General features: G+C 64.5%; 106 protein-coding genes, 3 tRNA genes, 4 pseudogenes and 2 riboswitches (1 of these 115 cut by a window edge). Of the genes and pseudogenes, 54 read left to right on the forward strand and 59 right to left on the reverse strand.

What is annotated here, in order from left to right:
- The first annotated feature begins 479 nt into the window (after positions 1-479).
- The 4 genes and pseudogenes from ACVWY5_RS21500 to ACVWY5_RS21515 all read left to right on the forward strand — a co-directional run.
- Positions 480-1,778, forward strand: coding sequence for a peptidase M15 (locus tag ACVWY5_RS21500; RefSeq protein WP_321176992.1), 1,299 nt, complete (start codon positions 480-482; stop codon positions 1,776-1,778).
- A gap of 39 nt (positions 1,779-1,817) precedes the next feature.
- Positions 1,818-3,011: an aspartate kinase gene (locus ACVWY5_RS21505; protein WP_028336133.1), complete on the forward strand. Its 1,194-nt coding sequence runs from the start codon at positions 1,818-1,820 to the stop codon at positions 3,009-3,011.
- Between the two features lie 261 nt (positions 3,012-3,272).
- Complete coding sequence (locus ACVWY5_RS21510) at positions 3,273-4,448, forward strand: succinylglutamate desuccinylase/aspartoacylase family protein (RefSeq protein WP_028336132.1); 1,176 nt, start codon at positions 3,273-3,275, stop codon at positions 4,446-4,448.
- Positions 4,449-4,463: 15 nt separating this feature from the next.
- Positions 4,464-4,550, forward strand: a pseudogene (locus tag ACVWY5_RS21515) (IS5/IS1182 family transposase); the annotation flags it as partial.
- Between the two features lie 118 nt (positions 4,551-4,668).
- Here ACVWY5_RS21515 and ACVWY5_RS21520 read toward each other — a convergent pair.
- A pseudogene (locus ACVWY5_RS21520) lies at positions 4,669-5,034 on the reverse strand (amidohydrolase/deacetylase family metallohydrolase); the annotation flags it as partial.
- 290 nt (positions 5,035-5,324) lie between these two features.
- Between ACVWY5_RS21520 and ACVWY5_RS21525 the strand changes: the two are divergent.
- Positions 5,325-6,545, forward strand: a complete 1,221-nt coding sequence (locus ACVWY5_RS21525) for an ABC transporter substrate-binding protein (RefSeq protein WP_038377741.1) — start codon at positions 5,325-5,327, stop codon at positions 6,543-6,545.
- Between the two features lie 254 nt (positions 6,546-6,799).
- On the opposite strand, the gene plsY is transcribed toward ACVWY5_RS21525, so the two are convergent.
- From plsY to ACVWY5_RS21545, 4 genes are all read right to left on the reverse strand, one after another.
- On the reverse strand, positions 6,800-7,453 hold the full coding sequence (gene plsY, locus ACVWY5_RS21530) for a glycerol-3-phosphate 1-O-acyltransferase PlsY (protein WP_028336130.1): 654 nt from the start codon (positions 7,451-7,453) through the stop codon (positions 6,800-6,802).
- A gap of 36 nt (positions 7,454-7,489) precedes the next feature.
- Positions 7,490-8,629, reverse strand: a complete 1,140-nt coding sequence (locus tag ACVWY5_RS21535; protein WP_028336129.1) for an amidohydrolase/deacetylase family metallohydrolase — start codon at positions 8,627-8,629, stop codon at positions 7,490-7,492.
- 76 nt (positions 8,630-8,705) lie between these two features.
- Positions 8,706-10,631, reverse strand: a complete 1,926-nt coding sequence (locus tag ACVWY5_RS21540; protein ID WP_038377740.1) for a cyclic nucleotide-binding and patatin-like phospholipase domain-containing protein — start codon at positions 10,629-10,631, stop codon at positions 8,706-8,708.
- 222 nt (positions 10,632-10,853) lie between these two features.
- Positions 10,854-12,005: a zinc-binding dehydrogenase gene (locus ACVWY5_RS21545; protein WP_028336128.1), complete on the reverse strand. Its 1,152-nt coding sequence runs from the start codon at positions 12,003-12,005 to the stop codon at positions 10,854-10,856.
- Positions 12,006-12,093: 88 nt separating this feature from the next.
- Between ACVWY5_RS21545 and ACVWY5_RS21550 the strand changes: the two genes are divergently transcribed.
- The 5 genes from ACVWY5_RS21550 (at position 12,094) to ACVWY5_RS21570 (ending at position 16,716) form a co-directional block, all read left to right on the forward strand.
- Positions 12,094-12,771, forward strand: a complete 678-nt coding sequence (locus ACVWY5_RS21550; RefSeq protein ID WP_028352295.1) for a hypothetical protein — start codon at positions 12,094-12,096, stop codon at positions 12,769-12,771.
- A gap of 49 nt (positions 12,772-12,820) precedes the next feature.
- A complete protein-coding gene (locus tag ACVWY5_RS21555) occupies positions 12,821-13,183 on the forward strand; it encodes a hypothetical protein (protein WP_028336126.1) in 363 nt (120 codons plus the stop codon).
- A 273-nt stretch (positions 13,184-13,456) separates the two neighbouring features.
- Positions 13,457-15,082 carry an FAD-dependent monooxygenase gene (locus ACVWY5_RS21560; RefSeq protein ID WP_080667169.1) on the forward strand — a complete coding sequence of 542 codons (1,626 nt, stop codon included), beginning with the start codon at positions 13,457-13,459 and terminating at the stop codon, positions 15,080-15,082.
- A 68-nt stretch (positions 15,083-15,150) separates the two neighbouring features.
- Complete coding sequence (locus ACVWY5_RS21565) at positions 15,151-15,768, forward strand: PilZ domain-containing protein (protein WP_028336124.1); 618 nt, start codon at positions 15,151-15,153, stop codon at positions 15,766-15,768.
- A gap of 333 nt (positions 15,769-16,101) precedes the next feature.
- Entirely contained in the window at positions 16,102-16,716 is a 615-nt protein-coding gene (locus tag ACVWY5_RS21570) for a transglutaminase-like cysteine peptidase (RefSeq protein WP_026192955.1), read from the forward strand.
- Positions 16,717-16,845: 129 nt separating this feature from the next.
- Here ACVWY5_RS21570 and ACVWY5_RS21575 read toward each other — a convergent pair whose 3' ends face one another.
- Positions 16,846-17,256, reverse strand: a complete 411-nt coding sequence (locus ACVWY5_RS21575) for a hypothetical protein (RefSeq protein ID WP_028336123.1) — start codon at positions 17,254-17,256, stop codon at positions 16,846-16,848.
- Between the two features lie 96 nt (positions 17,257-17,352).
- On the opposite strand from ACVWY5_RS21575, the gene ACVWY5_RS21580 reads away from it, so the two are divergent.
- The 3 genes from ACVWY5_RS21580 to ACVWY5_RS21590 all read left to right on the forward strand — a co-directional run bounded on the left by ACVWY5_RS21580 (position 17,353) and on the right by ACVWY5_RS21590 (position 19,229).
- Complete coding sequence (locus ACVWY5_RS21580; protein WP_080667168.1) at positions 17,353-17,985, forward strand: TetR/AcrR family transcriptional regulator; 633 nt, start codon at positions 17,353-17,355, stop codon at positions 17,983-17,985.
- 33 nt (positions 17,986-18,018) lie between these two features.
- Positions 18,019-18,549 (forward strand): bifunctional 3-hydroxydecanoyl-ACP dehydratase/trans-2-decenoyl-ACP isomerase, encoded by a 531-nt coding sequence (fabA, locus tag ACVWY5_RS21585; RefSeq protein ID WP_028336122.1) that lies wholly within the window; start codon positions 18,019-18,021, stop codon positions 18,547-18,549.
- A 188-nt stretch (positions 18,550-18,737) separates the two neighbouring features.
- On the forward strand, positions 18,738-19,229 hold the full coding sequence (locus ACVWY5_RS21590; RefSeq protein WP_028336121.1) for a hypothetical protein: 492 nt from the start codon (positions 18,738-18,740) through the stop codon (positions 19,227-19,229).
- A gap of 461 nt (positions 19,230-19,690) precedes the next feature.
- Here the strand turns inward: ACVWY5_RS21590 and ACVWY5_RS21595 are convergent, their stop codons facing one another.
- The 3 genes from ACVWY5_RS21595 to ACVWY5_RS21605 form a co-directional block, all read right to left on the reverse strand.
- On the reverse strand, positions 19,691-19,840 hold the full coding sequence (locus tag ACVWY5_RS21595) for a hypothetical protein (protein WP_321176993.1): 150 nt from the start codon (positions 19,838-19,840) through the stop codon (positions 19,691-19,693).
- Between the two features lie 208 nt (positions 19,841-20,048).
- Positions 20,049-20,561: a hypothetical protein gene (locus tag ACVWY5_RS21600; RefSeq protein ID WP_028336120.1), complete on the reverse strand. Its 513-nt coding sequence runs from the start codon at positions 20,559-20,561 to the stop codon at positions 20,049-20,051.
- A gap of 155 nt (positions 20,562-20,716) precedes the next feature.
- A complete protein-coding gene (locus ACVWY5_RS21605) occupies positions 20,717-21,031 on the reverse strand; it encodes a hypothetical protein (RefSeq protein WP_028336119.1) in 315 nt (104 codons plus the stop codon).
- A gap of 87 nt (positions 21,032-21,118) precedes the next feature.
- Between ACVWY5_RS21605 and ACVWY5_RS21610 the strand changes: the two genes are divergently transcribed.
- Positions 21,119-21,373 (forward strand): hypothetical protein, encoded by a 255-nt coding sequence (locus tag ACVWY5_RS21610; protein ID WP_018272329.1) that lies wholly within the window; start codon positions 21,119-21,121, stop codon positions 21,371-21,373.
- Positions 21,374-21,377: 4 nt separating this feature from the next.
- Here ACVWY5_RS21610 and ACVWY5_RS21615 read toward each other — a convergent pair whose 3' ends face one another.
- Entirely contained in the window at positions 21,378-21,908 is a 531-nt protein-coding gene (locus ACVWY5_RS21615; RefSeq protein WP_028336118.1) for a gamma carbonic anhydrase family protein, read from the reverse strand.
- A gap of 192 nt (positions 21,909-22,100) precedes the next feature.
- The gene (locus ACVWY5_RS21620; protein WP_028336117.1) at positions 22,101-22,430 is read right to left on the reverse strand and encodes a DUF6949 family protein; all 330 of its coding nucleotides are present in this window, start codon (positions 22,428-22,430) and stop codon (positions 22,101-22,103) included.
- A 219-nt stretch (positions 22,431-22,649) separates the two neighbouring features.
- On the opposite strand from ACVWY5_RS21620, the gene ACVWY5_RS21625 reads away from it, so the two are divergent.
- From ACVWY5_RS21625 to ACVWY5_RS21635, 3 genes are all read left to right on the forward strand, one after another.
- Positions 22,650-23,360, forward strand: coding sequence for a hypothetical protein (locus ACVWY5_RS21625; protein ID WP_028336116.1), 711 nt, complete (start codon positions 22,650-22,652; stop codon positions 23,358-23,360).
- Between the two features lie 413 nt (positions 23,361-23,773).
- Positions 23,774-24,439, forward strand: coding sequence for a family 16 glycoside hydrolase (locus ACVWY5_RS21630; protein ID WP_244482344.1), 666 nt, complete (start codon positions 23,774-23,776; stop codon positions 24,437-24,439).
- 111 nt (positions 24,440-24,550) lie between these two features.
- Positions 24,551-25,297, forward strand: coding sequence for a TSUP family transporter (locus ACVWY5_RS21635; RefSeq protein ID WP_028336114.1), 747 nt, complete (start codon positions 24,551-24,553; stop codon positions 25,295-25,297).
- A 161-nt stretch (positions 25,298-25,458) separates the two neighbouring features.
- Here the strand turns inward: ACVWY5_RS21635 and ACVWY5_RS21640 are convergent, their stop codons facing one another.
- Positions 25,459-25,671 (reverse strand): DUF3126 family protein, encoded by a 213-nt coding sequence (locus ACVWY5_RS21640; protein ID WP_021077729.1) that lies wholly within the window; start codon positions 25,669-25,671, stop codon positions 25,459-25,461.
- Positions 25,672-25,821: 150 nt separating this feature from the next.
- A complete protein-coding gene (gene cysE, locus ACVWY5_RS21645) occupies positions 25,822-26,649 on the reverse strand; it encodes a serine O-acetyltransferase (protein WP_018272333.1) in 828 nt (275 codons plus the stop codon).
- Positions 26,650-26,832: 183 nt separating this feature from the next.
- Between cysE and ACVWY5_RS21650 the strand changes: the two are divergent.
- Positions 26,833-28,227, forward strand: a pseudogene (locus ACVWY5_RS21650) (hypothetical protein); the annotation flags it as partial.
- Here the strand turns inward: ACVWY5_RS21650 and ACVWY5_RS21655 are convergent.
- Complete coding sequence (locus tag ACVWY5_RS21655) at positions 28,228-28,980, reverse strand: alpha/beta fold hydrolase (protein ID WP_028336113.1); 753 nt, start codon at positions 28,978-28,980, stop codon at positions 28,228-28,230.
- A 57-nt stretch (positions 28,981-29,037) separates the two neighbouring features.
- A complete protein-coding gene (locus ACVWY5_RS21660) occupies positions 29,038-30,171 on the reverse strand; it encodes a hypothetical protein (RefSeq protein WP_028336112.1) in 1,134 nt (377 codons plus the stop codon).
- Positions 30,172-30,405: 234 nt separating this feature from the next.
- Between ACVWY5_RS21660 and ACVWY5_RS21665 the strand changes: the two genes are divergently transcribed.
- Positions 30,406-30,651, forward strand: a complete 246-nt coding sequence (locus ACVWY5_RS21665) for a zinc-finger domain-containing protein (protein WP_018272338.1) — start codon at positions 30,406-30,408, stop codon at positions 30,649-30,651.
- Positions 30,652-30,658: 7 nt separating this feature from the next.
- Positions 30,659-31,861: an FAD-dependent monooxygenase gene (locus ACVWY5_RS21670; RefSeq protein ID WP_028336111.1), complete on the forward strand. Its 1,203-nt coding sequence runs from the start codon at positions 30,659-30,661 to the stop codon at positions 31,859-31,861.
- A gap of 26 nt (positions 31,862-31,887) precedes the next feature.
- Here the strand turns inward: ACVWY5_RS21670 and ACVWY5_RS21675 are convergent, their stop codons facing one another.
- Entirely contained in the window at positions 31,888-32,322 is a 435-nt protein-coding gene (locus ACVWY5_RS21675) for a hypothetical protein (protein WP_028336110.1), read from the reverse strand.
- A gap of 224 nt (positions 32,323-32,546) precedes the next feature.
- Between ACVWY5_RS21675 and ACVWY5_RS21680 the strand changes: the two genes are divergently transcribed.
- From ACVWY5_RS21680 to ACVWY5_RS21690, 3 genes are all read left to right on the forward strand, one after another.
- Positions 32,547-32,633: transfer RNA gene (locus tag ACVWY5_RS21680), tRNA-Leu, on the forward strand.
- A gap of 193 nt (positions 32,634-32,826) precedes the next feature.
- Positions 32,827-33,027, forward strand: a complete 201-nt coding sequence (locus ACVWY5_RS21685; protein WP_028336109.1) for a hypothetical protein — start codon at positions 32,827-32,829, stop codon at positions 33,025-33,027.
- 63 nt (positions 33,028-33,090) lie between these two features.
- Positions 33,091-33,234, forward strand: coding sequence for a hypothetical protein (locus ACVWY5_RS21690; protein ID WP_157346371.1), 144 nt, complete (start codon positions 33,091-33,093; stop codon positions 33,232-33,234).
- Between the two features lie 69 nt (positions 33,235-33,303).
- Here the strand turns inward: ACVWY5_RS21690 and ACVWY5_RS21695 are convergent, their stop codons facing one another.
- Entirely contained in the window at positions 33,304-34,923 is a 1,620-nt protein-coding gene (locus ACVWY5_RS21695; RefSeq protein ID WP_028336108.1) for an ABC transporter substrate-binding protein, read from the reverse strand.
- 265 nt (positions 34,924-35,188) lie between these two features.
- Here ACVWY5_RS21695 and ACVWY5_RS21700 point away from each other — a divergent pair, with 265 nt between their 5' ends.
- From ACVWY5_RS21700 to ACVWY5_RS21745, 10 genes are all read left to right on the forward strand, one after another.
- Positions 35,189-36,319: a M20/M25/M40 family metallo-hydrolase gene (locus tag ACVWY5_RS21700; RefSeq protein WP_028336107.1), complete on the forward strand. Its 1,131-nt coding sequence runs from the start codon at positions 35,189-35,191 to the stop codon at positions 36,317-36,319.
- Positions 36,320-36,410: 91 nt separating this feature from the next.
- Positions 36,411-36,517: riboswitch (glycine riboswitch) on the forward strand.
- Between the two features lie 3 nt (positions 36,518-36,520).
- Positions 36,521-36,635: riboswitch (glycine riboswitch) on the forward strand.
- Between the two features lie 65 nt (positions 36,636-36,700).
- Entirely contained in the window at positions 36,701-38,059 is a 1,359-nt protein-coding gene (locus tag ACVWY5_RS21705) for a D-amino acid dehydrogenase (protein WP_028336106.1), read from the forward strand.
- Between the two features lie 160 nt (positions 38,060-38,219).
- The gene (locus ACVWY5_RS21710) at positions 38,220-39,161 is read left to right on the forward strand and encodes an ABC transporter permease (protein WP_028336105.1); all 942 of its coding nucleotides are present in this window, start codon (positions 38,220-38,222) and stop codon (positions 39,159-39,161) included.
- Between the two features lie 3 nt (positions 39,162-39,164).
- Positions 39,165-40,052, forward strand: coding sequence for an ABC transporter permease (locus tag ACVWY5_RS21715; RefSeq protein ID WP_028336104.1), 888 nt, complete (start codon positions 39,165-39,167; stop codon positions 40,050-40,052).
- Between the two features lie 157 nt (positions 40,053-40,209).
- Entirely contained in the window at positions 40,210-41,859 is a 1,650-nt protein-coding gene (locus tag ACVWY5_RS21720) for an ABC transporter ATP-binding protein (RefSeq protein ID WP_028336103.1), read from the forward strand.
- 222 nt (positions 41,860-42,081) lie between these two features.
- Positions 42,082-43,602, forward strand: a complete 1,521-nt coding sequence (locus ACVWY5_RS21725) for a M81 family metallopeptidase (protein ID WP_028336102.1) — start codon at positions 42,082-42,084, stop codon at positions 43,600-43,602.
- A 6-nt stretch (positions 43,603-43,608) separates the two neighbouring features.
- Entirely contained in the window at positions 43,609-44,781 is a 1,173-nt protein-coding gene (locus tag ACVWY5_RS21730) for a M20 aminoacylase family protein (protein ID WP_028336101.1), read from the forward strand.
- Positions 44,774-46,192, forward strand: a complete 1,419-nt coding sequence (locus tag ACVWY5_RS21735) for an amidase (protein WP_028336100.1) — start codon at positions 44,774-44,776, stop codon at positions 46,190-46,192. The genes ACVWY5_RS21730 and ACVWY5_RS21735 overlap by 8 nt, the downstream gene beginning before the upstream one ends.
- Before the next feature lie 142 nt (positions 46,193-46,334).
- Complete coding sequence (locus tag ACVWY5_RS21740) at positions 46,335-47,225, forward strand: crotonase/enoyl-CoA hydratase family protein (protein ID WP_018272348.1); 891 nt, start codon at positions 46,335-46,337, stop codon at positions 47,223-47,225.
- On the forward strand, positions 47,222-47,908 hold the full coding sequence (locus ACVWY5_RS21745) for an alpha/beta fold hydrolase (protein WP_028336099.1): 687 nt from the start codon (positions 47,222-47,224) through the stop codon (positions 47,906-47,908). Before ACVWY5_RS21740 ends, ACVWY5_RS21745 begins: the two co-directional genes overlap by 4 nt.
- 47 nt (positions 47,909-47,955) lie before the next feature.
- Here the strand turns inward: ACVWY5_RS21745 and ACVWY5_RS21750 are convergent.
- A pseudogene (locus ACVWY5_RS21750) lies at positions 47,956-48,313 on the reverse strand (transposase); the annotation flags it as partial.
- A 511-nt stretch (positions 48,314-48,824) separates the two neighbouring features.
- Between ACVWY5_RS21750 and ACVWY5_RS21755 the strand changes: the two are divergent.
- Together ACVWY5_RS21755 and ACVWY5_RS21760 are read left to right on the forward strand one after the other, a co-directional pair.
- The gene (locus ACVWY5_RS21755) at positions 48,825-50,483 is read left to right on the forward strand and encodes an arylsulfatase (protein ID WP_198400231.1); all 1,659 of its coding nucleotides are present in this window, start codon (positions 48,825-48,827) and stop codon (positions 50,481-50,483) included.
- A 167-nt stretch (positions 50,484-50,650) separates the two neighbouring features.
- Positions 50,651-52,327, forward strand: a complete 1,677-nt coding sequence (locus tag ACVWY5_RS21760) for an arylsulfatase (protein ID WP_050385892.1) — start codon at positions 50,651-50,653, stop codon at positions 52,325-52,327.
- Positions 52,328-52,583: 256 nt separating this feature from the next.
- Here ACVWY5_RS21760 and ACVWY5_RS21765 read toward each other — a convergent pair whose 3' ends face one another.
- The 4 genes from ACVWY5_RS21765 to ACVWY5_RS21780 all read right to left on the reverse strand — a co-directional run bounded on the left by ACVWY5_RS21765 (position 52,584) and on the right by ACVWY5_RS21780 (position 56,029).
- Positions 52,584-53,510, reverse strand: a complete 927-nt coding sequence (locus ACVWY5_RS21765) for a ketopantoate reductase family protein (protein WP_028336096.1) — start codon at positions 53,508-53,510, stop codon at positions 52,584-52,586.
- A gap of 126 nt (positions 53,511-53,636) precedes the next feature.
- Entirely contained in the window at positions 53,637-54,614 is a 978-nt protein-coding gene (locus tag ACVWY5_RS21770) for an NADPH:quinone oxidoreductase family protein (protein ID WP_028336095.1), read from the reverse strand.
- Positions 54,614-55,225 (reverse strand): 2-hydroxychromene-2-carboxylate isomerase, encoded by a 612-nt coding sequence (locus ACVWY5_RS21775; RefSeq protein WP_028336094.1) that lies wholly within the window; start codon positions 55,223-55,225, stop codon positions 54,614-54,616. Before ACVWY5_RS21775 ends, ACVWY5_RS21770 begins: the two co-directional genes overlap by 1 nt.
- A 99-nt stretch (positions 55,226-55,324) precedes the next feature.
- On the reverse strand, positions 55,325-56,029 hold the full coding sequence (locus ACVWY5_RS21780) for a glutathione binding-like protein (RefSeq protein ID WP_028336093.1): 705 nt from the start codon (positions 56,027-56,029) through the stop codon (positions 55,325-55,327).
- A gap of 99 nt (positions 56,030-56,128) precedes the next feature.
- On the opposite strand from ACVWY5_RS21780, the gene ACVWY5_RS21785 reads away from it, so the two are divergent.
- Positions 56,129-57,151 carry a methionine synthase gene (locus tag ACVWY5_RS21785; protein ID WP_038377739.1) on the forward strand — a complete coding sequence of 341 codons (1,023 nt, stop codon included), beginning with the start codon at positions 56,129-56,131 and terminating at the stop codon, positions 57,149-57,151.
- A gap of 16 nt (positions 57,152-57,167) precedes the next feature.
- On the opposite strand, the gene ACVWY5_RS21790 is transcribed toward ACVWY5_RS21785, so the two are convergent.
- From ACVWY5_RS21790 to ACVWY5_RS21800, 3 genes are all read right to left on the reverse strand, one after another.
- Positions 57,168-57,791 (reverse strand): hypothetical protein, encoded by a 624-nt coding sequence (locus tag ACVWY5_RS21790; RefSeq protein WP_028336091.1) that lies wholly within the window; start codon positions 57,789-57,791, stop codon positions 57,168-57,170.
- Positions 57,792-57,960: 169 nt separating this feature from the next.
- Positions 57,961-58,488, reverse strand: coding sequence for a xanthine phosphoribosyltransferase (gpt, locus tag ACVWY5_RS21795; protein WP_028336090.1), 528 nt, complete (start codon positions 58,486-58,488; stop codon positions 57,961-57,963).
- Positions 58,489-58,494: 6 nt separating this feature from the next.
- A complete protein-coding gene (locus ACVWY5_RS21800; protein WP_028336089.1) occupies positions 58,495-59,247 on the reverse strand; it encodes a competence/damage-inducible protein A in 753 nt (250 codons plus the stop codon).
- A gap of 225 nt (positions 59,248-59,472) precedes the next feature.
- On the opposite strand from ACVWY5_RS21800, the gene ACVWY5_RS21805 reads away from it, so the two are divergent.
- The 4 genes from ACVWY5_RS21805 (at position 59,473) to ACVWY5_RS21820 (ending at position 63,655) form a co-directional block, all read left to right on the forward strand.
- Positions 59,473-60,891 (forward strand): circularly permuted type 2 ATP-grasp protein, encoded by a 1,419-nt coding sequence (locus ACVWY5_RS21805; RefSeq protein ID WP_028336088.1) that lies wholly within the window; start codon positions 59,473-59,475, stop codon positions 60,889-60,891.
- Positions 60,892-61,061: 170 nt separating this feature from the next.
- Positions 61,062-62,006 carry an alpha-E domain-containing protein gene (locus tag ACVWY5_RS21810; RefSeq protein ID WP_018272359.1) on the forward strand — a complete coding sequence of 315 codons (945 nt, stop codon included), beginning with the start codon at positions 61,062-61,064 and terminating at the stop codon, positions 62,004-62,006.
- A 193-nt stretch (positions 62,007-62,199) separates the two neighbouring features.
- Entirely contained in the window at positions 62,200-63,042 is an 843-nt protein-coding gene (locus ACVWY5_RS21815) for a transglutaminase family protein (RefSeq protein ID WP_028336087.1), read from the forward strand.
- Between the two features lie 187 nt (positions 63,043-63,229).
- Positions 63,230-63,655: a carboxymuconolactone decarboxylase family protein gene (locus tag ACVWY5_RS21820; protein ID WP_028336086.1), complete on the forward strand. Its 426-nt coding sequence runs from the start codon at positions 63,230-63,232 to the stop codon at positions 63,653-63,655.
- Positions 63,656-63,685: 30 nt separating this feature from the next.
- On the opposite strand, the gene ACVWY5_RS21825 is transcribed toward ACVWY5_RS21820, so the two are convergent.
- The 3 genes from ACVWY5_RS21825 to pdhA are packed head-to-tail and all read right to left on the reverse strand — an operon-like array spanning position 63,686 to position 66,874.
- Positions 63,686-64,783, reverse strand: coding sequence for a dihydrolipoamide acetyltransferase family protein (locus ACVWY5_RS21825; RefSeq protein WP_028336085.1), 1,098 nt, complete (start codon positions 64,781-64,783; stop codon positions 63,686-63,688).
- Between the two features lie 20 nt (positions 64,784-64,803).
- On the reverse strand, positions 64,804-65,784 hold the full coding sequence (locus ACVWY5_RS21830) for an alpha-ketoacid dehydrogenase subunit beta (RefSeq protein WP_028336084.1): 981 nt from the start codon (positions 65,782-65,784) through the stop codon (positions 64,804-64,806).
- Positions 65,777-66,874 carry a pyruvate dehydrogenase (acetyl-transferring) E1 component subunit alpha gene (gene pdhA / locus ACVWY5_RS21835; protein WP_321176994.1) on the reverse strand — a complete coding sequence of 366 codons (1,098 nt, stop codon included), beginning with the start codon at positions 66,872-66,874 and terminating at the stop codon, positions 65,777-65,779. The genes ACVWY5_RS21830 and pdhA overlap by 8 nt, the downstream gene beginning before the upstream one ends.
- 170 nt (positions 66,875-67,044) lie before the next feature.
- Between pdhA and ACVWY5_RS21840 the strand changes: the two genes are divergently transcribed.
- Together ACVWY5_RS21840 and ACVWY5_RS21845 are read left to right on the forward strand one after the other, a co-directional pair.
- On the forward strand, positions 67,045-67,263 hold the full coding sequence (locus tag ACVWY5_RS21840) for a hypothetical protein (RefSeq protein WP_028336082.1): 219 nt from the start codon (positions 67,045-67,047) through the stop codon (positions 67,261-67,263).
- A 341-nt stretch (positions 67,264-67,604) separates the two neighbouring features.
- Positions 67,605-67,898: a GYD domain-containing protein gene (locus ACVWY5_RS21845; RefSeq protein WP_028336081.1), complete on the forward strand. Its 294-nt coding sequence runs from the start codon at positions 67,605-67,607 to the stop codon at positions 67,896-67,898.
- 187 nt (positions 67,899-68,085) lie between these two features.
- On the opposite strand, the gene ACVWY5_RS21850 is transcribed toward ACVWY5_RS21845, so the two are convergent.
- Positions 68,086-69,681, reverse strand: a complete 1,596-nt coding sequence (locus ACVWY5_RS21850; protein ID WP_028336080.1) for an ABC transporter substrate-binding protein — start codon at positions 69,679-69,681, stop codon at positions 68,086-68,088.
- Between the two features lie 293 nt (positions 69,682-69,974).
- On the opposite strand from ACVWY5_RS21850, the gene ACVWY5_RS21855 reads away from it, so the two are divergent.
- Together ACVWY5_RS21855 and ACVWY5_RS21860 are read left to right on the forward strand one after the other, a co-directional pair.
- The gene (locus tag ACVWY5_RS21855; protein ID WP_028336079.1) at positions 69,975-70,736 is read left to right on the forward strand and encodes a proteasome-type protease; all 762 of its coding nucleotides are present in this window, start codon (positions 69,975-69,977) and stop codon (positions 70,734-70,736) included.
- Between the two features lie 12 nt (positions 70,737-70,748).
- Entirely contained in the window at positions 70,749-71,510 is a 762-nt protein-coding gene (locus ACVWY5_RS21860) for an SDR family oxidoreductase (RefSeq protein ID WP_028336078.1), read from the forward strand.
- 366 nt (positions 71,511-71,876) lie between these two features.
- On the opposite strand, the gene ACVWY5_RS21865 is transcribed toward ACVWY5_RS21860, so the two are convergent.
- Positions 71,877-73,100, reverse strand: a complete 1,224-nt coding sequence (locus tag ACVWY5_RS21865; protein WP_028336077.1) for an MFS transporter — start codon at positions 73,098-73,100, stop codon at positions 71,877-71,879.
- A 116-nt stretch (positions 73,101-73,216) separates the two neighbouring features.
- Between ACVWY5_RS21865 and ACVWY5_RS21870 the strand changes: the two genes are divergently transcribed.
- Complete coding sequence (locus ACVWY5_RS21870) at positions 73,217-74,473, forward strand: NupC/NupG family nucleoside CNT transporter (protein ID WP_028336076.1); 1,257 nt, start codon at positions 73,217-73,219, stop codon at positions 74,471-74,473.
- A gap of 243 nt (positions 74,474-74,716) precedes the next feature.
- Here ACVWY5_RS21870 and ACVWY5_RS21875 read toward each other — a convergent pair whose 3' ends face one another.
- Together ACVWY5_RS21875 and ACVWY5_RS21880 are read right to left on the reverse strand one after the other, a co-directional pair.
- Positions 74,717-75,283 carry a cupin domain-containing protein gene (locus ACVWY5_RS21875; protein WP_028336075.1) on the reverse strand — a complete coding sequence of 189 codons (567 nt, stop codon included), beginning with the start codon at positions 75,281-75,283 and terminating at the stop codon, positions 74,717-74,719.
- 100 nt (positions 75,284-75,383) lie between these two features.
- Positions 75,384-75,674: an usg protein gene (locus tag ACVWY5_RS21880; protein ID WP_026192965.1), complete on the reverse strand. Its 291-nt coding sequence runs from the start codon at positions 75,672-75,674 to the stop codon at positions 75,384-75,386.
- Positions 75,675-76,069: 395 nt separating this feature from the next.
- Between ACVWY5_RS21880 and groES the strand changes: the two genes are divergently transcribed.
- The 4 genes from groES (at position 76,070) to ACVWY5_RS21900 (ending at position 79,183) form a co-directional block, all read left to right on the forward strand.
- Positions 76,070-76,384 carry a co-chaperone GroES gene (gene groES / locus ACVWY5_RS21885; RefSeq protein ID WP_021077770.1) on the forward strand — a complete coding sequence of 105 codons (315 nt, stop codon included), beginning with the start codon at positions 76,070-76,072 and terminating at the stop codon, positions 76,382-76,384.
- Between the two features lie 42 nt (positions 76,385-76,426).
- Positions 76,427-78,067 (forward strand): chaperonin GroEL, encoded by a 1,641-nt coding sequence (groL, locus tag ACVWY5_RS21890; protein ID WP_157343304.1) that lies wholly within the window; start codon positions 76,427-76,429, stop codon positions 78,065-78,067.
- A gap of 662 nt (positions 78,068-78,729) precedes the next feature.
- A complete protein-coding gene (locus ACVWY5_RS21895; RefSeq protein WP_028352345.1) occupies positions 78,730-78,945 on the forward strand; it encodes a hypothetical protein in 216 nt (71 codons plus the stop codon).
- Positions 78,946-78,985: 40 nt separating this feature from the next.
- Entirely contained in the window at positions 78,986-79,183 is a 198-nt protein-coding gene (locus tag ACVWY5_RS21900) for a hypothetical protein (RefSeq protein ID WP_028336829.1), read from the forward strand.
- A gap of 6 nt (positions 79,184-79,189) precedes the next feature.
- Here the strand turns inward: ACVWY5_RS21900 and ACVWY5_RS21905 are convergent, their stop codons facing one another.
- From ACVWY5_RS21905 to ACVWY5_RS21930, 6 genes are all read right to left on the reverse strand, one after another.
- The gene (locus tag ACVWY5_RS21905) at positions 79,190-79,984 is read right to left on the reverse strand and encodes a Crp/Fnr family transcriptional regulator (protein ID WP_244481753.1); all 795 of its coding nucleotides are present in this window, start codon (positions 79,982-79,984) and stop codon (positions 79,190-79,192) included.
- Positions 79,985-80,265: 281 nt separating this feature from the next.
- Positions 80,266-83,625, reverse strand: a complete 3,360-nt coding sequence (locus ACVWY5_RS21910; RefSeq protein ID WP_028352347.1) for an adenylate/guanylate cyclase domain-containing protein — start codon at positions 83,623-83,625, stop codon at positions 80,266-80,268.
- A 227-nt stretch (positions 83,626-83,852) separates the two neighbouring features.
- Positions 83,853-84,944, reverse strand: a complete 1,092-nt coding sequence (locus ACVWY5_RS21915) for a slipin family protein (protein WP_051376297.1) — start codon at positions 84,942-84,944, stop codon at positions 83,853-83,855.
- A gap of 409 nt (positions 84,945-85,353) precedes the next feature.
- Positions 85,354-85,420, reverse strand: a tRNA-Ile gene (locus ACVWY5_RS21920).
- Positions 85,421-85,422: 2 nt separating this feature from the next.
- Positions 85,423-85,494, reverse strand: a tRNA-Phe gene (locus ACVWY5_RS21925).
- A 204-nt stretch (positions 85,495-85,698) separates the two neighbouring features.
- Positions 85,699-86,538, reverse strand: a complete 840-nt coding sequence (locus ACVWY5_RS21930) for a LysR family transcriptional regulator (RefSeq protein ID WP_028336827.1) — start codon at positions 86,536-86,538, stop codon at positions 85,699-85,701.
- A 123-nt stretch (positions 86,539-86,661) separates the two neighbouring features.
- Between ACVWY5_RS21930 and ACVWY5_RS21935 the strand changes: the two genes are divergently transcribed.
- Positions 86,662-87,255 (forward strand): cysteine hydrolase family protein, encoded by a 594-nt coding sequence (locus tag ACVWY5_RS21935; RefSeq protein ID WP_028336826.1) that lies wholly within the window; start codon positions 86,662-86,664, stop codon positions 87,253-87,255.
- Positions 87,256-87,278: 23 nt separating this feature from the next.
- Here ACVWY5_RS21935 and ACVWY5_RS21940 read toward each other — a convergent pair whose 3' ends face one another.
- From ACVWY5_RS21940 to ACVWY5_RS21985, 10 genes are all read right to left on the reverse strand, one after another.
- Positions 87,279-88,775 (reverse strand): AMP nucleosidase, encoded by a 1,497-nt coding sequence (locus ACVWY5_RS21940; protein ID WP_038377823.1) that lies wholly within the window; start codon positions 88,773-88,775, stop codon positions 87,279-87,281.
- Between the two features lie 107 nt (positions 88,776-88,882).
- Positions 88,883-89,233 carry a DUF779 domain-containing protein gene (locus ACVWY5_RS21945; RefSeq protein ID WP_028336824.1) on the reverse strand — a complete coding sequence of 117 codons (351 nt, stop codon included), beginning with the start codon at positions 89,231-89,233 and terminating at the stop codon, positions 88,883-88,885.
- Between the two features lie 86 nt (positions 89,234-89,319).
- Positions 89,320-90,837: an aldehyde dehydrogenase gene (gene adh, locus ACVWY5_RS21950; protein WP_028336823.1), complete on the reverse strand. Its 1,518-nt coding sequence runs from the start codon at positions 90,835-90,837 to the stop codon at positions 89,320-89,322.
- A 187-nt stretch (positions 90,838-91,024) separates the two neighbouring features.
- Complete coding sequence (locus ACVWY5_RS21955; protein WP_028336822.1) at positions 91,025-91,981, reverse strand: helix-turn-helix domain-containing protein; 957 nt, start codon at positions 91,979-91,981, stop codon at positions 91,025-91,027.
- 218 nt (positions 91,982-92,199) lie between these two features.
- Entirely contained in the window at positions 92,200-93,438 is a 1,239-nt protein-coding gene (locus ACVWY5_RS21960) for a DUF2778 domain-containing protein (RefSeq protein WP_321177055.1), read from the reverse strand.
- Between the two features lie 329 nt (positions 93,439-93,767).
- Positions 93,768-94,463, reverse strand: a complete 696-nt coding sequence (locus ACVWY5_RS21965) for a DUF899 family protein (protein ID WP_028336820.1) — start codon at positions 94,461-94,463, stop codon at positions 93,768-93,770.
- Between the two features lie 78 nt (positions 94,464-94,541).
- Positions 94,542-96,044 carry a glycosyltransferase family 39 protein gene (locus ACVWY5_RS21970; protein WP_028336819.1) on the reverse strand — a complete coding sequence of 501 codons (1,503 nt, stop codon included), beginning with the start codon at positions 96,042-96,044 and terminating at the stop codon, positions 94,542-94,544.
- Positions 96,045-96,051: 7 nt separating this feature from the next.
- Complete coding sequence (locus ACVWY5_RS21975; protein WP_028336818.1) at positions 96,052-97,185, reverse strand: glycosyltransferase; 1,134 nt, start codon at positions 97,183-97,185, stop codon at positions 96,052-96,054.
- A 249-nt stretch (positions 97,186-97,434) separates the two neighbouring features.
- Positions 97,435-97,641 carry a hypothetical protein gene (locus tag ACVWY5_RS21980; protein ID WP_028336817.1) on the reverse strand — a complete coding sequence of 69 codons (207 nt, stop codon included), beginning with the start codon at positions 97,639-97,641 and terminating at the stop codon, positions 97,435-97,437.
- A 66-nt stretch (positions 97,642-97,707) separates the two neighbouring features.
- Positions 97,708-98,079 carry a hypothetical protein gene (locus ACVWY5_RS21985; RefSeq protein ID WP_028336816.1) on the reverse strand — a complete coding sequence of 124 codons (372 nt, stop codon included), beginning with the start codon at positions 98,077-98,079 and terminating at the stop codon, positions 97,708-97,710.
- A 139-nt stretch (positions 98,080-98,218) separates the two neighbouring features.
- Here ACVWY5_RS21985 and ACVWY5_RS21990 point away from each other — a divergent pair, with 139 nt between their 5' ends.
- Together ACVWY5_RS21990 and ACVWY5_RS21995 are read left to right on the forward strand one after the other, a co-directional pair.
- Complete coding sequence (locus ACVWY5_RS21990) at positions 98,219-99,046, forward strand: DUF72 domain-containing protein (protein ID WP_028336815.1); 828 nt, start codon at positions 98,219-98,221, stop codon at positions 99,044-99,046.
- A gap of 10 nt (positions 99,047-99,056) precedes the next feature.
- Positions 99,057-99,530, forward strand: a complete 474-nt coding sequence (locus ACVWY5_RS21995) for a DUF488 domain-containing protein (RefSeq protein WP_028336814.1) — start codon at positions 99,057-99,059, stop codon at positions 99,528-99,530.
- Here the strand turns inward: ACVWY5_RS21995 and ACVWY5_RS22000 are convergent.
- From ACVWY5_RS22000 to ACVWY5_RS22025, 6 genes are all read right to left on the reverse strand, one after another.
- On the reverse strand, positions 99,527-100,444 hold the full coding sequence (locus ACVWY5_RS22000) for a PhzF family phenazine biosynthesis protein (RefSeq protein ID WP_028336813.1): 918 nt from the start codon (positions 100,442-100,444) through the stop codon (positions 99,527-99,529). The two genes, ACVWY5_RS21995 and ACVWY5_RS22000, sit on opposite strands and share 4 nt — an antisense overlap.
- 165 nt (positions 100,445-100,609) lie before the next feature.
- A complete protein-coding gene (locus ACVWY5_RS22005; RefSeq protein ID WP_028336812.1) occupies positions 100,610-101,926 on the reverse strand; it encodes an adenylate/guanylate cyclase domain-containing protein in 1,317 nt (438 codons plus the stop codon).
- Between the two features lie 138 nt (positions 101,927-102,064).
- Positions 102,065-103,228, reverse strand: a complete 1,164-nt coding sequence (locus tag ACVWY5_RS22010; RefSeq protein WP_028336811.1) for an ABC transporter permease — start codon at positions 103,226-103,228, stop codon at positions 102,065-102,067.
- Positions 103,229-103,259: 31 nt separating this feature from the next.
- Positions 103,260-104,219, reverse strand: a complete 960-nt coding sequence (locus tag ACVWY5_RS22015) for an ABC transporter ATP-binding protein (protein WP_028336810.1) — start codon at positions 104,217-104,219, stop codon at positions 103,260-103,262.
- Entirely contained in the window at positions 104,216-105,013 is a 798-nt protein-coding gene (locus ACVWY5_RS22020; protein WP_028336809.1) for an HlyD family secretion protein, read from the reverse strand. The genes ACVWY5_RS22015 and ACVWY5_RS22020 overlap by 4 nt, the downstream gene beginning before the upstream one ends.
- On the reverse strand, positions 105,010-105,744 hold the full coding sequence (locus ACVWY5_RS22025) for a TetR/AcrR family transcriptional regulator (protein WP_028336808.1): 735 nt from the start codon (positions 105,742-105,744) through the stop codon (positions 105,010-105,012). Before ACVWY5_RS22025 ends, ACVWY5_RS22020 begins: the two co-directional genes overlap by 4 nt.
- A 209-nt stretch (positions 105,745-105,953) precedes the next feature.
- On the opposite strand from ACVWY5_RS22025, the gene ACVWY5_RS22030 reads away from it, so the two are divergent.
- Positions 105,954-106,823, forward strand: a complete 870-nt coding sequence (locus ACVWY5_RS22030; protein ID WP_321177056.1) for a bestrophin-like domain — start codon at positions 105,954-105,956, stop codon at positions 106,821-106,823.
- Between the two features lie 29 nt (positions 106,824-106,852).
- On the opposite strand, the gene ACVWY5_RS22035 is transcribed toward ACVWY5_RS22030, so the two are convergent.
- Entirely contained in the window at positions 106,853-107,263 is a 411-nt protein-coding gene (locus ACVWY5_RS22035; RefSeq protein ID WP_028336807.1) for a DUF2000 family protein, read from the reverse strand.
- Positions 107,264-107,556: 293 nt separating this feature from the next.
- Here ACVWY5_RS22035 and ACVWY5_RS22040 point away from each other — a divergent pair, with 293 nt between their 5' ends.
- Positions 107,557-108,774 (forward strand): NAD(P)/FAD-dependent oxidoreductase, encoded by a 1,218-nt coding sequence (locus tag ACVWY5_RS22040; RefSeq protein WP_028336806.1) that lies wholly within the window; start codon positions 107,557-107,559, stop codon positions 108,772-108,774.
- Between the two features lie 44 nt (positions 108,775-108,818).
- Here the strand turns inward: ACVWY5_RS22040 and ACVWY5_RS22045 are convergent, their stop codons facing one another.
- The 4 genes from ACVWY5_RS22045 to ACVWY5_RS22060 form a co-directional block, all read right to left on the reverse strand.
- Complete coding sequence (locus ACVWY5_RS22045; RefSeq protein ID WP_420888210.1) at positions 108,819-109,169, reverse strand: DUF4189 domain-containing protein; 351 nt, start codon at positions 109,167-109,169, stop codon at positions 108,819-108,821.
- A 277-nt stretch (positions 109,170-109,446) separates the two neighbouring features.
- Positions 109,447-111,051, reverse strand: coding sequence for an NTP transferase domain-containing protein (locus tag ACVWY5_RS22050; protein WP_028336804.1), 1,605 nt, complete (start codon positions 111,049-111,051; stop codon positions 109,447-109,449).
- A complete protein-coding gene (locus ACVWY5_RS22055) occupies positions 111,048-111,749 on the reverse strand; it encodes an XdhC family protein (protein ID WP_028336803.1) in 702 nt (233 codons plus the stop codon). Before ACVWY5_RS22055 ends, ACVWY5_RS22050 begins: the two co-directional genes overlap by 4 nt.
- A gap of 2 nt (positions 111,750-111,751) precedes the next feature.
- Positions 111,752-111,839: the end of an XdhC family protein gene (locus ACVWY5_RS22060; protein WP_018272401.1), read on the reverse strand. 236 nt of this gene lie beyond the right edge of the window; only the last 88 of its 324 coding nucleotides appear in the window; its start codon lies beyond the right edge, outside the window; its stop codon occupies positions 111,752-111,754.

The raw sequence follows: 111,839 nt of genomic DNA on the forward strand, positions 1-111,839 counted from the left end.
ATCTGTGGGCCAGCCGAGGCACGTCGGAAGGTTCATCGTTCAGCCGCCGAGGCGCTTCACCGCTCCCGCTTACGGGCGCTGCAAAATATCGAAAACAACCCCATGCAAAGGAGCCGACGGCCACCGGCGTCTTGACACGTCGGGCAAATCAGGAATACATTTCCAATATTCCGAAATCGGCGCGAACCATTGGCTGCGATTGCGCATCATTCGCAGCACCTCAGCCTTGCCGATAACGAGGGCGTGGACTCACAGAGGTCCGCTTCTGACGGCGGCGCAGTAATTGCCGTGCTCGATCGTCGTTGACTGCTTTTGACCTAGAACGGAAATCAGAGCTCGATCGCTGGTGAAAATCACCGAACGCAGCAGCACGCGCCGTGCCGGGTTGCTCGCGGCCGCGCGTTGCGGTCGGGCAACACTTTCTGGAAAAGCGTGGCGCCAACTGCTTCCCCCCATTGCGCGTTTTCATTTTGATCCGAATGATCGATGCCGTCGCGTGCTGGGCGGTGCAACAGGGCTCGGATCGAGCCTTTGGAGGCTACGGGGTGATGAACCCGCGGCGAATTGCGACTCCGGAGTTGTGCGGGACGGTCATTCTCGCAGGTTGGCTCCTTGCCTGGCTTGCCGGCTCTGCCGGCATCGGGAACAGCGGCGCAGTGTCCATCAAGGACCTCGCACCGTCTCTCGCCGCCAACGCCGAACTGGCTGATACGCGACAGGCCCCGGCAGTCGACAACGTCACCAAAGTGAATGCTGAAGCAGCGATGGCTGCAGAACCCGTAACGGGGCCGGCGTCCGACACGATGGCCCCGCCGCAGGCAGGCGTCATGGGTAACGCCGTCGCTAACGCCGATGCGGCGATAGCGGTTGAATCGGTGCCGGCGACGCCCCCTGATGCGACAGCGGCCTCGAACGAGCCGAAGTCAATCGTCGTGGCTGCGTTGCCCGATTCGTCGCAGACACTGCCGGCCGAAACATCGCCGGTGAAAGCGGCGACGGCGAGCCCGCCTCCAGTGTCGAGCGACACCGAGGAGGCCGCGAGACCCCTGGATATTTTCGAGGAGTGCCTCGTCGTCGATGTCTGCATCGACCGGTACCTGTGGGCGCTCTACCAGCGGACGCCGAAGGAAGACACGATCAGCGTACAAGAGCAGCGGAAAGTGACCGTCAAGAAGAAGCGCAAGACGGTGACTGTCACCAGGACGTTCACCAGGCGCGTCAATAATGATTTCACGTGGAAGGATCCGAAGGCGGCGGAACGAATGGGCATGCCGATGATCGACTACGTGATTGGAGGGGTGGATCGGAGCTTCAAACTCAAGCTGTTTCACGCGCTTTACGCGGCGGAGCAGGCCGGGTTGGCGCCCGGCATCACCAGCGCGTTCCGCGATGACTACCGTCAATCGATCGCGAGCGGCCTGAAGGCGGCGTCCGACAAGTCATACCATGGAGGGAGCTTCCGCGGCGGCTATGGCCACGGGCTTGCCGTCGATGTCGTGAGCGTCAAGGGCGCGACGCGGGCGGAGCGTTGGGTCTCCACCGATGCGCTTTGGAAATGGATCGATGCGCGTGGACCGGATTTTGGAATCGGGCGACCGTATCTCGATCGAGATCCACCGCATGTCGCGCCGATAGACGGCAAGGAATACGCCGCTCACCGCGGCGGGACGAAAGCTCAGCACGCGGAAGCGGATCGCAAGAAGCGCGACCGGGGCGCTGTGCGGGTCGTGGCAAAACGATCAAAGACCGCAAAAGCGTCGAAGGGGAGAACGATCTGATCGGGTTCGGCTGCGGCTTCCAACACGACGCGGGCAAGAATGCCTAGCAGTCCCATCATCGTGCAAAAATACGGCGGCGTCTGTCTCGAAACACCGGCAAAAATCCGCGCGGCCGCGAGCCGTGTCGCCGATTTGCATGGCCGTGGTCATCGTGTCGTGGCGATCGTTTCAGCGATGGGCAAGACCACCGATGAACTCGTCAGGATGGCCTATCAGGTCAGCCCGCATCCCAATCGCCGCGAACTCGATATGCTCTTGACCACCGGCGAGCGCATCAGCATGTCCTTGATGAGCATGGCGCTGTCTGATCTCGGCGTGCCGGCGATCAGCTTTACCGGCAGCCAGGCCGGTGTCATGACCGACGGGTCCCATTCCTCCGCACGCATTCTGGACGTGCGGCCCATTCGCGTGCGCGAAGAACTCGATCGTGGACGCATCGTGGTTTTGGCGGGCTTTCAGGGCGTGAACCCGCTGACCAAGGAAATCACGACGCTTGGCCGGGGTGGCAGCGATACCACCGCGGTCGCCATGGCTGCGGCGCTCAAGGCGGAGCGCTGCGAGATTATCAAGGAGGTCGACGGAGTTTGCTCGGCTGACCCGCGCATCGTCGCGGACGCAAAACCCTTGCGTCAGCTGGATTTCGCATCCCTATCCGAAATGTGCTTCTGGGGCGCCAAAGTCCTGCACTTTCGCAGCGTGGAGCTGGCCCACAGCCAAAACGTGCCTTTGGTCCTGAGAAAGTGGGGCGGCGCTCGACACAGCACGCAAGTGATGAAGGAGGTCGCAGACATGGAGAACGGAAAAGTCCTGGCCGTCAACTCGATGGCTCGCATTGAGCATGTGGAGATCGATTCCGCGGACCTCAATCAAGGCTTTGAGAAGTTCGCGCAGCATCTCCAGCAAAATGGCTTGCCTTGGCCGCAACTCCTCGCCTCGGCTTTTACCGCCGAAAAAACCCGCATCATGATGACTTGCGATTCTGAGACACTCGACGCGTTGCTGCGCACACTGGAACGGAGCAAAGACCTGCGCAAACAGCGCGAGACGCTGAGTTCGGTGAGCCTTACTTGCTTCGGCGGCATTTCCTCGGACCTGCCATACAAGGCGGTTCAGATTCTGCAACGTCACGGAATCATCGCCGACAAGTATGTTTTGTCATCGCATTCGGTAAGCTTCTTTGTTCCGGTGGAGAGCCGTGAGGCCGCGGTCATGGCTTTGCACTCGCTGATCTAGGCCGTGAACCAATAAACGCGCCGCGCTGACGCGTTGTCAGTGTCCGCTGTGCCCCGATAGCCCACGCATTGTTGCACAGCAGCTTGGCGAACAACGCTGCAAAGTCCCTAGTCCGAGCCAATTCCAACATAGCTCGCGCAACAATCTTGCACCCTCATGAGATCAGTAACACACTTCGGTGCCCTGCAGTCGCGGGATGTCGCGACCATTATGCGTTTCATTCTCTGATCGTACCATCATAAAAATGGGAGAATTGACACCATGCCAGACAATTCCGAAAAAGGTCTCGATCGCCGCAACTTCTTGATTGCATCTATCGCCACCGCTGGAGCCTCGGCCGCCTTCGCTGTCAACGCTAACGCTGCTGGCGAAGCGTCGGCTGCGTCGGCGGGGACCGTCTATACCGGCGATGTGATCCAGGGGAAGAAGGTCATCAGCGCGCTGGACGTCAACGACCTTGAGCCCGGGCAGAAGCATCTCTTCTATTTTCGGGGCGTGCAGATGCCTACGGGCAAACACTGGAATGTGTCGGTAGTGGTCGCGAAGGGAGTAAGGCCGGGCAAGCGCGTCCTTCTGATCAGTGGTGTGCACGGCGACGAGATGAGCTCGATCCATACGGTCATGACCGTGATGAACCAGCTCGACCCCAAAAGTATGTCGGGCACGGTGATGGCGGTCACCGATGTGTCTCGCCCCGCCTTGGAAAGCATGCAGCGGCGATGGCCCAACGTGGGGTTGGGTGCCGACCTCATAGACATGAACCGAGTATGGCCGGGAGACGAAAACGGCCCCACCCCGACCAGCCGACATGCGGGGTTGCTGTTCAATCGTCTGCTGCGACCGAACGCCGACTTCGCCATCGATTTCCACACCGGAGCAACCGGCTTTAGTGCCAGTGCCTTCAATATCGGCGATATGAATATTCCGGAGGTCAAGGCGATGCTGGAACTCTTTCCCGTTACCCAGATCTTCAATAATCCGGTGTATCCGGTTGTTCTCCATAACGCTCTGATTGACGTGGGCATTCCTGCGTTCTGCTCTGAGATTGGCCCCGCTCGGGTACTCACTCCTGATATGATCGATCTGTTCGTTGAGGGTACGATGAACGTACTCAAACACCACGGTATCGTATCCGGCCCGATGGGCAAAACCGGCAAGGACGTGACTGTTTTCATTGGCAACAGTGGCTTCCCGATTGTTGCGACCGAAGCCGGCTTCGTCGAACCTCTGGTTAAGCTTCACGACAGGGTCAACCCTGGGCAGAAGGTCGCTGTACAGCGCAACAGCTTTGGCGAGATTGTTGCCGAATATATGAGCAGCGTCACGGGGGAGGTCTTTGCACTGCGTACTGACGTGACATCTGAGCCGGGCAATCCTCTGCTGTTTATTCTTTTCGAGAAGCCGACGCGGGAGGGCATGGAGTCTTATCCCGAGTAGTTCGCCCGAGCACGTTCCGTCGTGCGCGTGCACCAGCACGGAGCCTGCATCGCGGACAACGATCGCCAAGATATGGGTCGCTCGCGAGGGGGCCTGACGAGTCCGCGCCCTAGTTGAAGTTTGGCAAGGGACGACGTCGCCCGTCGGCCCTTGGCATCCAGACCGGCTTCGCTATCGCCTGCTTGAGAACGAAGCGGACGCGGTTTTGTGAGTACGTGCCCTATTTCGGATGCCACCAGCGTCCGCCGATCACGACGCCTTCGGATGCGATCTTGCGATCGCCCGTCAGATGTTCGCCGACCACATCGACATAGTCGAACGTCCCCCTGCCGGACCGAGATCAGCGTGGCGTCGCCGACGCCGCCCGGCTTGAGGCTGCCGAGCTCCGGCCGCCGCAATGCCATCGCGGCATTGACGGTGGACGCCGCGATCACGTCCGGCAAAGGCATCCCCATGCAGAGGAGTTTCGACATCGTCGTCACCTGGTCGAATGCCGATCCGTCGATGCAGAGATGCAGAGCTGATGGATGCCGGAGAAGATGGTGTCGGGGTAGAAGCAGTTGGCGAGCATCGCGCGCGCCGTCTTCACGCGGCGATGGAGCGCAAGGAGCGCAATGTTCCCGGACGAAGAACTCACGCCGCACAGGAACGTGGCTCGCCGATCAGTCGGGAGTATTTCCACGCCGCTTCGGGCAAAACGCCCGATGACATTGCGAGACCGCCTGCACGCGCGAATGCTAGGAGTCTGTTACGAGGGAATGCTTGCGCGGCAGCAGGCAGCCAAGCGCCGGCGCCTCCTCGACGGCCGTACCACGCCTGCCACAACCCGGTGCGTGGATGACTCGCCATCATGACTGCCGACCGTGGAGCCACGCGATGCGCAAGGGCTGGTTCAGGCCGACAATCGGAGTTGCGATCATCAGCCTCGGTCTGCTTGCTGCGGCCGACCTGTTTGCCGAAGGCCGCAAATACGATCCCGGTGCCAGCGATACCGAGATCAGGATAGGACAGACAATGCCCTATAGCGGCCCGGTGTCGGTATTCTCCGTCATCGGCAAGGTGCAGGCCGCCTACTTCCGGATGATCAACGAGCGGGGCGGCATCAACGGCCGCCGGATCAACCTGATCTCCTACGACGATGCCGCAACGCCGGCGAAGACGGTCGAGCAGGTCCGCAAGCTCGTCGAAAGTGACGAAGTCCTGTTCATGTTCCAGTCGGTGGGCAACGCCCCCAACATCGCGATCCAGAAATATCTCAACGACCGCCACGTTCCCCAGCTCTTCGCGGGCGGGCGGTCCATGCGGTTCGAGGATCCCGTCAACTTTCCCTGGACCATGGGATTCGCGCCGAACCTGCAAACCGAGATCCGCGTCTATGCGCGTTTCATTCTCGACAATTACCCGAACGCCAGGATCGGCCTGCTCTATCAGAATGACGAGAGCGGAAAGGAATATCTCGCGGGGCTGAAGGACGCGCTCGGCGCGCGGGCGCCGGCCATGCTGGCGTCCGAAGCCCCCTATGACATGACGGACCCGACCATCGACTCGCAGGTGGTCCGGCTCAAGGCTGCTGATGTCGACGTGCTGATCGACATGGCCGCGCCGAAATTCGCCGCGCAGGCCATCCGCAAGACCGCCGAGCTCGGTTGGAAGCCGCTGCATTTGCTGGGTGTCGGCTCGTCCTCGATCGACGCGGTGCTTGTGCCCGCGGGGATCGAGCACGCTCGCGGGCTGATTTCGGCGAGTTCGTTCAAGGAAGCCAGCGACCCGACCTGGGCCGACGATGCCGGCATGAAACGATGGAGCGCCTTCATGGCCTCCTATTACCCGGAAGGCGACCGGAACAGCCTCTTCACGACCTACGGCTACAGCGCCGCCGAGCTGCTGGTGCGCGTGCTGCAACAATGCGGCGACGATCTCTCGCGCGACAACATCATGCGCCAGGCCGCCAGCCTGAAGGATGTCAGACTCGATCTGCTGTTGCCGGGCCTTGCCATCAATACCAGCCGCGCCGACTATCGCGTGGTGAAGGAGTTCCGGATGATGCGCTTCACCGGTGAGCGATGGCAGCCTTTCGGGCCGATCGTCGCCGACTAAAGCATGATCCGGAAAAGTGCGAAGCGGTTTTCCGAAAAGATCATGCTCAAACAAAGAGCTAAGGCGCGATGACGATTCGATCTAATCTCATCGCGCTTTAGCACGCCGTTCCGATGGAATCGGAACGGGATTCCATATCCATGGTTCAAACACGTTTTCTTCACGCACACCGGTACCGACTTCGCTCAGGAGCGCTCAAGGTCGGATCATCGGATTGATCGATCAGCCTTCCCTGAGGAAATCCGAACCTTTTATCAATGCCCGAGCCGCGCCTCCGTGCCGGCCAGCAGCCGCTGAATGTTGGCACGATGGCGCACGATCACGTAGATGCCGCCTGCGATCACCAGCAAGCGATAGGGCAACGGTTGCTCCAGGCCGCAGACGAGGACGATCGCCGTCAATGCCGCCACCATCGAGCCGAGGGAGACAATCCGAAAGACAGCCACCACAGCGCCGAAGGCCGCCGCAGCGCCGAGGCCTACCGGCCAGGACATCGCCAGCAACACGCCGAGCCCGGTCGCAGCGGATTTGCCGCCGGTGAAATTCAGCCAGATCGAACGGCCGTGCCCCAGCAACACGGCAAGCCCGGCCAGGCAGACAGCCCAGGACACGCACGTTTGCGGATCAAGCGCTGCCGGCGGCGTGACGGATGGCAAGGTGTACAACCAGGGATAAAACCAGCGGGCGAACAGGATTGCCGCTACGCCTTTCAGCACGTCGACAAGGAGCACCGCCAATGCGGGCCACTTCCCCAGGGTTCGCAATACGTTCGTTGCCCCGGTGGATTTGGAGCCATGCTGGCGGATATCGATGCCCCTCAGCAGCTTCCCCGCCAGATACCCCGTCGGCGTCGAACCGAGCAGATAGGCGATCGCCAATCCAGCCACACCCGCGATCCAGAAGATCATGTCAGTCACCTGCCCTCGGCGGCGCGTCCATCAATCCTAACGCGGATGCCACCAGCGTCCGCCGATCACGACGCCTTCGGATGCGATCTTGCGATCGCCGGTCAGATGCTCGCCGACCACGTCGACATAGTCGAACGTCCCCTGCCGGACCGAGAGCAGCGTGGCGTCGCCGACGCTGCCCGGCTTGAGGCTGCCGAGCTCCGGCCGCCGCAACGCCATCGCGGCATTGACGGTGGACGCAGCGATCACGTCCGGCAACGGCATCCCCATACAGAGGAATTTCGACATCGTCGTCACCTGGTCGAATGCCGGTCCGTCGATGCAGAGCTGATGGATGTCGGAGGAGATGGTGTCGGGATAGAAGCCGTTGGCGAGCATCGCGCGCGCCGTCTTGAAGGCGAACGAGCCCTTGCCATGGCCGATGTCGAACAGCACACCGCGCTCGCGCGCCTCCAGCACGACCTTCTTCACCGTGCCCTGCGCGGTCGCGGGCGTGTTGGGGAACGGACGGAACGCATGGGTCAGCACGTCGCCCGGACGCAGGCGCGCGAGCACCTCCTCATAGCTCGGCGGCGGATGGTCGATATGCGCCATCAGGGGCATGCCGACCTCCTCGGCAACCTCGAGCGCGATCTCGAGCGGCACCAGCCCCGAGGTGCCCGAGGCGAACAGGCCGACCCGCACCTTGATGCCGACGATCAGGTCGCGGTTCTCGTCGGCGACGCGCGCCGCGTCGATCGGATTCATCAGCCGCAGCTCCTCGCTTTCGCCGACCATCACGCGATCCGAGAAGCCGAAGATGCCGGCGTGCGAGACGTGCAGATAGGCGAGGATACGGACCTGGCTCGGCTCGATCACATGCTTGCGGAAGCCGGCAAAGTTGCCCGGGCCGGCGCTGCCGGTGTCGACCGAGGTGGTGACGCCGGAGTTGCGGCAAAACTCCTCCGCGTCGATGCCGAGCGAGGTGCCGCCCCAATAGACATGGGTGTGCAGGTCGATGATGCCCGGTGAGACGATCAGCCCCGAGACGTCGCGGACCTCGGTGGCTGGATCGGCTTGCAACTCGCGGCCGAGCGCAGCGACCTTGCCCGCGGCAAAGCCGATATCGGTCACGGCATCGAGTTTCTGCGACGGGTCGATCACCCGTCCGCCGCGCAGGATCAAATCGAAAGGCATCGTGTTCTCCGGATTCGGTCCGGCACGATGGTCGACTTCGCCGGCGCCTGCAAGCCGCTCAACCGACGCGGGCCTGCTAAGAAACCGGCGCGGTCGCTGTCGCGCGATCCGCGCCCTTGTCAGCGACCATGTCCGATCCCTTGTCCGCTCCGTTGGCCGACGCGACGATGGCCGCAATGGCGGGATTATGCGCCGCCTCCGAGGCAGCAATGGTCTCGCGAGCCCAGCGGTACGAGGATTCGAAGATTTCCTGATGGCGGTCGAAATCGGTGACGTCGATGCCGTCGGGCGTCGGCGGACGCATCACCATGTCGAGCGGCGTGGTCGGCAGCGTATCATAGCGCTGATGCGCGACGAGGCTTCGCCACAGCACGTTGACGGCGCTCGGCGCGGCCGGAAGCAATTTCTTGCGGAACGGCGTCAGCAGCGATGCAAGCAGCTCAAGCCGCCCCGGCAGCGCGGCATAGTCGACGTCGAACATCTCGGTTGCCGGGTCGCCGAAATGGACCACGAGATTCGGTCCGCTCTTCATCTGGTGCATCTGCGCCAGCGGAACGTTGTCGACGAGGCATCCGTCGACCAGCATCGAGCCGTCCCTCGTATAGAACGGCGGCAGCAGACCGGGGATGGCGCTCGACGCCCGCACCGCCTGCCACAGCAGACCGGTGCGGATCAATTCGAGACTGTGCGTCGATAGATTGGTCGCGACCGCCGCGAACGGCCGCCAGCAGTCCTCGATCCGGCAATTGTGGCCGTACTGATCGGCGAGCGCGGCATCGAACGCCTTGTGGTCCAGCAAGGCGTAGCGCGGCCAGGTCGGGCGGCGGAAGCTACGGCTGGAGACGAAGATCTCATGCGTGCCGCGCTCGAGATGCTCGGCGTCGTAGTTCTTGGCAAAGCCCGCCGCCATCGCCGAGCCGACGCTGGTGCCGACAAAGATGTCGAACATCGCGCCGCGCTCACGAAACGCCTTGTAGACGCCGACATGCGCGGTGCCGAGGCTGCCGCCGCCGCCGGCGACAAATCCGACCGCGCGACCGCACAGGAAGCGAACCAGGCTGTCGATGTCGAGCTGGTCCTCGAGCGCGACGTGATGATGCATGAAGCAGGGCAGCCGCGCCAGCCACGACGCGGTGCCGCTGACCTCGTGGCGCCTGACGTCATGAACCCGGACGAGGCGCCGCGTCGACGCCGGATGCACGGCGCAGGCGAAGCGTTCGATCTCCGTCAGATCGGGCGTGGGCGCATGGCCACGGCAGGCGAACACGACAAGATCGGCCTGGCGGATGGTTTTCCGCGCCCACTCCGATGCGTCAGGACCACCGAAATAGGCCACCAGCGGCGCGTCGTACTCGATCCTGTTGAGCCAGTCGGCGACCTCGGATGCGTCGAGCGCGCGGCCGGGAAACATCGCCTGAACCCGCGCGAGGTCGACGATCTCGGCACCCGCAGCGGCAAGGCCTTCGCGCAACCTGTGCTCAAAGGCGGCAGGCACCGGTTCCCGTCCGCCTGGGATCAGCGCGACGGTGCGCGCCTTCGGCGACGCCCGGAGCGGCAACAGGCGCGCGGTCTCGGTGGCAAACCGCCGTGCAAGCGCAGCCAGCAGCGCCTCGACGATCTCGGGCGTTTCCCGCGCCAGCGTCGTATAGGCGGCGCGCGTCAACACCAGCACGCTGGTATCGCGGATCGCAATCACATTGGCCGTGCGCGGGATATTGGCAAAGAACCCGATCTCGCCGACCAGTTCGCCGGCGCGAAGTTCCGCGATCGGTTCGGGATGACTGGTCCGGTACACCGCGAGCGCGCCATGCAGCACCAGGAACAGCGCGTCGGAGGCGCCGCCCTGCTCGACCAGCAGTTCGCCGCGCACGAGGTCGCGCCGGGTCATTGCGCCAAAGGCGATCAGCCGCTGCTCCGCGCTGAGGGTTCTGAACAGCGCGAAGTCCTCGGACACGTTTCCCCACGCAAACGTCGCGCTCGGCGGCACACGGTTCGAATGCATGATCCGATGTTAGCGCCGGGCCGTCGTCCCGGCGAGCGATATCAGGGCCCAATCGGCCGCACCCTGAAGCCTTTTTCCGTTCCGATGGAATCGGAACGGGGCTCTGGATTCTTGTTTTGACGCGTTTTCTTCACGCGAACCGGCATCCACTTCGGCTCGAAAACGCTCTAGCCACAATCCTTGGGAGCACTGCAACAGGATTTGCAGCATCCGCGATCTGCTTCACCCGACCAATTCCGGCCACGGCACGATGGTCGACTTCACCGTCTTCATCGCCATTGCGTCGGCAACCGCGCGGGCGACGCCGTCTTCGGTGAACGGATAGATCGTCTGCATGTCGAGCCAGGGATATTTGTTGCGCGTGCGGTAGAGCATGTCGACGCCGAGCGGCAGGTCGTTGCCGGTAAAGCCCCAGGAGCCGAGCACGTTGAGATCCTTGGTGCAGATGCGGTGCCACGAGGTGTTGATCGAGCCGGCGTCGGTGAACTGCCCCATCTCGACATAGGTGCCGCCGTCGCGCAGCATCTCGATGCCCTCGGGGCCGGCGGTCGGATGGCCCGAGCAGTCCATGACGAGGTCGGCGCCGAAACCGCCGACGATGTCACGCACCGCCTTGATGCGCTGCTCCGGCGTCTTGAGCTGCTCGATATCGACCGTCGCCTCGGCGCCGAACTTGCGCGCCAGCGCAAGGCGCGGTGTCTCCGGCGCGCCGACGCAGATCACGCGCCCCGCGCCCATTTCCTGCGCGGCGGCGACCGCGAGGATACCGATCGGCCCCGAGCCCTGGATCACCACCGTGTCGCCCCAGCTGAAACCGCCGGCGCGGGTGGCGCGGTTGAAGGCGCGGATGCAGGAGGTCAGAGGCTCGGAGAGCGCGCCGAGCCGCAGCGACATGTCGTCAGGCAATTTGTAGATCTTGGTGCCGGGCAGCATGTCGAGATCGACATAGACATATTCGGCCCAGCCTCCCCACATGTGCGGCGCCTTGTCGAAACCGAGATAGCGGCCGTAATAGACCGGCGTCAGACACTTGTTGCCGCTCTCGGGATAATGGATGCAGTAGTAGCAGCGGCCGCACGGCATCAAGGGCGGGATCATCACCTTCGATCCTACCTGCAGCGGCTTGCTCATGAAATCATCGGTGAACTCCGCGCCGCATTCGACGATCACGCCACCGAGCTCGTGGCCGAGCGTGAACGGCCACGGCAACGGCTTCGGCCAATGCCCCTTCAGGATGTGCAGATCGGTTCCGCAAACGCCACAGGCACCCACCTTGATCAAGGCCGCCTTTTTGCCGATTTCCGGCCATGGCACTGTCCGGATTACCGGCTTGGCTCCAGGTCCATCATGCGTGCAGACGCGGATCTGCTCCATCGGTTCGCTCTCCCTTTCCTTGTCGTTGGGCCGGGTTCGGCCGAGCCGACTTTAGGTCAGGACGATTGGGATGTCATGAAGGCCTGTCATGAAGGTCTTCATGACAGACCTTGGCGGAACGAGGCGCTTCGAGTCCTGGCGGAGTATTTTCCGCAAGGAGGCATCGATTGTGAGGGCAGCCGAAGGCGAATTGGCTGGTAGCATTGCGGGGAACGACACCATGAATCCTGGTATCGAAGGCATCGTCGGCATGTACGTCAAGTTGGGCGAACTGGACACGCTGCAACGAATGAAGGAGCATCGACAGGGCTTGCTCGACCAATGCGTCGATACGGCGAATTTCAGCTTCGATGTGACGAGATCGATCTACAGGAGCGACCTCGAGGTGATCGAGGCGGGCATCGAGAGCCTGTATGGCGAGATCACCGGTCATGTCGACGTCGTCAACGAGAAAAGGATTGCCGGCTGGGCCCTGTACAACCAACACCCCGACAAAAGGGTCGCGATCGATATCTACTTCAACGGCAACCTCGTTGGCGAAGTCGTCGCCGATGAGTTCCGCAACGATCTTCTCAAGCTCAACAAGGGCGATGGACACCATGCCTTCGTCTTCGTGCCGCCGAGCGGGTCCTATCAGCCGCCGCTCCAGATTGAGGTCCGCGCCGCGAAGCGAAAGGTGCTGAAAACCGTGGCTGTTAAACCACCAGCGGCGGCTGTCGAACCGGAAACGGCTGTCGAACCGGAAATGGACGCCGAGGCCAAATAACCTCACCGCATCGCTTCCGCGCGCCCCGGATCCGCCGGGCGCCGCCACCGTGGAGCTGGCCGGTCTGGGGCATCTGATCGGTCATTACTCGCATCGCAAGGGCGGACAGACCTGGATCATCGAAGGCGTCGCGGCCCAGGGCTACAATGTCGGCATCGCGGGCCTGATCAGCATGGGCGAAAGCTTGCACAACAATCACCACGCCTATCCTGGCTCCGCGAAGCTCGGGCTGCTGCCGGGTCAGATCGACCTCGGCTGGTGGTTGATCAAAGCATTCGAAGCTGCAGGGCTCGCGAGCAACATCAAGACGCCGGATAATCTTGCGCCACGCCCGGGCTCGCGCCGCGTCGACGAACCGGGCAACGCCGGCGCGGTCGCGCCGCGACATCGCGGCCGCGCATTGTTCCAGTAATCCGCAGCCGCGCATCTTCCGTTGCGGATCGAACACCACGCAGCTATATACGCCGCGTCGGAAAAGGCAGACTTGGTTTGGTAAGCCCAAGTCCTTTCGAAAACGAAGGTCCTTTCGGATCGAAGTCCTTTCGAACGAAAGCTCTGGTCTCGCGCCTCGTGCATGAGATCCCCACGACGAACACCGGACGCTACCCAGGCGCCCATTGTGTTCGTCCGTGTGGTTCTCGACCCGACGAACCGCTCCGGTCGAACACCGACAAAGGAGCGGTTCATGCACAACCACCACCCCATCCCCCATGATGTCTTGATTGCCGGCGCCGGCCCCGTCGGCTTGATGCTCGCCTGCGAGCTGCGGCTCGCAGGGTGCTCGGTGCTGGTGCTGGAGCAGGCCGCCGATCCGCATTCGCCGCTGAAGCGGCTGCCCTTCGGGATGCGCGGCCTTTCGGCGCCAAGCATCGAGGCGTTCTATCGTCGCGGGATGCTGGATGACATCGCGGCACGACAGCACACGAGAGATGGCTCGGGCAGCAGCGCATCGAATGGCACGCATTGGATGCAACAGCCGCGCCGCCCGGACGGGCATTTTGCCGGCATCCAGTTTTATCACGATGATATCGACACGTCGAAATGGCCGTTTCGCCTGCCGAGCCCGGCAGGCACCAGCATGGCGGTCGAGATGGCGGCGCTCGAATCCGCTCTCGCCGCGCGCGCAACCGCGCTGGGGGTTGAGATCAGGCGCGGCCTGAGTGTCGATGCGTTCGATCAGTCGGACGACGGCGTCACCGTTCGCACCGGGGACGTGACTTTCCACGGACGCTGGCTGGTCGGCTGTGACGGCGGCCGCAGCATGGTGCGCAAGGCCGGCGGCTTTGAATTCGTCGGCACCGATCCCGAGTTCACCGGCTATTCGGTCGAGGTCGAGATCGCCGATCCGGACAAGCTCCGCGCGGGCCGTCACTACACGCCGACGGGCATGTATACCTACGCACGGCCCGGCACGATCGCGATGGTGGAGTTCGACGGCGGCGCCTTCCACCGAACCCGGCCGATCACGCGCGAGCATGTGCAGGCGGTGCTGCGCCGCGTCTCCGGCACGGACATCACGTTGACGGCGCTCCGGCTTGCCACCACCTGGACGGATCGCGCCTGTCAGGCGACGGATTACCGCAAGGGGCGCGTGCTGCTCGCGGGCGATGCCGCGCATATTCATTCTCCGCTCGGCGGCCAGGGGCTCAATCTCGGGCTGGGCGATGCGATGAACCTCGGCTGGAAGCTCGCGGCTACGATCCGCGGCGACGCCCCAGCGGATCTGCTCGACAGCTATTCGCGTGAGCGGCATCCGGTGGGCGCGCAGGTGCTGGACTGGTCGCGCGCCCAGGTCGCGCTGATGCGGCCAAGCCGAAGTTCGCGCGCGCTCGAGACCATCATCCGCGACCTGATCGCGACATCAGACGGCACGACCTACTTTGCCGAGCGCGTGTGGGGCGCTTCGCTGCGCTACGATCTTGGCGGCAACCATCCGCTGGCGGGACGCAGCGCCCCCGACTTCGAGCTCGCCTGCGGCACGAAGCTCGGCGAACTGCTCAGGAACGGGCGCGGCCTGCTGCTGGACCTCGATCCGCACTCTCCTCTGCAAGCACTTGCCGATCGCTGGCGTGGCCGGATCGGCTATGTCGCAAGCGACGCGCGGGATCGGCTGGGCCTCAATGCCGTGCTTGTACGCCCCGACGGCTTCGTGGCATGGGCCGCCGACACCGCCCCCCATCTCGATGAAGCCGCTCAGGTCATGTCGCGGTGGTTCGGCGAACCTGATGCGCGGCCCTGCCCCCTTCGGGGCCATGCGGGATCCACTCACGCTTCTCTTGCACCGTGTGCGGGTTCCCCGCCTCAACCGTAACGCCCCGTTAACCCTATCAGCCTTAGGGTCGTCGGGGCTCCGAATGGACGGTGGCCGGGTTTGTCGTGATGTCGTTTGCACAGAAGAAAACTACCGTCGTCCCCGTAGCCGAGGAGCGGCGGCGCTTCCAGCGCGTCAAGGTGCACCTGCTCGGCCGCTACATGCTGCCCGACCGGCGCGAGTTTCCCTGCCAGATTATCAACATGTCGCCGGGCGGCCTCGCTTTGCTGGCGCCGGGCATCGGCAATGTCGGCGACCGCGTGATCGCCTATCTCGACCATATCGGCCGGGTCGAGGGGCGCATCACCCGCATCATCGACAACGGCTTTGCGATGACGATCGGCGCCACCGCGCGCAAGCGCGACAAGCTCGCCGCGCAGCTGACCTGGCTCGCCAACCGCGACATCCTCAATCTGCCCGAGGATCGCCGCCACGACCGTATCGTGCCGCGCAACCCGATCGCCCTGCTGACCCAGGAAGACGGCACGCGGATGACCTGCCGCATCATCGACCTTTCCTTGTCCGGTGCTGCGATTGCCGCCGAGAACCGCCCGCCGCTGAAATCGCTCGTGATGCTCGGGCGGGTACAGGCCCGCGTGGTGCGAAATCTCGAGGAAGGCTTCGCGCTCGAGTTCGTTCACGAGCAATCGGCGGAAACGCTCGAAGAGAGCGTTACCGCGAGGTAAAGCGAAAAAGCGCTCAAGACCCCCGTTTTGGCCCGCGAAGGCGGTCACCGGTGCACCGGTGGCCGCCTTCGGCGCGTTTGGCCCGGTGAAAATCGGCGGTTAACGGCCACAGCGTTTGACGCAACAAACCGCGCTGGCGCAGCGCTCGCCGCGTTAATGCATAAAATTTGAATCAATTGCAGTTGTTTCAAATTTTACGCGAATTCGATTCAAGTACAGTTCGAATTCGCCGCAGGTTTTACCAGTATTCGCGTCAAATCTACTTTGCGTACTTAGCGGCGGCGCAAAAGCTTTGTGCGAAACGTGGTCCCAACAAGAAGAACGGGGGCCACGATGTTTGGGTTCAGGGGACAGGGGAAAGGTTTGGCGGTTGCCGCCATTCTGTTTGCGACGTGCGTGTCGGCCAAGGCCGGCGACGTGGTCTACGCCAGCCTGGGTGACGTTGCGCGTTCGCCGATCGGCTGGGTCGAATTCTGTGCCGACAATCCGGGCGAATGCCGCGGCGGCGCGACGCAACCACGCGACATCGTGTTGTCGCAGACCGCTTGGCGGGACCTCGTACGTGTCAACAAGTGGGTCAACGAATCCATCAAGCCGATGACCGACATGGATCATTGGGGCGTGATCGAGAAATGGTCGTTGCCATCAGACGGTTACGGCGACTGCGAGGACTACGTGCTCCTGAAGCGCAAGATGCTGATGGACGCCGGCTGGCCCCGCGAGGCGCTGTTGATCACGGTGGTCCGCGACAAGAAGGGCGAAGGCCACGCGGTGCTGACGGTGAAGACCGACAAGGGCGAGTTCGTGCTCGATAACCAGAACGAGAGCATCGTCGCCTGGACCGACACTGGCTACCGCTTCGTCAAGCGGCAGTCGCAGGGCGATCCCAATGTGTGGGTCTCGCTCGGTGACAACCGCCCGGCCGTTGCAACGGCAAGCTCGCGCTGAGCAGAACAGGAAATTTCGAGTTCGCGACCCGGTCACATCCCCACCCCTCCCCGTCCCAGACCGGTTCGCGCGCGGCCAGCCTTCCCCCAAAGGCTGGCCGCACCCTTTTTGAGCGGCGTCGATCGACGCCTAGAAGAACCGCTCGAGAAACGCCGCGGTCTCGTCTGAGATGCCGACGATCTTGTTGGTGGCCTGGCGATAGAATTTGAAATTCAGCTCAGTCTCGGGCCGGCCATCGCCCCAATCCTTGAAGCGCTTGAGTTGGTCGCGCCCGAACAGCCGCGCCGCGGATGCGGTGCGTCTGACCGTGATGCTGACGCGCGGCGTCTGCCTGATGACGCCGATCTTGCGCGGTGTCGCGTCGGCCGACGCGACGATCGCGCGGGCGATCAGGCCGCTGCCGCCCTCGTTCTCGCTCGCGAACACGAACACGACATCGTCGGCCGCGATGTGCTTGCCGCCATACATGGTCTTCTGTGCAGTGAAGGTGAACACCTTCGCCCGCGGATTTCGGATCTCGGTCTTGATTGCAAACGCCATCGCATCCCTTCACCGGCTCGCTCTGCCATCCGCGTCGGCGGCTTGACATCCTAGCATCGACCATATTGAATTGAATTCAATTCAGCAAATGGGCCCATGATGGACGCGGCGAGCTTGGGGACACGGGAACGATTGCTCTCGGCAGCGCAGGCCGAGCTCATCGAGGGCCACGGGCACCTCGAGATGCAGGCCGTCGCAAGGCGGGCGCAGGTCTCGGTCGGGCTCGCCTACCATCACTTCGGATCGAAAGCCGGCTTGATCGCCGCCGTGGTCGAAGGCTTCTATGAACAACTCGATGCGGCGGCATTCGGCGGTGCCAAGCTGTCCGCCACGGACTGGGCCGACCGGGAGAAGGCGCGGATCGGCGCCTATGTCGCCTTTCACTACGATCACCCGTTTGCGCCCCTCGTGATCGGACCGCTCAGCCGCGCGCCCGAGGTGCTCGATGTCGAGACCGCCTTCACCGGCCGGCAGCTTGCAGCCGGCGCCCGCATGCTCGAGGCGGCCCAGCGCGACGGGATCGTGCCCGGCGGCATCGACCCTCACCTCACCATCGCGCTGATGATCGGCGGCATCCGCCAGGCGCTGATCGGCGCGCTCATGAGCGAAAGACGGCCTGATCCGGCGAGGCTGACCGGCGACATCTGGGCCTTCATGGCCGCCGCGCTGCGCCTGCCTGCCAAACCCCCATCAGGGCGGCCAAGGGCCACGCGGCGCAGCCGCAGCTAAGCTTCAGCCAGAACCCAAACATCGATGGCCATCCTGTTCAATCCGCACGATTTTCACGCTCCGCAATCGTCCTACAGCAAGCAGGATCTGCTGCGCTCGAGCGAAGGCGGCTATTTCGGCCCGGGCAATGCGCAGTTGCCGGCACCGCCGATGCTGATGATGGACCGCATCACCGAGATCAGCCTGGACGGCGGCGCGTTCGGCAAGGGCCACGTCGTCGGCGAACTCGAGATTGCACCGGACCACTGGTTCTTCGCCTGTCACTTTGCCGCCGACCCCGTGATGCCCGGATGCCTCGGCCTCGACGCCATGTGGCAGATCATCGGTTTCTGGCTTGGCTGGTCGGGCTCGCCGGGCAAGGGCCGCGCGCTCGGGGTCGGCGAGGTCAAGTTCAGGGGGCACATCACGCCGGATGTCAGGCTGGTGCGCTATGAGGTCGACATACGCCAGGCCAGGCGCGGCCGGCTGGTGCTGGGCATCGCCGACGGCCGGGTGCTCGCCGATGGCGCTTGCGTCTATCTGGCAAAGGACATGCGGGTCGGCCTGATCGCGCCCAGAGGCTGAATTCGGGGAGCTTGAGTTCGGGTCGGCCAGAGCCGATCGTGCCTCGCGCGGGCCGGGCAGCACGGCCGAAGACTAACATATGATACAAATTTCGCTGCTGCCGCAGTGGTCTACACACCCCCCGGTTTTGCCCGCGCCGGGGTTTGTGCTATTTCGAACCTTTCAATTGACGTCCGGTTGTTGGTCGCATGGTCGAACTTGCCCCCCGGAATTCACAAGCCAGCAGCCTGATTGGCGTGCAGCCGATCGCGATCGGCGCCGTGGCGCTGGTGCTCGTGCTGTTCGGGATCGGCTCGATCGCGCTGTGGCGCGCCTACACCGGCAACGTGCCGGAGACCGACCGCACGGTGGCTGCGCGGCAGTTGCAGGCGCGGACCGCGCAGGTCTCCGAGGCCCTGGTGGAAAAGACCAAGGGCATGGAGGTGACCCAGCAGGAATCCATCGACCAGCTCCAGGAGGTGCAGGACCAGCTGCTGACCATGCGCAAGCAGTTCGCCTTGCAGGCGGCCGATGCGAAGAAGCTCTCCGACCAGGTCGCCGCGCTGACCGAACAGGTCGAGGGTTTGCGCCAGTCGCTGGCGAGCGCGCAGGCCAACGAGCCGGCGGCCGAGCCGTCGCCGCGCAAGCGCTCGAAGGCCACCCGTAGCGCCAACCGGAAGCGCCACAGGTCGCGCGGTTGACGCCTCCCGGAAAAGCCCCTGCCCGGCGAGGTGACCAGTCATAAAAATGCGCCAAATCCCCAGCAAGATCATCATCTAATGGGGAACTTTCGGGCTCGAGGGCGGCCGGCGGCGGCCGATCATGAGTGCCCGTTACCGTGAATTAATCCTGACTTTGTGAACTGGTTCACACATCGGCCTTCGAATCCGAGTCATCTTCGAATGACCGGATGGCGTGAGCCGATTTCAATATCCGGGGCTGGCAAGGTCGTTGACGGTATACTACGTCGACGGCCTTGTTTTTTGGGGTCCTTGAATCCCGCTCGGGACCGCCCAGCAGGAAAGCTCCGGCTCGAGATCCCGAAGGCGGCCCTCGCCGCGCGAAAGATGCAGACCAGCTGAAGAAATACGGCGTGCTCTGCTGACGACTCTGGATGCGCAGCACCACCGCGGCCAAAGCTGCGGCGAACGGAATTGCCGCGCTATTCGGTGCGATCGCGTAAGGCGCGACCACTTCGCAGTCGCAGCCGCGCAAGCTTCGGCTCGAGCTCGCGCAGCATGTAGATCAGCGCAACGGCAAGGCTCGCAACAACCACCATGAGCAGCAATGTCAGGTCAGGAATGGTCAGCATCGTTGATGTCCTCTGGGCCCGGCTTCAATCGCAGCCGGGCCATTTGTTTTCGCGGCGCGCTCACGCACAGACTGCTGCAAGGCGGTGCAAGCTGCATACCAGTGCGGGACCCAGCGCGGCGGCCGGGCATCGAAACGCCGGCAGCGCCGATCATTGCAAGACCATCAGCATGGCGACCGAATGGACCGGCCATGCGTGAGCGAATGGCTCAATTGCAAACCTGCACCGGCCGAACGCGCCAGCCATACGGTGTCATCACGCCGCGGCGCACGACGTAACAGCCTCCGTAACCGTAGCCGTAGCCATCGTCGTAGCCGTAGCCCGCGTAGTACGGATTGCCGTAGTAGCCGTCATAGTAATCGTAGGCGCCATAGCCCAGCCCGAAGCCGACCGCTGCCGCCGCGAGCGGATAGCCCCAGCCGCCCCAGCCGCGCCGATAGTAGCCACCGTTCCAGCCGCCACCACGCCAGCCTCCGCCGTGCCAGCCGCGGCCGGCCCAACCGCCGCCGCCGATCGCAGCCGACCGGAAGCCACCGCCTCCGCCCATCGCCCGGAATGCAGCGCCGCCGCCGTGGAAGCCGCCAAATCCGCCACCGCCGCGGAAGCCGCCACCACCATGAAAGCCGCCGCCACCGAAGCCACCGCGTGCCGACGCAGCATCGACGGTGAACAGACCGACCGAGGCCGTCGCCAGCAAGGCAATCATCGTTTTACGCAACATCACCCGTTACTCCTTTTTTCAAAGGCTTTGTTTTCAAGCCTCCTCCGCCGCGTCCCGCGCATGCTAACCCAATCTAGGACCGCGGCTTCCACCGCGCGCCTATGTCGCGCTCACATCTGCGCGACCCGCGTTCATCGAAGCGCGGCCGTCAGAAGTTAACAGCCGCGGCAGATACCTTTCGTACGGCGCTCGACCGCCTTGTTCTCGTCGGCGATGGCCTTGTCGACGCTCTCGGTCGTCGTTGCCGATCCGGTGGTAACGCCTCTGCCGGCGTTGGGGCCGCCGGAGGATTGCGCGGTCCCGGCGCTGTTGGTCCCGGCCGGCGGTGAAGTGGCTTGCGGCGATGTCGGGCTGGCTGACGAAGGGCTGCCGGTCCCGGCGCCGCTCCCGGTACCTTGGGCGACGGTAACCGCCGGCGCCAGCACAATCGCGATTGTCGCGAGCGCGGTGGTGACAGATAGTTTGCGCATGGCAATTCTCCTTTGCGGACGTCAACGAGTCCGCAAAACGCCGGTTCCGACAGGCGTTGGAGCAATACAGTTTGGGAGCAATGCAATTTGCGCAAGCTGATCGAGTTTGACGACGACACTTTCGACAAGCTGAAGCAGCTCGGGCGCGACCGGATGGCGACCTTGCAGGAGCTCGCGGACGAGGCTTTCGCCGACCTGCTCAAGAAGCACGGCATTCCGATCGACCTGAAGGATGCGCTGCGCAAGAGCGCAAGACTTCAGGAAGCAACGAGACCGCAGGACGCAGCGAAGCCTCGCACTACGGCAGCGAACGCCGCGCGCAAGCGCGGCCGCAAGCGCTGAGGCCTCAGCCGATTTTCTTCAGTCCCGCTTTGTATTGCGGACCCCTGATCGCGTAGGACTTCGCCGGCCGCGACAACGCCTCGGCCTGCGCAGCGTCAAGCGTACGTACCACGCGGGCCGGTGCACCGATGATCAGGGAATTTTCCGGAAACTCCTTGCCCTCGGTGATGACGGAGCCGGCACCGACCACGCTGCCGCGCCGGATCCGCGCACCGTTCATCACGATCGATCCCATCCCGATCAGCACGCCGTCTTCCAGCGTGCAGCCGTGCACGATCGCATTGTGGCCAATGGTGACGTTGTTGCCGATGCTGAGGGGAAAGCCGGGATCGACGTGCAGGGTGGAATTGTCCTGGACGTTGGAGCCCTCGCCGATCTCGATCCACTCATTGTCGCCGCGCAGCACGGCGCCGAACCAGACGCTCGCGGCGGACTTGAGGCGGACCTTGCCGATCACAACGGCATTGTCGGCGATGAAGTAGCTGCCGTCGGCGGGAAGATCGGGCGCCTGCCCGTCGAGTTCGTAGATCGCCATTGAGGTCTCCCTGGAGCGTTTTCGAGCGAAGTGGACACCGGTTCGCGTGAAGAAAACGCGTCGAAACGAAAATCCAGAGCTTCGGTTTCTGATTCAATCAGAACCGAAGCTCTGATCGCAGGAGACCTTGGCACGACCACCGACATGGTTTCAAGCAAGCGCGACCGTGATCGGCCGCGGATCACGATCGGATCAGGCCAGCACGCCCGCAGCGCGCAGCGTCATCACGAAGAAGGTGCCCGACATCAGGCTCCAGAAGCCGGAGATGACGGTTGCCATCATCACGAATTCGAAGCGGCGGCGCTCGATGCGTGCCCCGCGCAGCGTGTTGCGCATGATGATGAACGGTGCGGCGAAGACGAGGAACGGGACCGCGGCGAAGGTCTTCGGCGCCGCGCCCTCCTGCAGCAGGCCGAAACCGGCCGGGCGCTCCGCCATCGCCTGGTAACCGTTGGCCAGCGCGCCCGCGAGCGCGAAACCGATCAAGAGCGAGAACAGGGAATTCAAGGTATCGGGCGACATCGGAACTTCCGCTACGCAACAGGCCACCCGCCCTGCTTCGCAGAATTGGCAGCCTGCCGCCACATCATCCTTAAGGAAAGGTTAACCGGACACGTCAGACGCGGTGTTTGCGCATGGCCATTCGGTCCCGGATTCCATTGGAATCGTACGGAAATTCCCCGCCACGTGGCATATTCGGCAGATGATTCGGCCACTCCCGACCTGATCTCAGCCTCGCTCATGACGCTTCTCTCGACCGCCCAGCATCTCGCCCGCGACACCCGCCGCAATCCGCGCGCGCATCTCGTTCCGATCATCGCCTCGGCGGTGATCGCGGCCGGCGCGGTCGCGCTTGTCGCCTATCTGCTGTGGCCGACCTACACGACCATCCCGCCGAGCGATCCGTCGCGGCTGCCGGTGAGCGTCGGCGGCACGCTGTTCAACGTGCCGACGATGGCCGTGCGCATGAAGATCCAGCGCCACTCCGGTCCGCAGGAGCGCGTCGATTTGAGCTTCCTCTATCCGTCGCTGGAAGCGCCTGCCGCGCCGAAGCACTACAGCGCCGATACGGTCGAGGACAAGGTACAGCCGATCGACAGGATCTTCGTGTCGATCGCGGCGCATCACGATTCACTCGCGCCGGACATGCGGCTGCGCACGATCTATCCGCGCTATCTCGACGAGCGCGCAAACATTGATGACGGCCTGACGGCGCGCGCGTTCCGCGACGGCACGCCCTATGGCGGCGAGGACCTGTTCACCGCGAGCGCGCCGCAGCTGACCGCGCGCTGCACGCGCGATACCTCGACGCCCGGCATGTGCCTGAGTGAGCGGCGCATCGACGGCGCCGACCTGATCTTTCGCTTTCCGCGCAGCTGGCTTGCGCAGTGGCGCGACATCGCCACCGCGATGAACCGTCTCTCCGCGCAGATGCACAGCGCGAAGGGGTAACGCCGTCAACGCGTGCCATTTGGTCGACGCGCAGCGCCGCCGGATGACAGGCTCCGTGACGCATTCCATGGCGGTACCGGTCGGCGCGTATTGCCTTTGTCGCTTCGCTGGACTAAAACATTCGCAGGGGAATTACGGTCTCCCCTTGAGGCTTCGGTCCAAGAACTGTGCAACGCTCGACTTGTCGAGGTCATGCGCACATGGACAAGAGCAAGCCTCCAACTCTCCCTGATCAATTTGCCAAGGATTCCACATTGCATTACGCGCAATGGGAATCGCGGGACTCGACCAACTTCCCGCCCCGGCGGAGCCTCCCGTTTAAGGGTCCAGGCTCGAATGATTCAGCGCTCGGTCAGTACGCATTTCACAACACGTCCGCATGCCGGAATTCTCGACCTGACGGGAGCCGGGAAATGCCCCATCCCCAACGGCTCATGGCCATCGTCGCAGCTACGCTGCTCGTCTTGGGAGTGAACGACATGTCAAGTTACGCAGTCGGTTTTGAGAGTACCCAGATCGGCGTCGCGCCCGACGGCTGGACTGCCACCGTCACGGGATCGGGCGAATCGAGATGGACGGTCGAAAACGATGCGACGGCGCCGTCGAAATCGAAGGTGCTCAAGCAATCTGGCCGAGCGACCTACCCGCTGCTGTTGAAGGACGACACCAGCATCAAGGACGGCTTCGTCGAGGTCAGGTTCAAGGCTCTCGCAGGATCCCAGGACCGCGCCGCCGGTATTGTCTGGCGAGCGAAGGACGCGAACAACTACTACGTGACCCGCGCCAACGCACTTGAGGACAATGTCGTCCTCTACAAGACTGTGAACGGCGTGCGGAGCCCGCTCGACATTGTCGGCCGCAAGGGAGGCTATGGAATCGATATCAAGGTGCCGTCCAATACCTGGCACACGCTGCGGATCGACTTCAAAGCCTCGCGCTTCATTGTATCTTTCAACGGCAAGCAACTGTTCGAGGTCGAGGATTCCACGTTCGGCGATGCGGGCAAAGTGGGGCTGTGGACCAAGGCCGACAGTGTGACACTGTTTGATCAAATCACCTACGGAGAAGCAGATAGGTAAGCCGGCGATCAGCCGGCAACAGCCGGTTAGCAAACTCGGGGATCCGCATCCTCCCCGTCAGATGGAATTGACATCCAAGTGTGCGTCACCTCGCTTTTGGGGGAGTGACCGATGGATGGAGTGGGTCTCGTTCTTTTTGTTCTCGCCTCTCTTGCCGGCGGGTTCGTCAGCGGCCTTTCGGGGTTTGCGATGGGCCTCGTGGTGTCAGGTGTGTGGCTGCACATCATCACACCGATCCAGACAGCGGCGCTGATCGCGGGCTACGGCCTGCTCACGCAGGGGTACGGCATCCTGAAATTGCGTCGGGCGCTGAATTGGCACGCCATCTGGCCGTTGTCGCTTGGCACGACGATTGGCATCCCGACTGGAGTGGTCCTGCTCACCTATCTCAGCCCGGTCCACTTACGATTTGGCGTCGGGACATTGCTGGTGCTTTATGCGATCTACAGCCTGGCACGACCGGCGTTCAGGCCGATGAAGATCGGCATCGCGCCGGACATCGCCATCGGCCTCGTCAACGGGCTGGTCGGCGGACTCACCGGACTTGGCGGCATCATCTCGACCATCTCCTGCCAATGGCGCGGCTGGACGAGGGACGCGCAGCGCGCGGTGTTCCAGCCGGTCCTGTTCGCCGCCTTCGTCGTGATCTCGATTTCGATGGGGATCACCGGCGCCTTCACGACGGAAACCTTCAAATTGTACGGGCTGGGTCTGCCATTTCTGCTCGCCGGCCTCTGGAGCGGTTTCAAGCTATACGGAAAGATCGACGACGAGATATTCCGCAAGGTCGTGCTTACGTTGCTACTGCTCGCGGGCCTGTCGTTGATTGTGCCGGCATTGCTTTCACGCGGCGCCTGAGTCGCGTTCCCTGGTCGCGTTCCCTGGACCCGGCGACCGGTGCGCTTCGCCATCGCGAAGCCCCGGGCTTGTCGGACCGCTGATCCGCGCGGCGGTGCGCGAATGGCCACCGGCGCCAGCGGTCATACGACGGCTTGGGCCGGCAGCGAGGCTGTTCGGCCCTATTCAGCCAGATCTTCTTCCAGGATGGCCATCTGGAACTGGAACGAGCGATCATCGTCCTCGTCGTCGACGAACAGCACGCCGATGAACTCCTCGCCAATATAGACCTCGGCCGAGTCGTCCTTCTTGGGCCGCGGCACCACGCGGATCTTGGGATTGCTGAACACGCGCTTCAGATACGCGTCGAGCTTCCTGACTTCCTGAACGTCCACGGCCGTCTCCAATCGGGTCGATGATTTTCGGGGGAGTTTTAGGACGAGACGGCCAAGATCGCCAGAGCCTTTTCAGGCTTTGGCGACGTGATGTTGCGCACACGACTCTTGTTTGGGCGCGTTTTCGCCGCGATCAGAAAGCGAATGAAATCAAAGCCCGATCGCGCTGAGCATCTGGTCCATGGTGCGCGACGGCTCGGCACAGCCGGCCTCGCCGACGATTTTCGCCGGCACGCCCGCGACCGTGACGTTGTGCGGCACCGGCTTGACCACGACCGAGCCGGCCGCGATGCGCGCGCAATGACCGATCTCGATATTGCCGAGGATCTTGGCGCCGGCGCCGATCAGCACGCCGTGGCGGATCTTCGGATGGCGATCCTCGTTCTCCTTGCCGGTACCGCCGAGCGTGACGCCATGCAGGATCGAGACATCGTCCTCGATGACCGCCGTCTCGCCGCAGACGAAACCGGTGGCATGATCGAGGAAGATACCGCGGCCGATCCTGGCGGCCGGGTTGATGTCGGTCTGGAACACGGCCGAGGAGCGGCTCTGCAGGTAGAATGCAAAATCCTTGCGGCCCTTCTGATACAGCCAGTGCGCGAGACGATGCGTCTGCAGCGCGTGAAAGCCCTTGAAGTAGAGCAAGGGATCGATGAAGCGCGAGGTCGCCGGATCGCGGTCATAGACGGCAACGAGGTCGGCGCGGAACGCGTTGCCGATATCGGGCGCATCGCGCAACGCCTCGCCATAGGTCTGGCGGATCAAATCGCCCGACAGCGCGGCGTGATCGAGCCGCTCGGCGATGCGATGGACCACCGAATCTTCCAGCCGCTCATGATGCAGCACGGTCGCATAGATGAAGGATGCGAGTTCCGGCTCGCGCCGCAGGATGTCCTCCGCCTCGCCGCGGATTCGATCCCAGATCGGATCGAGCGCCGCAAGCTTGCCTCCCTGCGGATTGACCTGATGAACTGCCATAGCTGCTCTCGCAATTCGGTTGTTCTGATGTGCGTTATAGCACGATGGACCCAGCGCGTCCCGGGATGGCTCAGTACGGTAAACCCCAGCCGAACACCCCCGGGGCCGGCGTCTAGGGGAATTGGTCGGGATTTTGCCGAAATCAAGCCGTGCTTCTGCAACTATTGGCGGATTTCGTCCCCAGTGTGGTTTTGGGCATGGTCGGCCCCAATAAAAGGGGGAAACATCATCAATACCCAGAGTTTAGGTGCCCGCCTGACCGACGCACGGTCGGTCTGGATCGCGACCATTGCCATCCCCCTCCTGCTGCTCGCCCCCGCCTTTTGGAACGGCTATCCGCTGCTCCAATGGGATACCGGCGGCTATCTGGCGCGCTGGTATGAGGGCTACCTGGTGCCGAGCCGGTCCACGGTATTCGGCATCTACCTCCATGTCGGCGAGACATCGGATTTCTGGCTCAACCTCGGCATCCAGACCCTGGCGACGCTGTGGATCCTGCAACTGACGCTGCGCGTGCTCGACCTCGCCCGGCCGGTCCGGCTGATTGCGATCAGCCTCGCGCTGATCGCAACCACCGCCCTGCCCTGGCTGGCCAGCATGCTGCTGACCGACATCTTCGCCGGCCTTTCGGTGCTCGCGCTCTTCATCCTCATCCTGCACGGCGAACGGATCTCGACGCTGGAGAAGGCGGTGCTGTTCGCGTTCATCGCGTTTTCGGCCGCCACGCACAGCGCGACGCTGGCGGTGCTGCTCGGCCTGTGCTGCGTCGGCTGGATGCTGCGTCCGTGGCTCGGCCGGCGCATCCCGGTCGCGGGCTTGGTGCAAGGCAGCCTGACCACCGTCGTCGGCGCGGCGATGCTGCTGGCCGCGAACTTTGCGCTGTCCGGACAGCTGGCCTGGACGCCCGGCGGCTATGGCGTCGCCTTCGGACGCATGCTGCAGGATGGCATCGTCGCGCAATACCTGCACGATCATTGCGCGACGGAGCAGCTGAAGCTCTGCCCCTATCGCAACGAATTGCCGCCAACCGCCGACGACTTCCTGTGGGGCAACAGCATGTTCAACACGCTCGGCCGCTTCAAGGGACTGAATGACGAGATGGGCACCATCGTGCTGCGCTCGCTGGCCGAATATCCGGAATGGCAGGCCAAGGCGGCACTGGCCGCAACCGCCGACCAGCTCGTGCATGTCGCGACCGGTGAAGGCACCAATGGCTGGATCCCGCATACCTACGGCATCATCGAGCGCTACATTCCCAAACAGGTCCGGCCGATGCGCGCGGCGCGGCAGCAACGCTGGCACCTCGACTTCACCGCGATCAACCGCATCCACGTGCCGGTCGCGCTGGGCTCGATGCTCCTGGTCGTCATCCTGTTCGGCCGCGGCCTGTGGCAACGGCGGCTCGACGATCTGACGCTGCTGGCGGGCACGGTCACGCTCGCCTTGCTCGGCAATGCCTTTGTCTGCGGCGTGATCTCGGGACCGCACGACCGCTACGGCGCGCGCATGGTGTGGGTCGCGACCTTCGTGGTGCTGATCGCGGCCGCGCGCGCCTTCGCCAGGGATGAAGCCGACGATCTATTTTCGGCGCGACAGGAAGTCGATGACCCCGGTCTTGTAGACCTTGTCGCCGACCGCCCGCATGTGATCGCGGTTCGGAATGTCGAGCACCTCCGAACCCGGAATGATCCGGCCGAGCGCTGACGCCGAGCCCGCGATCTCGTCCTTGCTGCCGACCGCGATCAGAACCGGCACGCGGATGCCGGCCGCCTCATCGCGCGTCATCAGGCGGCGCGAGCCGCGCAGGCAGGCGGCGAGCGCGCGGCGGTCGGATCGGGTCTGATCGGCAAAGGCGCGGAAGGTACGGCCGACCGGGTCGGTGACATCGTCGAGCGACGGCGCCTCCAGCGCCAGCGCGACCGCCTCGCCGGGGCCGCCGCCCTCGATCAGTCCGATGCCGATCCCACCGAGGATCGCCGAGCGCACCCGATCGGAATTCTCTCGCGCCAGGATCGCCGTCATCCGCGAGCCGAGCGAATAGCCCATGATGTCGGCGCGCGCGATTCCGAGATGGTCCATCAGCGCGATCACGTCGCCGGCCATGGTCGCGATCTCGTACTGCGCGGCATCGTAGAGCTTGGCGGATTCGCCGTGGCCGCGATTGTCGAGCGCGATCACCCGACGGCCGGCCTTGACGAGATCGGACACCCAGGTCGGGTAGATCCAGTTGACGTTCTTGCTCGAGGCAAAGCCGTGCACCAGCACGATCGGTTCGCCCGCGCCTTCGTCGATATAGGCAATTTCAACATCGCCGTGATGGAAACTCGGCATCATCCATTCCGTTTGTTCTTGGGATTTGCGATTGGCGATCGACCGGCGACCGCAAGCCTAACCCTGGGCGGGCATACTCGCCAAGGTAGCCTGAGCGGCCATCTGCCGCTTCAGGCGCAGCACCTTGCTTCGTCTGAGCCACCAGGCGGTGGCCCGTTCGGTGGTGGCCTTGATCGACGACAGGAAGCCGAACAGCGCCAGCAGGGCGCCGAACAGCCACATGGTGAGATTGAATGCCCCGGCCGCCAGCAGCAGCGCGCCGCGGCCGAGCAGCTTCAGGATCGCGCGGGTCTGTCCGCCTTTGACCTCGGCGATCCGCGCCGCCCGCGCGATCTCCTTCGGGTTCTCGGCGACCTTGAGCGTATCCCGCGCAGCGCGAACCCCGGCCGCCTCGCCGATGCGCCCGACGTCCTTGGCGACGCGCACCAGGGCGCCGGCCTTCTCGGCGCGGAAGGCCGCGCGGATCGCGGTTGCGGTTTCCACCGGCCGCAGCACCGAGCCGGATGCGACCGCCTCGCGCAGCGCCGGCTGGTCGACGACCTCGCGGGTCGAACGCCCGGCCCATTCGATCATCCCCTCGCTCAGCCGTCCCGCCTTGCGCGTATCCTTGACCAGCGTCAGCCCGGCGCGCAGCGGCCCGGCACCGCCGACCGACACATAGGTGGCCGCGGTCACCGCAAGCCCGGCGGCGGCGAGGCCGAGCACCAGCTGGTCGGTGTCCTCGCCCATCACGAGGTGCTTGCCCTCGCGCACGACGTCCCTGACATCACCGAACACGAACAGGTCGCCGGCGACGGTGCCGGACAGGCTTGCGACATCGTGGGCGTTGCCGGTCACCAGGCCGGTGGCAAAGCCCTTGGCGAAATGCACGCCGGATGATTGCTCGGCGCGCGCATCATCGACGCGCTTGGTGAGATCATCACTGAGCGCGATGTTCTTCTCGCCGGCGAGTTCGACAAAGCTGGCCGCAAGGTCGGCATCGCCGGAGGCCAGCGCCGCCTCGATATTGTCGGAGATCAACGCCGGGTTGTTGCGCAGCACGGAATTGAGCCTGATGTCGGCGAGCGCAGCGGGATCGTCCCGCGCCGCCAGCACGGTGCCGGCATCACGGGCGTGCGGCCAAATAGCCGCGCCCACGGCAGCACTTGCTGCCACGCCGACCACCGCCAAGCTGACGCGCACCCGATTCATTCCGCTAAAACCTCTAGTTTTATTCGCCTTGGAGATAGTGTGCCGTTTTTGCGACACAACGGCTCCGACCAAAGGAGGGCTTCTCTGGGACGACAAGATTGTGTCGAATTTGCATGAGCAAATGAGCCATCGGGGCTCTAGGAATCAACTGTTCCCGCCAGTATGGTGCGCGGCATTTCGCGATGCCGCATGCTGTTGATTGCGTCTGCCCATCGTTGCCATCAAGGTGAGAATATGTCCGACCACGTCGTCCCGCACTTCCATAACGATGCCGGTGTCTCGGTGATCGAAATCGGATCGCAGGAGTTCATGTGCGTCGGCGCCAACCCGCCGTTCGACCACCCGCACGTGTTCCTCGACCTCGGTAACGACAACGAGATTATCTGCCCGTACTGCTCGACGCTCTATCGCTTCGCGTCCGACCTCGCGGCCGGCGAAGCGCGGCCGCCGGAATGCGTGCTGAAAGACAAGGTCGCCTGACCGCTCCGTGGCGCTGACGCGAACCGTCATCGTTGCAGGCGCCGGGATCGGAGGACTGACGGCGTCGCTGACACTGGCGGCACAGGGCTTTCGCGTCGTCGTGCTGGAGAAGGCCGAACGGCTCGAGGAAGCCGGCGCCGGCATCCAGCTCTCTCCCAATGCGAGCCGCATCCTGGTCGAGCTCGGGCTGAAGGAACCGCTTGCGCGGCGCGCGGTCACGCCTGAATCCGTCAACATCCTGAGCGCACGAGCCGGTGGCGAGATCGCACGGATGCCGCTTGGCCAGGCCGCCGAGTTCCGCGCCGGCGCACCCTATTGGGTGATCCACCGCGCCGATTTGCAGGCCGCGCTGCAGGCCGCCGCGAGCGACCATCCCGATATCGATCTGCGGCTCGGCTGCCAGTTCGAGGATGTGACCAAGCATGCGCGAGGCCTCACGGTCGTCCAACGCCGCGGCAATTCACGGCAGGAGGAATTGGCCGTTGCGCTGATCGGCGCCGACGGCATCTGGTCGTCGGTGCGCGGGCATTTGTTTCCGGATGTACAGCCACAATTCTCCGGCCTGATCGCCTGGCGCGGCACGCTGGACGCCACCGCCCTGCCGCATGAATACACCGCACCGCGCGTACAGCTCTGGATGGGACCGGACGCGCATCTCGTCGCCTACCCCATCTCGGCCGGACGCCAGATCAACGTGGTCGCGATCGTATCGGGCACCTGGAACCGGCCGGGCTGGAGCGAGCCCGGCGACATCAACGAGATCAAGGGTGCATTCGCCACCGCGCGCTGGCCCGCGACAGCGCGGATGCTGATCGGCGCGGTCGACGGCTGGCGCAAATGGGCACTGTTCACCCTGCCCGACATCGGCCGCTGGAGCGAAGGCGCGGTGACGCTGCTCGGCGATGCCGCGCATGCGATGCTGCCGTTCGCCGCGCAAGGCGCCGGCATGGCGATCGAGGATGCGGCCGTGCTCGCCAAGGCGTTGAGGGACAGCACCGGGGAAAACACCGCAGGTATTCCCGCCGCGTTGAAGCGCTACGCACGGGTGCGGCGCGGGCGCGTGCTGAAAGTGCAGCGCCTGGCGCGGCAGCAGGGCCGCATCTATCATTTGCGCGGGCCGGCGGCGATCGCGCGCGATCTGGCGATCCGCGCCATTGGTCCGGAGCGCATGCTGGCGCGGCAGGACTGGATTTACGACTGGCGCGCCTGAGCTCGGCCAATCGCAACAACGCAGGCTTAGTGGACGAGGCCCCGTGGCGCGCGCGGGCCCTTCGCCGCCGGCGTGGGAGCAGCGGGGGCAGCGGCCGCAGGCGTGTCCGGCGGGCTTTCATGGCACTTGCCTTTGCGCCAGGCCTCATCCGCCAGCTTCTGCTGAGAGTGGATCGAGATCAGCTCGTTGCGATAGACCATCTCGGAGACGACAGTACCGCCGACGCCGGTCTCCGCCTTGGCCATCAATTTTTCCTGATCCGCCGCGCGGGTCTTGAGATTGCTGCGCTCGTTCTCGAGCTGCTTGCAATCATAAAGCTCGTACTTGGCGGGGTCGGCGAATGCCGACGGCACGGTGTCGCCGATCTGCGCGCAGCCGGAAACGCCCGCGGCCGAGGCGAGCAGCGCGATGACGGCCGCCGCGCGCGACAGCATCAGGCGGCGTGGGAAACGAACAGACATTCAGCTTTCTTAACCGGACAGTGTTGAGATTGCCTAAAGCAGCCACCGGTGTCCGGATTGAGGCTCAATCGCGGCGGCGCGCCGCTTATCCCAATGCTCGGCCTCCGAGGCAAATGGAATTGCGGGCCGCCGCTTAAGCCTTTGAAAGCTCACTTGTTAGCACCGGATAATGACAATTCCACTCGGCGCCCAAACGCGCTAAAAATCGGCGCGCCTGGCGCAACGCGGACGTGGCGGAACTGGTAGACGCAAGGGACTTAAAATCCCTCGATGGCAACGTCGTGTGGGTTCGACTCCCACCGCCCGCACCAGCCTTCGCATGCCGTGCGCGGACCCACTACTCGGGAGGGCCAGTGTCGCGGTGCTCGCCGCGTCGTGTCTTCCGGCGGTGGCGTGGTTCACACGCCGCAATCGCTGACTGTCTTACTCTTCCCGCATTGGAAATTCCGGCCGCGCAGTTCGCGGCCGTCGCATTTCGAAATCAATTTTGGTCGGAGATCGGCGATGGAGATTGCAAACTGCAATCGGATCGACGCTACGCCCGACGACCGCGCGCGGCGATGGATCCGCGCCGCGATCATGCTGTACGGACTGCTCGCGTTTGCCGCTGGAGCGGTGGTCTGGATGAACGGAACCGGTATCGGACCGACGCAGCTCACGAGCCTGTCGAGCCCGAGCAGCATGAGACCAGAGCACGGCGATTAGCGGTCGCCGGTTCGGAACCCGTGCACTGCATATTCGTTGTCATGCCGCAATTGGAGCATGACGATGACGAACGACGATCCATCCGCGCAGCGCGCAACCGACCAATGCGATCAGCGCAAGGAGCGTCCCTCCCCGCCGCAGAACGCACCACAAGGCGGGCCACCGCTCAGCGACGGACTGGAGCAGCTCCGCGACAGCCACACCTGACACGCGACAGCGCGAAAAGAAAATGGCCGGGACACGTCCCGGCCATTTGTTTTGCGCCAAGCCGCAGGCTTACTCGGACTTGTCGATGTTCCAGAAGATCGGCGTCGCCGGGCCGTCGAGCACGCCGGTCAGCGACTTCCGCCACGCGCTCGGAATGGTGTACTGGCCGAGCGGAACGTAGATCACCTGATCGTAGGCCTCGGTCTGGATTTCCGTGGCGATCTTCTTCTTTTCCTCAGCCGAGCCGGCGCGCGCGAACTTGTCACGCAGCTCCTCGATCTTCGGGTCTTCGGCCCAGCCGAACCAGCCGCCATTCTTGCCGCGACCGGTGATCGACGCGTTGACGATCGGATCGGAGACGTCGGCCGCGACCCAGTTTGTGAAGAACATGTTCCAGCCGCCCTCCTTGGGCGGCTTCTGGCTGGCGCGGCGGGTCACCACGGTCTGCCAGTCGGTGGCCTGCAGGTCGACCTTGAAGCCGGCCTCGCGCAACTGCTGCGCAGCCACGACCGGCTGGGCCTTCAAAGTCGTGACGTCGCCCGGCGCCATGATCACCACGGGGGTGCCGTCATAGCCGGATGCGGCGAGCGCCTTCTTGGCTTCCGCCAGGCCGTTGCCCTTCACCAGCGTTTCGGCCCCGACGTCGGTCTCGAGCGGCGTGCCGCAGACGAAGAAGGCGCCGCAGATCTTCTGGTACTTGGCGTTGCCGACCAGCGCGTCGAGCACGTCCTTCTGGTTCATCGCGAGGAACGCAGCCCGGCGCACCTTCGGGTTGTCGAACGGCGGATAGAGGAAGTTCATGCGTCCGAGGGTCTGGAAGCCGAACTTGTTCAGGACGTCGATCTTGAGATCCGGATTGGCTTCGAGCACCGGCAGCATGTCGAACGGAAGGTTCTCCATGAAATCGATGTCGCCGGATTGCAACGCGTTCACCGCGGTCTGCGCATCGGCCATCGTGACCCACTCGACGCGGTCGACCTTGACGACCTTGCCGCCCGCGGTCCAGCTCGCCGGCTCCTTGCGCGGCACGTAGTCCTTGTTCTTCTCATAGACCGCCTTCACGCCCGGCTGGAATTCCGCCTGCACGAATTTGAACGGTCCGGAGCCGATCTGTTCCGGGATCGGCTTGTCCGGCGGCGTCTCGGCAAGACGCTTCGGCATCATGAACGGCACGCGCGACGACGGCTTGCCGATCGATTCCAGCACGAGGCCGTAGGGTTCCTTCAGCTTCAGCGTGATGGTCTTGGCGTCGGTCGCCTCCAGGCTCGCGACGAAGTCCATCAGCTTCTGGCCCATGCCGTCGACTTTGCCCCAACGCTGCAGCGAGGCGACGCAGTCTTCCGCGGTGACCGGCGCGCCGTCGTGCCACTTCAGGCCGTCGCGCAGCGTGAACGTGTAGGTCAGCTTGTCGTCGGAAACCTTCCAGTCCGCCATCTGCGGCTGGATCTTGAAATTGGAATCCGTCGCCAGCAGCGTGTCATAGATCATGTAGCCATGATCGCGCGTGATGTAGGCCGTGGTCATGATCGGATCGATGACGCGCAGATCCGAGTGCATCACCGCGGTGATGGTCTTGCCCGCGGCCATCGCCTGCGGTGCGAATGACAATTCCTGCGGCGCGAACGACAGCGCGAGCGCCGTCAACGCGGCCGCTAGCGTGCGGTGTTTCCAACGCGAGATAGGGAACATGCAATCTCTCCTGACGTGTAACTGGTCAAAGCCGGCTTATTCGTTATGCACGCGGTTCGTTATTTAGGCGAACTAACATGCTGTATGGCTTGTGAAATCGAGACTTGCACCAAGCGCCAAGCGCGTCAATCGGTTTCAGGTCGCATCGGACGTACACAAACGAATGAGGCCGCGCGCCAGATTTTGGCTTTACAAAATCGTCGGCTGAGATTTTCGTAACGCGCGCGCGATGCCGGCGCCGTCAGAACAACAAGAGAGAACAACGATGAACCCCGCCAATCTCCCGTTTGATTCCGAAGCGATGCTGCAGGGCCTGCGCAGCTGGGTGGAATGCGAAAGCCCGACCTGGGACGCCGCCGCGGTCGAACGCATGCTCGATCTCGCCGCCCGCGAGATGGCGATCATGGGTGCGACGATCGAGCGCATCGCCGGACGCCAGGGCTTCGCGGGCTGCGTCCGCGCCCGTTTTCCCCATCCGAAACAAGGCCAGCCCGGCATCCTGATCGCCGGCCATCTGGACACCGTTCACCCCGTTGGCACCATCGAGAAGCTGAAGTGGCGGCGCGAAGGCAACAAGTGCTTCGGGCCGGGCATCTTCGACATGAAGGGCGGCAACTACCTGTCGATCGAGGCGATCAGGCAGTTGGCGCGCGCCTCCTTCACGACTCCGCTGCCGATCACCGTGCTGTTCACCCCCGACGAAGAAGTCGGCACGCCGTCGACGCGCGACATCATCGAGGCGGAAGCCGCGCGCAACAAATACGTGCTGGTGCCGGAGCCCGGCCGTCCGAACAACGGCGTCGTCACCGGCCGCTATGCGATCGCGCGCTTCAATCTGGAAGCCACCGGCAAGCCCAGCCATGCCGGCGCGACGCTGTCTTCCGGCCGCTCCGCGATCCGGGAGATGGCGCGGCAGATCATCGCCATCGACGGCATGACCACCGAGGACTGCACGTTCTCGGTCGGCATCGTGCATGGCGGCCAGTGGGTCAATTGCGTCGCGACGACCTGCACCGGCGAAGCGCTCAGCATGGCCAAGCGCCAGGCCGATCTCGACCGCGGCGTCGAGCGCATGCTGGCATTGTCGGGCACCGCCAACGACGTGAGCTTCAAGGTGACGCGCGGCGTCACTCGCCCGGTATGGGAGCCCGATGCGGGCACCATGGCGCTGTATGAAAAGGCAAAAGGCCTTGCGGCAGCGATGGGTCTCGATCTGCCGCACGGCAGCGCCGGCGGCGGCTCGGACGGCAACTTCACCGGCGCGATGGGCATCCCCACGCTCGACGGCCTCGGTGTACGCGGCGCCGATGCACATACGCTCAACGAGCATATCGAGGTCGACAGCCTTGCCGAACGCGGCCGCCTGATGGCGGCGCTGCTGGCGACGCTGGACTGACATCGATTGCACTGCACAACACGTTGGCACTGCCGGATCGAAATTTAGCCTTGTCCATTTTTAAGGCTTCGCCTACGGTCCGGCCGTCCAACGCGACGATGCGGGAGAGATCGAAGCGACAACATTCGTGTTGTTGCCTTCGGCGCCGACGGAGCAACCGCCCCGGAAACTCTCAGGCAAAAGGACTGTATCGTCAGGACGATCTGGAGAGAGACGAACATGGCCGCACATCAAGGGCCATGACGTCCACCGAAGGGGATAGTTCGCTTCCGGCCCCGGCCCGATGCGGATCAAGCTCTCAGGTACCGTGACAGATGGGGCGCCGATGCCGGTTTCACCGGCGGTTCGGCGACTCTAACCCACGGGAGCCTGAAAACCATCATGCCACACATCGCGATCATCGGCGCCGGCATCACCGGCGTAACGACGGCCTATGCCCTGCTTGAACGCGGCTACAAGGTGACTGTCCTCGACAGGCATCGCTACGCCGCGATGGAAACCTCGTTCGCCAATGGCGGACAGCTTTCCGCCAGCAACGCCGAAGTCTGGAACAGTGCTGCGACCATCCTGAAGGGGCTGCGCTGGATGCTGAGAAGCGACGCGCCGCTGCTGATGAACCCGAAGCCGAGCTGGCACAAATATTCCTGGATCGGCGAGTTCGTAGGTCACATCACGCGCTATCGCGGCAACACCATCGAGACCACAAAGCTCGCCATCGAAGCGCGCAAGCATCTGTTCTCGATCGCAGAGCGCGAGAACATCGCCTTCGATCTCGAGCGCTGCGGCATCCTGCACGTCTATCACGACAGGGCCGGCTTCGAAGCCGGCCTCAAGGTCAACACGCTGCTGCAGCAGGGCGGGCTCGACCGCCGGCCGGTGACCCCGGACGAGATCCGCGTCATCGAACCCGCGTTGCAGACGGCCTGCTATGGTGGTTTCTTCACGCCGTCGGACGCGACCGGCGATATCCACAAATTCACCCGCGGCCTCGCCGACGCCTGCATCCGCCGTGGCGCGAGCTTTGTCCATGAAGCCGACGTCGACACGATCGCGCGCGGCGATGACGGCTTCCGCATCGGCTGGAACGAAGCTGCTTCACATGATGCTGCGGTCGCGACGCGACGGCAGTTGCAGGCGGACGGGATCGTGATTTGCGCCGGCGTGGCGAGCCGCCACTTCGCCGGCCTGCTCAACGATCGCGTCAATGTCTATCCGGTGAAGGGCTATTCGATCACGGTGCAGCTCGATGCGCCGCAAAGCCGGAATGCCGCGCCCACCGTCAGCCTGCTCGATGAAGCTGCGAAGATCGTCACCAGCCGGCTCGGCGCCGACCGCTTCCGCGTCGCCGGCACCGCCGAGTTCAACGGCTTCAACCGCGACATTCGCGCCGATCGCATTCAACCGCTGGTGGACTGGGTGCGGCATCATTTCCCAGAGATCGATACGTCGAAAGTCGTGCCATGGGCGGGCTTGCGCCCGATGATGCCGAACATGATGCCGGTGGTTCGCGCCGGACGGATTCCGGGCGTGTTCTACAATACGGGCCACGGTCATCTCGGCTGGACACTGTCGGCCGCGACGGCGCAGATGGTGGCCCAGGCGATCGACGATTGGCGCGACCTCGACACGCCGCCGATGGCGCCGTCGATCGGTGCCGGGCTCGACGTGGATTCCAACGCGCGCAAAGCTGAAATCAATCCACCTTCCAGTGGACTGCTTCGAACTTCACCGGAGGAATAATCGCGGCCAACAGGACTGATTAGCTGCACCGCAAAAACCGCAGCACCGATGGCATGGGACTTGCTCAAGTTCTACCGTGAGTCTGCTACCATCTGTGCTACGGTCTGGTGTGCAACGGTCCCGCTGGGGACTTCATCGACCACAACCCAACGGATCAAATTTGCTCGGATATCTGCTTCGCCGCATCCTCGCCGCCATTCCCGTGATGGGCGTGGTGGCTCTGTTCGTGTTCCTGTTGCTGCGGCTGACGCCGGGCGACCCGGCCGCCATCCTCGCCGGCGACAACGCGACTCCCGAACAGCTCGAACGTATCAGGACCTCGCTTGGTCTGAACGAGCCGATCTACATCCAGTTCTACACCTGGATCGCCAAGCTGCTGCACGGCGACCTCGGCGTCTCCCTGATCTCGAATAAGCCGATCCTCGAAATGATCGTCCCGCGCCTCGAGCCCTCGATCTCGGTCGCGCTGGCCACCATCATCCTCTCGATCCTGGTGGCGGTGCCGCTCGGCGTGATCGCGGCCTGGAAGCACGGCACCTGGATCGACCGCTTCGTGATGGGGCTCTCGGTGCTCGGCTTCTCGGTGCCGGTGTTCGTGATCGGCTATGTGCTGATCCAGATCTTTGCGATCGATCTGCGCTGGGTTCCGGTACAGGGCTTCAAGAGCATCTCGGCCGGCTTCGGTCCGTTCTTCCAGCGCCTCATCCTGCCGACCTGCACGCTCTCCTTCATCTATGTCGCGCTGATCGCACGCATGACGCGAGCCTCGATGCTCGATGTGCTCGGCGAGGATTACGTGCGCACCGCGCGAGCCAAGGGCATCGGCGAGACCGGCGTGCTGTTGCGCCATGCGCTGCGCAACGCGGCCGTGCCGGTCATCACGGTGATCGGTTCCGGCTTCGCGCTCCTGATCTCGGGCGTCGTCGTCACCGAAAGCGTGTTCAACCTGCCCGGCATCGGCCGCCTCACCGTCGATGCGGTGCTGGCGCGCGATTATCCGGTGATCCAGGCCATGATCCTGTTGACGTCGGGTATCTACGTCGCGGTCAATCTGTTGATCGACCTCGCCTACACCCTGCTCGATCCTCGTATCCGGTACTGAGCAATGGCGATCGAAACCCTTCCCGAATCCTCGCTTCCCGTCACCCGGCCGTTCCGCGTCAAGTTCGGCTTCCTGACGTCGACGCCGATCATCGCGGTTGCGACGATCTGCCTCGCCCTCATCATCCTGATGGCGATCTTCGCGCCGCTGCTTGCGCCGCATGATCCTCTGCTGCTGACGCCGTCGCAGCGGCTGAAGCCGTCGAGCGCGCAATATCTGCTCGGCACCGACGCCTATGGCCGCGACCTGTTGTCGCGCATCGTCTACGGCGCACGGATCTCGCTGGTGATTGGGCTCGGCGCCGCCGTCTGCTCGATCGCCATCGGCCTTCTGATCGGTCTCGTCGCCGGCTTCTTCCGCTGGGTCGATGCGGTGCTGATGCGCGTGATGGACGGCTTGATGGCGATCCCCGCCATCCTGCTCGCGATCGCCGTGGTGTCGCTGTCGGGTGCCAGCATCTGGACCGTGATGGTCGCGATCACCATCCCCGAGATCCCGCGCGTGGCGCGGCTGGTGCGCTCGGTGGTGCTGACCGCACGCGAGGAGCCTTATGTCGAGGCCGCGATCTCGCTCGGCACCAGCCTGCCGAAGATCATGTGGCGGCATTTGATGCCGAACACCATCGCGCCGCTGATCGTGCAAGGCACCTATGTCTGCGCGTCCGCGATCCTGACCGAGGCGATCCTGTCGTTCCTCGGCGCCGGCATCTCGCCGGAAACGCCGACCTGGGGCAACATCATGGCCGAGGGCCGCGCCTACTTCCAGGTCAAGCCGTCGCTGATCTTCTGGCCGGGGCTGCTGCTCTCGATCGCCATTCTCAGCGTCAACCTGATCGGCGACGCCGCGCGCGACGCGCTCGATCCCCGCATGAAGCAGCGTGAGGGCAAGTGACGGCTTCAATGCCAATTGAAGCCGTCATTCCGGGATGGTGCGTGAGCACCAGACCCGGAATCTCGAGATTCCGGGTTCGATGCTTCGCATCGCCCCGGAATGACGCAAGACGAAAAACATCACGGTCGCTCCTCGTATTGCCGGTGGAATCAGTCCTATGACCAACGTCGTCCTCGACATCAGCAATCTCGTCGTCGGCCTCGGCCGCAAGGCGGATGCACATCGCATCATCGACGACCTCTCGCTGCAGGTCCGTGAAGGCGAGACGCTCTGCCTGGTCGGCGAAAGCGGCTCGGGCAAGTCGGTGACATCGCTCACCGTGATGGGCCTGCAGCAGAAGGGCACGCTGGTGCCGTCTGGCGGCAACGTCAAACTGGTCGGCGAGGAACTGCTCACCGCCAGCGACCGGCGGCTGCGGCAACTCCGCGCCACGCGGATGGCGATGATCTTCCAGGAGCCGATGACCGCGCTCAATCCCGTCGTGCCGGTCGGCCGCCAGATCGACGAGGTGCTGCGCGCCCACACCGATCTCGACTCCCGCGCGCGGCGTCAGAAAATCCTGGCGATGATGGAGCATGTGCGGCTGCCGGATGTGGAGCGCATCTTCTCCTCTTACCCGCATCGCCTCTCGGGCGGCCAGCGCCAGCGCATCATGATCGCGATGGCGTTGGTTCTGGAGCCGAAGCTCCTGATCGCGGACGAGCCGACCACCGCGCTCGACGTCACCACGCAGAAGCAGATCCTCACCTTGATCCGCGACCTGCAACGCGATCACGGCACCGCTGTTCTGTTCATCACCCACGACATGGGCGTGGTGGCCGAGATCGCCGACCGCGTCGCGGTGATGCGACACGGCCGCCTGGTCGAAACCGGCCCGCTGCAGGACGTGCTGCGCACTCCGAGGATGGAGTACACCCGCAACCTCTTGTCCTCGGTGCCGAGCCTCGTGCCGCGCGCGCCGCGCCCGGAGACGACCGAGCCCGTGGTGCTGGAAGCCAACGAGCTCAGCAAGGTCTACCGGGAGCGGTCGCTCTACGGCAAAGCCCGCGAGGTCGCCGCCGCCAGCAACGTCACGCTCACTCTGCGCAAGGGCCGCACGCTCGGCATCGTCGGCGAAAGCGGTTCCGGCAAGTCGACGGTCGCGCGCTGCATCGTGCGCCTGATCGATCCGACCTCGGGCGGGGTACGCCTCGCCGGCCGCGAGATCTCCGACCTGTCGCGCCGGCTGTTGCAGCCGCATCGCCAGAAAATCCAGATCATCTTCCAGGATCCCTACCGCTCGCTCAATCCGCGCGTCACCGTCGGCGAGAGCATCGCGGAAGGCCCGGTCAATTACGGCATGCCGCGCAAGGATGCGCTGGCGCGCGCGCGCGAGCTGCTCGAGCTCGTCCATTTGCCGCCCGACGCGATCTCGCGCTATCCGCACCAGTTCTCCGGCGGCCAGCGCCAGCGCATCGCGATCGCGCGCGCGCTGGCGCTCGATCCCGACGTGCTCGTCGCGGATGAGGCGGTGTCCGCGCTCGACGTCTCGGTGCAGGCGCAGGTTCTCGATCTGCTTGACGAAATCCAGCGCCGGCTGGGCATCGCGCTGCTCTTCATCACGCATGATTTGCGCGTCGCCGCACAAATCTGCGACGACGTCGCCGTGATGCAACATGGCCGCGTCGTGGAACAGGGACCGGCCGCCGAGGTGCTGACCAATCCGCAGCAGGCCTATACCCGCGCACTGCTCGATGCGGCGCCCGGACGCGGCTGGGACTTCGCCAACTTCCGCCCCGTTTCGGAAGGCATTGTGGCGACGGCCTAGGTCTTTAGCCTCAAGCCTTTCCGCCCACAGGGCATGCAAATCCGCTGGTGCTCCCCGGCTTGCGCTTGGCGTGACGACACGCTTAACGTCGCGCGCTAGAGCGTGGCTCTGAAGGCGGACACCGGTCTTCCCCGAAGATCACGCTCCAACCAACGAGGTGAGATCATGACGCGCGTCGTCACGATCGCATCATGATCGAAGAAACGTATCGAGACCGACTTGATGACCCGCATTGCCGTTGGCGGCTTCCTGCACGAGACCAATACCTTCGCACCGACGAAGGCAACCTATGACGATTTCGTGCATGGCGGCGGCTGGCCGTCGATGACGCATGGCGCCGACGTGCTCAAGGTCATGCGCAAGATCAATGTCGGCCTCGCCGGCTTTGTCGAGGCGGCGGAAGCCAATGGCTGGGAACTGGTGCCGACGATCTTCGCCGCGGCGAGCCCGTCGGCGCATGTCAGCAAGGATGCCTATGAGCGGATCGTGACGGAGATGGTCGACGGCATCGCCGCGGCCGGACCGATCGACGCCGTCTATCTCGACCTGCACGGCGCCATGGTCACCGAGCATTATGACGATGGTGAAGGCGAAACGCTGGCCCGCGTGCGCAAGGCGATCGGCAACGACCTGCCGCTGGTGGCGAGCCTCGATCTGCATGCGAACGTCTCGCCAAAGATGATCGAGCATGCCGATGCGCTGATTGCCTACCGCACCTATCCGCATGTCGACATGGCCGAAACCGGCCGCGCCTGTGCCCGGCATCTGGCGCTGATGCTCAAGTCCAGGCAGCGCTTCGCAAAGGCATTCCGGCAATTGCCGTTCCTGATCCCGATCAGCTGGCAGTGCACCAACGACCAGCCGACCAAGGGCATCTATCAAAAGCTCGCCGCGCTCGAGAGCGACGTGGTGCCGACGCTGTCGTTTGCACCGGGCTTCCCGGCTGCCGATTTCAGGGATTGCGGACCGAGCGTATTCGCTTACGGCCGGACCCAGGCCGATGCGGATGCCGCCGCCGACAGGGTCGTCGCCCTGGTCGAAGGCCATGAGGATGATTTCGACGGCCGGATCTATTCGCCCGACGAAGGCGTGCGGCTGGCGATGGAACTGGCGAAATCGGCCAGCAAGCCGATCATCATCGCCGACACCCAGGACAATCCCGGCGCCGGCGGCGATTCCGACACCACCGGCATGCTGCGCGCGCTGGTACGCAACAAGGCAAGTGCCGCGACCGGCGTGATCTACGACCCGCAATCCGCGAAGGCCGCGCACACCGCCGGTGTCGGGGCATCAGTCACGCTCGAGCTCGGCGGTAAGTCCGGCATTCCCGGCGACGCGCCGTACCGGGAGACTTTTGTCGTCGAGCAGCTCTCGGATGGAAAATTCGTGGCGCCCGGTCCCTATTTCGGCGGCCGCGACATGGATATGGGCCCCTCGGCCTGCCTGCGGGTCGGCGACGTCCGCGTCGTGGTCGGCTCCTACAAGGCCCAGCTTGCCGACCAGGCGATGTACCGCTATGTCGGCATCGAGCCGACGGCGCAGAAGATTTTGGTCAACAAGAGCTCGGTGCACTTCCGCGCCGATTTCGAGCCGATCGCCGAGAAATTGCTGATTTGCGCCGCCCCCGGCGCGATGCCCGCCGATACCGCCACGCTGCCGTGGAAACATTTGCGTGCCGGCATTCGTATCAAGCCGAACGGCCCTACTTTCACACCCACCTCCCCATCACGCACAAACGGATAGAGAGCCATGCCGACCATTGAGCGCATCGACAGTTTTGCCGACGAACTCACCGCCATCAGACGGGATCTGCATGCGCATCCCGAGATCGGCTTCGAGGAGGTCCGCACCTCGGGCATCGTTGCCGACAAGCTGACGAGCTGGGGCATCGAGGTGCATCGCGGCCTCGGCGGCACCGGCGTGGTCGGTGTGCTCAAGGGCAAGGGCAACGGCACCAAGAAGATCGGCCTGCGCGCCGACATGGACGCGCTGCCGATGGAGGAGAACACCAATCTGAAGTGGCGTTCGACCATCCCCGGCCGCTTCCACGGCTGCGGCCATGACGGCCACACCACGATGCTGCTCGGCTCGGCACGCTATCTCGCCGAGACCCGCAACTTCGACGGCACCGTGCATTTCATCTTCCAGCCGGCCGAGGAAGGCCTCGGCGGCGCCCGCGCCATGATCAAGGACGGCCTGTTCAAGCAGTTCCCCTGCGACGAGGTCTACGGCCTGCACAACGCGCCCGACCTCAACCATGGCGAGATCGCGATCCTGCCGGGCCCGGCAATGGCCGCAGCCGACTTCTTCGACATCAGGATCCAGGGCTACGGCGCGCATGGCGCGATGCCGGAGCGCTCCAAGGACGCGGTCGTGATCGCAATGACGCTCGGACAGGCGTTGCAGTCGATCGTCAGCCGCAACGTCGATCCGCTGCAGGCTGCGGTGCTGTCGATCACGCAGATCCATTCCGGGTCGGCCTACAACGTCATTCCCGGCGAAGCCTGGATGTGCGGCACGGTGCGCTGCTTCTCCGACGAGATTCGTGAGCTGATCCGCAAGCGCATGCGCGAAATCTCCGCCGGCTTTGCGGCGGCATATGACGCCGAAATCTCGGTCGAGATCCGCGACGGCTTCAGCGTGCTGGTGAACCAGGAAGAGCAGTCCCGCGTCGTCGAGGAAGTTGCGCGCACCGTCGTCGATCCGGCCAAGGTTATCACCCGCTCGACGCCCAAGATGGGCAGCGAGGATTTCGCAGACATGATGCAGGCCATTCCCGGCGCGTATTTCTGGGTCGGCCATGACGGCTCCGTGCCCGTTCACAATCCCGGTTACGTTCTCGACGACAAGATCCTGCCGATCGGCGCCAGCATGTTCGCCCGCATCATCGAAAAACGCATGCCGGCAGGTGCGCATGCATAAGCCCAAAGGGGACGCCATCACGTCGCTGCACGATCTCTCCGCCGTCGACCTGCTCGCCGGCTATCGTGCCAAGCAGTTCTCGCCGTCCGAGGTGCTGGAGGAAATCATCTCCCAGGTCGCAACCTGGGAGCCGCACATCAAGGCGCTGTATCTGTACGACCCGGAAGGGGCGCGGAAGGTCGCCAGGACCTCGACCGAGCGCTGGCAGCAGGCCGAGCCGGCCGGCACGCTGGATGGCGTTCCCGCCACCATCAAGGACAATGTCGCAACCAAGGGGCAGCCGGTGCCGCTGGGCGCGGCGAGCGTCAAGCTGGCGCCCGCGGAGAAGGATGCACCGCCCGCGGCGCGGCTGCGCGAGGCCGGCTGCGTGATCTTCTCCAAGACCACGATGCCGGACTACGGCATGCTGTCGTCGGGCCTGTCGTCGTTCCATCCCCTGACCCGCAATCCCTGGGATGTCAGCAAGAACCCCGGCGGCTCGAGCGCCGGCGCGGGCGCGGCAGGCGCTGCCGGCTACGGTCCCTTGCATCTCGGCACCGATATCGGCGGCTCGGTGCGGCTGCCGGCCAACTGGTGCGGCCTCGTCGCATTGAAGCCGAGCCTCGGCCGCGTGCCGATCGACCCGCCCTATGTCGGCCGCATCGCCGGTCCGATGACCCGCACCGTCGACGACGCCGCGCTGATGATGAGCGTATTGTCGCGTCCCGATCGCCGCGACGGCATGAGCCTGCCGGCGCTCGAGGTGAACTGGAAGGCGCTGGAGAAGTCGCCGCGCAAGCTGCGCATCGGGCTGATGCTCGACGCCGGTTCCGGCCAGAAGGTCGAGAAGGAGGTTCGCGAGGTCGTCGTGAAGGCCGCGAAGGCGTTCGAATCCGCCGGCGCCGTCATCACCGAGATCGACGGCATCCTGACGCCCGAGATGCTCGAAGGGCTCGACAATTTCTGGCGCGCCCGGACCTGGGATGAGCTGTCGAAACTGTCGCAGGCCGACCGCGGCAAGACCCTGCCCTACATCCTCAACTGGGCCGAGGCCGGCGCAAAGCTCTCCGGCGTCGATGTGGTGCGCGGCTTCAACATGACGATGGCGATCCGCGCGGCCGCCGCGAAATTGTTCTGCGAGGTCGACTACGTGATCTCGCCGGTATCGCCGGTGGTGAACTTCCCGGCCGAGTTCGCAGCGCCGCTCAACGATCCGGCAAAGCCGTTCGAGCACATCTGCTTTACCGTGCCGTGGAATATGTCGGAGAACCCGGCGCTGTCGATCAACGGCGGCTACGACAAGAAGGGCTTTCCGATCGGTGTCCAGATCATCGGCCGCCGCTTCGACGACATCGGCGTGCTCGGCATGGGCAAGGCGTTCGAAAGCCTGCGCGACCCGCAGAAGCCGTGGCCCGCGCCGCCGAAGAAGTAAAAGCAGCGCCTCAACGCAAGTCAGGATGCGCGGGGCCAAGCCTGCGCATCCCTCTTCTTCACAAGGGATGATTGCCGGGTTAACTGGATGGAGACGCGCGCCAGCGCCGTTCATTCAAGAAAACCGAGAGGAAATCATCCCCATGGCGTATGAGACGATCAAGTACGAGGTCGCCGAGCAGATCCTGACCATCACGCTGAACCGGCCCGACAAGCTCAACGCCTTCAACGCCACGATGCAGCAGGAGCTGATCGACGCGTTCGACAAGGCCGACAAGGACGACGACGTCAGGGCCATCATCGTGACCGGTGCGGGCCGCGGCTTCTGCGCCGGCGCCGATCTTTCATCCGGCGCCAACACGTTCGACCGCGATGCGCGGCGCGGTCCGGTCAAGCGCAATGCCGACGGCAGCGTCGACTACAGCGATCCGCAGGTGCGCGACGGCGGCGGGCAAGTGACGCTGCGCATCTTCAAGTGCCTGAAGCCGGTGATCGCCGCGGTGAACGGCCCGGCGGTCGGCATCGGCGTCACGATGCAGCTTGCGATGGATATCCGCATCGCCTCCGACGCCGCGCGCTTCGGCTTCGTGTTCTCCCAGCGCGGCATCGTGCCGGAAGCCGCATCGAGCTGGTTCCTGCCGCGCATCGTCGGCATCTCGCAGGCGCTGGAATGGTGCTATTCCGGCCGCGTCTTCCCGGCGCAGGAAGCGCTCGCCGGCCGGCTCGTCAGCAAGGTGGTGCCGCCCGACGATCTGCTGCCGACCGCGCGTGCGCTCGCCAAGGAGTTCGCGGCCAAGACCGCGCCGGTGTCGGTGGCGCTGATCCGCCAGATGATGTGGCGCATGATGGGCGCCGACGATCCGATGGAGGCGCACAAGGTCGACAGCCGCGGCATCTATGCCCGCGGCCGCTCCGACGACGTCAAGGAAGGCGTGGTGTCGTTCCTGGAAAAGCGCCCCGCGCAGTTCAAGAACAAGGTGTCGTCGGACATGCCCGACTATTTCCCATGGTGGCAAGAGCGCGACTATAAGTGAGCGAACGGCGCCCCGCGGCGTCCACACTTGACGGCGTCGTCCTGTTGCATGGCATCAGCAGGACGGCGCGCTCGTTTCGCAGGATGGAGCTGGCGCTGAGGGCGGCCGGCTTTGCCACCCTGAATCTCGACTATGACAGCCGGCGCAAGCCGCTCGACGCGCTGGCCGAGGACATCCACTCCTCGCTCGATCGGTTCGCGCAGAGCCTCGACGGCTCCGTGCATGTCGTTTGCCATTCGATGGGCGGTCTTCTGGCACGCGTCTATCTGGCAAGGCATCGCCCGGCGCGGCTCGGCCGCGTCGTGATGCTGGGGACACCGAACGGCGGCAGCGAGATCGCCGACCGCCTGAAGAACCTCGCGGCCTATCGCGCCTATTTCGGTCCGGCCGGCCAGCAGCTCGTCACCCGCCGCGACGCCGCGACCAGCGCGCTGCTGCCGCCGATCGATTACTCCACCGGCATCATTGCCGGCAACCGCTCGGTCTATCCGATCACCTCCATCGGCCTGCCGCGGCCGCATGACGGACGGGTGTCGGTCGCCAACACCAGGCTCGACGGCATGGCCGATCACATCGTAATCCGCACCTCGCATCCCTGGCTAGTGCGCAACGCCGAAGCGATCGCGCAGACCATCGCGTTCCTGCAAGATGGGAAATTCAGCACAAATCGTCAGGTGGACTAGGACGCGGACTCATTAAGGCGCAGCCATAACCTGATTGACGCGAGTTGAATTTTGCTCGTTAAGCCGCAGCGTGACCTCCCCATCGATTGGCGCAGGTTTCGTGTGATGCAGGCTCCATGCTGATGGACACGGACAATGGAGGTGTCGATCATCTGGACAGCGGCGGCGTGGGCAACGGCAAGTGCGTCTATGATGCGGCCCCAGACACGAGCCCGCCGCCAGCGGACGAAACGGTTATAGCAGGTCGTGTTGGGGCAAAAATGATCCGGCAAATCGCGCCAAGGTGCCTTGGATCGCAGGACCCAGAAGATGCCGCCGGTCGTTTACCCGAGGAACGCCACGCGGCTTGTTCGGCAGCAGGGGCTTGATGGCAACCCATTCATAGTCGGCGAATTCGTAGCGTATCATTCGCCCCCCAGTTTGGGAGTTTGAATCACAGGGTCCGTCCAAGCGCAACGCTTCCGGCCCGGCCCCGGTTCGGCCCTCACGGGGTAGAAGCGGACATCAACCTGCCGACAACCCCGCTGAATCCGTCGAAAATGACCCGAGCCGGACATCGGGTGGGAGACTTTGGATGTCAGCTCCGACAATTGTCAGGTCGAAAACGACGGATGAGCGAAATGCCCTTCAACGTCAGCATCACTGACGGAAGCGCGAACACCGCGTCGCAACCTGCATTCTGTGGTTGTTCGGCTTGATCTGGATCAAGAGCAGAAACTTTCGAGAACTAGAAGTTTGCTTCCGGTGGATGACGTGCACTGCAACCGGGAGAGTGACCATGTTTGATTGCATTCTCAAGAACAAGTCACGAGCTAAAGCGAACGTGCCGAAGACGACTGGTTGGCACAAGCGGGCCACCACTACATTCCTTGGAGTGACGACGCTGGTGTCATTGTCGTTGACGGGGCTGACGAGTATGCCCGCTGCGGCACAGCAGCAGCAGCAGCAGCAGCAGAAGCCCAACATCCTTTTCATCATGGGTGACGATATCGGGTGGATGCAGCCAAGCATCTACCACCGCGGATTGATGGTCGGAGAGACGCCGAACATCGACCGCATCGCCAATGAAGGCGCGATGTTCACGAACTATTACGCCGAACAGAGCTGCACGGCAGGGCGTACAGCCTTCATCACCGGCATGCAGCCGGTTCGCGTCGGCATGGTTTTGCCAGAAATTCCCGGCAGTCCATCTTATCTGCGGACGGGGACGCCGACGCTTCCCAAGTTCCTGCTCGATCTCGGCTACACCACCGGCGAATTCGGCAAGAACCATCTCGGCGACCACACCGAGTCGCTGCCGACCGCGCAAGGCTTCCAGGAGTACTGGGGCTATCTCTATCACCTCGACGCCATGCAAGGCGTGAGCTTCCCGGACATCAACAAAACCCCGACCCTGCAGACCCTTGCCCCGCCATGCCAGAACACACCGATCCCGGGCGTCGCCGAGGTCCCTGGCGCTGTGGATCCGAAGACCACGATCTGCCTGACGCCGCCGCGGCCAATGTTGGCGTGCAAGTCCTCCGACGGCACTGCAAAAAACATGATGTGCAAGGATGAAGGCCCGCTGACCCTCGAGCGGTCGAAGACCGTGGATGAGGAAATCTCGGCGAAGGTCGTAGACTTCCTCGATCGCAATGACCCGAAGAAGACCAACAAGCCTTTCTTCGTCTGGTACAACCCGGCGCGCATGCACATCACGACCGTGCTGCCGGACAAGTACCTGGCGATGGTGGGCGAGCCCGGCGGCAAGGATTGGGGCGTCAACGAAGCCGGCATGAAGCAGATGGATGACAACATCGGCGTCGTGCTGAAGAAGCTCGAAGACATGGGCCAACTCAACAACACGATCGTCGTATTCACCACCGACAACGGCGCCGAGACCATCACCTTCCCGGACGGCGGCACCACGCCGTTCAAGGGCGGCAAGCTCAGCACCTGGGAAGGCGGCATGCGCGCTCCGATGGTGGTCCGTTGGCCTGGCGTCATCAAGCCCGGCACGATCAAGAACGATATGTTTTCCGCCCTCGACTGGCTCCCGACTTTCGTCGAGATCTGCGGCGGGCCCAAAGGCGACGCACTGAAGCAACAGGTCGAGGCCGGCTATCCCAATATGGTCAAGACCACCCTCGACGGTATTAATCAGACCGATTACCTAAGCGGCAAGTCCGACAAGTCGCCTCGCGACCACTTCTTGTATTACTCCGGCAAGGAGCCGTCGGCGGTCCGCTACAAGAACTGGAAGATGTACTTCGCGATGGTCTCCGACGCACCGTCGGGCTTCATCAATGGTGTGCGGCCCTATTCCTGGACCCAGGTCGTCAACATCAAGCGTGATCCCTTCGAGACCTCCGTTGGCGAACAGCAGAAGACGCTGTTCGGCATGGCCGGGGCGATCGCGTCTCCGTCGACCGCCTATGTCTATGACTGGAACATGCTGCCCATCGGGCAGCAGTTGTGGTTGAGGCACCTTGAGACTTTCATCAAATTCCCGCCGCTACAGGACCCTGCCAGCTACAACCTGGAACAGGTCATGCAGCGAGTAAAGGACATGAGGACGGCCGGCGCCAGCGACTAGTCGCATGCCCGCACCGCGATCCGAGATCGCCAGAGCAAGCGGCCAGCCTAAGGACCGGCCGCTTGTCCCAGAGTATCGCACAAACTCTCCAACGACAGAATTTGGACGGGCAGGCCGACGTCGCTTTTCTGCCCGCCGTCAAGCGCTAGGTTAAACGGAGGATTCCTATGAAGGTCGGACTCACGTTATGTGGTGGTCTGTTTGTGGGCGTCGCTGCGGCAACGATGGTTACCATGCCGGCTACCGCGCAACAGCAAAAACGGCCCAATATCGTCATGCTGATGACTGACGACACTGGTTGGAACGATTTCGGCGCCTATAGTGGCGGCGGCTCTGCACTTGGCCATCCGACGCCGAACATCGATCGCATCGCAAAGGAAGGCGCGACGTTCACCAGTTGGTACGGTCAAGCAAGCTGCACCGCAGGGCGCGCCTCGTTCATGACTGGGCGGATTCCGATCCGCACCGCGCTGTCGATCGTGGTCGTCCCGGGCGACGAAAATGCGCTTAAGAAGGAGACGCCAACCATCGCCGAGTTCTTCAGTAGGAATGGCTACTCGACTTACTTTTCCGGCAAATGGCATCTCGGCGACAAACCTGAGGCTTATCCGATTGAGCATGGCTTCGATGAGATGAAGGCTTTCGCGGCATATTATCCAGGCGTCTACACTTATGCCGATACCTCGAAGTGGTTTCATCCGTGGTTCCCCTCCTACAACCCGGAGTTCGCAAAAGAATATTTTGAGATTGTGAACATGTACGAATGGGAGGGAGCGGCGGGGCAGCCGGCGAAGCGAGACGAATACATCACATATGACCGTCTTGCCGACTTCGATGTCCGCCAGGCCGACTATGCAATCGACTACATCAAGAAACACGCCAAGGACTCCAAGCCGTTCTTCATGGATGTAAACTTCATGAAGATGCACAATCCGACCAATGCTTCAGCGAAATTTGCTGGCAAGTCGCGTCTTGGCGACTACTCGGATTCGCTCCTTGAACTTGATGATAATATCGGGCGGATAATGGATGCGATCCGTGCCGAAGCGCCTGACACCATCGTCATCGTGACAGCAGATAACGGCGCGTGGCAGGATGCCTATCCCGACGCCGGCACCACGCCTTTCCGCGGCGAAAAAGGTACTGCATTTGAAGGCGGTTGGCGGGTACCCGGGTTGATGTGGTGGCCCGCACACATCCCGGCGGGCGCGCAGTACCATGAAATGATGTCGCATATCGACTGCTGGGCGACGCTCGCCAAAATGGTCGGCCTGACCGCGCCGCCGCACGGCGCCTGGACCGACAACAACGGCAAGCCCATTTACTTTGATAGCATCGACAACAGCGAGTACATCCTCGGTCGATCGAAGCACTCAGCACGACGGTCGTGGGTTTATATCGACGGCGAGAACTTTATGGGAGCACGTACCGACATCGCCGGCGATCCAACCAATCCAGACCTCAGCATCGCGTGGAAGTATCTGTGGACTGCAAAGGATACATGGTTGGGACCGGAACAAAACCTCGGCTCAATTGGAGCAGCCTACAATTTGACCATGGATCCGTTCGAGAAGTACGATATGGTGTTCAATGGTGCTGTACCGTCGCGTCTGCCTCAGACCTCACCGGGCAGATATGCTGGACAGGACAACAGCTGGCTCGGGGCGCTAATCGTGCCAGTCGTGATGGAGTTCAACAAGTCCATCGTTGACTATCCCAGCATGAAGCGTGCTCCCGGCGGCGGCTCGAACGATTGGAGGCCCAATCTCCAACGCCCAGACAATCCAGTGCCGTTGCTGGATATGAAAAAACCCCAGCGAGTTAAAGCGATCGGAGCTGACTAGTTCGCCACTCGTTCAGAGTGAAGGCTGCATCAAACGGCCGACGGATTGCCTGTAAGCGATGGCGGGTCGTTAGCTCGACTCGCCACGCGCCGTTCCCTGTGTCCCACGGACTGGTGTGCCACTGAAACGTTCGAAACCACGAGTCAGCTTCTGGCCCATCGCAACGTATTGCGCTGCCGCACGAACTCGGTCGCTGCAGGAGCAAAGCGGACATTGCGTTCGTCGCATCACGTCGCTGGGTTTATGGGTACACGGCCTAGGCGTGGGCGTTACCCATCCTGTGCAGCTTGAGCATGGCATAGACGGCATTGTTGGCTGGCGTAGGAATGCCAAGCGGGCGGGCGAACTCCACCACCTTTCCGGCGAGCCAGTCGAGTTCGAGCCGGTTGCCGCGTTCGAGATCGTGCAGCATGGAAGCCTTGAAGGTGGGCGGCGAGGCTTCCGCGAATTTCATTCTGTCCTCGGCAAAATCCTCCGGGATCGGAACGCCCTTGGCACGGCCGACCGCGACCACCTCGCTCATCAGGCTGTGAAAGAACGCTCGCGTATCAGGGTCGGCCAGGATCGGCCCCAGCGGCCGGCGAGTCGTTGCGGTGGCGCCGGATAGTCCGACGAGGAATACAAATTTCTGCCAGCGCTCCCGGTCAATCCCGTCGGACACCGAGATGTCGATCCCGGCCGCATGAGCGGCGTCGGCAAAGGCCTTGAGGCCCTCATCGGGCTTGCCGTCGGTTCTGCCGCAGACCATGCGCGCGAACTGGCTCGTGTGGGTGACGACGCCAGGCGCGGACAGCACTGTCGCAATGTAGGCACTTCCGGCGACCACATTGTCGGCGCCGAGAATCGGGGCGATCCTCTCCGCGCTATCGACCCCGTTTTGCAACGGGATCACCCGGGTGCGGGGTCCGACCAGAGGCAGAGACAACCTGGCTGCCGTCTCGCTGTCCCAAAGCTTGACCGCGAACAGCACGATATCGACCGGGCCAACCGTGGCAGGATCACCGGTCACCTTGGGCTCGGTCAAATGAAGATTGCCAAGTACACTCTCGACCTTGAGACCGTTTTTTCTGATCGCCTCGAGGTTGGAGCCGCGTGCGATGAAGAACACGTCGTGCCCTGCCGCCGCCATACGTGCTCCGAAATAACCGCCGAGAGCACCGGCCGCCATCACAGCGATACGCATGTCATCCTCCCCCTGTAGCGACGTTCAGCCGGCAGAGGATATCACGCGACGGACCCGGGTTCGATTCCCTGAACGCCGGGCCCTTGGCGTCATTTGGCTGCACCGCTGAATTTGGGCGCTGTGGTTTCACGGCCTCGTCAGCAGCGCTACGCGCCCGATCGCCTTGCGCTCGATCAACAGCCGCATCGCCTTCGCATAGTCTTCCAGCGGCAGCCGGTGCGAGATATTCGGCCGCACCCGGCCGGCCTCGGCCCATTCGCTCAGCGCCTTGAACCTGACCTCGCCGAGCGCGGGATCCTTGCGCACCGCCTCGCCGGCACGGACGCCGAGCACGCTCGCGCCCTTGATCATCAACAGATTGGTGCGGGCAAGACCGATGCCGCCGGTGAAGCCGACGACGAGAATCCGCGCGCCCCAGTTGATGCAGCGCATTGAGTTCTCGAACACCTCGCCGCCGACGGGATCGAACACCACATCGGCGCCGCGGCCGTCGGTGAGCCGCTTGACCGCATCGCGGAACGGCTCGCGCGCGTAGAGCACGAGATGATCCGCGCCGCGCGCCTTGGCGATTGCAAGCTTCTCCTCGCTCGAAGCCGCGGCGATCACGGTGGCGCCGAGCAGCTTGCCGATCTCGACCGCGGCAAGCCCGACGCCGCCGCCGGCGCCATGCACCAGCAGCACCTCGCCCGGCTTGATCTGTCCGCGATCGATCAGCGCGTGATACGCGGTGCCGTGCGCGGCCAGGAAAGTCGCGCCTTCCGCGTAGTCGAAGGTCGACGGCACCGGCACGAGCTGCGACGGCGTTGCAACCGTCTCGTCGCAATAGGCGCCGAAGCGCATCTTGACGATCACCTTGTCGCCGACGGCGACACCGGATGCTGCATTGACCTCAACGACATCGCCGGCGGCTTCCGAACCCGGCGTGAACGGCAGCGGGGGCTTGAGCTGATACTCGCCGGCGGCCATCAGGATGTCGGGGAAGTTGATCCCGGCGGCCCGGATCGCAACCCGCACCTGGCCCGGCTGCAAAGGCACCGAGGCAAAGTTCTCGAGCTGTAGGCGCTCGGGCGGGCCGAGTTCGCGGCAAACGACGGCTTTCGGCATCAGGCGGCCCGCGCCTTGAGGCGTGCCAGCGCCTCGCGGATCAACGGCAGGCGATCGTTGCCGAAATACATGTCGGTCTTGTCGAGATAGATCGTCGGCGAACCGAAGCCGCCGCGCGCCATCACCTCCTCGGTGTTGGCCTTGAGCTGATCCTTGATCGCCTGGTCGCCGATGCCGGCAAGGAATTGCGCCGGATCGATCCCGAGCTTGCTGCAGATCTCGCTCAGCACCGCATCCCGCGAGATGTCCTTGTCGTCACCCCAATAGGCCTCGAACACCGCGCGCGCGAACGGCACCATCTTCTCGTTGCCGAGAAGGATGCAGCCGCGCATCGCCTTGACGCTGTTCACCGGGAATACGGTCGGCGGCATCTTGATCGCAAGGCCTGCCGAGTGCGCCCAGTCGGCGAGGTCCTTCTTCATGTAGCGCGCCTTCAGCGGCACCGGCTTCTCGCGCTGCGCGTAGACCGACGGATTGACGGTGTTGAAGATTCCGCCGACCAGGATCGGCCGCCAGGTGATCGGCGTGTCGAACTCCTTCGCGATCGGCTGGATGTTGTGCCAGGCGAGATAGGTCCACGGGCTGGAACAGTCGAAGAAGAATTCGATCATTGGCGTTTCCTTTGTCTTTTCCACGTTCATTCTCGTCATTCCGGGATGCGCCGCAAGGCGCAGGGCTCGCGACCGTGTCGCGCCGCGGAATAACGGGCATCATTTCTTCTCGACCAGCTCCTTCGCACGCTGGCCGAACATGTTCTTGCGCGATTCCTCGTCAAACGGCTCCTTGACGAATTTTCCGATCGCAAGGCCCGCCTGCACCTGCGGCCGGGCGCGCACAGTGGCGTACCAGCGCTTGATGTTCGGAAAATCGTCGAGGGTGAAGCCCTGCGCCTTGTGGGTCATGGTCCAGGGGAAGCAGGCGATGTCGGCGATCGAATAGTCGTCGCCGGCGATATAGGCGCCGGTCCTGCCGAGCTGGCGGTCGAGCACGCCATAGAGCCGCGCGGTCTCGTCGCGGTAGCGCTCGATCGCGTAGGGAATCTTCTCGGCCGCATAGAGCGCGAAATGGCCGTGCTGGCCGAGCATCGGCCCGAGACCGCCCATCTGCCACATCACCCACTGGATGACGTTCGACCGCGCGCGCAACTCCCGCGACAGGAAACGGCCGGTCTTGTCGGCGAGATAGATCAGGATCGCGCCGGTCTCGAACACCGAGAACGGCCCGCCGCCGTCGGCCGGTTCATGATCGACGATGGCGGGGATCCGGTTGTTCGGGCTGATCGCCAGGAATTCGGGCCGAAACTGCTCGCCGGCGCGGATGTTTACCGGGATCACCCTGTAAGGCAGCCTCAGTTCCTCCAGCATGATCGAGATCTTCCAGCCGTTCGGCGTCGGCGCGTAGTGCAGATCGATCATCGGCGTTCTATTCCCCATCACAAAGACTTTTGTTGTTCTGTACCTCCACTTTAGGACATGGCACACAGGCCCTCAATCAGAACCCAACGGGAGGCACCCATGCTGTTTCCAACCACGATCGCTGGCTCCCTGCCGAAGCCGGAATGGCTGGCGGAGCCGAACATACTGTGGGCACCCTGGAAGTCGGAGGGCGCCGAGCTCGCCCGCGCCAAGCGCGATGCCACCGTGCTCGCGGTCAAGCTGCAGGAGGATGCCGGCGTCGACATCGTCACCGAGGGCGAGCAGGCGCGCCAGCATTTCGTGCACGGCTTCCTCGAGCGGATCGAGGGCATCGATTTCGCCCACAAGGTCGAGATGGGCATCCGCAAGGACCGCTATAAGGCGATGGTGCCGCAGGTGATCGCGCCGTTGCAGCTCAAGGGGCGCGTCCATGAAGGCGAAGCGCGTGCGGCGCGCGCCCACACCAAGAACAAACTGAAGTTCACCCTGCCCGGGCCGATGACCATCATCGACACCATCGCCGACAAGTATTACGGCGACCGCGTGAAGATGGCCTTCGCTTTCGCCGAGCTGTTGAACCAGGAAGCCAAGGCGCTCGAAGCCGACGGCGTCGACATGATCCAGTTCGACGAGCCCGCCTTCAACGTCTACATGGACCAGGTGCGCGACTGGGGCATCAAGGCGCTGGAGCGCGCCGCCGAAGGCCTGAGCTGCGCCACCGCCGTGCACATCTGCTACGGCTACGGCATCAAGGCCAACACCGACTGGAAGCAGACGCTTGGCGGCGAGTGGCGGCAATATGAGGAGACCTTCCCGGTCATCGACAAGAGCACGATCCAGCAGGTCGCGATCGAATGCCGCAACTCGAAGGTACCGATCGAACTGCTCGCGGCGCTCCCCGGCAAGATCGTGCAGGCCGGCGTGATCGACGTCGCCAGCGACGAGATCGAGACCGCTGAGGACGTCGTCAAGGTGATCGAGGCGGTCGCGAAGCACGTGCCGAAGGGCAACATCATCGCGACCACCAATTGCGGCATGGCGCCAATGCGGCGGGACATCGCGGAAGCCAAGCTGATCGCGCTGGGCGCCGGGGCCAAGCTGGCGCGGCAGCGGCTGGCGTAAGGACTCTGCCGGCAGATCAACCCAGAACGGCCATCGCGCTCGGATGCAACACCGGCCGGTAGCCGGCCTGGAAAGCGTGCACCGTCGATGGCGGCGTCAGCAGCATGGCCGGCTCGGGTACGTCGGCCCGGCTATAACCGGCGAACGACCAGCGCAGCGTGGCGCCGTCGGCGACGAGGTAGCTGTCCCCGCTCGCCTGCACCATCGTCCCGTCGGGCAAGTCGCGCAATCGCGTCGGCAGCGGATGCAGCCGCTTCTTGCCGTGGTCGAGCCGCTCGGCATGCAGCACCGCATCCATTGCCTTGGCGCTGAGATCGCTCACGCCGTTGCCCTGCTCCCAGCAGCCGCGAAACCGCTTGGCATCGTCGCGCCGGCAGTAGAAGCACGGCCGGTGTCCGGCCGCGAACGCGGTGGCCTCATCGAGGAAGAACAGCTCGGTCCAGCTCTGCCGGCTCATCACCTCGCGCCGCCGTCCCCTGAACTCGCAGACGCAGGTGAGCCACGCCGGGCTCGACCAGCGCTTGCTCAGAAGCCTGCGCGTCGCGGGATCGTGGATGATGCCGCGATTGCCGGTGAAGGTGCCGCGATGGTCTGAGGCGACGATGTCGCCGGTGGGCGTGACGCGGTTTTGCAGGGGCATGTTTCTTACTTCCCCCTCGCCCCGCTCTTGCGGGGAGAGGGTTGGGGTGAGGGGCTGCTCCACAAAGATAGTGAGAGACGCGCTCGCGGTGAGTCCCCCTCACCCGGATCGCATTGCGCTTCGCTCCATGCAATCCGACCTCTCCCCGCAAGCGGGGCGAGGTGACGATCTACGCCGCGCCGTCGCGGATCGGCGGCTGGAACGACAGCGCGGTGTCCCAGGGAAAGTAGATCCAGGTGTCCTGCGACACCTCGGTGATGTAGGTGTCGACCAGCGGCCGGCCCTTCGGCTTGGCGTACACGGTCGCGAAATGCGCATCGGGCAGCAATTGGCGCACCAGCCTGCCGGTCTTGCCGGTATCGACGAGGTCGTCGACGATCAACAGCCCCTTGCCGGTGCCGCCGCCGAGCTTGGCGGTCTGCTCCGAAATGCCCTTGAGCACTTTCAGATCGCCCTGCTTGTCGTGGTCGTAGCTGGCGACGCAGACGGTATCGATGATCCGCAAGCCGAGCTCGCGCGCCACGATTGCCGCCGGCACCAGCCCGCCGCGGGTGATCGCGATCACCGCATGGAACGGGCCGACCTCGTTGAGCCGCCAGGTCAGCGCCCGGCAGTCCCGGTGGAATTGATCCCACGAGACCGGGAACGGCCTGCCGGCTCGCTCCTGTGCACTCGGTTCGGAATTTCGTTCAACCATATCGTCTCAACCCGCCGGCTTCTTCTGCGCGGCCTGCACTTGCTTCAGCATCTCCTTCACCGCAGCCATCGCGGCTGCGAGCTTTTCCGGATCGCGCGAGCGGACCACGAGATTGGTGTTCGGCTTCTGGTTCTCGTCCTGGAACGGATAGCTGCCGATGATGGTGTCGGGATTGGCTTCCGCGATCGCCCGCAGCGGGCCGCCGATGTCGCCTTCCCGCGCGTCGGCGCGGACCGAGTCCGACAGCATCCGCACGCCGGATTTCAGGGTCGGCGCCACGATATCCATCATCGCCTGCATGATGGTGGGGATGCCGGCCATCACGATGACATTGCCGAGCTTGAAGCCCGGCGCCAGGATGGTCGCGCTCTGGATCAGTTCGGCGCCGTCAGGCACCCGGGCCATGCGCAGCCGCGCCTCGTTGAGGTCCTGCTCGCTCCAGCGCTCCCTGAACCGCGCCACCACCTCGGGGTGATGATGGATATCGACCCCGAACGCCTTCGCCACGCTGTCGGCGGTGATGTCGTCATGGGTCGGCCCGATACCGCCGGTGGTGAACACGTAAGTGTACCTATGCCGCAGCGCATCAAGGGCGGAGACGATGTCGGCCTCGTCATCGGCGACGACGCGGACTTCCTTCAGGTCGATGCCGATGTTGGTCAGGTATTCGGCGATGAAGCCGATGTTCTTGTCCTTGGTCCGGCCGGACAGGATCTCGTCGCCGATCACCAATATCCCCGCCGTGACGATCTCGCTCATGGTCTCATTCCCTAACTTGATCCCCTGACATTGCCGATCCAATGCCTTGATGTCACGGGGTTTTGCCGCCGAATTAAGCAGACCTCAGCCGGTTTTTCGGGCAGGCCTTCCACCTCACCCATAGCAAATGCCGCAAGCCAATGCATATCGCGCTGGCCCGCCCCTTGCTACCATCCCATCAAGTCATGCACTGTGTCACATGGCTTTGGAGGGCAGTCGGGCTATATGGCAGTCGCGTTCGATGAGATGAACGGCCTCGGCGAGGATCTCCGCCCGGCCTACCAGGAGCTCTCCCGCTGGCTCAAAGAGACGCCGCCGGATGCGCTCGAATATCGACGCCAGGAAGCGGAGCTGCTGTTCCGCCGGATCGGCATCACCTTCGCGGTCTATGGCGATGCCGAGGCGCAGGAGCGGCTGATCCCGTTCGACGTCATCCCCCGCATCATGTCGGCGACCGAGTGGACGCTGCTGGAGAAGGGCCTCAAGCAGCGCGTGCTCGCGCTCAACATGTTCTTGAAGGACATCTATCACGGCCGCGACATCCTGCGCGCCAACGTCATCCCCGAGGACCTGATCTTCCAGAACCCGGTGTTCCGGCCGGAGATGAACGGCCAGGACGTGCCGCACGACATCTACGTCCACATCGCCGGCATCGACATCATCCGCACCGATCCCGACAATTTCATCGTGCTGGAGGACAATGCGCGCACGCCATCCGGCGTGTCCTACATGCTGGAAAACCGCGAGATCATGATGCGGCTGTTTCCGGACCTGTTCGCGCGGCACCGCGTCGCGCCCGTGGAGCGTTATCCGGACGAACTGCTGTCGGCGCTGCGGTCGGTCGCGCCGCACAGCGCCTCCGCCGAGCCGACGGTCGCGCTGATGACGCCCGGCGTCTACAACTCGGCCTATTACGAGCACTCCTTCCTCGCCGACAAGCTCGGCATCGAGCTGGTCGAGGGGCGCGACCTCATCGTCAAGAACGACGAGGTGTTCATGCGCACCACCGAGGGGCTGAAGCGGGTCGACGTGATCTACCGCCGCGTCGACGACGATTTTCTCGATCCCCTCACCTTCCGGCCGGACTCCGCGCTCGGCGTCCCCGGACTGATGTCGGCCTACGCCGCCGGCAACATCACGCTCGCCAATGCGGTCGGCACCGGCATCGCCGACGACAAGGCGATCTATTCCTACATGCCTGATATCGTGAAGTTCTACCTCAGCGAGGAGCCGATCCTGAAGAACGTGCAGACCTGGCGCTGCCGCGAAGCGCAGGATCTGTCCTATGTGCTCGACAACCTCGCCGACCTCGTCGTCAAGGAGGTGCACGGCTCGGGCGGCTACGGCATGCTGATCGGCCCCGCCGCCACCAAGGCGACCATCGAGGCGTTCCGCGACAAGCTCAAGCGCGAGCCGGAAGGCTTCATCGCCCAGCCGACGCTGGCGCTGTCGACTTGCCCGACCTGCACCGACAAGGGGCTGGCGCCGCGCCATGTCGACCTGCGCCCGTTCGTGCTGACCGGCTCCAGCCACACCACCATCGTGCCCGGCGGGCTGACCCGCGTCGCGCTGAAGGAAGGCTCGCTCGTCGTCAATTCGAGCCAGGGCGGCGGCACCAAAGACACCTGGATACTGAGTGAGTGATTTGAAGCCAAACGCGCTGCGCGAGCCCTCCCTCCCCCTGCAAGGGGGAGGGTCGGGGTGGGGGTCGGCCGCATACGCCGAATGGAGAGAAGACCCCCACCCGCCGCTGCGCGTCGACCTCCCCCTTTCAGGGGGAGGTGAAACACGTTTCGTCTTGTAGGGACTATCGCATGCTGTCGCGCACCGCCGAAAACCTGTTCTGGCTGGCCCGTTATGTCGAACGCGCCGAATATCTGGCGCGCACCATCGATGCGACGTTGCGCGTCACCGCGCTGCCCGCGGCCTATGTCGGCAAGACCAATGAGTGGGATTCCGCGCTGCTCACCGCCGGCGTCGGCGCGAGCTTCTACGATCACTATGAGGAAGCCAACGAGCGGAACGTCATCGAATATCTGTCCTTCTCGTCGGAAAATCCGTCCTCGATCAAGAACTGCATCGAGGCGGCGCGGCTCAATTCACGCTCGGTGCGCACCGCGCTGACATCGGAGATGTGGGACACCATCAATTCGGCCTGGATCGAACTGCAGGCGGTCTGGAACAAGGGTCCCGCCAACCGCGAGGAGCTGGCCAAATTCCTGCGCTTCGTGCAGGAGACCTCGCTGCGTTTCGACGGCTCGGCCTACCGCACCATGCTGCGCAACGACGCCTACTGGTTCTCGCGGCTCGGGGTCCATCTCGAGCGCGCCGACAACACCGCGCGGATTCTCGACGTGAAGTATCACATGCTGTTACCCGAGGAGGAGCATGTCGGCGGCCCGCTGGATTACTATCAGTGGACCTCGATCCTGCGCTCGGTGTCGGCGACAACAGCCTATCACTGGGTCTACCGGGAAACCTTAAAACCCTGGCTGATCGCCGACCTCCTGATCCTCAACGATACGCTGCCGCGCTCGCTTGCCAGCTGCTACAGCAACCTCGTGCGCAACCTCGACCAGATCGGCGTCGCCTATGGCCGCCAGGGCGCCTCGCAACGCCATGCCCGCGGCATCAGGAACCGGCTCGAGCACAGCAACATGGACGATATCTTCCAGCACGGCGTGCACGAATTCATCCAGGAGTTCATCGCGGACAACTCACGGCTGGGTGAGATCATCACCAAGCAGTACCTGATCTGACCGGTTTTGAGGCAAAATCTCGTCATGGCAGGGCGAAAGCGCGAAGCGCGAAGCGCGTCTTTCGTAACATAGGTGACCCGGCCATCCACATCTTGCTTTCGCGGCCGATTAGGAAGAAAGACGTGGGTGCCCGGGAAGGGTCCGGGCATGACAGTCCTGTCCTGAAAAAAACCGATTGAACACCGGTTGAGCCATGCGCCTGCGGATAGCCCATACCACCACCTATCGCTACGAGCCGGCGGCCTCGGGCGTGATCCAGATTCTGCGGATGACGCCCGGCAGCCATGACGGCCAGTATGTCGCGGATTGGCAGATCGACGTCTCGACCGACTCCCGGCTCGACACCCATGAGGACGCCTTCGGCAACGTCACCCATGTGCTGACGCATGGTTCGATCAGTGACCTCACGATCCATTGCGAAGGCCTGGTCGAGACCCACGACACCGGCGGCGTACTGAAGGGCACCGACGAGCGGTTTCCGCCGAGCCTGTTCCTGCGCACCACACCGCTGACCGACCTCAACCCGGCGATGACGGCCATCGTGCGCGAGCTGCGCACCGAGGCCGGCGGCGACGTGCTCGGCTTCCTGCACGCGCTGATGGTGCAGATCTACGAGCACATGACCTTCGACGAGGACCCGACCAACAGCGCCACCTCGGCCGCCGAGGCGTTCGCGCTGAAGCGCGGCGTCTGCCAGGACTACGCGCACATCCTGATCGCCTGCGCGCGCGCCGGCGGCGTTCCGGCGCGGTTCGTCTCCGGCCACTTCTTGCGCTCCGACGGCATGGTCAACCAGCAGGCCGGCCACGCCTGGGCCGAGGCGTTCGTGCCCGATCTCGGCTGGATCGGCTTCGACGCCGCCAACGGCATCTGCATCACCGACGCCCATGCCCGCGTCGCAATCGGCCTCGACTATCTCGGCGCCGCCCCGGTCCGCGGCACCCGCTATGGCGGCGGCAACGAGACGCTGACGGTCGCGGTCAAGGTCGACCAGGCCGGCCGTCCCGGCCAGTGGCAGAGCCAGACGCAGTCGTAGAGCTGATCCCTCTCCGCGTCCGTCATTGCGAGCCAACGGGTCGCGCGAACGCGCGCCCGATGACAGGCTCCGCGAAGCAATCCATCTGACCGCTTGCGGAGGCATGGATTGCTTCGTCGCTTCGCTCCTCGCAATGACGGCAGGGGTGCTATGATCGCTGCTGCAAACCGAACCAGCGAGACAAGCCATGGCCACCGTAAAACTGCTTTCCGACGACGAACTCTCGGCGGAGGCACGCGCCGTCTTCGACGACATCCGCAAGACGCGGAACTCGGACTTCGTCAACAATTTCTGGCGCGCGCTGGCGCATGATCCGAAGACCCTGCGGCGGACCTGGGAGAGCATCAAGGAGGTGATGGCACCCGGTGCGCTCGAACCGAAGGTCAAGGAGATGCTCTACGTCGCCGTCTCGGTGGCTCACGGCTGCAGCTATTGCATTCACTCGCACACCGCGAGCGCCCGCGCCAAGGGCATGACCGACGCCGAATATCAGGAAATGCTGGCAATCGTCGGCATGGCCGCCGAAACCAACCGGCTGGTTACAGCGCTCGGCGTGCCCGTCGACGAGGCCTTCCTCGTCGATGCACCTGCGGGACGAAGCCAGGAGCCGTGACGCTCCTGCCTGTCTCGCGAATGAGTGATGTCACGAAATGCGCTCAACGTCGGATTTGAGGACAACCAGGAAACGGGCAGCTTCGCCGCCCGTCACCACCCGATGATCGAAGGTCAGCGATAGCGGCAGCGTGCGTCGGACCGCAACCTGCCCCCGAAGGGCGACCACGCGCTCCGAAATCCGCCCGGCGCCGACGATCGCCGTCTGCGGCGGCACGATGATGAGATTAGCAAACCGGCCTCCGATCATGCCGAAGTTCGACAACGTGATCGTCGCACCGCGCAGTTCCTCCGGGGGTATCGCGCGCGCGATTGCGTCGGCTCGCAGGCGGTCGAGTCCGGCCCGCAGGTCCGATACGCTCCGCTCCGCGACATTGCGCAACACGGGAACGATCAGGCCGCCGCCCGTGTCGACGGCGATGCCGAGATCGATGCGCTCGATCAGGCGCCGTTCTCCCGTACCGGAATGATACCAGGCATTGAGCGCGGGCTCTGCCTTGCAAGCAGCGGCGATCGCCCGCGCGAGGCGGATTGTCACGTCCTCGCTCTGCCGCCAATCGTCGATGTCGGCTTCATCGGTGACCGTCGCGGGGACGATTTCCGCGTGCGCTGCCGCCATGCGTTGGGCCATCGCGCGGCGCAAGCCGCGCAGCGGCTCGGCGGGTCCGCTGTGAGACATCCGCTTCGCCGCCCTCTCGACATCGGCCCGCGTGATGGTGCCGCCGGGCCCGGTCGCCTCGACGAGATCGAGCGCGACGTCAAGCTTGCGCGCAAGTGCGCGCACTGCCGGAAACACTTGGGCTCCCCGCCCGCTGGGCGGCGAAGCAGTTGCTGGCGCCGGCCGCTGCTCGCCGGTATCGAGTTCGCCCACAATCGTGCCGGTGTCCTGCCCGGCGTCCTCGGCAAACTCGACGAGCGGCGCGCCGACCTTCACGATATCGCCCTTGGCACCGAACAGGCGCGCGATGCGTCCGCTCGACGGCGCCGGTATCTCGACCACTGCCTTGTCGGTCTCGACCGAAACGAGCGGCTGATCGGTCACGACGTGATCGCCCTCGTTGACGTACCAGGTGACGATCTCGGCTTCTTCAAGACCTTCACCAAGGTCCGGCAACGTGAACTGGCGCATGGCACAAGGTCCGTTGGTGTTCAGTTGTACTGGTGCGCCTTTCGGGCTGCGATCACGATGCGTTCGACCGACGGCATGTAGCGTTGCTCAAGGCGGGCCATCGGGATGATCGTGTCGTAGCCGGTGACGCGGGTCACGGGTGCGAGCAGCGAGGATAGTCCGCGCTCGGCGATCATGGCTGCGATCTCCGCGCCAAATCCGCCGGTGTGCGCGGCCTCGTGCACGATGACGCAGCGCCCGGTCTTTGCGACCGACCTGAGCACGGTGTTTTCATCGTAGGGCTTGAGCGTGGCGAGGTCGATAACCTCGGCAGCGATGCTCTCGTCGGCGAGCGCGTCCGCTGCGGCCATCGTTTCCTTCAGCATCGCACCCCAGCTGATCAGCGTGACGTCGCGACCTTCCCTCTCGACAAAGGCGCGATCCATCGGCAAGGCTTCGCCGTTGTCCTCGACATCGCCTTTCGCGGCACGGTACAACCGCGTCGGCTCCAGGAACACCACCGGATCGGGATCGCGGATCGCGGCGAGGAGAAGTCCATAGGCGCGCTCCGGCGACGAAGGTATCACGACACGCAAGCCCGGAATGTGGGCCAGCATCGCCTCAGTGCTCTCGGAATGATGCTCGGGTGCGCGAATGCCGGCGCCATGCGGCGTGCGCAGAACCATCGGACAAGTGAGCCGTCCCTGGGTACGGTTGCGCATCCGTGATGCGTGGTTCACGAGCTGATCGAGACAGGGATAGATAAATCCCATGAACTGGATTTCGCCGACCGGCTTCAGTCCCTGCGCGGCCATGCCGACGCAAAGCCCGCTGATCAGGAGTTCGGCAAGCGGCGTATCGAGGACGCGCTCCGGACCGAAGCGCTCCTGCAAGCCGACGGTCGCGCGGAAGACGCCGCCATTGACGCCGACATCCTCGCCGAGCACGACCACATCGGGATCATCCGCCATCGCGCGGCCGAGCGCCCGATTGATGGCTTCGACCAACGTGACTTCAGGCATCGTCCTCTCCCGCGAGTTCGCGACGCTGCGCGGCGTACGCCTCGGGCAGATCGGCATAGAGGTTGTCGAACATGGTTTCTGCTCGGCGTGGCGGTGTCTTCAGATAGCGCTCCACCGCCGCCTCGATGCGCTCATGGCACTCGGCGGCAAGCCGCTCCTCGTCCGCCTTGGTCCACATCTTCTGACCCACAAGATAGGACCTGAGGCGCGCGATCGGCTCTTCCTTCCAATGCGCCTGGACTTCTTCGGCCGAACGATAGCGCAATGCATCATCTGACGTCGTGTGATCGCCGAGCCGATAGGTAACCGCTTCGATGAAGTGAGGGCCCTTGCCGTCGCGGGCAGCGGCGATGGCCTCCTCGGCCGCGGCGCGCATCGCCACCACGTCACACCCGTCCACCTGCTCGCCGCTGAACCCGGCGCCGATGGCCTTCTGCGCTAGCGTCTCGGAACCCGTCTGCAAACGCAACGGCACCGATATGGCCCATTGATTGTTGGTGGCGACGAACACGAGCGGCAATTTGTGAACGCCGGCGAAATTCATTGCCTCGTACACATCGCCTTTCGAGGTGGCGCCGTCGCCGAACATGCAGACGGCCACGCGCGGCTCCTTGCGCAACTTCAGGGCGTAGGCAACGCCGGCGGCATGCGGCGCCTGTGATCCGACGGGAACGCAGAACGGGAAATCGTGCACCGGACCGGAGAATTGATTGCCGCGTTCATCGCCGCCCCAGAACAGCAGGATCTCCTCCAGCGCGACGCCACGCCAGAGCAACGCGCCGTTGTCGCGATAGGAGGGCAACAGAACGTCATCCTCCCGCATCGCACTCGCGATGCCGACCGACACCGCCTCCTGGCCGAGCGAAATGGCGTAGGTTCCCAGCCGACCAGTGCGCTGCAATGCAACAGCCTTACGGTCGAACAGACGCAAGAGCACCATCGACCGGTAGAGTTCGACCAGCAGCTTGGCATCGGTGGCGAAGGCAGGAAGCGGCCGTTCTATCGAGCCGTCGGGCGCGAGGTAATTGCGGCGGCGCACCTCAAAGCGCGCAATGACGGGGAGCTCTTCGTTCGCTCTTTTGCTGGCCACGCGCTCACTCCAGGAGCGGTTCTGCCTCCCACGTTCAACTATTTGGTGTTCGGGCCGCGACGATGCAATACCGTGGCAGCATCGCTCTTGGCGCACGCGTCAGCGGCCGGGCCGTGAGGATCGATCGACAGTATCCGTGGAACAGCGCCGCGACTGCTGTATAAGGGAGCATGGCACATGGTCAGGTTGTCCTCGTAACAACTGCGCCGTTGGACGGCGGCCCGCCGGTTCGCTCGGTCTTCTTCGTGGCCGAAGGAGACGCGGCAAAGGCCACGGCGATCATTGCGGACATGATGGCCCCGAATGAAACGGTCGAAGCGTTGGGGCCGCTTCCCGAAGCGGCTGTCAAGGCGCTCGGGTTGAAACCCGGTGACTACACCCACACCTGACTTGCATCGGATAGCTGTCCGGCGCGCGAAGGTCCGCGGCCACATCCTTGCGCAGAGGGTGTGATCTTGACGCAGCGCCCTCGCTTACGCGGTCCCGATCACAACGCGGGGAGCCCTCTTTCTCAAGCAAGGGACATGGCGTAATCTGCAGCGAGCTGCCCTTAGACGGGACGGGCCGACGTCGCCGTTTGAAGGAACGGGCAGCGGTCAGGCCGTCGGCAGGCATCGCAGTCTGAAAGCAGCGCCTGCCTTATGTGGCGCTCCCTCAACTTCAACATGAAGCAGGTTGGCCTGCCGCACGCGCGGCAGACAAGGGCAGTGCTTAACCCTTGGAGGACGACATGGCGACATTCATAGTGAGGATCGACTGGACCGACCAGGGAATTCGAAGTGTCAAGGACGCTCCCAAGCGCAGCCGAGCGGCGAAAGAACTCGCCAAGACGCTCGGTGTCGAGATCAAGGAGGTCTATCTCACCTCCGGCGAGCATGACATCCTTCTCATCGCCGAAGCGCCTCTTGGCGACAACATCACGAAACTCGCGCTTGCCCTCAGTTCTCAGGGAAACATACGGACCTGCACATCACGGGCCTGGCCCGAGGCCGAGTGGACCAAGCTGATATCCGAGCTTCCGTAGCGGCTTCGGGACGTCCCTATGGATCTCTGCGCGGTCTGACTGACGGGCGCCGTCGATCTTGATACCCTGCGATCGGCGCCAGCGTGTGTGCGCAGGAACCGAGACTGCTCCTCGTCGTGTGAACGAGTAAAGTACGAGGCGCACGAGGGCGACGGCGGACGTCGTCGCCGGCGGGGCCGCACATGCCCTATTTATCCAGCCAGACATCCTCGAAACGCAGATTGTTATACTGGCTGTTGTCGTGCGGGTGGAAATTCTTCACGTAAGGCTGCCAGCAATTGCCGGCCGATGAGTGCAGGATGACCAGCCGCGCGGCGTCGTCGACCAGCAGGTGCTCGATGTCGAACACGATCTTGCGGCGCTTGTCCTTTTCGACCTCGCGCGACTGTGCCGCCAGCAGCTTGTCGACCTCGGCGTTGCAATACTGGGTGTAGTTGCGCTCGGAGTTGCAGGAATAGTTCTCGACCAGATTGCCGTCGGGATCGTCGACGCTGACGCCGGTGACGTTGAGGCCGATGGTGTAGTCCTTGCGCTGCAGCCGCGAGTACCAGCGCGGCGTGTCCAGGATGTCGAGCTCGGCTGTGATGTAGATCTTCTTGAGCTGGTCGGCGAGGATCACCGCCGGGTCGCGATAGGTCGGCAGATTGCGGGTCTGGATCTTGATCGACAGCGGCTTGGCGTCACTGTAGCCGAGCTTCTGCATGATCGCCTGCGCCTCGGCGAGGTTCTTCCCGGTATCGGGGCCGTAACCCATCAGCGTCGACAGGATCTCCGGCGGCATGCCCCACTCGCCTTCGGGCTTCGCCTGCATCGCGCCGCCGAGCCGCCCGCTGCCCTCGAACAGGATGCCGTTGAAGGCCTTGCGATCCAGCGCCAGCGACATCGCCTTGCGGATATCCGGATTGTCGAACGGCGGATTGACGCGGTTGACCAGGAGATTGATCTGCAGATTGGTCGAGGTCATCTCGCAGATCGCGTTCGGCGCCCGCGCCTTGACGTCCTTCATCAGGGGAATGCTGACGTCGGACGGAAAGGTGATGTCATAGTCGCCGGTCGCGAATGCCAGCATCCGCGTGGCGCGGCTGTCGATCGAGCGCACCGTGATCTCGTCGAGATACGGCCGGTCCTTCTTGAAGTAATCGGGGTTACGGACCAGACGGATCGAATCACCGCGCCTAAACTCGACGAACTTGAACGGCCCGGTGCCGACCGGCTTGGTGCGCATCACCTGCTGCGGAACGTGGCAGGGATAAACCACGGAGAAGGCGCTCGCGAGCAGCGCCAGCAGGCCGGGCTGCGGCTCGGTCAGCTCGAAGGTCGCCTCATCGTCGCCATTGATGCCGACATCCTTGAGCTTCGAGTACCAGACCTTGCGCGGGTTGCGCTTGAAGTCCTGGGTCTCGCTCTTGCCGATCAGCATCCGCCAGGTGCACTGCACGTCCTTAGCCGTGAACGGCTGCCCGTCATGCCACTTCACGCCGTGCCGCAGCTTGAAAGTGAGCTTTGTATTGGTCTGATCCCACGACCAGCTCTCGGCGAGATCGGGGATCACGGTGTCGATGCTTTCGTGCACCTTGGCCGGATCGAACACCACAAGGTTGTTGAAGACGGCCGCGAACGGCATCACCGAGGCGATGGTGGATTCCTCGAGCAGCGAGGTCGAGGGCGGGTTGTCGTTGTGATAGAGCCGCAGGGTGCCGCCCTTCTTCTGCGCCGATGCAGGGCTCGCGGCCGTCGCCGCGATACCCAATGCCACAATGCACGCGGCCAGTTTGAACGACATTCCCGCCTCCCGAAATTTCTTGTTGTCGTCGGTTGCAGGCAGTCGAGCACAACACCCCGCCCCTCGCAACGACGCGAGGCCAAGATCATTGCCGGCTGCGCGCAACGCAGAGCGAGACCGGGATGCGCCCCGCAACCTGGACGGCCGGAACAGGCGCCCGGCCATCGCTCGGTCGTCCCGCCCCTCTTTGACGGGCCACTGCATCTCCCGTCACGGGGAATTGGGGTTGGATGCATCCTCGAAATTGGCTACTAGTTTCCCGCCGAGAAACTCGGACCGTCTGAGGGCTTTAAATGACCTATTGCTGCGGAATTCTGGTGCGCGACGGGCTCGTCATGATCGCCGATACCCGCACCAATGCCGGCCTCGACAACGTCTCGACCTTTCGCAAGCTGCATATCTTCGAAAAGCCCGGCGACCGCATCATGGCGATCGCCAGCGCCGGGAATCTCGCGATCAGCCAGTCGGTGCTGTCGACCCTGACCGAGGGCATGGAAGATCCGCACAGCGGCGAGCTCGAGACGCTGATGAACGCCCCGACCATGTTCCAGGCGGCGCAGCGGATCGGCCGCGCCATCCGCTCGGTGCACGCCACCGAGGGCGAGGCGCTGCGCGCCGAGGATGTCTCCTTCGACGTCTCGTTCCTGTTCGGCGGCCAGATCAAGGGCTCGCGGATGCGCCTGTTCATGGTCTACACCGCCGGCAACTTCATCGAATGCACCATCGACACGCCGTACCTGCAGATCGGCGAGCACAAATACGGCAAGCCGGTGCTCGACCGCGCCATGCATTACGACGTCGAGCTCTACGAGGCGCTGAAGACCGGGCTGATCTCGATGGATTCGACGATGCGCTCCAACCTCGGCGTCGGCCTGCCGATCGACGTGCTGGTGGTGCGCACCGACGCCTGCGAGGCCGATCTCAACCACCGCATCGAGGCCGGCGAGCCCTATTTCCACGACCTGCGCTCGCGCTGGTCGGCGGCGCTCCGCGCGGCGCACCAGAACATTCCACGCCCCCCCTACAAGAACGAAACCGAAGCAAAAACCAAGTAAGAGGAAACTCGCATGACTGAGGCAACCAGCAAGATCGCGCTCGTGACCGGCGCCGGCACCGGTGTCGGACGCGCGGCATCGCTCGCTTTGATGGACAAGGGCTACACCGTGGTGCTCGCCGGGCGCCGCATGGAGATGCTGGAGGAAACCGCCAAACTCGGCCCCGCCGGCAAGAGCCTGTGCGTGTCGGCCGACATGGCCAACCCGGCCGCGATCGCCGCGCTGTTCGACAAGGTGAAGGCGACCTATGGCCGGCTCGACGTGCTGTTCAACAATGCCGGCATGGGTGCGCCGCCGGTGAACTTCGAGGACCTGCCGCTCGAGCAGTGGCAGGCGGTGGTCAACACCAACCTCACCGCGCCGTTCCTGTGCACCCAGCACGCCTTCCGCCTCATGAAGGACCAGACGCCGCGCGGCGGCCGCATCATCAACAACGGCTCGATCTCGGCACACGCGCCGCGGCCGTTCTCCGCCGCCTACACCTCGACCAAGCACGCCATCACCGGCCTCACCAAGTCGTCCAACCTCGACGGCCGCATGTATGACATCGCGGTCGGCCAGGTCGATATCGGCAATGCCGCGACCCCGATGACCGACCGCATGGTCAACGGCCCCGGCGTGCTGCAGCCGGACGGCACCACCAAGCACGAGCCGCGCATGGACGCCAAGGCGGTCGGCGACGCCGTGGCCTACATGGCCGGCCTGCCGCTCGACGCCAACGTGCTGTTCATGACCGTGATGGCGACCAAGATGCCGTTCGTGGGCCGCGGCTGATCCTCCCTTCTCGCCGCTTGCGACAGGGCTATCTCGACGGCATGGACGGGCTTGTCCCGGGCATGCCGTCACAGAGGCGCACCGTCAAAATATCGAAAACAACCCCATGCAAAGGAGCCGGCGGCTGCCGGCGTCCGACACGGCAACTTGACACGTCGGGCAAATCAGCGATATTTTTCCATTATTCCGAAATCATGAAAGCTTGCCCCGGGGCTGATCCTCCCCTTCTCCCCGCGCGCGGGGAGAAGGTCGGGATGAGGGAGAGTCTCCACGAGGACGGTGAGAGACAAACTCGCGGAGAGTCCCCATCACCCGCCGCTGCGCGGCGACCTCTCCCCGCAAGCGGGGCGAGGTAAGGGAAGCACCCTACTCCAGCTTCTCGACGTCCCGCAGCGTCGGGAACAGCTTCATCCAGAGCAGCGCGACCGCAACGGTGGCGACGCCGCCGAGCACGGCCGACGGCACGGTGCCGAGCAGCGCCGCGGTGACGCCGCTCTCGAACTGGCCGAGCTGGTTCGACGCGTTGATGAACAGGAAGTTCACCGCGCCGACACGGCCGCGCATCTCGTCGGGGGTGGCGAGCTGCACCAGAGAGAAGCGGATCACGACGCTGATCGTGTCCGCAGCGCCGAGCACCGCGAGCGCCAGCGCCGACAGCCACATCCAGTGCGACAGCGCGAACGCCACCGTCGCGACGCCGAACACGATCACCGCCTGGAACATGCGCATGCCGACGCGGCGGTTGATGGTATGCCGCGCCAGCACCATCGTCATCAACAGCGCACCGACCGCGGGTGCGGCGCGCAGGACGCCGAGGCTGAGCGGGCCGGCTTGCAGGATATCGCGCGCATAGATCGGCAGCAGCGCGGTGACGCCGCCGAACAGCACCGCGAACAGATCGAGCGAGATGGTGCCGAGGATCGCCGGATTGCTGCGAACGAAGGTGACGCCGGCAAACAGATCGTCCGACGACCCGCCGTTCTTCACCGGCGCCTGCTGCAGCCGGCCGATGCCGCTGGTGAGCAGCGCGCCGAACAGCCAGAACACCATCATGATGCCGTAGGGCGCGCTCGGCATCAGGGCATAGGCGAAGCCGCCGAGCGCCGGTCCGGTGATGGTCGCGACCTGCGCCGCGCCGCTCGAGATCGCGGTCGCCCGCTGCAGCGAGCCTTGCGGCGCGATCAGCGGCAACAGCGCGGCGGTCGCCGGACTCTCGAACGCGCCGGCGATCCCGAGCACGAAGGTCGCGACGAAGATCTGGATCTCCGAGGTGGTGCCGGCAAAAGTGCTTCCGGCGAGAAACAATGCGGTCAGCGCCTCCGCGATCTGGCAGGCCTGCACCACGCGCTTGCGCTCGAAGCGGTCGGCGGCGTGGCCGGCGACGAACACCAAGAGCGCCGTCGGCAGAAACTGCACCAGTCCGACCATGCCGAGGTCGAACGCGCTGCCGGTCAGATCGTAGATCTGCCAGCCGATCGCCACCGCGCCAATCTGGCTGGAGAAGCGCGACAGGCTGCGCGACGACAAGAAGAACAGGAACGGTCTGTGGCCGAGCAGATCGCGGGCGCCGGCCGGCGTGGCGGAGGACATGGATGATTGCGTGGCCGAGCGCCTGCAACTTGTCAATGGATACGAGATGAACGCGCAACAGCATTGCGCTGCGAGGGGCCCCTGCCCATAATCCCGCGAGAGTTCTTGGGGGCGTGATGCTGCAATTGCAATCGGCGTTCGGCGTGGTGGCGTTGCTCTTGATCGCCTGGGCGCTGAGCGAGAATCGCCTGAAGGTGTCGCTGCGCCAGGCGGCGATCGGGCTCGTCGTCACGATCGCGACCGCGCTGGTGCTGATCAAGGTGCCGCTGGTGACGCAGGCCTTCGGCGCGATCAATGACGCGGTCGGCACCATTGCCGCCGCGACCCGCGCCGGCACCGCCTTCGTGTTCGGCTATGTCGGCGGCGGCCCGGCGCCGTTCGATCCCAAGGCGCCGGGCTCGGATTTCATCCTCGCCTTCCAGGCGCTGCCGATCGTCCTGGTCATGAGCGTGCTGACGACGCTGTTGTTCTATTGGCGCGTGCTGCCGCCTGTTGTGCGCGGCATGGCCTGGCTGCTCGAGCGCACGCTCGGCGTCGGCGGCGCGGTCGGGCTCTCGACCGCGGCCAATATCTTCCTCGGCATGGTCGAAGCGCCGCTGTTCATCCGCCCCTATCTGGCGCAGCTCACCCGCAGCGAATTGTTTCTGGTGATGACCGGCGGCATGGCCGGGATCGCCGGCACGGTGCTGGTGCTGTATGCGACGCTGCTGGCCCCGCTGATCCCGGATGCGGCCGCGCATTTCGTCATCGCCTCGGTGCTCGGCGCGCCGGCCGCAATTTTAGTGAGCCTGATCATGGTGCCGGAAACGTCGGACAAGCGCACCGGCGGATCGCTCGACAATCCCGATATCCAGGTGTCGTCGACGATGGACGCGATCGTGAAGGGCACGGCGGCCGGGCTCGAGCTCTTGATGAACATCATCGCGATGCTGCTGGTGCTGGTCGCGCTGGTGTATCTGGCGAACGCGATCATCGGCCTGCTGCCGGAGATCGGCGGCGCGAAGATCTCGCTGCAGCGCCTGCTTGGTTACGTCATGGCGCCGGTGTGCTGGCTGATGGGCCTGCCCTGGCCGCAGGCGATCACGGCGGGAAGCCTGATGGGCACCAAGACCGTGCTGAACGAACTGATCGCCTATGTCGACCTGTCGAAGCTCGGCCCCGACGCGCTCGATCCACGCTCGCGGCTGATCATGCTCTACGCGATGTGCGGCTTTGCCAATTTCGCGAGCCTCGGCATCATGATCGGCGGCCTCGGCATCATGGCGCCCGAGCGACGCGACGAGATCAACGCGCTCGGGCTGAAGTCGATCGTCTCGGGCACGCTGACGACCTGCCTGATGGGCGCGATCGTGGGGATGCTGACGCAGCCGTAGCCGCAGTAGCCCGGATGCAGCGCAGCGCAATCCGGGACGGTTCGGCCGCGTATGGAAGCCCCGGATTTCGCTTCGCTGCATCCGGGCTACGTAATTTCGACCAGGTCGTCATGCCCGGGCATAGCCGTCCGAAGGACGGCGTCGCTTCCGCTCGCCTATGACCCGGGCATCCATCGGCCAAGGAGAATCTTTCGAAGCAGGATGGATGGCGGGTCAAGCCCGGCCATGACGGCCGCGAAAAGCCTACGCCTTCAGCTCCACCGTCTTGAACTCGGCCGGCAGGATCACCTCCAGCAGTTCGACGTCGTCGGAGTAGTCGAGGATCATGTGCTTGATGCGCGGCGGCTGGGTCCAGGCGCTGCCTTGCTGCATCAGCGTCTCGCCCTCGCCTTCCATGTAGGTCTTCACCCAGCCCTTGAGCACATAGACCATCTGGAAGTCGACATCGTGGAAGTGCAACTTCGACACTTCATCGGGGTTGCACGGTCCCTGAAGCCGGATGACGTGCGCCTGCGCGAGGCCATGCGAGGCGGCAGCGATGCCGAGGTCGCGGTACTTGGCGTAAGCGCGCAGCCCGTCGGCCTTGAAGTCGTCTTCGCGGTGATGGCTGATCGCAACGCGCTGTTTCGGCCGCGCCTTGGTCGCAGGTTTCGGCGCGCTCTTCTTCGCCGCCGGGACGCGGCCTTTCGACTTAATGGTCTTGCGCGCGGACGATTTCGCGGACGATTTCCTGGTGCCGGCGCCGAGCCCCGACCATTTCTTCTTCACTGCGGTCTTGGCTGCCGATCTTGATGCCGTCTTCTTGGCCATTGTTTCGCCTCCCGTCTTTTTGTGACGGAGAGAGGCTAACACAAGTCGCGCGCCGCGAGGCGAGCAAAGGCGCACAGCGCGCTTTTGCCCCCTTGCCCGGTCAATGCAGCCGGAACACGCCGTCGACGGCACGCAGCTCGGCCGGCTTGACCAGCTTGGAATGCGCCACCGTCACCGAAAACAGCGGGCCTTCGAGCTTCGCTTGCCAGAACGCGAGGAAATCCTGCAGCGCCGGAAATTTCGGAAACAGGTCGTAGTTCTGCCAGACATAGGTCTGCAGCAACGAGGGATGATCAGGCATCCGATAGAGGATTTGCGCCGTCGTCAGCCCGTACCCCAGCAACTGCTTCCGGAAATCGTCGGAAACAACCCCACCAACTCGCGAGACCATGCCAACCTCCTGTGACGGAGCGCATTCACGTGGTGGCCGACCTCCCCCGCCGGACCACCGGCAATGGATGCGCTCACATGAGAGAAATGTGACGCACGCGACTAACCCATCTCAAGCCTAAATGTTTAATAGGTTGTTGAAATTTCTTGCGTTGGCAGCAGCTTACCGCATCTGCTAATAGCCCCGGCGCCCCCTCTCGGGCGGCATTAAGGATGCCGAAATGATCTCGGCATCCTTCTGGCAGACCGCACTCACGAGTGCCAATTTTTCTGCTAGAGGCACTTGCCCGCCGCCAAGGCTTGGCCTATCTCCTGCCCAACCAGTCTGGCACTCGCTGGACTGGACTGCTAACTCTCCAAAAATCTACAGCATCTACAAATGTTTAGGAGGACTGCATGAAATTCCGTCCGCTTCACGACCGCGTCGTGGTCAAGCGTATCGACGCCGAAGAGAAGACTGCTGGCGGCATCATCATTCCGGACAGTGCCAAGGAAAAGCCCTCGCAGGGCGAAGTCATCGCCGTTGGCCCGGGCGGCCGCGATGAAGCCGGCAAGCTGATCCCCATCGACGTCAAGGTCGGCGACCGTGTCCTGTTCGGCAAGTGGTCGGGCACCGAGGTCAAGATCGACGGCGAAGACCTGCTGATCATGAAGGAAAGCGACATCATGGGCGTGCTCGACGTCCCCGCTTCCAAGAAGAAGGCGGCCTAAGCGCCTCTTTCCCTCCAGTCATTCTCTCAAGGAAAAACTCAGATGGCAGCTAAAGAAGTCAAATTCTCCGTCGAGGCGCGCGACAAGATGCTGCGCGGCGTCGACATCCTCGCCAATGCGGTGAAGGTGACCCTCGGCCCGAAGGGCCGCAACGTCGTGCTCGAGAAGTCGTTCGGCGCTCCCCGCATCACCAAGGACGGCGTCACCGTCGCCAAGGAGATCGAGCTCGAGGACAAGTTCGAGAACATGGGCGCCCAGATGGTGCGCGAAGTCGCCTCCAAGTCCGCTGACGCGGCCGGCGACGGCACCACCACCGCGACCGTGCTGGCCGCGGCGATCGTGAAGGAAGGCGCCAAGTCGGTCGCCGCCGGCATGAACCCGATGGACCTGAAGCGCGGTATCGACCTCGCGGTCGAAGCCGTCGTTGCGGACCTCCAGAAGAACTCCAAGAAGGTCACCTCGAACGAGGAGATCGCCCAGGTCGGCACCATCTCCGCCAACGGCGATGCCGAGATCGGCAAGTTCCTCTCCGACGCCATGAAGAAGGTCGGCAACGAGGGCGTCATCACGGTCGAGGAAGCCAAGTCGCTCGAGACCGAACTCGACGTCGTCGAGGGCATGCAGTTCGACCGCGGCTACATCTCGCCCTACTTCGTCACCAACGCCGACAAGATGCGCGTTGAGATGGACGACGCCTACATCCTGATCAACGAGAAGAAGCTCTCCTCGCTGAACGAGCTGCTGCCGCTGCTCGAGGCCGTGGTGCAGACCGGCAAGCCGCTGGTCATCGTCGCCGAGGACGTCGAAGGCGAAGCCCTTGCCACCCTCGTCGTCAACCGCCTGCGTGGCGGCCTGAAGGTCGCGGCCGTCAAGGCTCCGGGCTTCGGCGATCGCCGCAAGGCCATGCTGCAGGACATCGCGATCCTGACCGGCGGCCAGGCCATCTCGGAAGACCTCGGCATCAAGCTCGAGAACGTCACGCTGCAGATGCTCGGTCGCGCCAAGAAGGTGATGATCGACAAGGAGAACACCACGATCGTCAACGGCGCCGGCAAGAAGGCCGACATCGACGCCCGCGTTGCCCAGATCAAGGCGCAGATCGAGGAGACCACCTCGGACTACGACCGTGAGAAGCTGCAGGAGCGTCTCGCCAAGCTCGCAGGCGGCGTCGCGGTGATCCGCGTCGGCGGCGCGACCGAGGTCGAGGTGAAGGAGCGCAAGGATCGCGTTGATGACGCGATGCACGCGACCCGCGCGGCTGTCGAGGAAGGCATCGTCCCGGGCGGCGGCGTCGCCCTGCTCCGTGCCTCCGAGCAGCTCAAGGGCCTGCGCACCAAGAACGACGACCAGAAGACCGGCGTCGAGATCGTGCGCAAGGCGCTGTCGGCTCCGGCTCGCCAGATCGCGATCAACGCCGGTGAAGACGGTTCGGTCATCGTCGGCAAGATCCTGGAGAACAAGACCTACAACTACGGCTTCGACTCCCAGACCGGCGACTATGCCGACCTCGTCAAGAAGGGCATCATCGACCCGACCAAGGTCGTGCGCACCGCGATCCAGAACGCTGCCTCGGTTGCCGCGCTCTTGATCACCACGGAAGCGATGGTTGCCGAGCTGCCGAAGAAGAACGCCGGCGGCCCCGCGATGCCTCCGGGCGGCGGCATGGGCGGCATGGACTTCTGATCCAGCCATCCAAGGCAATCTACGAAATGCAAAACCCCGGCAGCGATGCCGGGGTTTTTGTTTGGGGCAGGCTCGCCGGGCGACTTACCGCAGCGCGGCCGATGCGAATACGTCCACAACCTCGCACTGATGCAGAGCCTTACGCTGCTCACAGCATGCACGTTATGCACAACACTCTCCGTAAATATACGTTGGTCTGAGTTGACAATTTCAAAAAAAATTTCGTGCGAGAGTCGCAAACCGAACCGACAGTGTCGTCAGCGTCCCGCACAGTAAGCTCGGGACGAGATCGAAGTTCACTCAAAAATCTGAATTGAGCACGGAGCGTCAGCTCCCGTGACGCGAGCAAGCGTTGCGGAGAATGCGTTCACTTGCGAGGGAGGCAGTGCAGTGAGCGAAAGCGACAAGGTTCTCAGCCGAGCCGCCTGAAGAAGCGGCGTTGAAGTCACATCGAGGATTCGTTCAAGGAGGGACCTGGCCGGTTGGAAGAAGCCCCGTGACGAGAGCATGCAGCCCCCACTGCCCGATGCTCCGTCAACCGCCGCAGGTGCGCGATGCCCCCCCAACTACCCCGCGCACCGATCTGGGGCCAATCCAACCGGCCGGACTATTCTGCAAGGCAAACGGCAAAAAGCAAAAGGCAATATGGGAGGGAGGCGCTCATGGGCATGGTGATGGTCAGATGTCCGCAAACCGGACACGCGATTTCCACCGGAATCAAAACCGATCGCGAGAGCTTTCGACGCAGTACCGTGTTCTTCTCGCGCACGCCCTGTCCATTTTGCCGCGCGGATCACGCCTGGTTTGCGCGGGACGCCTGGGTCGATGAGCCGAGCATCCGCGTGCGGCGACGCCGCGGCGGCGGTTCACCGGCCTGAAAATGGCCACCACTTTTGACGACCGCGATGGAGGGACACCATGGCGCAGGTACAGATCTCGACCGAAACGTCTGCCTGGCTGCTGCAGGCCAAGGACTTTCTCGATGAGGCACGACGGCTGAAGCCCGGCCCGAAGCGCAATGAGTTGCGCGAGACCGCAAAGGTGCTGCGCGAGATTGCGAAGCTCGAAAGGGTATCCTCCCCCACGCGGGAGCTTGATCGGCGGCCAGGAAGCTGAACGCGCTTACACGGCGTCATCAGCCTCGATTTCCGGGATGCGCGGATCGTTGGCCGGCGCCATTCCTCGCGTTCGAATCTTGCTACCCGAGAAGATCTCCTCGGCCTCGAGACGCATGACGCGATGGCATTCGCACGCCGCCGCCAATAGCCGCGCCCGGTCGATCTCGATCTGGCCTCGCTGATCTGACCTGATCGCTCCGCGCTTGCGCAGATTACCCATCAGCAAGGTCACCGTCGTTCGTCGTACGCCGAGGATTTGCGACAGCGCTTGCTGGGTCAGCGGGAGGACGTCGCTGTCGACGCGGTCGCGAAGTTGAAGCAGCCAGCGCGCCATCCGCGCCTCGACCGGGTGGAGCGCATTGCACGCGGAGCCGAGCTGAAACTGGATCAGCATCGATCTGACGTGCTTCTGGATCGCCTGCCGAATCCCCGGACTGCGGCCGAAAGCGGCATGAAAGCGCGCCGCCGGGACCCGCGAAGCGGTACCAGCCGCACGAACGACGGCGGTAATGCCTGACGGCGAGGCTCCGAGAACCGAAAGACTGCCCACGGCCCCTTCGCATCCGACCACACCGGTCGCGACCGTCTGCCCATCCGCCATGTCGATCATCAACAGGATCGCGCCGCTGTGAGGAAAGAAGACGTAGTCGATCTCGTCACCGGCGCGCGCCAGGACTGCATCCTGTTCGAGCGCAACGGTCTCAAGTTCGGGTCTCAGGAGGTCCAGATCCGCCGGCGACAATGTCGCGAGAAGGCGATTACAAGTTCCACCGGAAATGCTCACCTGCGGGAACGTCAAGGGTCGCACAGCATACTCACTCAAACACAGGATGAAAAACAAATTCCAAACGCTTGACCGCAAGGCGGAATTCTCCGCAGCGGCGTTTTTAAAGTAGATGCAAATGCGCCAGCGGACGCAATAGCAAAATGCGCATCGTCGCACCGTAGAACTTCGGGAACCCAACAGCTCCAGTTTCGCACCGCTAGCGTCTTGCGCGACATCCGAGCCTGCTCTTTCACCACTTGCGCGGGCGCAGGAAGGTGGGCGGACGCGGTGTGACCGCTCCGCTGCGGCACCCGTCACGATGCGCGCGAGTGGTGGTCCGGCCACCGACGCGCCTGCGTGAGCAGTTCCTGCGCGTCCTTGACCTCGGCAAGATCGAGCGCCGAATCGAAACCGGCGAGCACCGGCGCCAGCAATTGAGATATCTCCTCTGCCCGGCCGCTGCGGCTGTAAAGACGTGCAAGTCCCAGCGCGCTGCGCAATTCGAACGTCCTGGTCTGCTGCCTTCGCGCGATCTCGAGGGCGCGATGGAACGCATCCTCCGCGCCTGAAATGTCGGGGCTGTGACGACGCGACAGCAGCCCACCCTGCACGCGGTACAGCTCGGCATCGAGCCAGTGCTGCCCGGACTGCTCCGTCGCCTCGATCAGCTCATTGATGATGTCGAGCCCGGCATCGACATGCCCGGCCTCCGCATTGGCCACGGCAATCTGTAATCCCCAGAACGGTTCACAGAGGTAGCAGTCGTTCTCGTGAAGCAACGACCAGCCACGCTGCATCTCCGCGAGACCTGCGGCGCGATCGCCGGCACGCCACTTCTCCAGACCATTGAGATAGGTGCCGGCGGCGACATACAACGGCATCGTGTGGTCCCGCGCCAGGCCCAGGGCCAGGATCGTCTCGGTCTGGCGCAACCTGCTGCCGCACAGCCCGTCGAAGACGGCCTTGTGAACTAGCGCATTGGCGCGCGCGAGCGCGCGCTGTTTTCCGACGTCCACCGCGGCGCCCGCGAGCTGCCGGGCCCGATCGATTTCGCCGCGCGGCCAAAGCACCAGGGCGAGAAATCTCATGATGACGAACGGCAAGTCGAGCGTCGACGACTTGAAGGTTGCCGGATCCGGCTCGGTCGCATAGGCCGCGAAGGCCTGCTCGAGATGGATGCCCGCGTTCAGGTACTCGCCCGCGAACCAGGAGGTTACCCCGCTGGCCCAGCGCGCGACGATGGTCGCCACCGGCGAATCCGGATGCCGCTCCGCTGCGCCCATGATCGCCTCCGCCAGTTCCCGCATCGGCGCGAGCTCGCCGTGGGTCAAGCAGGCGTTGAAGAGACCCGACTGGATCGGCGCCAGTTCGATCGGATCATCGATGTCGGAGGCGAACTGCCGGGCGCGCGTCCAGGCGGCGACCGTCTCGGGGGCGCTGTGCCCGAGACTGCCCCGCAGCGCGCGGCCGTAGGCGATTTGCAGATGGAGCCGGCCGATCATCCGATCCGGCTCGTCGGGCAGCTCATCGGCGATGGCGACCGCCTTGCCGAGATGCGCGATCGCCTCGCAATAGGCCGAGCGCTTCAGCGCCTGCTGACCGGCCTTGCGCCACCACGCCAGCGCGGTCTCGCCGAGCCCTGCCTCGGTGAAATGGTAGGCGACGACTTCCGGCTCGATCTCGGCCATCTCGGCAAACTTGTCGCGCAACACATCGCCGATATGCTTGTGAAGCAACTGCCGGCGGCTCTTGAGCAGACTCTCGTAAGCCGCTTCCTGGACCAGCGCGTGCTTGAAACTGTAGCTTGCGTCCGGCGGCACGCCCCGGCGCAGCAGCAGCTCGGCCTCTTCGAGCTGGGCAAGCGCCGCGCCAAGCGTCAGATCATCGCGCCCGGCCACGCTGCGCAGCAGCGCATATGAGAACTCGCGGCCGATCGCCGCACCGATCTGCGCCACCTCCTTGACCGGCGCCAGCCGGTCGAGCCGTGCCATCAGCGAGTCCTGCAGCGTCGCCGGGATCGCCAGCGGCGGCAGCGGATTGTCGAGGCGATAGCGCCCGGCATTCTCGACCAGCAGCCCCGACTCCATGACCATCTTGGTCAGCTCCTCGACGAACAGCGGGACACCATCCGTCCGCTCGATGATCTGCGCCATCATCTCGCCGGGCAGCAACCGGCCGACGGTCACCTGCTCGATCAGCGCGCGCGTATCCTGCCGGTCGAGCCGATCGAGCCGCAGCAGGCTGACATTGGCGAGCCCGGCCCATGGCGGCTCGAACTCCGGCCTGAACGTCATGAGCATGAGGATCGGCAGCCCCCTGATCCGGTCGACCGCGAGGTCGAGCAGTTCGAGCGACGTGGCATCGGCCCAATGCACGTCTTCGCAGACGACAAGCACCGGCTGCTGCCGGGCGAGGCCTTCGAGCTGGTCGAGCAGCGCTGCGAATGTCTGCCGCCGCTGCTGCGCCGGGCTGAGGCCGAGCGGCGGATAGCGGTCGCCGGTCGGGATCGACAGCAGCGCCGCGATCAGCGGTGTCACGCTGGGCACGTGCTGCGTGCCGAGCGCCAGCATGGCTTCGAGCTTGTCCAGCTTCTGCTCCGGCGCATCTTCCGACCTGATGCCGGCGGCACGCTCGAGCTGGGCGACAAAGGGGTGCAGCGCGCTGTTGGTGTGATAGGGCGAGCATTGATACCGCACACGGCGGTGTGCCCCGGGCGCCAGGCTGTCGGAGAGCATCGCCACGATGCGCGATTTGCCGATACCCGCTTCGCCCGATATCAGCACCGCCTGGCCCTGGCCTTGCCACGCCAGTTGCTGGCGCGACAGCGCAAATTCGATCTCCGCCTTGCGGCCGACGAAGCCGATCGAGCGCGCGGTGCGCACCGCCTCGAAACGGCTTTCCGATGCCGGCTCGCCTTCGACGGCCCACACCGCGATCGGCTCGGAGATGCCCTTGACCTCGCGGCGGCCGAGGTTGCGCAGCGTGAACAGGTTGCCGAGCAGCCGGCGGGTCGAGGCAGCCACGACGACCACGCCCGGTTCCGCCAGGCTTTGCAGCCGCGCCGCGATGTTCGGTGCATCGCCGACCAGCGCCTGCTCCTCCGACGCGCCGCCGGAGACGAGGTCGCCGACCACGACGAGCCCGCTCGCGATCGCGATCCGCACCGCAACTCCCTCTTTCGCGCGGGTCTCGAGCTTGCCGATTGCGGCGATGACGTCGAGGCCGGCGCGCACCGCGCGCTCCGCATCATCCTCGTGGGCGCGGGGATAGCCGAAATAAGCAAGGATCCCGTCGCCGATAAATCTGGCAACGGCGCCGTCGTATGTCGTGATCACCTGCGCACAGGCTGCGCGATAGGCGCGGATCACCTCCCACATGTCCTCGGGATCGAGACGTGCCGATAACGCCGTCGAGCCGACCAGGTCGCAGAACATCACAGTGAGGTGGCGGCGCTCGGCATCGTGCGGTGAAACCGGCGCGGCGATCAGTCCGGCTTGATTGAGATCGGCGATCGCGCGCAGCATCTTGCGGCGATGGCCGAGCAGGACGCCGAGCCTGTCGAAGTCTTCATCCGTCAATTCGGGAAGAACGCCGAGGTCGATCCCATTCTCGGCAAAACGCAGCGCGTATTGCCCAAGTCCCAGCTTCTCGAGCCATTCCGCAATCTGCTGCACTGGCTTCACCGACGGGTTGACGGCTGGCCGAATGGACCACGGTGCACGAACGTTATCGCAATCTGACCGGAGTGGCACCTCTGTTTTGCGGCGTGGCGCGGGACATGCGAATTGTGGCCGTGGCGGTGCCCGGTTACAGCCGTCTGCACGCTAACATTCGTACGAGTGCCGGCGGCCCGTCCCGGCGAAAAAAATCGAAGGGCCGCCCGTGGGCGGCCCTTCCTGTCTTACGCGCTCTCGGGCGCCTTGAGACGCACCAGCTTGGTCAGCAGCGCATCGAGGCCCTGGCCCTCGCCCGCATGCAGGTCGATGCGGCCGACCTTCTCGACCAGACGCTCGAGCGACTCCAGCTCCTTGAGCCGCAGCAGCAGAGGGTTCTCCTCCATCAGCCTGGCGGTGTTCAGGAGCGAACGCGTCGCCGCGGTCTCCTCCTGGCGGCGGATCAGGTTGGCCTTCGCCACCCGCTCCGCCTCCACCACCTTGTTGACCAGCTCGCGGATCTCGCCGGGCAGGATCACGTCCTTCACGCCGAGCTCGGTGACCTCGACGCCGCCGTCCGCGACACGATCGCGGACGAAGTCGCGAAGCTCCGTATCGAGCGCCGTCTTCGCAGACAGCACCTCGTCCAGCGTGCGGCCGGCCACCGCCTCGCGGATCGCGAACTGCACCAGGCGGTACAGCCACGCATCGACGTCGGGCACGACAGCCACGACCCGCTCGGGATCGACGATCCGGCGGAACGCGGTCAGCGTCACGCGCAGCGCGATGCGATCCTTGGTCAGCATCTCCTGCGCCGTGATCTCGACCGCCTGGGGACGCAAATCGAGGCGCTTGACCTCGATCTTGCGGCCCGCGATCCAGAACGCGTGCCGGCCGGGCGCGAGCCGCTCGACCAGCTTGCCCTCGACCGTGAGCAGACCGGCCTCGTGGTTCTCGACCACCGCCTCGGTGATGACGCCGGCCCGGTTGGGCTGGATCATCGCGAGATGGCGTGCCGTGACCCTGGGATCGCTGGTGACGTCGATGCGCTCGACCTCGACCGACGTCGCGATCTTCCAGTACACGCGCGTCTGCCAGGGCGTCATCAGCTGCACGGGACGGCCGTCGAGGCTGACGATCGCGATCTCGTTCGCGCGGGTCTCGACCGCCTCGAACAGCTCGTCGGCCAGATCAGGGCGCGCGGCCTTGATCACCGCGAAGCGATCCGCGGGGAATTCGGTCCGCACGACGCTGAACAGCTCGGCCTTGAGCTGATGCAGGGGATCGAACAGGCGGTGACGTCCGGGCGCGAGCACCTGCTCGAGCCGGCCGTCGCGCATCAGCAACGCGCGCTCGCCATCCTTCACCGTCAAATTGGTCGTCAGGAAGTGCCAGGTCCTCTTCAGGGTCACGACACGCCTCCATCGTTTGCCGTCAGGCCCATGGGCCTGAGAGCGGGTTTCATTTTGCAAAGGACGTGAGGACGCGAACGCGGCTTCCTGTCAGCCAAGCGGGCCGTGGCTTAGAGCTTGCGCGATGACGGGCGCACGCGCGCGTTCGCGCGACGAAGGTCGCGCGGCCGTGCGGAGCCACCCGGCATCAGCGCAAGCGGTATCCACCGCGGCGCAAAGCCGGTCTCACAGTGTCGATGTTCGGACGAAATGCCTTGCGGCAGGACGGCCGGACTGCGACTGAAGCGCGCGTCCGGTCCCCTTCAGAGGTATCAGCTTTTCAGGCTGAACGGAGCGCTTGGAGCGGGAATCGAACCCGCGACCCGATGAGTATCATTCACCTGCTCTAACCAACTGAGCTATCCTTTGTGAGAGACCGGATTCGAACCGATACCTTCGGGATTTCATCCCCGACGCTCGACCATGAGCTTCATCTCGCGATCTTCATTTCGGCGGAACACGACACCGCAGGGCGGCACGCGCCGGTCGGGATCTCAACGAGCCCGAACCCGTGGCCGAAGCGAAGGAGCGGGCTAATAGACGAAGCACGTCCGGGTTGCAAGAGGGCTGCGTGTGATTTTTTCATGACGGGGCGGTGCTGTGACCCAAGCGTCGCAGCACGTCCCGTCATTGCGTGGGCGCGTCATCCCGTCTGCGCGGCATCCTGGAAGCAGGCGCGCAGCCAGTCGATGGTGACGCGCGTTGCCGCGTCGCGCTTGAGATGGTTCTGCACCAGGAGCCAGACGTCGCGTCGCTTCGGCAATAGCGTGGCGCGCAGACGGCGGTCGGTCAGCAGGCCGGCGCAGCTGTGCTCCGGCAACACGCCGACCGCGTGATGCGATTGGATCAGCGTGTGGATGATCCGGACATTGTCGGTGACGCAGCGTGCGCGAAGCCGCTTCGCGCGCAGGAACTGCATCTCAGGAATCCCCCCGAGCTCGTCGGGATAGGCGCACAGCATCGCTTCGCCCGCTGTCGTCGCGGCCGGCTCGAAGAAATACGACCTGATCTCGGCGAGCTTCGAGATCGCAAAGTCTCCCTTGTCGGGCTTGCGCAAGCGGATCGCGAGATCGGCTTCCCAGCGCGAGAATTTTACGTTCTCGCTGGACGTCAGAAACTGCAGCGTCAGGCCCGGATGGGCGCGCAGGAATTCACTTGCACGCGGCGCCAGCACCTCCTCGGCGATCGCGCTGGTGGAGGCGATGCGCAGCCGCCCGACCGGACCGGGCAGGCTTTCGCCGATCCGGCCGATCTCCTCGGCATGCGCGGCCATCGCCTCAATATGCGCGAGCACCATGTCGCACTGCCGGGTCGGCTTGCGCACGCCATCGACGGCCTCGAACAGGCGCAGGCCGAGCGCGCGCTCGATCCGCGCCAGCCTGCGCCCGACCGTGGTCTCGTCGATGCGCAGCCGCGCGCTGGCGCCGGCGTAAGTGCCCTCGTCCCTGACGGCCGCGATGATGCGAAGATCGTCCCAGTTCATGGCGCCAGGCTACATCGCGCGGCCGCCACCTGCAATAACGCAGCCACCGGCTGCAATATCCCTGCATAACAGCAGGCCGATCTCAGGCTATGTTTTCGGGGGCACATCCGCTGGAGAACGACCATGACATCAGCCAAGACATTGATGCAGCTTGCCGGTATCGACCTCACCCCGCCCCGCCTCGGCGACAGCTGCCTGGTGCTGATCGATATCCAGAACGAATACCTTGCCGGTCCGCTGGCCCTGCCCGACGCCAACCCGGCGATTGCGCGCGCGACGGCATTGCTCGCCCGCGCCCGGGAAAGCGGCGCCGCGATCATCCACATCGCGCACAAGGGCCAGCCGGGCAGCCTGTTCGACCGCAGCGCGGAGCGTGGCGCGATCGTCGCGCCGCTGGCGCCGCGGCCGGGCGAGATCGTGATCGAGAAGCAATTGCCGAACGCGTTCGCCGGCACCGACCTCAACGCGCAGCTTGCCGCGACCGGCCGCAAGGAGCTGGTGCTCGCCGGCTTCATGACGCATATGTGCGTGAGCTCGACGGCCCGCGCCGCACTCGATCTCGGCTTCCGCACCACGATCGACGCCGACAGCTGCGCCACCCGCGACCTGCCCGACGGCGTCGGCGGCACGATCGCCGCGAGGCTCATTCACGACGTCGCGCTCGCCGAACTGTCCGACCGCTTCGCGATCATCGCCCGCGGCAACGCGCTCGCCTGAGGGCCGTTCCGCCCAGCGTTGCGCTACTGAAACGCGACCTCGGCGAAGCTGCGCAGCTTGCGCGAATGCAGGCGTTCGGATTCCTGCTGCTTGAGCCGCTCCAGCGCCTTGAGACCGATCTCAAGGTGCTGTCCGACGCGCTGGCGGTAGAATTCGCTGGCCATGCCTGCGAGCTTGATCTCGCCGTGCAGCGGCTTGTCGGAGACGCACAGCAGCGTGCCGTAGGGTACGCGGAAGCGATAGCCGTTGGCGGCGATCGCCGCCGATTCCATGTCGAGCGCGACCGCGCGCGACTGCGACATGCGCCGGATCACCTGCGGCCCGCTGATCTCCCAGTTGCGGTTGTCGACGCTGGCGACCGTGCCGGTGCGCATCAGCCGCTTGAGCTCGAAGCCGGAGAGCCCGGTCACCTCGCCGACGGCTTCCTCGAGCGCGACCTGCATTTCCGCAAGCGCCGGGATCGGCACCCAGAGCGGCAGCTCGTGATCGAGCACGTGGTCCTCGCGCACATAGCCGTGGGCGAGCACATAATCGCCGAGCCGCTGCGTGTTGCGCAGCCCGGCGCAGTGCCCGATCATCAGCCAGGCATGCGGCCGCAGCACCGCGACGTGATCGGTGATGTTGCGCGCATTGGACGGACCGATTCCGATATTGATCAGGGTGATGCCGCGATAGCCGGGCCGGACCAGATGAAAGGCCGGCATCTGCGGGACGCGTTCGGACGGGGTCCCGGTGGTGCCGCCGCCGAGCCGCGCATTGTGCGTGGTCACATTGCCGGGCGTGACGAAGGCCTCGAGACCGGCCTCGCCCGACGCAAGCCGCTGCTGGGAGAGCTGCACGAAGGCATCGACATAGAACTGGTAGTTCGTGAAGATCACGAAATTCTGGAAATGCTCCGGGTCGGTGCCGGTGTAGTGGTAGAGCCGGCGCAGCGAGTAATCGACCCGCGCCGCGCGGAACAGCGCGAGCGGCTCCGGAACGCCCGGCGTCAGCTCAAAGGTGCCGTCGGCGATCGCGTCGTCCATCGCCGCGAGATCGGGCGTATCGAAGATGTCGCGCAGCGACCTTGTGAACGCCGAACTGTCGGCGATGGTCAGCGCCGCCTCGATATTGATGTCCCGGCGGTAGGCGAAATGGATCGGGATCGGCTCGTTCGACTCGCCGATCTCGACCGCCACGCCATGGTTCTTGATCAGGAGCCCGATCTGTTCGGTGAGATACGTCCGGAAGATATCGGGCCGCGTGATGCTGGTCTCGTGGACGCCGGGTCCTGCGACGAAGCCGTAGGCAAGCCGCGAATCGAGCCGCGCATGCGACGAGGTCGTGATGCGGACGAACGGATAATGCGCCCGCACCCGCGTCGTGATAACAGCGCCGTTGACATAGGCCTCGAAACGATTGCGCAGGAAGCCGGTGTTGCGCTCGTAGATCTCTTCGAGACGGACAACGGCGGCTGCGGCATCGACGAACGCTTCGGTCGTGATCGGCGGCGGGGTTTCGATGGAGGGTGTGGGAGACATGTTCGCGTTGCACCAGATCCGTTGCCGAGCTTGGACTCGCCTGGATCAGCACAATATAGCGACAATGGCCTCCAGTTCCAGATCGACGCCGATCGCGACAGGCTGCCCTACTCCGCCTCGCCGGGCGGCAACGCGCAGATTTCGGACCGGGTCAGGAACCGGCGCTCGCGCCCGTTGTCGAGCGAGAACATGCCGCCGCGTCCGGGAACAACGTCGATGATCAGATCGGTGTGCTTCCAGACGCCATACTGCGCGCCGCTGATGTAGAACGGCGCGCCGCCGATCTCGCCGAGCTTGACGTCGTGGTCGCCGATCAGGAATTCGCCTTGCGGATAGCACATCGGCGACGAACCGTCGCAGCAGCCGCCGGACTGGTGAAACAGCACCGGCCCGTGATCGGCGACGATCTCGGCGATCAGCTCCAGCGCGGCCGTCGTCGCGGTCACCTTGTCAGCCATCTCGGCCTCTGTGATGGGAGCTTCGGCGGGATACCCCGCCGAAGTGTGTCGTCTTTACGCCCCTGAGCGCAGGGGCAAACCCGGCCTCAGAAGAAGCCGAGCTTCTTCGCGCTGTAGCTCACCAGCATGTTCTTGGTCTGCTGGTAATGGTCGAGCATCATCTTGTGGTTCTCGCGGCCGACGCCGGATTGCTTGTAGCCGCCGAACGCCGCGTGCGCCGGATAGGCGTGGTAGCAATTGGTCCAGACCCGGCCGGCCTGGATGGCGCGACCGAAGCGATAGCAGCGATTGGCATCGCGGCTCCAGACGCCCGCACCGAGGCCATAGAGCGTGTCGTTGGCGATCGAGAGCGCTTCCTCGTCGGTCTTGAAGGTCGTGACCGACACCACCGGCCCGAAAATCTCCTCCTGGAACACGCGCATCTTGTTGTTGCCCTCGAACACGGTCGGCTTGACGTAATAGCCGCCCGACAATCCGCCGCCGAGATTGTTGCGCTCGCCGCCGGCCAAGACCTTGGCGCCCTCCTTCTTGCCAATGTCGATATAGGAGAGGATCTTCTCGAGCTGTTCGGAGGAAGCTTGCGCGCCGATCATGGTGGTCGGGTCGAGCGGGCTGCCTTGCGTGATCGCCGCCACCCGCTTCAACGCGCGCTCCATGAAGCGGTCGTAGATCGATTCGTGAATCAGCGCACGGCTCGGGCAGGTACAGACCTCGCCCTGGTTGAGCGCGAACATCACGAAGCCCTCGATCGCCTTGTCGAAGAAATCATCGTCTTCCGCGCAGACGTCCTTGAAGAAGATGTTGGGCGACTTGCCGCCGAGCTCGAGCGTCACCGGGATCAGGTTCTGCGAGGCGTATTGCATGATCAGCCGGCCCGTCGTGGTCTCGCCGGTGAAGGCGATCTTGGCGATCCGGTTCGACGAGGCCAAGGGCTTGCCGGCCTCGAGGCCGAAGCCGTTGACGACGTTGAGGACGCCCTTGGGCAGGAGATCGCCGACCAGTTCGAGCCAGGTCATGATCGACGCCGGGGTCTGCTCGGCGGGCTTGATCACGACGCAATTGCCGGCGGCGAGTGCCGGCGCAAACTTCCACGTCGCCATCAGGATCGGGAAATTCCAGGGAATGATCTGCCCGACGACGCCGAGCGGCTCATGGAAGTGGTAGGCGACGGTGTCGTGATCGATCTCGGAGATCGATCCCTCCTGGCCGCGGATCGCGCTGGCGAAATAGCGGAAGTGGTCGATCGCGAGCGGTATGTCGGCCGCCATGGTCTCCCGGATCGGCTTGCCGTTGTCCCAGGTCTCGGCGGTGGCGAGCTTCTCGAGATTGGCCTCCATCCGGTCGGCGATCTTGTTGAGGATGAGCGAGCGCTCGGCGACGCTGGTCTTGCCCCAGGCGTCCTTGGCTGCGTGCGCCGCGTCGAGCGCGGCCTCGATATCCGCAGCATCCGAGCGCGGGATTTCACAGATCGGAAGTCCCGTGACCGGCGAGACGTTGTCGAAATACTTCCCGGAATGGGGCTCGCGCCATTCGCCGCCGATGAAATTGCCGTAGCGCTTGGCGAACGGCGCCTTGAGCACGGACTGCATGTCCACCTTGTTCATGTGTTCCTCCGTTGGCACGCCGATGCACACGGCGTTGGCCGGAACGCTCGATCAAATCAGGCACACAGAACAGGGGCTCGCCCCAAGGGCCACGAGGGAACTGTCGCAAATCTGAGACAGAGTGCGCCGCAAATTGCACAGGCGCAGCAGCGCTTTGGACGCAGCGCTCCGGGCTTCGTGAGCCAGCCTAACGGTGCAAGCCGAGTTGCTTGAGCTTGCGATGCAAGGTCGCCCGGGACATGTCGAGGTCCTTGGCGGCCTTCGACACATTGCCGCCGGCGCGCGCCAGCGCTCGTTGCAACGCTGCTCGTTCCGCGGCAGCCAGGTCACCCGCGTCGCGAGTCTCGCCGATCAGGTCGGCCGCCGGCAATGGCCGCGCCAGCGACGCCGCGTTGAGGCCGAGCGCGCGGCGCGCAGCCCGCGTCGCACCGATCACGAGATCGTCGCGATCGACCGCCAGCAGCGAATTGACGGCACGCTCGCTCTTCGGCGTCAGCAGAATTCGCGCATCGGGAAACGCGCGGCGAAAATTCTCGGCCTCGATCGTGCGCGCGGCGTCGGTGACCGTGGTCGCGATCAGCCGGGAAAATCCGCCGGTCAAATCCGCCCGGCAGGAAGAGACATCGAGCGCGGCGGCAAGCTCGCCATGCTCATCGAAGATCGGCGCGGTGGTGCAGAACAGTCCGGAATTGCGGGTGAAGAAGTGCTGCTCGCGGTCGATCGACAGCGGGCGCTTCTCGACGATGCAGGTGCCGATGCCGTTGGTCCCCTCGTATTTCTCGCTCCAGACCGCGCCGGTCCAGAGCCCCCAGGCGTCGAAGGTCGCATCATCGGCGCCCGCGCCGCGGCGGTCGACGACGACGCCGTCGCGGTCCGCGAGCAGCACCGAGCAGCCAACCCCGCCCACGGCAAGGAACAGCCGGTCGAGCGTGCTCTGAGCAACTTTCAGGAATCCGCCGAGCCGCTGCTGTGCAGCGGCGATGTCAGCCTGGCTGAGACGATGGGAAGGCAGGCGGCTCGCCGGATCGAGCGCGTGCAGATGGCCGGAACGACGCCACGACGCCGACAGGTCGGATGGCGCCCCACCTCCGGCAAGCACGTCGAGAACCTTGTCCGTATGCATGACGCCCGCCGACCGGCTCATGCTTCCCTCCCCTGCTCCCCGGGTTCTCTGCCCCTCGGGAACGCGGCGCTGTTGGCCCTGGCACCCTTGTATGCGACAGGATATAGCGCGCTCCACAGCCTTTCAAGGGATGGCAACCGGGACCTTCGGACAGGAACTGACGATGGAGCGGTGGCCGTTCCAGGCGGTTGACCGCGGGACAGGCCAAGGGGACAAGCGTCCCCTCCAGCAGAATGCGCCTACTGAATCCGCGCGAGCACCGCGAGACGGCGGATGCCCTTGTTACGGTAGGCGTCGAGGAACGCGTAATAGTCCTTGAACGAGACGCAGCCGTTGGAGTCGCCGTTCGGACCGAGCATGAAGGTGTGCGCGAGCAGGCCGACGCGGTTGAAGATCTTGCCTTCGCCGCCGATCGGATTGAGCCGCAGCGCCGGCACGCCGTGGAACAGTGCCTCGCGCGGCTTGAGCTCGTAAATGTGCGGCGGCGTCACGCCGACCATCTTCAGGTGCGAGGACCTGGGATCGTCGAGCCTGGAGCCGAGGCCCGAATGCGCCTCGAGGCGCGTGCCGTCAGGCAGGTACACGGTCCTGGCCGAGATGTCGTAGACCGCCGTCTGGCGGTCATAGGGCGGCGAGCCGCCGAGCATCGGGTTCTGGTCCAGCGTCGAAGGAATGCTGCCGGTCACGTTCGCATCGGCTGAAGCGAAGGAGAGCAATCCGCCGCTCGACTCCCGCTTGCCCCACAGTTTCTCGACCATGGTCTGCCGTTCGTTCGATGCGATCGACATCACTGCGGCCTTGGCGCGCGCGGCCATGTCGCGAACGCCGCCGGATTTAGTCGCCTGCCTGGCCTCGGCAGGCTTCGCCTCGGCTGCCTTGTCGGCCCCCTTGGGCTGAACGTCCGCAGCGGGATCGTTGAGCGCCACCTTCAGATTGGCGGCGGCCTGCTTCTTGGCGGTCTCGACCGACTTCGGCGCCGGCAACGGCTTCGATGTCTCGGCGAGCTCCGCGGAGGCGACCGCCCTCGCCGCTTCGGCGACCTTTGGCGCAGCGGCCTGCTTGATCGGGTCGATCTGCGATGCGGCGTCAGCCACGACGCTGGACGCGACGCCCTCGGGCGAGGCGGCCGCAAACCGATCGTTAAACATAAGCGACGATGCCGCGGCTTCCGACTTCGCGACCTCGGTCTTCGCGGGCGCCGCTGGTGCCGGCGTCAAGGAGGCGAACACCTCGTTGAAGGCAGGCGTCGGCCGCGCAGCGACCGCGACGGGCCGCTTGATCACCGGCGCATCGAACGACGCATTGCCCACGGAGGGATAGACGCTCGCCGCAAAAATGTTGGCGTAAACGGTCCAGGCGCAGCCAAGCACCAGCCCCGCCACCGCGGCGCTGCCGAGGAAATGCTGTGGGAGGATTTTTCGGGAGGATTTCTTGCGGCTTGGCGCCCCAAGAACATACGCACTCGCACTCGTACCCATACGCCCGGCGCTCAAAACAGGTCCACCTTTGTCCCTCACTCGACGCGGGGTCGAACGGAGTTCGGCTCAACGTCGCGCGGGGGCACAGACGGCCATTAAGGCGACTTTTAGTTAAATGCGACTTAACCGGATGCGATCCCCTGCAGCGCGGGAAGTGCCTGTGGCGTAGGGCTTTTTTAAGATTACATTGGACCGCCAAAGCGGCTTTTCTGTCCCATCATGGGACATTCCGGCATGCCGCTCCAGCGCGGCATGCCGGAATATATTCAGGGGAGAATTTCCTTGTCGATCGCCCCGTAATCGCGCGGGGATCGAGCAAAAACCATCTCTCAGTAGCTGAGCTTCGGATACCAGTCCTTGCCGCGCCCTTCAGGCGTCGTGTCGAGCAAGGTCCAGAGCGGATCCATGTCCGGCGCGCCGCGCGGATCCTGGCCGGGGTCCATCGTGCCCGCCCCCATTTCGCCGGCCCAGAAATGACGCATCGTGCCGTTGTGGCGCGTGAAGACATTGTAGCCCGGCAGATCGCTGTCATCCTTGCTGACATAGTCGCGCGTGTAGTCGCCCGACGCATCCGAGTAGATCCTGTGACGCGTCCAGCCGCGCGCCTTCTTCGCCTCGATCAATCGAGCGATCGGCGAGCGCGCCACGAACACGAACGACACGCGCTGCTCGATATCGGGCAGCTTATCCTCCCAGGTGCCCATGAACGACGTGCACATCGGACACGGCTTCTCGCGCTGCGGACCGTACATGTAGCTGTAGACGATCAGCGTCGGCTTGCTGCCGAAGAGATCGGCGAGCGATGCCGCACCGGCTTCTCCGGTGAACTCATAGGGCTTGATCACCTCGCCGCCCGGCGGCAAGGCGCGGCGCAGCGCGGCGACGCGCTCGATATGCCGGCGCAGCTCGATCTCTTCGACGAGCAATTCCTGGCGGGCGCTGCGATACTCGGCGCTCTCATTGGGAAAGCGCCTGACATTGGTCGTGGCGAGCTCGGCGGCAGGCTTGAGAACGGAACTGGTCATGTTGGAACCTCGCATGGTTGACGGGCTGTCTGGAAGACGACCCGGACCCGGACGATCCGACACTCAACGGCGAGGATTTTATTGCAGTTCCGGCGGCGGGGAACGGTCGAGGACCTCGCCCTTTGCACCTTCCAGCAGGTCGAGCGCGTAGGTCTCGATGGTCAACGGCCCCCGCATGCGTTTGGCCTCGGCCACCGTTTCGACACGGGCGAAATTGTCGCGCAGCGAGGCCGGCATCGCCTGCTCGACCTCGTGCACATAGATCAGCTTGCCGGCCAGTTCCGCCGGGCTCGGCTCCTGCATGTTGACCCAGCGAATGCGCTGGCCCTGCTGGGCGACGCAGGTGCCCTTGGGGAGATAGAAGGCGAGCCAGCCGGTGGTGCCGTAATCCGCCGCCAGCACGCAGCTCGCGCCGGTCCGCACGCGGGTCGCCTCGATCTCGTCCGCAAGCTCCTGCCAGCCGACACCGACGCTGCGCACGGTGGCGTCGCGGCGGTAGCCCGAGAGCAAACCGGTGTTGGCCTGCACGATCAGCAGCGCGAACAGCACGACGCCGACGGGCGCGGCCCAGCGGCGGCAGAAATCGATCGTGCGCCGCTCGCGCGGCGCCCACTGCACCTGGACTGCCGCGACCGCGGCGGCTACGGCAAAGGCGGGATAGACCGGCGCGAACCAGTTGGCCTCGACCCGTGCATGCAATGCGTGCCACGTGAAGTAGACGACGATGGTCCAGAACATCGTATTGACCAGCACGCGCGCCTCCAGCGCGCCGGCGCGGCGCCGATAGAGCGCGTAGAGGCCCATCACGCCGAGGATGAAGACCAACGGCGTTGCGAACGCAAACTGGGTCGGGATCAGCTCGGCGATGTAGGTCGGCCGGAAATCCTCGATCCGCGCGCGCCCCATCTGCTTGATGAACGACACCCAGTGATGCTCGGCATTCCAGCGGATGACCGGGCTGAACAGGCCGAGCGCGACCAGGCCGCCGAGATAGAGCCAAGCCGAGAGAAACCAGCGCCGCAGCTTCGGCACCATCGCAAGCCAGATCAGGATCGCCGGGCCAAAGAACAGCGCCGAGTATTTCGACAACAGCGCCGCGCCGGCGCTGGCGCCGACCGCAAGCCACCAGGCGCCGCGGCCGCTCTCGAGCACCTTTGCCAGCGCGTACAGCAGCAGGCTGGCGGCGACCAGCAGCGGCGCATCCGGCGTCACGATCAGCGTGCCGACGGCGGCCATCAGCGTCACATTGAGCAGGATCGTTGCGCTCGCGGCGATGCGCCGGCCGCCGAACAGGATCTCGGCCGCGCGGTAGATCGCCCAGCTCATCGGCAGTGCGAGCAGGATCGACACCAGCCGCACGCCGAACGGCGTATCGCCCGCGATCATGGTGCCGAGTCGGATCACCACCGCGACCATCGGCGGATGGTCGTAATAGCCGCCGGCGAGCGCCTTCGACCACATCCAGTAATAGGCTTCGTCGAAGGTCAGCGGCGTCCATGCCGCGGCGGCCAGCCGCAACACGACCAGCGCGCACACCGCAAGCGCGGTGTTTCGGGCCAGCCGCGCCTCGTTCGCGTTCATGCCACCGTCATCGCTTGCGCCAGACGAACAGCCCGGACATCGCGTAATTCCACACCACGCCCATCAGTGCGCCGGCCGCGCCCGCCAGCCACCAGATCGGCTCCTGGTCGTAGACCGAGAACGCGACGCCGACATTGGCGAGCAGGCCGACGCTGCAGACCAGATAGAACAGCAGCAGGCCGCGCAGGATGCCAAAGCCCTTCAGCCGCTGGTCGCGATAGGTCAGGAAATTGTTGAGGATGAAATTGCTGGTCATGGCGACGATCGCACCAGTGGCCTGGGCCTCCGGGAATGGCGCCTTGAACAGCTCGAGCGCGATGAACAGCACGGTGAGGTGCACCACCAGGCCGAGCCCGCCGACGGCGGCGAACAGAATGAAGCGCAGCGAGATCAGATCATTGGTCAGCTTCGCCAGCACCAGGCCGAGGAAGTCGAGCGCGACCATGGAATCGAGCTTGCTCTCGCCATGCTGGCGGGCACCGAACGTGTAGGGAATTTCGACCGCGCGCAGCTTGCCCTCCGCGGTCGCCACGACGTCGAGCAGAATCTTGAAGCCTTGCGTGGACAGCTGCGGCGCGAGCTGCTCGAAGCGGTCGCGGCGGATCATGAAGAAGCCGCTCATGGGGTCGGCGATCTCGACCTTCAGCGTGCGGCGCGCGATCTCGGTGGCGAACGCGCTGGCGCCGGCGCGCTGCTTGTTGAAGCCGTCGGCCTTGTAGCCCTCGATGTAGCGGCTGCCGACCACGAGCTCGGCCTCGCCGCTCTGCAGCAGCGTCACCATCTTCGGCAGCTGGGTCTCGTCATGCTGCAGGTCGGCGTCCATCACCGCGGCATAGGGCGCGCTCGAGGCCAGGATGCCCTCGATGCAGGCGCCGGACAGGCCGCGTCGGCCGATCCGGCGGATGCAGCGCACGCGGGAATCCTTCCGCGCCAGCGCGCGCACCACGTCCCAGGTTCCGTCGGGCGAATTGTCGTCGACGAAGATGACTTCCCAGGACACGTCCTTCAGGATCGCGTCGAGCCGGCGGTACAGCACCGTGACATTGTCGCGTTCGTTGAAGGTCGGGACGACCACCGAAAGCAGCGGCAAGCTTGCTGCCTGCGATGAGGTTTCGGGGCTCGGCTTGATGGCTTCGTTCATGAACGCCAGCGTATAGCCGCAGCCTCTCCCGCTGCCAAGGCAGGCCGACCCAAACGCAAGCTCGGAACGCGGGAAAACAGGGCAAAACACCCCTGAAAATGCCAACGACCACGAACAAGGGGCGCGCGTACATCCGGCGCAGCCAATCAATGTCGTGGTCGTCCCAGCGCCGGAGCCCTGAAGCTGCAACGTCGCCGTTGGAAGCAAGATAGGAAGGCCCCAGGCGGTCCGCAAGGGGCGCAAGAGGCGCTAGTTGTTCGGGACTTCCCGGATCACCGGGCCGCGTGGCGCCGGGGCTGCCGGCGCGGCCTCGGCGGCGGGAGCCGCCTGCGGCTGTGCGGCGGACCGGGTCGGGTTGCGGAGCTGGCTCGGCGACGGCCCGTAGATGAACGCCGCTGCCAGCGCGATGGCTGCGACCAGTGCGCCCAGAAAGCCTGCCGTCGATTGTGAGCCCATGCCGATCATCCCTCGCCTGCACGGATTGATATCAAAAATCGGCCGGCCGCAACAGGATTTGGGAACCTATTTGGACGCGGCCCTGCGCCGGGTGAAGGCGGTCACGATGTCCTTCTGCGCGAGCTCGATCGCGCGGTTGGCGGTCGTCAGATTCGCGTCGGCGTCCTGCTTCGGAAATTGCAGCGACAGGAAGTCGATCAGCGACACCCGGAAGTTCTGCCGCTCCGAGGGACAGACATTGGCGATCAGCGAGGTGAATTCCTGGTCGGACATCGCCTTGTTGCTGTCGCGGGGATATTCGCGGGCGAGACAATTCCAGTAGGCGTCGCGGCCGGTGATCGCGAGCTTGTGCGCATCGTCGACCTCGTCGGCCATTGCAGCGGACGATATGGCGGCGGAGGACATGATCAAGAGGGCGGCCGCGACCAGCATGCGCATTGTTGTTCTCCATTTTGGCGCATCGTAGCGAAGAGCGACGGCGACGATAAGCACTGCCGCGCCGATCTGGCAAACTGGCCAATCACGATTATTTTGACTAGTCTTGCTTCCTGTTCCCTCCCTCACGATGAGTGCAGTCGTGGCCAAAGCTCCCACCAAGGCGACCAAGACAGACGCAGGCAACATCTATATCGGCATCGGCGGCTGGACCTTCGAGCCCTGGCGCGGAGTGTTCTATCCGGAGAAGCTCGCGCAAGCGAAGGAGCTGTCCTACGCCGCCTCCAAGCTGACCTCGATCGAGATCAACGGCACCTATTACGGCTCGCAGAAGCCGGAGAGCTTTCGCAAATGGGCCAGCGAAGTGCCTGACGGCTTCATCTTCTCGCTGAAGGGGCCGCGCTTCGCCACCAACCGCCGCGTGCTCGCCGAGGCCGGCGATTCGGTGAAGCGGTTCTATGATTCGGGCGTGCTGGAGCTGAAGGACCGGCTCGGGCCGGTGCTCTGGCAGTTTGCGCCGACCAAGAAGTTCGACGGCGCCGATTTCGGCAAGTTCCTCGAGCTGCTGCCGCGCAAGCTCGACGGCCGCGCGCTGCGCCATGTCGTCGAGGTCCGGCACGACAGTTTTTGCGTGCCCGAATTCGTCGCCCTCATTCGCGAGCACGAGGTGCCGGTGGTGTTCGCCGAGCACGGCAAATATCCGGCGATTGCCGACGTCGCGAGCGACTTCGTCTATGCCCGGCTGCAGAAGGGCAATGACGAATTGAAAACCTGCTATCCGCCGAAGCAGCTCGACGCCTGGGCCAAGCGGTTTCAGGACTGGGCCGCCGGCAGCGAGCCCGACGACCTGCCGAAGGTCGAGAAAACCGCGCCGAAGAAGGCGCCGCGCGACGTGTTCGCCTATGTGATCCACGAGGGCAAGATCCGGGCGCCGGCGGGCGCGATGGAGCTGATCGAACGGGTGAAGTGAGCGAGAACCGATGGCGAAGGCCAAGACGAAGGCATCGAAGCTGTTCACCATCGGCTACGAGCAGACGCCGTCCAAGGCGGTGCTCGACGAGCTCGAGCAGGCCGGCGTCAAGCTCCTGGTCGACGTCCGCGCCATCGCCTCCTCGCGCCGGCCCGGCTTCTCCAAGACCCAGCTCGCGGCGGGCCTCGACGAGCGCGGCATCGGCTACGTCCATCTGCGCGGCCTCGGCACCCCGAAGAGCGGACGGGAGGCGGCGCGCAGCGGGCAATATGCGCTGCTGCACAAGATCTATTCGGCGCACCTGAAGACGGCGCAGGCCAAGGAAGAGCTCGACGAGCTGTCGGCGCTGGTTAAGCAGTCCGGCCCGGTCTGCATCCTCTGCTACGAGCGCGACCACGAGCACTGCCACCGTCGCTGGATCGCCGAGATCATCGAGGAGCGCGACGGCGTCAGGATCGAGAACCTGGCGGCGCCGCAGGTCTAGCCTGCCCCGCCCGGCACGTTCAGCGTCCCCTCCATCATCTTCACGCAGCCGCCGCCGACATGCACCGAATTGATCGCACCGGCCTGCTTGCGCACCCGCGTCAGCAACAGGCTCGGCCGGCCCATGTCGACGCCCTGCCCGATCCGCAGCCGCAATTCGCCATCACGCGCGGGATCGATATCGGCGAGCAGCGCCGCGCAAGCCGCGGTCGCGCTGCCGGTGGCAGGGTCCTCGGACAGGCCGCTGGCACCCGGATGGAACATGCGCGCCTGCAGGTCGAGCGGCTGCTCGCTCGTCGGCACGTCGCTTGTGTAGAAATAGACGACGTCGCGGCCGATCTCGGCCAGCGTCCTGGCGAACGCCGCCGCATCGGGCCGGGCGCGCTTCAGCGCCTCGCGCGAGGCGATCTCCACCACCAGGAACGGCAGCCCGACCGAGACGACCTGCGGGGCGTGCCGATCGGTCTTCACGTCAGCCGCCGTCAGCGACAGGCACGCCGCGGCCGCGGCTGCACTCACCTCGTTGGTCCGCTGCAACGCCTGCGGCGCGGTCAGCTCGGCCCCGATCACCCTGCCGCCATCGGACAGGATCTCGACCGGCACGAGGCCTGCCTTCTCCTCGAACCTCAAGCGCGCCGGCGCCTTCGCCGCCCGGCTCGCCAGCACGAAGGCGGTGCCGACATTGGGATGGCCGGCGAACGGAATTTCCGAGCGCACCGTGAAGATGCGAACCTGGGCGTCGTTGGCCTTGTCCTGCGGCGGCAGCACGAAGGTCGTCTCCGAATAGTTGAACTCGGTCGCGATCGCCTGCATCGCTTCGGTCGAGAGCCCTTCGGCGTCGAGCACCACGCCGAGCGGGTTGCCGCCGAAGGCGCGGTCGGTGAAAACGTCGACGGTGATATAGCGCCGCTGCATCTTGCTTGTCCTTGTGCTCCGGTCATTCCGATGACGTCATCGTAGCACGGTCCGCGCAATGCCCTTCAGAGCACTCGGTACAATCGCGGGCAAGTCACATGCAGGCTGCTCGCGCGGCTTGAGGAGACGTGCGTGATTGCCTCGGACCAAGCGAGTGCTACCGCCTTACCCCAGCTGCCAGACGTGCACCGGGTGCTCGTAGCCCCGCACTGGGATCTCGCCGCGCGACACCGCGTCCTTGCAGTCGTCGCCGAGCGCCTCACGGACCGCGGAGGATATCAAAAACTGCGAGCCGAGATCCTTGTTCAGCGCCTCGAGCCGCGCCGCAAAATTCACGGTGTCGCCGATCACGGTGTATTCCTTGCGCCGGGGCGAGCCGATATTGCCGGCGACGACCTCGCCGATGTGGATGCCGATGCCGATGCGCAGCGGCCAGCTCGTCGCCGCGTTGGTGCGCTCGTTCGCCGCGAGCATTTCACGCGCGGCGGCGACCGCCTGATGCGCGGCGTCGCCGGTCTCGAACGGCGCACCGAACAGCGCGAGAAAGCCGTCGCCCAGAAACTTGTTCACGATGCCGCCATGGCGATCGAGGATATCGACCAGCACGGCAAAGGCGCCGTCGAGCCTGTCGACCACCTCCTGCGGCGAGCGGGTGCGCGCGCCGGCCGTGAAGCTGCGGAAATCCACGAACATCACGGCGACGCGCCGGATGTCGCTCCCGGTGCCGGCACCCTCCGTCATCAGACGTTCGACCACCTGCGGCGAGACGTGCTGGCCGAACAGATTGGTGATGCGATCGCGTGCGGTGGCGGCCGCGATGCTGGCCGCGAACTGCCGGCGCAGCTGCATGCCGACCGCGCCGGCCAGCATGCCGCAGATCAGGATGATCGCGCTGCGCGCGGCGTGATAGTAGATGCTGGTCTCGGCCGCGCCGCCTCCCGAGGGATGGAAGAACACCGCCATGTAGAACAGCTCGACCGCCGCGACGAAGCCGGTGAAGGTCGAGAGCCAGAAGTCGAGCCGCAGCGTCGACAGGATGATGAAGACGAAATAGATCAGCGGCGCCACGAAGCCGAGCGCCTCCTGCGGCCCCATGCTGTTCATGTGCAGCGCCAGCACGACGGTCGGCAGCGACGTCTCGACCAGCACGCCGATGTAGCGCCGGACCACCGGCAGGTCGCGCCCCTTGCGCATGTGCCAGCTGATCGCCCCGTGCACCCAGATCTCGAACAGGATCAGCGGAATGGTGACGTAGAAGACGTAGACGGGACTGAGGTTGCCGTGCCAGACGCGGCTGACCGCCTCGGGCGCAAAGAAATACACCAGCAGACTGATCGCCGCGAGGGCAGCGGCGGTAGCGATCAGCACCTTGATGCGGAGCAGCTCGGTGGTCATCACCTCGCGCATCAGGGCGTGATGGAAATCGGCGGATACGGTCGCGCCTTGCGCCGCCTCGCCTTTCGTCGCCAAGATTTCAGCCATGCCCTCCACCCCGTCATTCCGGGATGGTCCGAAGGACCAGACCCGGAATCTCGAGATTCCCTGGTACGCAGTTGCGTACCATAGTTCGATGCTGCGCATCGCCCCGGAATGACGATCGTTGATGGGATCCATATTGCCTCAATCGAGCGTGCGGCGGAAGCGCGTCACCGCGATCGTCATGGCGAACAGCATCAGGGCGACCAATGCGGCGGTGTCGTATTGCAGGTTCTGCCTCGCCGCGCCCTTCAGCATGATGGCCCGGACGATGCGCACGAAATGGGTCAGCGGCAGCCCCTCGCCGATATATTGCGCCCAGACCGGCATGCCCGCGAACGGAAACATGAAGCCGGACAGCAGGATGCTCGGCAGGAAGAACATCATCGAGAGCTGCATCGCCTGCAGCTGGTTCTGCACGATGGTCGAGAAAGTGTAGCCGATCGACAGATTGGTGGTGATGAACAGCGTGGTGAGCAGCGCCAATAGCGTGAGGCTGCCGAGGACCGGCACGCCGAACAGCAAAATGCCGATGGCGATGATCAGCGTGGCCTGGATGAAGCCGACCAGCACATAGGGGATGATCTTGCCGAACATCACCTCGACCGGCTTGATCGGCATCGACAGCAGGCTCTCCATGGTGCCGCGCTCGATCTCGCGCGTCACCGAGAGCGCGGTGAAGATCAGCATGGTCATGGTCAGGATGGTCCCGACCAGGCCGGGCACGATATTGAGGCGCGAGTCCGCCGCCGGGTTGTAGCGGGCGTGGGCGCGGATCTCGAACGGCATGTCCGGGGGATCGCCGACGTGCAGATCATGCGCCAGCGCCGATTGCACCAGCGGCCCGAGTGCGCCGAGCGCCGAGCCCGACGCCACCGGGTCGGTGGCATCGGCCGCGACCAGCAGCGCCGGTCTGTCGCCGCGCCGCACCGCGCGCTCGAAGCCGCGCGGGATCTCGACGCCGAACAGCACCTTGCCGGATTGCAGCAACTCGTCGAACTCCTCGACGGTGTGGACCTCGCGGACAAAATGGAAATAGGCGGTGTTCTCCATCGCCTTCAGGATCGAACGGCCGAGATCGCTGTCCTCCTGGGTCAGCACCGCGGTCGGCAGATTGCGCGGCGTGGTGTTGATGGCGTAGCCGAACAACGTCAGCTGCATCACCGGCAGCATGATGATCATGGCGAACGAGACGCGGTCGCGGCGAAGCTGGATGAACTCCTTGACGAGCATCGCGTAGCTGCGCCGCCAGAAGCCGAATGCCGGCTCCCTCGCCTCGCTGTTCTGGATCGTTTCCGTTGCGCTCATCACAATTATCCCTGGAAATTATCCTTGAAAGTTATCCTTGAAAGTTATCCTTGGAGCGCCCCATCAGATCGATGAAGACGTCTTCGAGCGACGGCTCGCTGGCCTGCCAATGCCATTTCGAATTGTCCCGATAGGGCGCGATCGCGGCCTCGAGCGCCGCCTTGTCGCGGCCGGAGACGTGCAGGCTGGTGCCGAACGGCGCCACCATGTCAACGCCGGGCTGATCCGTGAGCTCGGCCATCAGGCCGTTGAAATCCTCGCCCGTCACCGTCCAGGTCGACAGCGCGGAGGCGGCGATCACCTCGTCCACCGTGCCGTGGGCCAAGAGATGGCCGTAGGCGATGTAGGCGATCTCGTGACAGCGCTCGGCCTCGTCCATGTAGTGGGTCGAGACCAGCACGGTGAGGCCTTCGGCGGCGAGCGCGTGGATCTCGTTCCAGAAATCGCGCCGCGCCTTGGGATCGACGCCGGCGGTCGGCTCGTCCAGCAACAGCAATTGCGGATTGGGCAACGTGCAGGCGCCGAGCGCCAGCCGCTGCTTCCAGCCGCCGGAAAGGTTGGCGGCGAGCTGCTCCTCGCGGCCCTTCAGCCCGATCCGCGCGATCATGTCGGCCGCAGCCCCGCGCGCGTCCGGCATGCCATAGAGCCGTGCCACGAATTCGAGATTCTCGCGCACCGACAGATCCTGGTAGAGGCTGAAGCGCTGCGTCATGTAGCCGACCTTGCGCTTGATCTTGTCGGCATCGCGCCGGATGTCGTAGCCGAGGCAGGTGCCCTCGCCGCTGTCGGGCGTCAGCAGGCCGCACAGGATGCGGATGGTCGTGGTCTTGCCGCTGCCGTTGGGACCGAGGAAGCCATAGATCGAGCCGCGCTTGACCTGCATCGACAGGTCGTGGACGACCTCGCGTCCGCCAAACGACTTGGTCAAGCCCTTCACATCGATGGCGATGGAGGGTGCGTTGGACTGCGCGCTGGTGGAGCCGCCGTTCATCTGCGCTCCGCCACCGGCGTCTTAGGGGTGGTCTTGGGATTGAGATAGATGCTGATCGGCTGACCGACGCGCAGCACATCGGGCCGGCTTGGCCGCGCCTGGATCAGATAGACCAGCTTGTTGCGCTCATCGAGACTGTAGATGACCGGCGGCGTGTACTCCGCCGTGGTGGCGATGAAGTAGATCTTTGCCGTGAGGTCGGCGGCGCAATTGTCGCAGGTCACCCTCACCTCGTCGCCGAGCGCGAGCTTCGGCAGCTCGGCCTCCGGGACGAAGAAGCGCAGCTTCATGTTGCCGGGCGGCATGATCGACAGCACCGGGCGCTGCGCCTGCACCATCTCGCCCTCGCGGAAATAGATCTGCTGGATCGATCCTGCGATCGGCGCAAAGCCCTTGCGGCGGTCGAGCCGGGTCTGCGAGGTGTTGACCCGCGCCTCCGCAACGCGCAGCGCCGAGACCGCGGAATCCAGATTGGCCTGGGTGCCGGCGCCGGTGCCGCGCAGCGAGGCCGCGCGGTCATAGCTCTGCCGCGCATTGGCGAGGGTCGCGTTGTTCTGATTGAGATCGGCGCGCTGCAAATCGTCGTCGACCGAATAAAGCAGATCGCCGGGCCTGACCTCGTCGCCCTCGCGCACATTGAGCTTGATGACGCGGCCGGATTCATCGGGGCTGACGAAGATCATGTCGGCCTCGACCCAGCCCTGGAAGCCGGGATCGCGCTTCTCCTGGCAACCGGCCAGCGTCGCCGCCAGCACGACTGTCGTCACGAGCTTCATCATGCGCGAGCCGGTCATGGCTTGCTCCGTTCGCCGAAGATCAGATCGAGATGAACCTTGAACATCGCGAGGGCATCGAGCGGCGCGTGCCGGGCAAACAGGCTCTGCCAGATCACCGCGACGATCGCGGGCGCCACGACAAGCTGGGGAAACTGCGCGAGCTGGCGCTGCCTGATTTCGCCGCGCGTGATCGCGAGCTGGATCAGCGCCTGCATCGCGGCCATCCCCTTCGACACCACCTCGCGGAAATAGAAGTCGGCGATCGTCGGGAAGCGCGGCCCTTCGGAGACGATCAGGCGGACGATGTCGCCGCGCCGGGTCGACACGATCTCGCGGATGAAGGTTTCGGCGAATCTCTCCACCGCATCGCGCACCGGGCCGGTGATGGTGGGCGGCGCGGCCATGCGATTGACCAGAGGCACCACTGCGGTGCGGATCAGCTCCTCGAACATCGACTCCTTGTCCTTGAAGTACAGATAGAGCGTGCCCTTGGCGACGCCCGCCCGCTTGGCGACATCGTCGAGCCGCGTCGCGGCAAAGCCGCGTGCGATGAACTCGTCCATCGCCGCCTCGACGATCGCTGCGCGCCGCTCCGCGGATTTCTCGGCGCGGTTCGCGGCAGGCTTCGGCTCGGGCAGCTTTGCCGAGGCCACCTTCGGGATCCTCGCCGCCGCAACCCGGATCGTGGTGGTCCGGCGCTTGGCGGGCCGGGAGCGGTTCGTTTCTTCGATGCGCTTTGTCATGGCCATAATATGACTGACCAGTCAGTCATTGTCAATGCGTTCAGAGAAAACGCCTACCGGCCGGAAGCGTTCCTGTTGGCGTTCCGGGTGCGCATAGATTCGCGATCTCGCGGTGCAAATGCCCGAATTTGCTGCTTATTTCTGCCCCTCTGGGGAACAGAGGACGCAGGGGTGGCATCACAGGTGTAACCGGAGCATACGGCTTTCCCTGCGCGATGGGCTACGGCTCACCTCGTACTCAACCCGGCGAGATTGGGGGGATTTTGATACAAGCGATCGGCTGGGGGGAAACACCTATGAGCGATTGGTTACACAACCTTTCTGTGCCGTGGATGGCCTTCATTGTCTTCGGCTTCACCTATCTTGTTGCCATTCTCATTTTCGCAGGCGTTGCGATCCTGTCGACCAAGGAGCGCGCAACGTCTTTCAAATCGATCTCGCCCGGCATGTTGCCGGTGCTCGGCATCCTTTTCGGCCTGTTTGTTGCATTCACCGCGGCACAGGTCTGGAGTGACAGTGATCGCGCCACCGCGGCGGTGAGCCGCGAAGCCAGTTCGTTGCGGGCGGTCATCTTGCTCGCCGGCGGCCTGCCGCCGGAGCAGGAGGCGCGCCTGCGCGGCCTCGTTCGCGACTACGTCGAGGAAACGGTCGCCGTGGAATGGCCGATGATGGCGCGCCAGGCTGCATCGCTCAAGGCAGCTCCTCCCGCGCTGACCGCGGCGTTGCGGCTTGTCGTATCAACGCCCGCGCAGAACCCGGGCCAGCAGACGACGCAGCACGAGATCATCACCAATCTGAATTCGGCACTCGATGCGCGACGACAACGGATCATCGTCAGTCAGACCGAAGTCGACTCGATAAAATGGTGGTGCCTCTACCTTCAGGCCATCTGCGAGCTATTGGTCATTGCCCTTGTTCACTGCGACAACCGGTTGGGATCCGCCATCGCGATGGGACTGTTCGCGACCGGCGTCGCCACATCGGTTCTGCTGATTGCCGCGCATGATCGACCATTCACCGGCCAGATATCGATTGCGCCGACGCCGTTGCTGCAGATCATGCCGGACAAGGAGGCGAGCCGATAAGCGCCGGACCGCACCACGCGCGCGGTCCGCTACGCGTGAAACTTCAGCCCATCGAGGATCTTGTCGACCACCTTGCGCTCGGCGCGAATGGCGAGGCCGACCAGGTTGAGCTCGCTGCGCACGACCGCCTTCACCACCTCGCGGTTGGCGGCGTCATGCGTGGTCTTGAACATGTCCTCGGTGTAGAGCGCCGGCTGCACGTTGCGCGCCAGCGCGCGCTCCAGCGCCCGCGACAGCGCAGGCCCGTCGGCGCCGTAGATCAGAATCGGCTGGCCGATCAAAGAGAGATATCTGGTCCCCGAGCCGTCCTCGTAATTCTCGCCGATACATTCGGGGAAGGAAGCCGCGATGCCACCGGCAAGAAACGACGCCACGTTGAGCTTCTGCCAGACTTCCAGGTCGGTGCGGATCACGACCGCGATCTTGGTGTCGAACTGCATGATGCAAGTCTAGCGGCAGGCAGGCGGCAAACGCCAGTTCTACAGGTGCAGACCACATCTGCCAGCGAGGCGCTGACGTTAGATTCCCGGGAGACCCGCCGGCGCATCCTGCCGACCTGAACCTGCCATTCCGCGCCGGCGAGAAGGACTTGTGATGAAGTCTCATCATTGGCAGCAGGGCGACGCCGCAAAGGCCCGATCCGTGCCGGGACGGAAAGCGATAGTCAGGTCCTGCGCCGCGTAGTAGGCTTCGGGCGTTCGATGACCATCAGCATATTTCAGGGCATTGCATCATGATCAGCAAGGCCGATGTTGTTGTTATTGGTTCGGGCGGATTGGGCGCAGCCACAGCCTATTACCTGAGCAAGCGTGGAGGTTTCAGCGTCGCCCTTGTCGACAAGCATGAGATCGGATCGCAAACCTCGCCCCGCGCGGCAGGCATGGTGAGTTGCGCGCGCAAGAGCGACCTGATGATTGGCCTCATCAAGGACGCATGCCGCAAGATCGAGGCGTTCACGGAAGAAACCGGCCAGCCGCTCGACTGGGTGCATTCGGGCAGCCTCAAGATTGCGCGCCGGCCGCAGGACGCCGAAGTGATCGAGGACGACTTCGAGCGCGGACGCCGCACCGGCCTCGACGTCGAGCTGATCTCTCCGGAAGAGGCGAGCGTTCTCAATCCGTTCCTGCAGCCGACGGGCGTCGTTGCGGCGATGCGGATCGGCGACGACCGGTATTTCGACCCGGCGCAGGTTGCCGTCGGTTTCGCCACGGCCGCCGCGGCCAACGGTGCGACCTTGCTGCCGAAGACCGACGTGCGCGCCGTCAACATCGTCGGCGGCACCGTGATCGGCGTGACCACCGCAAACGGCGTCATTGAAAGTCCGGTTGTCGTCGATGCGGCCGGTGCGTGGACGCGGCAGGTCGCGGAGGCGAGCGGGATTCGCGTGCCGCTGGTGCCGACCCGGCAGCAATTGATCGTCACCGAGCCTTTGGATGGCGCGCGGGCCGACCTGCCAATGATCCGCATCATGGATGCCGCGGTATATACCCGCCCGTGTCAGGGCGGCTTCCTGTGGGGTGTCTACGAGGAAACGCCGCGCTTCTTCGATATGCAATCGCTTGGGGCCGGCTTCGACGTCAAGGACATGCCGCTCGACATCGGCGTGCTTCATGCCGCCGCCGATGAGGTCAAGGACCAGCTCCCGTTCCTGCAAACCGCCAAGGTGCGGGAGTTTCGCGGCGGCATTCCGACGATGACCGCCGACGGCCATCATATTCTTGGCCCGGCCGCCGGAGTGACCGGGTTCTATTTTGCGAGCGGCTGCAACGTCGCCGGCCTGTCGATCTCGCCGGCCGTCGGCGAGGCGCTCGCGGCCTGGATCGTGGACGGCAAGCCGCCCGTCGATCTATCGCCGATGTCGGTCATGCGGTTCAAAGACCAATCGTGGCCTGAAGACCAATTGGAGCGCGACGCCGCCTGGCAATACCGACACTTCTATGGCGCCGTCTGAGCGCGGCAGCGCGCTTTGCCCACCAAGCGGATTGCGGCGACTGCCTACCCCTTGGCGTCGCAGGCCCAGGCACGGATCACGCATTCCTTGCCGCCATAGTCGTAGCACTTCTTGGTCGCGGCATTGAGCGAGCTCGAGATCTTCGGCGCCACGGCATAGCCATGGGCGCCGCAGGGATTCTTCATGTCGATCGAGAGCGCGGCGCAGGCCCGCTTCATGGTCACGGTGGTGCAATCGCCCTTGCACTGCTTCAGCGCGGCGGCGCGCGCCGCACCTTCCGCCGGATAGTCGTAGGCCTGGCCATACGCCCCGCACTTGCCGACCGCGAACGCGCCGGCCGCGCGCGCCTTGGGCACGAAGGTCTCCACTGAGAAACGCGTGGCGCCGAGCAGCAATGTCAGGACGAGAATCGTCAGCGCGCGACGCTGCGCGACGGCGGTCGAAATGATCAAGCGGAAATCCCCCAAAGCCCGGCGCGGACTGTACGCAGGGGTCGTTTCCAGATGGTGAATGACGGGTTGAGAGCGAGTTCTAGCCTTGCGTCGTCCCGGCGAAGGCCGGGACCCATAGCCACCGAACGCTGTTGTGGGCGAGGCAGCGGCCCCGGCCTCGCAAGACAATCGGCATTTGTGGCAATGGGTCCCGGCCTTCGCCGGGACGACGCGGATGGAGCTAGCCTCGTCTTGCCGCTTCCAGCGCCTGCGGGGTGTCGATGTCGAGGAAGGCGCTGTCGCCGTCGACCGGGACCTCGGCGACCACCTCGGCATGCTTGGTGATCAAGTGACGCGCGCCGATGTCGCCGTCGAGCGTCATCAGCTCCTTGAAGAAGCGCCGCGACCACAGCACCGGATTGCCGCGGCGGCCCTCGCTGACGGGGACCGCGATCAGATGGCCGCGGTCCGGCGCGAAGGTCTCGATCAGGCGATCGATCAGCTTCGCATCGATCAGCGGCATGTCGCCGAGGCAGACGATCGCGCCGTCGGCGCTGTCGGACACCGCCGCAATGCCCGCCTTCACCGAGCTGGCGAGGCCGCCGGCGAAATCCGGGTTGCGGACGAATTTGACCTTGAGGCCCTCGAGCGCCTGCTCGACCAGCTCTGCCTGATGCCCGGTAACGACGATGACCTCGGAGGCCTTCGACGCCAGGGCCTGCTCGGCGACGATGCGCGCGAGCTTCTTGCCGTCGAGCTCGGCGAGCAGCTTGTTCGGGCCGCCCATCCGGGTCGAGCGGCCGGCGGCGAGCACGATCGCCGCAACGTTGCGGTTGCCTTCGGTGTCCGGCACGGTGCGCGGCTGCGGCCGCGTCACGATCTCCATGAGAAGACCGCCGACGCCCATGCCGGTGAGATCCGACCGCTTCACCTTGATGCCGGCGAGCAACCGCATCAGCACCCAGTCAAAGCCGTTCTCGACCGGCGAGCGCGCGCAGCCCGGCGCGCCCAGCACCGGCACGCCGCCGGCGCTGCCGATCAGCAGCAGATTGCCCGGATCGACCGGCATGCCGAAATGCTCGACCGCGCCACCGATCTCGGTGATTGCAGCCGGAATGACATCGCGGCGGTCGGCGATCGCGGACGCCCCGAACACGATGACGAGCTCGGCCCCTAAGCCGAGCAATTCCTTGATCGAGGCGGCGAGCACCGTCTCGTCATGCGGCACGCGGCGCTCGGCGATGATGGTGGCGCCGGCCGGCGCGAGACGCTCAGCGGTGACGCGCAGCGTCTTGTCGATCACCTTCGGCGCGAGGCCCGGCAGCAGCGTCGAGACCACGCCGACCTTCTGGATCACATAGGGCGCGATCCGCAGCGTATCCTTGCCGGCCACCGCGACGGCGGCATCGCGCAAGCGCCCCTCGACGCCGAACGGGATCAGCTTGACGGTCGCGATCATCTCGCCCTCCACCACCGGCTTGAACGCGGCGAGAGTTGCGAAGGTGATGGCCTCGTCGACATCGTTGATGCGGTCGACCGCGGCGCGATCGATCACCAGCACGCCGGGGCGCGCCGCGAACAGGTTGGCTCGGCCGGTGAAGGCGCGCTCGACATTGACGCCCTCGCCGGCCACCGCCTGCGCGATGCTGGCGGCCGCGGCGTCCTCGGAGACGTCGCCCTCGTCGAGCCGCACCACGACGATCTCGTCGACGCCGGCCTTGGTCAGTGCCTCGACCTCAGCGGGGCCGATCGTGGTGCCCTTCTTGAGCACCAGCGCGCCCTGGCGGAGGGTATGCACGGTGACGCCGCCAATCGCGTCGGCCGGACTGGCGGGACCGAACTTCATGCCGCTTCTTCTTTTTGCTTGGGGGGCAAGCGCAGCTGCGCGGTGATCTCGGCCATGATCGCGACCGCGATCTCCGACGGCGACACCGCGCCGATGTCGAGGCCGATCGGCGCGTGGATGCGCGCGATGTCGCTGTCCCTGGCGCCCTGCGCGCGCAGCCGTTCGGCGCGCTTGGCGTGGGTCTTCCGCGATCCGAGCGCGCCGATATAGAAGCAGTCGCGGTCGAAGGCGTGCAGCAGCGCCGGATCGTCGATCTTGGGATCGTGCGTCACCGCGACGAAGGCGGTGTAGTGATCGACGTTGAGCGGCGGCAGCGCGACGTCGGGCCATTCGGCGACCAGCGGCACGTCGGGGAAGCGCTCCGGGCTCGCAAACGCGGTGCGTGGATCGACCACGGTGACGTCATAGTCGAGCGAGCGCGCCAGCGGCGCCAGCGCCTGGCTGATATGGACCGCGCCGATGATCACGAGCTTTGCGGTCGGCGCGTAGACGTTGAGGAACAGCTTTTTGCCTGATACCTCGACATTGCCGCTCTTGCCCATCCGCAGCTGCTTTGCGAGTTCGGCGCGCAGCGGATCGGCGGCGATGTCAGCGGCCTTGACCAGGCGCTGATCGCCATTGGCGGTGTCGGTGACGATGATGACCGGGCGGCGCGCGGCGCGCTCGGCGTTCAGCTCTTTCAGGATCTCGAGTTTCACGGCTAACCGACCTTCTCGACGAACACGCGGATGGTGCCGCCGCAGGACAGGCCGACATTCCAGGCCGTCTCGTCGGCGACGCCGAATTCG

Source organism: Bradyrhizobium sp. USDA 3256 (assembly GCF_054058275.1).

Excerpts from the sequence above, each read along its gene's own strand:
- ACVWY5_RS21595 (WP_321176993.1), bottom strand. The coding sequence starts at position 19,840 with ATGCTGACCATTCCTGACCTGACATTGCTGCTCATGGTGGTTGTTGCG.
- ACVWY5_RS21755 (WP_198400231.1), top strand. The coding sequence starts at position 48,825 with ATGCCCGCTGCGGCACAGCAGCAGCAGCAGCAGCAGCAGAAGCCCAAC.
- ACVWY5_RS21580 (WP_080667168.1), top strand. The coding sequence starts at position 17,353 with ATGATGGACGCGGCGAGCTTGGGGACACGGGAACGATTGCTCTCGGCA.
- ACVWY5_RS21540 (WP_038377740.1), bottom strand. The coding sequence starts at position 10,631 with ATGCATTCGAACCGTGTGCCGCCGAGCGCGACGTTTGCGTGGGGAAAC.
- ACVWY5_RS21860 (WP_028336078.1), top strand. The coding sequence starts at position 70,749 with ATGACTGAGGCAACCAGCAAGATCGCGCTCGTGACCGGCGCCGGCACC.
- ACVWY5_RS21635 (WP_028336114.1), top strand. The coding sequence starts at position 24,551 with ATGGATGGAGTGGGTCTCGTTCTTTTTGTTCTCGCCTCTCTTGCCGGC.
- ACVWY5_RS21980 (WP_028336817.1), bottom strand. The coding sequence starts at position 97,641 with ATGGGCTCACAATCGACGGCAGGCTTTCTGGGCGCACTGGTCGCAGCC.
- ACVWY5_RS21535 (WP_028336129.1), bottom strand. The coding sequence starts at position 8,629 with ATGCCTTTCGATTTGATCCTGCGCGGCGGACGGGTGATCGACCCGTCG.
- ACVWY5_RS21550 (WP_028352295.1), top strand. The coding sequence starts at position 12,094 with ATGAAGGTCTTCATGACAGACCTTGGCGGAACGAGGCGCTTCGAGTCC.
- ACVWY5_RS21575 (WP_028336123.1), bottom strand. The coding sequence starts at position 17,256 with ATGGCGTTTGCAATCAAGACCGAGATCCGAAATCCGCGGGCGAAGGTG.
- plsY (WP_028336130.1), bottom strand. The coding sequence starts at position 7,453 with ATGATCTTCTGGATCGCGGGTGTGGCTGGATTGGCGATCGCCTATCTG.
- ACVWY5_RS21715 (WP_028336104.1), top strand. The coding sequence starts at position 39,165 with ATGGCGATCGAAACCCTTCCCGAATCCTCGCTTCCCGTCACCCGGCCG.
- ACVWY5_RS21690 (WP_157346371.1), top strand. The coding sequence starts at position 33,091 with ATGACGAACGACGATCCATCCGCGCAGCGCGCAACCGACCAATGCGAT.
- ACVWY5_RS21505 (WP_028336133.1), top strand. The coding sequence starts at position 1,818 with ATGCCTAGCAGTCCCATCATCGTGCAAAAATACGGCGGCGTCTGTCTC.
- ACVWY5_RS21770 (WP_028336095.1), bottom strand. The coding sequence starts at position 54,614 with ATGCCGAAAGCCGTCGTTTGCCGCGAACTCGGCCCGCCCGAGCGCCTA.
- ACVWY5_RS21630 (WP_244482344.1), top strand. The coding sequence starts at position 23,774 with ATGCCCCATCCCCAACGGCTCATGGCCATCGTCGCAGCTACGCTGCTC.
- ACVWY5_RS21865 (WP_028336077.1), bottom strand. The coding sequence starts at position 73,100 with ATGTCCTCCGCCACGCCGGCCGGCGCCCGCGATCTGCTCGGCCACAGA.
- ACVWY5_RS21675 (WP_028336110.1), bottom strand. The coding sequence starts at position 32,322 with ATGTCTGTTCGTTTCCCACGCCGCCTGATGCTGTCGCGCGCGGCGGCC.
- ACVWY5_RS21775 (WP_028336094.1), bottom strand. The coding sequence starts at position 55,225 with ATGATCGAATTCTTCTTCGACTGTTCCAGCCCGTGGACCTATCTCGCC.
- ACVWY5_RS21725 (WP_028336102.1), top strand. The coding sequence starts at position 42,082 with ATGACCCGCATTGCCGTTGGCGGCTTCCTGCACGAGACCAATACCTTC.
- ACVWY5_RS22040 (WP_028336806.1), top strand. The coding sequence starts at position 107,557 with ATGATCAGCAAGGCCGATGTTGTTGTTATTGGTTCGGGCGGATTGGGC.
- adh (WP_028336823.1), bottom strand. The coding sequence starts at position 90,837 with ATGAACAAGGTGGACATGCAGTCCGTGCTCAAGGCGCCGTTCGCCAAG.
- ACVWY5_RS21605 (WP_028336119.1), bottom strand. The coding sequence starts at position 21,031 with ATGCGCAAACTATCTGTCACCACCGCGCTCGCGACAATCGCGATTGTG.
- ACVWY5_RS21935 (WP_028336826.1), top strand. The coding sequence starts at position 86,662 with ATGACATCAGCCAAGACATTGATGCAGCTTGCCGGTATCGACCTCACC.
- ACVWY5_RS21790 (WP_028336091.1), bottom strand. The coding sequence starts at position 57,791 with ATGCCCCTGCAAAACCGCGTCACGCCCACCGGCGACATCGTCGCCTCA.
- ACVWY5_RS22005 (WP_028336812.1), bottom strand. The coding sequence starts at position 101,926 with ATGGCTGAAATCTTGGCGACGAAAGGCGAGGCGGCGCAAGGCGCGACC.
- ACVWY5_RS21880 (WP_026192965.1), bottom strand. The coding sequence starts at position 75,674 with ATGGTCTCGCGAGTTGGTGGGGTTGTTTCCGACGATTTCCGGAAGCAG.
- ACVWY5_RS21615 (WP_028336118.1), bottom strand. The coding sequence starts at position 21,908 with ATGGCGATCTACGAACTCGACGGGCAGGCGCCCGATCTTCCCGCCGAC.
- ACVWY5_RS21655 (WP_028336113.1), bottom strand. The coding sequence starts at position 28,980 with ATGCCGAGTTTCCATCACGGCGATGTTGAAATTGCCTATATCGACGAA.
- ACVWY5_RS21850 (WP_028336080.1), bottom strand. The coding sequence starts at position 69,681 with ATGTCGTTCAAACTGGCCGCGTGCATTGTGGCATTGGGTATCGCGGCG.
- ACVWY5_RS21855 (WP_028336079.1), top strand. The coding sequence starts at position 69,975 with ATGACCTATTGCTGCGGAATTCTGGTGCGCGACGGGCTCGTCATGATC.
- ACVWY5_RS21740 (WP_018272348.1), top strand. The coding sequence starts at position 46,335 with ATGGCGTATGAGACGATCAAGTACGAGGTCGCCGAGCAGATCCTGACC.
- ACVWY5_RS21570 (WP_026192955.1), top strand. The coding sequence starts at position 16,102 with ATGTTTGGGTTCAGGGGACAGGGGAAAGGTTTGGCGGTTGCCGCCATT.
- ACVWY5_RS22035 (WP_028336807.1), bottom strand. The coding sequence starts at position 107,263 with ATGCAGTTCGACACCAAGATCGCGGTCGTGATCCGCACCGACCTGGAA.
- ACVWY5_RS21915 (WP_051376297.1), bottom strand. The coding sequence starts at position 84,944 with ATGCGCGACGGCCGGCTCGAGCAGGTGCTCGCGCCCGGACGTCACCGC.
- ACVWY5_RS21500 (WP_321176992.1), top strand. The coding sequence starts at position 480 with ATGATCGATGCCGTCGCGTGCTGGGCGGTGCAACAGGGCTCGGATCGA.
- ACVWY5_RS21940 (WP_038377823.1), bottom strand. The coding sequence starts at position 88,775 with ATGTCTCCCACACCCTCCATCGAAACCCCGCCGCCGATCACGACCGAA.
- ACVWY5_RS21565 (WP_028336124.1), top strand. The coding sequence starts at position 15,151 with ATGTCGTTTGCACAGAAGAAAACTACCGTCGTCCCCGTAGCCGAGGAG.
- ACVWY5_RS21720 (WP_028336103.1), top strand. The coding sequence starts at position 40,210 with ATGACCAACGTCGTCCTCGACATCAGCAATCTCGTCGTCGGCCTCGGC.
- ACVWY5_RS21930 (WP_028336827.1), bottom strand. The coding sequence starts at position 86,538 with ATGAACTGGGACGATCTTCGCATCATCGCGGCCGTCAGGGACGAGGGC.
- ACVWY5_RS21995 (WP_028336814.1), top strand. The coding sequence starts at position 99,057 with ATGGCGAAGGCCAAGACGAAGGCATCGAAGCTGTTCACCATCGGCTAC.
- ACVWY5_RS21660 (WP_028336112.1), bottom strand. The coding sequence starts at position 30,171 with ATGAATCGGGTGCGCGTCAGCTTGGCGGTGGTCGGCGTGGCAGCAAGT.
- ACVWY5_RS21695 (WP_028336108.1), bottom strand. The coding sequence starts at position 34,923 with ATGTTCCCTATCTCGCGTTGGAAACACCGCACGCTAGCGGCCGCGTTG.
- ACVWY5_RS21700 (WP_028336107.1), top strand. The coding sequence starts at position 35,189 with ATGAACCCCGCCAATCTCCCGTTTGATTCCGAAGCGATGCTGCAGGGC.
- ACVWY5_RS22000 (WP_028336813.1), bottom strand. The coding sequence starts at position 100,444 with ATGCAGCGGCGCTATATCACCGTCGACGTTTTCACCGACCGCGCCTTC.
- ACVWY5_RS21970 (WP_028336819.1), bottom strand. The coding sequence starts at position 96,044 with ATGAACGCGAACGAGGCGCGGCTGGCCCGAAACACCGCGCTTGCGGTG.
- ACVWY5_RS21815 (WP_028336087.1), top strand. The coding sequence starts at position 62,200 with ATGCGCCTGCGGATAGCCCATACCACCACCTATCGCTACGAGCCGGCG.
- ACVWY5_RS21830 (WP_028336084.1), bottom strand. The coding sequence starts at position 65,784 with ATGCCTGAAGTCACGTTGGTCGAAGCCATCAATCGGGCGCTCGGCCGC.
- ACVWY5_RS21810 (WP_018272359.1), top strand. The coding sequence starts at position 61,062 with ATGCTGTCGCGCACCGCCGAAAACCTGTTCTGGCTGGCCCGTTATGTC.
- ACVWY5_RS21825 (WP_028336085.1), bottom strand. The coding sequence starts at position 64,783 with ATGCGCCAGTTCACGTTGCCGGACCTTGGTGAAGGTCTTGAAGAAGCC.
- ACVWY5_RS21765 (WP_028336096.1), bottom strand. The coding sequence starts at position 53,510 with ATGCGTATCGCTGTGATGGCGGCCGGTGCTCTCGGCGGTTATTTCGGA.
- ACVWY5_RS22010 (WP_028336811.1), bottom strand. The coding sequence starts at position 103,228 with ATGAGCGCAACGGAAACGATCCAGAACAGCGAGGCGAGGGAGCCGGCA.
- ACVWY5_RS21845 (WP_028336081.1), top strand. The coding sequence starts at position 67,605 with ATGGCGACATTCATAGTGAGGATCGACTGGACCGACCAGGGAATTCGA.
- ACVWY5_RS21960 (WP_321177055.1), bottom strand. The coding sequence starts at position 93,438 with ATGGGTACGAGTGCGAGTGCGTATGTTCTTGGGGCGCCAAGCCGCAAG.
- ACVWY5_RS21545 (WP_028336128.1), bottom strand. The coding sequence starts at position 12,005 with ATGGAGCAGATCCGCGTCTGCACGCATGATGGACCTGGAGCCAAGCCG.
- ACVWY5_RS21975 (WP_028336818.1), bottom strand. The coding sequence starts at position 97,185 with ATGAACGAAGCCATCAAGCCGAGCCCCGAAACCTCATCGCAGGCAGCA.
- ACVWY5_RS21870 (WP_028336076.1), top strand. The coding sequence starts at position 73,217 with ATGCTGCAATTGCAATCGGCGTTCGGCGTGGTGGCGTTGCTCTTGATC.
- ACVWY5_RS21985 (WP_028336816.1), bottom strand. The coding sequence starts at position 98,079 with ATGCGCATGCTGGTCGCGGCCGCCCTCTTGATCATGTCCTCCGCCGCC.
- ACVWY5_RS22015 (WP_028336810.1), bottom strand. The coding sequence starts at position 104,219 with ATGAACGGCGGCTCCACCAGCGCGCAGTCCAACGCACCCTCCATCGCC.
- ACVWY5_RS21840 (WP_028336082.1), top strand. The coding sequence starts at position 67,045 with ATGGCACATGGTCAGGTTGTCCTCGTAACAACTGCGCCGTTGGACGGC.
- ACVWY5_RS21525 (WP_038377741.1), top strand. The coding sequence starts at position 5,325 with ATGCGCAAGGGCTGGTTCAGGCCGACAATCGGAGTTGCGATCATCAGC.
- ACVWY5_RS21600 (WP_028336120.1), bottom strand. The coding sequence starts at position 20,561 with ATGTTGCGTAAAACGATGATTGCCTTGCTGGCGACGGCCTCGGTCGGT.
- groL (WP_157343304.1), top strand. The coding sequence starts at position 76,427 with ATGGCAGCTAAAGAAGTCAAATTCTCCGTCGAGGCGCGCGACAAGATG.
- ACVWY5_RS21730 (WP_028336101.1), top strand. The coding sequence starts at position 43,609 with ATGCCGACCATTGAGCGCATCGACAGTTTTGCCGACGAACTCACCGCC.
- ACVWY5_RS21620 (WP_028336117.1), bottom strand. The coding sequence starts at position 22,430 with ATGTCGCCCGATACCTTGAATTCCCTGTTCTCGCTCTTGATCGGTTTC.
- ACVWY5_RS21705 (WP_028336106.1), top strand. The coding sequence starts at position 36,701 with ATGCCACACATCGCGATCATCGGCGCCGGCATCACCGGCGTAACGACG.
- ACVWY5_RS21735 (WP_028336100.1), top strand. The coding sequence starts at position 44,774 with ATGCATAAGCCCAAAGGGGACGCCATCACGTCGCTGCACGATCTCTCC.
- ACVWY5_RS21900 (WP_028336829.1), top strand. The coding sequence starts at position 78,986 with ATGGCGCAGGTACAGATCTCGACCGAAACGTCTGCCTGGCTGCTGCAG.
- ACVWY5_RS21800 (WP_028336089.1), bottom strand. The coding sequence starts at position 59,247 with ATGAGCGAGATCGTCACGGCGGGGATATTGGTGATCGGCGACGAGATC.
- ACVWY5_RS21780 (WP_028336093.1), bottom strand. The coding sequence starts at position 56,029 with ATGATCGATCTGCACTACGCGCCGACGCCGAACGGCTGGAAGATCTCG.
- ACVWY5_RS21785 (WP_038377739.1), top strand. The coding sequence starts at position 56,129 with ATGCTGTTTCCAACCACGATCGCTGGCTCCCTGCCGAAGCCGGAATGG.
- ACVWY5_RS21560 (WP_080667169.1), top strand. The coding sequence starts at position 13,457 with ATGCACAACCACCACCCCATCCCCCATGATGTCTTGATTGCCGGCGCC.
- ACVWY5_RS21665 (WP_018272338.1), top strand. The coding sequence starts at position 30,406 with ATGTCCGACCACGTCGTCCCGCACTTCCATAACGATGCCGGTGTCTCG.
- ACVWY5_RS21965 (WP_028336820.1), bottom strand. The coding sequence starts at position 94,463 with ATGACCAGTTCCGTTCTCAAGCCTGCCGCCGAGCTCGCCACGACCAAT.
- ACVWY5_RS21955 (WP_028336822.1), bottom strand. The coding sequence starts at position 91,981 with ATGAGCCGGTCGGCGGGCGTCATGCATACGGACAAGGTTCTCGACGTG.
- ACVWY5_RS21760 (WP_050385892.1), top strand. The coding sequence starts at position 50,651 with ATGAAGGTCGGACTCACGTTATGTGGTGGTCTGTTTGTGGGCGTCGCT.
- ACVWY5_RS21625 (WP_028336116.1), top strand. The coding sequence starts at position 22,650 with ATGACGCTTCTCTCGACCGCCCAGCATCTCGCCCGCGACACCCGCCGC.
- cysE (WP_018272333.1), bottom strand. The coding sequence starts at position 26,649 with ATGGCAGTTCATCAGGTCAATCCGCAGGGAGGCAAGCTTGCGGCGCTC.
- ACVWY5_RS21895 (WP_028352345.1), top strand. The coding sequence starts at position 78,730 with ATGGGCATGGTGATGGTCAGATGTCCGCAAACCGGACACGCGATTTCC.
- ACVWY5_RS21590 (WP_028336121.1), top strand. The coding sequence starts at position 18,738 with ATGGTCGAACTTGCCCCCCGGAATTCACAAGCCAGCAGCCTGATTGGC.
- groES (WP_021077770.1), top strand. The coding sequence starts at position 76,070 with ATGAAATTCCGTCCGCTTCACGACCGCGTCGTGGTCAAGCGTATCGAC.
- ACVWY5_RS21510 (WP_028336132.1), top strand. The coding sequence starts at position 3,273 with ATGCCAGACAATTCCGAAAAAGGTCTCGATCGCCGCAACTTCTTGATT.
- ACVWY5_RS21820 (WP_028336086.1), top strand. The coding sequence starts at position 63,230 with ATGGCCACCGTAAAACTGCTTTCCGACGACGAACTCTCGGCGGAGGCA.
- ACVWY5_RS21805 (WP_028336088.1), top strand. The coding sequence starts at position 59,473 with ATGGCAGTCGCGTTCGATGAGATGAACGGCCTCGGCGAGGATCTCCGC.
- gpt (WP_028336090.1), bottom strand. The coding sequence starts at position 58,488 with ATGGTTGAACGAAATTCCGAACCGAGTGCACAGGAGCGAGCCGGCAGG.
- ACVWY5_RS21685 (WP_028336109.1), top strand. The coding sequence starts at position 32,827 with ATGGAGATTGCAAACTGCAATCGGATCGACGCTACGCCCGACGACCGC.
- ACVWY5_RS22020 (WP_028336809.1), bottom strand. The coding sequence starts at position 105,013 with ATGACCGGCTCGCGCATGATGAAGCTCGTGACGACAGTCGTGCTGGCG.
- ACVWY5_RS21875 (WP_028336075.1), bottom strand. The coding sequence starts at position 75,283 with ATGGCCAAGAAGACGGCATCAAGATCGGCAGCCAAGACCGCAGTGAAG.
- ACVWY5_RS22025 (WP_028336808.1), bottom strand. The coding sequence starts at position 105,744 with ATGGCCATGACAAAGCGCATCGAAGAAACGAACCGCTCCCGGCCCGCC.
- ACVWY5_RS22030 (WP_321177056.1), top strand. The coding sequence starts at position 105,954 with ATGGGCTACGGCTCACCTCGTACTCAACCCGGCGAGATTGGGGGGATT.
- ACVWY5_RS22050 (WP_028336804.1), bottom strand. The coding sequence starts at position 111,051 with ATGAAGTTCGGTCCCGCCAGTCCGGCCGACGCGATTGGCGGCGTCACC.
- ACVWY5_RS21945 (WP_028336824.1), bottom strand. The coding sequence starts at position 89,233 with ATGGCTGACAAGGTGACCGCGACGACGGCCGCGCTGGAGCTGATCGCC.